This window comes from Ensifer sp. LC384 (genome assembly GCF_001695865.1).
Lineage (GTDB): Bacteria > Pseudomonadota > Alphaproteobacteria > Rhizobiales > Rhizobiaceae > Ensifer.
The window spans coordinates 55777-170082 of sequence record NZ_MBST01000078.1; the positions used below are offsets into that span (position 1 = coordinate 55777).

A 114306-nucleotide genomic window follows, 5' to 3' on the forward strand; every position below is an offset into this window, starting at 1 on the left:
ACAGCAGGCACACGTGCGGATCGCAAGGCATGAACCGACGGCGCCGTCCTGCCCTCAATCCAATTTCAATCCGGATCAGATGCGGCCGGCTCATCCGCTGGCAACGGTTCGGACTCCTGATCTCCTGTCACGACATCTCTTGCCAGCACCGCAACCTCTTGCTTCCCCCAGGCTTCGGCTCGATCCATCAGCGAACGCATCTCGGCGTTGAGGGCATGGGAGCGCAGGATGTGATCGGCGTGGCTGGTATTGGTGCGCGGATCGTAAAAGCTGCCGATGTCCTCGCCGGTGACGCGCCTGGCCTGCTCCAGCAACGCACGCAGCGCGGTGAGTTCAGCCTTTGCCACAAAGTATCGTCTCATCACGTCGATGAGTTCGCGATCGCGCGCTTTCGTTTTCATGAATGCCTCCGTCACAATGCAATTTGAGTGATCCCACAAGATGTCAAAATCTGGATCTTCAGCCGGGAGCAGGCGCGTTGCCTGTGGATGATTTGCCGCGGCGTCGGCTTGGAAGCGCAGGGCAAAGCGTCATCGTGATTGGACTTCGCACCCAACAAGAGTCACGCTTTCCCACAGGGAAAAATGGGCTGGCGCAGAGCATCAATCGTCCAAATGGAGGCGACAATGAAGCACCATACACGCGAGCAATTGCAGGTCTTTGCACAGATCGAACCGGACTATCGGCCGCTGAGCATGTCTCGCAGGGAACGTCTTGAGCGCTGGGCGGCGCTTCTTGAGCAGAGCCCGACCCGACATCTGGCGACGCTCTATGAAACCGAGCACCAGCCGGCCACCGTGCGCGATACCCTGCGCAACGACGGCTCGCCAATCTCCGTGGCATTCGACGACCCCATGCTGCGTGCCGCCGGCATGGAAGACGACACCTACGGCGAGGCGCTCCGGTTCTTCGAACTACGCGACTGGCAGCTACACGGCGTGATCTGCTATTGCCACTTCGGTGCAACGGTGAACGCCGAGACGGCAGCTAAGCTCGTCCGGTCAATTTTGACTGGCGAACGCAGCGGCCTGTTTGCCCGGCTGCGCGCGCTGTTTGTCGGCTGACGCGAGCCGCATTTCGTCATGGTGGGAGCGGTGGTGTCAGCGGGATCACGGTTCGCTGAGGGACCGATGATGCCTGGATGAAGCGCGCACGGCCCTGCGGCCGGTTGCGTCAATTCTCCGTCATTCGATCTCAGCGTCGCCGGGGACGGAGGCCAGCAGGGATCGGATCACGTGAAGCCCGCGCTCCAGGTCCTTGAGCGGCGGAGCGGAGATCGCGACCCGCACCGCGTTTGGCGCACGCCCTGGGATGGCACCAAACACGCCAGCAGGCGTGATGGCGACACCTTGCAAAGCGGCGGCCGATACGAACGCCTCGGCATTCCATGCCTCGGGGAGTTCGAGCCAGACATAAAACGCGTTGCTACCTGCCGGCGGCGGCGCGCGGCCGAGGATTCGCGCCGCCAGCAACTGCCGATCGCCCGCGTCCTTCCGCTTCAGGCTGGTGACACGGGCGGCTGTGCCGTCCGAGATCCACGATAACACCAGGCGCATGGATAACGACGACGCCATCCAGCCACCGGCGCGCATCACAGCGGCAATGCGATCCTTGGTCGACGGCGGCGCGACGACCAACCCGACGCCGATGCCCGGCCCAAGTCGCTTCTGCATGCTGTTCACATAGATGACCTGCTCCGGCGCATAGGCCGCAAGCGGTGTCGCGTCGGAAAGGAAGGCAAAGGCCGCGTCCTCGATGCAGAAGATCCCGGTCTCTTCAAGCACTTTGGCGAGAGCAGCCCGCCGCGCGTGCGACATCGAGAAGCCGAGCGGGTTATGGATCGTCGGCTGGATGTATATCGCGTCAAGCGGCTTGGTGCGATGCGCCCTGGCAAGGGCCGCGATATCGACACCGTCATTGTCGACCTCAAGTGCCACGAGCTGCAAGCCGAGCCGCGCCGCCATACGGATGATCGAAGGGTAGGTCAGCGGCTCGACGCCGACGCGATCGCCGGGCTTGCAAAGGGCCGCCATCACGCACGCGATCGCCTGACGCCCACCACCGGCAAAGAGGATGCCATCGGGCCTGGGGGTCCAGTGATCGTGCCCGAGGTAGTGCGAAACGATCGCGCCTGCTCCCTTTGGCCCGAAGGGACCGAGAGCGTCCATGGCGCCAAGGAGCACCGCCGGGTTGGCCAGGCTCTCGAACGCCGGCGCCATCAGGGCCGCCTGCTCCAGGGAACCCGATGTCGCCAGTTGCAAATCGATCGGCGCGTCGGCGATCTCGCTGATCCGCGTGGACTGCGGCCGGTCCGGTGTCCTGACGAAGGTTCCGCGCCCGACTTCGCCGACAACCAGACCGCGGCGGACAAGTTCGGCATAGACGCGGCTCGCGGTCGAGACCGCTATTCCTCTTTGATAGGCAAAGGCTCGCTGCGGCTGAAGTCGCGCACCGGCCGGCAGTTTTCCGGAGGCGATCTCGGCGGCAACGGCGTCGGCGACGGCGCGGTAATCCAGCATCTCAAATGCTCCGAGGGCAATATATCAATTGCACTCTTATGCCATCGGTGCATTTGTAAATCAAATTGCAGCACCGGATCATCTCATGACCTTTCCCGCCTCCTCCGCACCTTCCTTGCCGACGTTGCAGGACGTCGAAGCCGCCGCTCGGTTGATCGGCAGCTACTGCATCGAGACGCCGCTGCTGGAATCGTCCTACCTCAACCGGAAATATGGAGGCCGGTTGCTGCTCAAGGCTGAAAACCTGCAGGTTACCGGTTCGTTCAAGCTGCGTGGGGCGGTCAACAGGGTCGGGTCGCTGACCGACGACGAGCGGCGCCGTGGCGTCGTTGCCCGCTCTTCCGGAAATCACGGCCTTGCGATTGCCTATTGCGCCGGACTGATGGGCACATCAGCCGTGGTTGTCGTACCTGAGACCGCACCGGCGGCAAAGGTCGAACGGATCGCGGCCTATGGGGCACGCGTCGTCATGGTTCCGATGAAGGACCTCGCCGACGTTGCCGCCGAAATCACCGAACGCGAGAATCGGGTGCTTATTCCGCCGGCCGACGATTTCTGGGTGGTTGCCGGCGCCGGCACCGTCGCGCTTGAAATGGCCAAGCAAGCCGCAAAGCTGAACGCCCGGATCGACGTGCTGCTTACCTGCTGCTCCGGCGGTGGACTGACCGCCGGTTGTCTGCTGGGCCTGAGCAAGATGTCTCCGGCCACCAAGGTCTATGGCGTCGAGGCCGTCGGTTTCGAGAAGATGGCAAACTCGCTCGCCGCCGGCAAACGCATCAATCTGGCACCCGGCGGCCATTCGATCTGCGATGCCATCAGCGGGCTCTATATGGCAGAGATCCCCTTCGAGATCATCAAGCCTGATTTGGCCGGCACGTTCGCTGTCACGGATGACGAGGCAAAGGAGGCGATGCGCGTCGCCTTCAGCGAATTCGGCCTCGCACTAGAGCCGGGAAGCGCCGTGGCGTTGGCGGCCGTGCTCGCCGGCAAAATACCGCTCGAAGGCAGAACATTTGCCGTCACGCTATCCGGCCGGAACGTCGATCTGGACCTTGCGGGCGCCATACTGGCGGGTGATGCGCCAACGGTCGGCAGGGCATGAGCATGTTCAGCCACGTCACGGTCGGCTGCAGCGATCTCGGTCGCGCCACCCTCTTCTATGACGCCGTTCTCGAACCTCTCGGCCTCGTCCAGCGACCAGTTTCTCCCGATGGCGGGCCGGCATCGTCCTGCTGGATCGCGCCGGGTCAGGCATTGCCCCGCTTTTACGTCTATGAACCGTTCGACAGGAAACCCGCCAGCATCGGAAACGGCAGCATGGTCGCCTTTCTCGCGCCGGCTTCTGCGGCGGTCGACCGAGCCTACGCTGCGGGCCTCGCTGCCGGCGGTACGGACGAGGGCGCTCCCGGTCCACGCCCGCATTATGGAGACGGCTACTACGGCGCATATCTGCGCGATCCCGATGGCAACAAAATCCATCTCGTCTTTCGAGGCGACCTCCAGCCCGCCTGCAGCGCCGCGCGTCAAATATGACGCGCAAAGGACGCTGTAGCAATTTGAACTTGCTGCATAATTTTATACTTAAATCGATTCCGACTTAAGGAATTATGCAGTCGTGTCGCAGCCTTATCGGGCAGTCCCTGCAACGACCGCCGCGACCGTCGCCGGGGAAAGCTCCACCTCTGCCAGCACCTCGGCCGTATGCTCCCCAAGCGCCGGCGCCGGGCGCCGGAAGCGCCCCGGTGTTTCGGACATGCGCGGCACGATATTGTGCATGGGCAGCGCGCCGTGCTGCGCATCGTCCAGCGACACGATGACCTCGCGCTCGGCGAAATGCGCGTCGTCAGCGGCGTCGGCAATATTGTAGATCGGTCCGACCGTTGCGCCACTGTCGCGCATGATGGCAAGCGCTTCGTCATGAGAACGGACGGCAAACCAGGCGCCGATCGCCTCATCAACCAGATCGCGGTGTTTCAGGCGCTCGCTGTTGGAGCGGAAGCGTGGATCGTCGTTCATGTCGGCGCGGCCGATGATCTCGAATATCCGCCGGGCGACGGCCGGCGTCGAACCGGAGAGCGCGACGTATTTGCCATCGGCGCATCGGTAGACGTTGCGCGGGCAGGCGGTGTTCGAGGCGCTGCCGATGCGCTCCTTGACCGTGCCGTTGAGCGCATAGATACCGGCCTCGGGGCCAAGCACGGAAAAGATCGGCTCCAGCAGCGACAGGTCGATGACCTGCCCGCGCGCCCTGCCCTGTTGGCGCGCAAAGAGCGCCGTCATCGTCGCCGACATGCCGTAGACACCGGCGATCATGTCGGCGAGCGCCAGCGGCGGCAAGACAGGCTCCCGATCGGGAAAGCCGGTGCGGTACGCATAGCCGCTCATGCCTTCGACGATGGTTCCGAAGCCGGGAAATGCCGCATAGGGCCCGGTCTGGCCGAAGCCGGAAATGCGCACGACGACGAGATCGGGATTGCGCGCCAAGAGCGCCTCCGGGCCAAAACCCATTTGCTCCAAGGTACCCGGGCGAAAATTCTCGATGAGGACGTCGGCACCCGCCACCAGCGCCCAGAGCGCCTCGCGGTCAGCCGTTTCGCGCAGGTTGAGGACCACCGAACGTTTGTTGCGCCCGTAGGTCTTCCAGAACAGCGACAGCCCTTCGTCTTTCCACTCGCGCAGCGGGTCGCCGGCCGGCGGTTCGATCTTGATCACGTCGGCGCCGAAATCGGCAAGCTGCAGCGACAGCATGTTGCCGGCGACCAGACGCGAAAGGTCGAGAACCCTAATCCCTTCGAGAGGGCCCTCGGCGCTCGGGTCCCAGTGTTTTCTGGCAAATTCGCTCATTGGATGCGTCCGCCCGTCTTGTCGTCGAACAGTAGCAAGTTGGCGGTGTCGAAACCGACAGTCACGTTTGCGCCCGATTGCAACAGCGCGCTTTCGCCGAGAACCATGGTGAAATCGGTGGCCCCAACCCGCAGCATCACCTCCTGCGCCTCCCCGGTCGGCTCGACCAGCACGACCTCGGCGGCGATGCCGCTGTCGGCAGGATGGATATGCTGCGGACGTATCCCATAGACCACCTTGCGACCCTCTGCGAGCCCATGACCGGGCGGCAACGGCAGGCGGGCACCATCGGCAAGCCGCAGCATCTGGCCGTCGACCTCGCCGCTGAGCAGGTTGATCTCGGGCGAGCCGATGAAGCTGGCGACGAACAGGTTCTGCGGATTTCTGTAGAGGTCCAGCGGCGGCCCCATTTGCTCGATCTTGCCGCCGTTCAGAACCACGATCTTGTCGGCCATGGTCATGGCTTCCGTCTGGTCGTGGGTGACGTAGATGGTCGTCTTGCCCAGGCGCTGGTGCAGCTTCTTGATCTCGCCGCGCATCTTCACCCGGAGTTTGGCGTCGAGGTTGGAAAGCGGCTCGTCGAAGAGGAAGGCGCGGGGATCGCGGACGATGGCGCGCCCCATGGCCACGCGCTGGCGCTGGCCGCCCGACAGTTCGCGCGGAAGTCGTTCAAGCAGATGCTCGAGCCCTAGAATATCGGCGGCCTCGTTGACGCGACGATTGATCTCGGTCTTCGAAACGCCCGCAAGCTTCAGCGCGAAGCTCATATTGTCGGCGACCTTCATGTGCGGATAGAGCGCGTAGCTCTGGAACACCATCGCAAGGTCGCGCTCCTTGGCCGGCATGTCGTTGACGATACGGCCACCGATGGTGATTTCGCCGGCGCTGATGTCTTCCAGCCCAGCAATCATCCGCAGCAGCGTCGACTTCCCGCAGCCGGACGGGCCGACCAGGACCACGAATTCGCCGCTGCCCATGTCCAGCGAAATATCATCGAGCACCGACAGGCTGCCGTAGCTCTTGCCCACACTCCGCAGTTCAATCTCGGACATGGTCTCTCCTCCCACTTGATAGGCCGATGCGCTCCTTGCTCGCCCACCGGCCCGTTTCACGGACCGGCAGGCGGGATCAAAGCCGCTCAGGCGGTCTCGACAATCGCGATCGTTCCGACGCTCATGCGACCGAGCGCACCGAGGCGAAGGCCGGCCATGCCATAGGCAAACTGGTCGTCGCTTGCCTCGATCAGCGGCTTGCCGTCGATCGCGAAGGACAAGGCATTGCCCTCAACGGAAAACGCGAAACCGTAGTCCTTTCCGTTCTCGCGCTTGAACGGGGCACGCGCGAGAACGGTGGTGCCGAAATCCTCCTTGAGGATAACCACGTCGTCGCCGTCGAAGCCTGCGGCATAGAACCGGCTGGTGCCCTGCACGCGGGCCGTAACAAGTTGCGACGGGCCGGCGAGCGGCCGGACATCCGCCAGGACCTTGACGTCGCGGGCGTAGTAATGGCCCGTCCACATATCGGCATCATTGGCCGTATGGGCGTGAATACGGCCATCCTGCAGGGTCCAGTGGCCACGGTTCCAGGTAAAGCGCGAGATCGCGCCCCACTCCTGCACTTCCGCCTTGGGATCGATGACGGCCTTGCCCGGGCCTTCCACCTTGAAATCGGCGAGGAACAGGCGGCCGAGGAATTTCAGTCGGCCGAAATATTCGACCTGAATGCCGATCTCGTCGATCGCCTCCACGCCCTCAGGTACGGTAAATCCATAGTCCTGCCAGCCTTCATGATTGGGCAGGTGCCACGCGCCGGTCTCCTCGATCGCGCCAGACATCGCCCGGCGGATATAGGGCGCGACGCGCAGGTTTCCGTCACCGTTCCACGGGTCGAGCCACAGCTTGAACGACACCTTCTGGCCGGCATCGACCAGCGGCGAGAACATCGGGCGATAACGCTCGTCGTCGAAATCGGAGCGGCGATAGAAGGGCTTCCAGAAGATCCGTCCGCCCTGGCCGCGCTCGAGCCGATCGAGCTGGATTTCGAGCGAACCGCGCGACCCTTCGGTCTGCCTTTCGCTCGAGCCCTTGAGGCTGATCTGGTTGAAGCCCTCGGTGCGGAAACCATGGGTCGAACCGGGCAGGTCGAAATCGAAGCGGACGCCGCGGCGGGTGAAGTCTTCCAGCCAAAGGGCCGGCACGTCGTCGCCGCGCAGTTGCAGCGCAAGCACCGTCAGTTCCCGGGCAAAGGACGGGATGTCGACGATGTTGATCGAGCCGACGATGCCGGAGGCAACGATGAAGTCGTTGATGGGTTTGCGGTATTTGTCCCAGTTCGGCTGGAGCCCCTGGAACGTGCCGACAATGGCGCCCGCATTGCCGGCATTGCAGTCGGTGTCCCAGCCGGCCATGGTCGCGATCTCGGCCGTGCGCGGCAGATCGCCTTCGCCATAGAGGATCGCCATAACCGTGACGCCGGCATTCGGGATGATATGGCAGACGCCGGGATAGCGGTCATAGCCCCATTCAGCGGTCAGCATGTCGCGGCAGGCCCGCCAGTTGCCGGGGTTGGCCTTGTGGAAGTCGATGACGGCCTGCGCCACGCGGGCATAGGTCGATTTCGCGTCGATGGTCGCCATGGCAGCGGCGATCACCTCGGCGATCGACGTTGCCTCGAATGCCTTGGCGATTGCGGCGGCGCAGAAGCGGGCGCCATTCAAGCCGTCGCCGTCGTGAGCAACACTTGCCGCGCGGGCGGAGGCGTCGGCCGCCTTTTGCGGCTCGCCCGGATGCACCCAGCCCCAGCTGTCGATGAAGATCTGGCCGCCGATCTGCTCGGCGACCGTTGCGCCGTTCTGAGCGATCGAGCCTGATTGCGGTGCCGGAATGCCGGCGCGCAGGTTGCGATAGGCGGTGTGTTCGGTCGAGACGCCGAAGCCGCCCCACCAGTACATGCCGTGCTCTTCGGCGGCATAGTTCACCCAGGTCTTGCCGACGTCGGCGGCGCTGGCCTTGAGCCCGTAGTCGCGCAGCGCGCGGATGAAATAGACCGGGCCATTGGTGTCGTCGTCTGCGGCGAAATTCTTGAAATCGCGCAGGTACTGAGTGACTTCCCCGTAGGTCTTCTGGATGCGCTCATAGCTCCAGATCGTCGGCTCGACCGGCGCGCCAAGGCGAACGCCAATGGCCTTGCCGATGAAACCGGCATAGATCTTCTCGTAAATCATCTCTTTGCTGAGCTTGGGCATCATGCGTCTTTCGTTATCAATCAAAATGTGAGGGCGGCGCGGAAGCTGGCCCGCCTGTCGGCGGTCGCCTGGTCTACAGCGAGAATGGCTGTTGCCGTTTCGGTGAACCGATCGGCGGAGGCGGTGAGGTCGAGCCTGTTGACCTGGTCGAGCAAGGCGCAGTCGGCAGCGTCGATGACGCCTTCGCCGTGCATCGCGCCAAGGATCGCACCGGCCATGACGCCGATGGAGTCGGTATCGCGGCCGGAATTGATGCCGTCCTCGATCGAGCGGCGGAAATCGCCGCCGTTGAACAGGCAAAATCCAAGCGCCAAAGGCAGTTCTTCGATCGAGCCGAGGCGGTTGGGCTGATAGGCGCCAGTCAGCCGTCCGGCCTTGGCAGCGGTGTGGTTGACGTCGTCGCCCATGGGAGAATAGGGCGCGATGGCCTTATGGAACGCGGCGACGACCGTCGCATAGTCGGCGCCCTGTGCCTTGAGCTTGCGCGCCACTTCGGCGATGTCGGTAATGGCGTTGCGCGTGCCGTCCTTGGCCAGCGCCAGAACGGTACCGATCACGCCTTCGATATCGGTGGCCGGAATGAAGGCCGCTGCAACCGCGGCGGCGAATGCACCGGCTGCTTCAAGGCCAAAACTTTCCTGGTGGCCGGAGGCGAACGCAATCGCCTCGTCATAGGCAGCCTTCGGATCGCAGGCGTTGACGACACCGATCGGCGCCACATACATCGCCGCGCCGCAATTGACCATGTTGCCGATGCCGCCCTGGCGCGGATCGCAAGATGCCAGCTGATGGCGCTGGAAGATCCATTTTTCCGGATAGAACAGCCGCTCGATCAGCATCGCTTCGCGCTGCAGTTCCGGCACGTAGCGCGACACCCAGGCGATCTGTTTGACCATGCCGTCGGCCATGTCCCAGGCATCGAGATGCCTGCCGACCTCGCCATAGATATCCATCAGGCAGAGCGTCATCAGCGTGTCGTCGGTGACAATGCCGTTGCCGCGCACCCGGCCGTTGCGGGCCGTGGCGTCGAGCGACATCTTGTGCCACTCGGTGTTAAGCGACGTCACCCGCCCATATCGCGCCGCGATCTCGGCGGCCGACAGTTTTTCGACCGGCGCCCCCATGGCGTCGCCGAGAGCGACACCATGGATGAGCGCGCGGACCCTCCCCTTCAGGGAGAGCCCTTGAACGCTACTTTTCTGCATCTAGAACCGTCCTTGCATAGTCATTGAGACGTTTGCCGCCGGCCGCTTCCCACTCCGCGACATACTGGTCCCACTGATCCATCTTGGCGGCGCCGGAAATGAACTTGTAGACCCAGGACCGATAGACGTTTTCGGTCGCATCGAGATCGGCGGCGTAGTCGGCCGGCCATACGAAGGTGTTGTCCGGCTTGAAGTCTTCCTGGATCGTCGCCAGCGACTGCTGGGCCGCTTCGGACTGCCAGACGACGGGCGGGGTCCAGTTGGCCGCAACCATGAAGCGGGCGTACCAGGTCGCGATCTTGTCGGTGACCTTATAGGCATCACCGTCCTTGGTGTATTCCTGGCCCTCGAAGCCGAGGCGGTCGAACATCTGGCCTTCGGGACTTGCCATGAAGTCCAGCAGCTTCATCACTTCGGCCTTGTGCTCGGAGATGGTCGAGATCGCCAGGCCGCGCGATTCCTTGGAGACGTCGACGGCGGCGAGGCCCTGGCCTCCCGGTCCCTTCGGCGGCGCCAGAAGCACGAGCTCGGCGCCCGGATGGACCTGGCGCATCTTGCCGCCATAGATGTCGATGACCTCGCCGGAGGAGCCGAAGATCACCCCTGCCTTGCCGGTGTAGAACTTGTCTTCCTTCACGTCGAACTTGGTGGTGATGTACTCTGGATCGTAGAGGCCCTGTTCGCGCAGCGAGGCGTAGAAGGCGATCTTGTCCTTCTCCTCAGCGGTGACGCGCGCATGCACCCACTCGCCGCCTGCGTTCTTCATCCAGGTGCCGGTGATGCCGAATGCCTGGTTGAAGATAGAATCGAGCTCGTTTGTGTTGTCGGCGGTGGTCACGCCGTAGCTGTCGGCGACGCCGTTGCCGTCGAGATCGCTGTCCTTGATGGCCTTGAACAGGGTGACATAGTCTTCGACGGTTTCAGGCGCCTTGAGGCCGGTCTTTTCCAGCCAGTCCTTGCGGATCACCGGCTGCGGCCCGCGCACCGGATAGACATAGAGCAGGTAGGGATAGTTCTTCAGCCGCTCGACATTGTGCGGCCACAGCGCGTCTTTGAGATATTTCGTGTCGGCCAGCATCGGGCCGAGGTCTTCAAGCACGCCCTGTTCGACCATCTTGGCGTCGCCGCCCTGGAAATAGATCAGGTCCGGAATGTCGCCCGACAGCAGCATGACCGACAATTTGTCGGCGTAGCCGGAAGACGGCAGGTCGACGAGTTCGATGTCGAGATCGGTGCCCTGCGCCCTGAGCGCGTCCTCAATGCGCTGCAGGTGCTTGACGTCGTCAGGATTGGACGGGGTGAAGTCCTTGGACACGACCCGGATCTTGATCGGTTCGGCCATTGTCGGGGCGGCCGCGCCGAGGCTGAGCGCCAGGGCTGTCGATGCCAGCAGGACCATTTTTCTAAGCATTTCGTCTCCTCCGTTTAGATAGGCTTCTTTGTTTGAACTCGTCTCGCACTAGCCCTTGAGCGCGCCGCTCATGGTTCCCTTGGTGAAGAATTTCAGGATCAGCGGGTAGATCGCGAGGATCGGCACGATGGTCAGAAGGATCATGCCGGCCTTGAGCGCGCGCAGGTTGATCTGGCTGGCGCCGGTGTTGTTGCTGGCGTTGTTGGCACCGACGATCGCGACCTTGTCGCCGTCGATGACGAACTGGCGCAGCACCACCTGCAGCGGCCATTTCTCCTGGTCGTTCAGGTAGATCATCGCGCGGAAGAACTCGTTCCAGTGAAAAACGAGGTAGAACAGCGAGATGGTCGCGAGCGCCGGCTTGGCCAGCGGCAGGACCAGATGCCAGAAGACCTGGAAAGGGTTGGCACCATCGAGTTCGGCGGCTTCCAGCAGCTCCTTCGGGATCTCCTCGAAGAAGCGGATGAGGATGATCAGGTACCAGGCATTGACCGCCTTGAAGAGGATCACCGACCAGTAGCTGTCGAGCAGGCCCAAGCGCTTGTTGACGAAGTAATCGGGAATGATGCCCGGCTCGAAGACGATGGTGACGAGTACGAGGATGAACAACGCCTTGCGGCCGGGCAAACCCGGTCGCGAAAGGCCCCAGGCCATCAACGCGGTGCCGACGACGCCGATCACGGTGCTGACGGCGGTGATGAAGATCGAGTTGAAGATGCCACGCTGCACATTGGGGTGCTGCAGCAGAACGCTCCAGACCTCAAACGAAAGCCCGTCCGGCACGATCCTCAAGCCGCTCATGCCCGGCACCTTGCCGGGTTCCGAAAGCGAGATGGCCAGAAGGTTCAGGATCGGCTGGACCGTGACGACGACGAGCAGCAGCAGCGTCGAAACGATGATCGCATATTCGATGCGTTCGAGCGGAGTCTTGCGCGACAGGGCCATTACCAGACTCCCTTTCCGGTCAGGCGCTTGGAGACGAAGTGGGCGATCACGATCATCATCGTGCCGAGCACGGCCTTGAACAGGCCGGCCGCCGTTGCCAGCGAGTATTCGCCGGTCTGCAACCCGATGCGGTAGACATAGGTATCGACGATATCGATCTTGCTGCGCACCACGTCGTTGGAGAGATTGATCACCTGGTTGAGGTCGGCGTTGAGGAACATGCCGGCATTGAGGATGAACAGCGTCGCGATCGTCGGCACGATGCCCGGCAGGGTGACGTGGCGGATCTTCTGCCAGCGGTTTGCGCCGTCGATCTCGGCGGCATCATAAAGCTGCTGGTCGATGGCGATGATGGCGGCGAGATAGAGCAGGCTGTCCCAACCGGCCGAACGCCAGATTTCGGTAAAAACGAGCACCCAGCGGATGGCGCCGGTATCGGTCATGAACGACCGCGGCGCCATGCCGGCCATGCCCATGAGATTGTTGACGGCACCGTCGGTCGGCGACAGCGCGGCGATGAAGATGCCGGCGATCACCACCCAGGACAGGAAATGCGGCAGGTAGATCGCCGACTGGATGAACTTGCGCAGCGAACCGCCGCGGACCTCGTTCAGCAACAGCGCGACGATGATCGGCACCGGCAGGAAGAACACCATCTTCATCGCCGAGATGATCAGCGTGTTGGCCAGCACCTGCCAGAACACCGGCGAGGAGAACAGCACCTGGAAATGCTTGATGCCCACCCAGATGTTGGGCGGGACGATCCTGACCTGTTCGAAGGCGATGCGCGCTTCCCAGATCGGCAGGTAATGGAAGACGAGGAAGAACAGGATGCCCGGCGCCATCATGACGTAATAGGGCCACCAGCGACGCCAGCCATCGGCGGCGAGCGCGAGGCGTCCCGGCCTGCGGCGTGCGCTCGATTTGGGAACGTTCCCAAACTTAGGCGAAATCATCGCCTCCTCGCGATTGGTCATTCCCTTACCCCCTCCCGGAGCTGGCTACGCGTCTGGGCTGGTTGAGCGACAGATCGGCCAACGAGCCGCGCTCGATAAGCCGGCATGGCATGAACACCCGGCCATGCTCGGGGCGGCCGGCGATTTCGTCGAACAGGCAGTCGACGGCGCGCACGCCGATCTCCCGCCCGGGCTTCGCGACCGTCGTCAGTCCCGGCCAGGAAAACGCCCCGGCGGGAATGCCGTCGAACCCCAGGATCGAGACATCGTCCGGGCAGCGCAACCCGGCTTCGCGCACGGCGACCATGGCGCCGAGCGCCATGAGATCGTTCGCGGCGAATACAGCGAGATGGCCGACCCGGTCGCGTTGCAGGAGCCGCATCATCGCCGTGCGCCCACCTTCAACGGTGTATTCGCCATCCTCCATCGGCAATGCCGCCGGGTCGATGTCGCGATCGACGCAATGCTCATGGAAGGTCCGCAGAAACCGGGCGCGCGCGATGCGCGACTTCGGCCCCAGGATCAGTGCCGGTGCATGGTGCCCCTTGGAAACCAAGTGGTCCATGCCGAGCCGTACGGCCTGGGCGATATCGGAACCGACGCTGGAGGTCGCGGGAAAACGCTCGGCACTCGAACCGATCAGCACGAAGGGCAGCCCGAACCGGTCGAGATCGTCGAAATTGTCGGCGACCGGATTGATGATGGCGCCATCGACCCGCGCCTGCCGCAGGGCCCGGAGATGGCTGGCTTCGCGGCTGTGATCCCAATCGGAAGAAAACACCAGGAGCGAGGTCCCGTTTTCGGCGGCGCGATCCTGCGCGCCGCGCGCCACCTCGGCCCAGAACGGGTTGGTGATGTCTGGAATGACAAGGCCGAGCAAACCGGTGCGGCCGGACCGCATGCCGACGGCGAGATCGTTGCGCTCATAGCCGACGGCGCGGGCAGCATCGAGGACCCGCTCGCGCGCCTCGTCCGTAACATTGGACGCGCCGGAGAGTGCCCGGCCGGCGGTGCTCTTGGACACCCCTGCCTTGCGCGCGACGTCAATGATCGTCGGTCGCCTCCGCTGCATCAAACACGCCCTCCCATGGCATGAATTCGTGGGAACGTTACCACGGCGATTTCGAGTCCGCAAGTCCGCCCCTTTTGGGTGTGGTTTTGCCAGCAGTCGAGACCTTGAAAAGAAAAAGGCCACCATTCAGACGGCGGCCTCAAAGTGAGAGGTATAACCTCCAGAGGGAACATCGCTATCCCAGCCGGGAGGATGGCTGCACATCAAGCGACCCTGATAATGTGACAGCTCCGCGCCCGGTTCTCAATCAATGCAAAACCAGACCCAAAGCCTGAGTGGGATCGCTCTTCCAATATTCGGGTAGCCGCCGGGATTTTTTCCTACTCGGGAAGGCATCGCCTGTGTTGGCTCCGTGGAAGGCGCCCCGGCTTGAAACCGCCTTTGGACCCGGGTGACGGACAGCGCCGGGTTCGCCGTGGTTCCGTTCAATTCGGCGACTGCGCCGCGGTCGGCGATCTTGCTTGGCTAAGCCGAACAGAGGCCGCTGGCACCGACGACGGAAGCACCTGGAGACTGCGACGGCTCAGCACATCGGGCCCATCGCCTTGACATATGCGCCGTCGCATTTACGATAGCTGCATGCTGATCGTGACTTCATATGCCCTTCGAGAACCCGTGCGCCTCAAAGCGGGATCGTAACCCGGCCGCGGCTTTTGTCGTACGCGTCCGGGGCATGTCACTCCATCCCAGCTATCTCCCTTCTAGCTGAGACGATGAAATCGATTGCCGGCTCGTACCGCCTCCAGCGGACTTCCTGATCGCGAGCAGGCCCTTAGTTCTCGACAGCGTAAATGAAAAATATCCCGCAAACTGACAGCTGGCGCTCGGGCCTGTTCACCGAGTTCGACATCGTAACCGCATTCGGAGAAAGCCGGGCAGCGCTCGGCGAACTGTTCGATTGCGACATGCTGATGAGCGCACGACGCTCGGCTAGCGCGGGCAAACCTGAGCGCTTCGAACTGTGCTCGACGGCGCGTGTCAGCCTCGCCATCGTCCACGCCCTCTGGCGCCACGCCGGCCTGACGCTTCGCGTGGCCGAGCAGGCGCTTTCCAAGAAGCAGGCAACGCGGCGGCATTGGCCACGAACTACCGCTCTAAACGCTCGGTCAATATCTCGCTTGCCGCCCGCGTCATGAAACGACGGGCGCTCGGGCTGACCGTCAGATAACCCTCCTCCTTTCCACCGACAGCGCAAGCTTTTGAAGACACAAGGCACATCATGATCCAGACCCCCTATTATCTGATCGACAAGGCAAAGCTGCTTCGCAACATGGAGAAGATTGCCTATGTGCGCGAACGATCGGGCGCCAAGGCGCTGCTCGCGCTCAAATGCTTCGCCACCTGGTCGGTGTTCGATCTGATGCGCGAATATATGGATGGCACGACCTCTTCCTCGCTCTACGAGGTGCGGCTCGGGCGCGAGAAATTCGGCGGCGAAACCCATGCCTACAGCGTCGCCTATGACGACAACGAAATCGACGAGGTGATCGGCCATGCCGACAAGATCATCTTCAACTCGATCGGCCAGCTCGATCGTTTCACTGACAAGGCATCGGGCATTGCCCGCGGCCTGCGCCTCAATCCGGGCATGAGCTCGTCCAGTTTCGACCTCGCCGATCCCGCCCGCCCCTTCAGCCGGCTTGGCGAATGGGATGCAGCCAAGGTCGAGGCGGTCATGGACCGCATCAACGGCTTCATGATCCACAACAATTGCGAGAACAAGGATTTCGGCCTGTTCGACCGGATGCTGTCGGAGATCGAGGAAAAGTTCGGCGCGTTGCTTGCCTGCGCCGACTGGATCAGCCTCGGCGGCGGCATTCACTTCACCGGCGACGATTATCCGGTCGATGCCTTCTGCGAGCGGCTGAAAGCCTTTTCGGGCCGCCATGGCGTTCAGGTCTATCTCGAGCCCGGCGAAGCCGCGATCACCAGGAGCACGACGCTCGAGACCACCGTTCTCGACACGCTCAACAACGGCAAGGATCTCGCCATCGTCGACAGCTCGATCGAGGCGCACATGCTCGACCTGCTGATCTACCGCGAAAGCGCAAAGGTCGAGCCGAATGCAGGGCCGCACAGCGTCATGATCTGCGGCAAGTCCTGCCTGGCTGGCGATATCTTCGGCGAGTTCCGCTTTCCCGAGCCGCTTGAGGTCGGCGACCGCGTCTCGTTCCAGGACGCGGCCGGCTACACCATGGTCAAGAAGAACTGGTTCAACGGCGTCGGCATGCCTTCGATCGCCATCCGGGACCTTGACGGCAGCGTCAGGCTTGTCCGCGAATTCACCTTCGCCGACTACGAACAGAGCCTCTCCTAGAGCATCCCGCCTTCAAGTGATGCCACTGAAGGCGGATAAGATGCTTTGGAATCAAAGGGCTGGAGCGTCCTTAGTGCGTTCTTCTGAACGCACGGCGCTCCAGGCCCGTCACATCCCCAAGGGAAAAGGAGAAATCCCCCGAAATGAAAAAGAACGTTCTCATCATCGGCGCCGGTGGCGTGGCTCAGGTCGTGGCGCACAAGTGCGCACAGAACTGCGATGTACTGGGAGACATCCATATCGCATCCAGAACGGTCGAAAAGTGCCGCGCGATCGTCGACTCGATCAGCGAGAAGAAGAGCCTCAAGACGGCAGTGACGCTCGAAGCCCATGCGCTCGACGCCATGGATGTCGAGGCGACGAAGGCGCTGATCGAAAAGACCAAAGCCGGCATCGTCATCAATGTCGGCTCCGCCTTCGTCAACATGTCGGTGCTGCGCGCCTGCATGGATACGGGTGCTGCCTACATGGACACCGCGATCCATGAGGATCCGAAGAAGATCTGCGAGACGCCGCCGTGGTACGGAAACTACGAATGGAAGCGTGCGCAGGAATGCAAGGAAAAGGGCATCACCGCCATTCTCGGCGTCGGCTTCGACCCGGGCGTGGTCAACGCCTATGCGCGGCTCGCCAAGGATGAGTATTTCAACCGGGTGACCGCCGTCGACATCGTCGACATCAATGCCGGCAGCCACGGCAAATATTTCGCCACCAACTTCAACCCGGAGATCAACTTCCGCGAATTTACCGGCGTCGTCTATTCCTGGCAGAACGGCCAGTGGCAGACCAATTCGATGTTCGAGATCGGCAAGGAATACGACCTGCCGGTGGTCGGCAAATGCAAGGCCTATATGACCGGCCACGACGAGGTTCACTCGCTGGCCAAGCACATGGACGGCGCCGACGTCCGCTTCTGGATGGGTTTCGGCGATCACTACATCAACGTCTTCACCGTCTTGAAAAACCTCGGCCTGCTGTCGGAACAGCCGGTGAAAACGGCCGAAGGTCTCGAAGTCGTCCCATTGAAGGTGGTCAAGGCGGTGCTGCCGGATCCGTCTTCGCTTGCGCCGAACTATCAGGGCAAGACCTGCATCGGCGATTTCGTCAAGGGCGTGAAGGACGGCGAGGAACGCGAAGTCTTCATCTACAACGTAGCCGACCACCGGGAAGCCTTCGAAGAAGTGGGTTCGCAGGGCATTTCCTACACCGCCGGCGTGCCGCCGGTCGCCGCCGCCATGCTGATCGCTTCGGGCGAATGGGATGTGAAGCGGATGGTCAACGTCGAGGAGCTGCCGCCGCGCCCGTTCCTCGACATCCTCAACCGGATCGGGCTTCCCACCCGCATCAGGGATGCGGACGGCGACCGCGCGTTGACCTTCTCCTAAGCGAACAGAGCCGACTATCTCAGTAAGCCGTCATATCGGACGGTCTACAGAGGCAGAAGCGAGGCCCAATCATCACGAAGTGATTGGGCTTCCGCCATTTTTTTACAGGCTCCTCGGCGCGGCCGTCGATGAGCACCCAGCTAGCGAAACGCTTCATTAACGCGATTCACTTAGCTGCCCGTACCCCGGCGTCTCGCCGGTTAACCACGTATGAGTTGCAAGTGACATGCCCCCATTGACTGCCCCGGTTCACAGTTTTCATCAAAAGATTGAATCGTTTTGCGAGCTCCGGCTCGCCCGCGCCCTTCCCAAGCACGACTACGAAAACCTCCGTCACTACATGCTGGACTTCGTGACCCGGCGTACGATGCCACCCCAGACCGGCAACAAGCTCGACTGGAAGGAAATCGGCGTCGCCTGCGATCTCGACGACGACAGTCTGCGGATCACGAAACGCCTCGCCAAGCACGGCTTCGAGGCCATCATTCGCTGGCTGAAGGGACCGAGCGCCAGCAGACCCGATAGAAAGCCGCCGACCGGCCAAGGCTGGGTCAAGGCGCCCGCGGCGCCGGCGCGCAGGATCGGTTTGGAACAACGGCGCGTAGGCGCCGCGCGCTAAACATCCCCGCACGGCGTCCCCGGAATCGCTTTTGTTTTAGGGAACTGCGCCTCAGACTAAGCAACGGCAGCGGGCAGGACATCCATGTGCCGCGCCCGCGGCATTCAGGACGCTGACAGCTCGATCTTCGGCCACGTCTTTTGCGCCGACGTCTCGGTTTCGCTCGAAGCCGAATGCCGCTCCCTAAAGGCGGCGGCAAGGGTTTGCAGGGCCTTGCGGGATCGCGCATCGGTCAAGGTCGAATGCAGAACGATCTCCGAGGACGGAAGCGGCGGCAGGCCGAACCGCTTGCTGACTTCGACCGTATCGGAGGGTGCAAGGCGGCATGAGAAGGGGGCAACGGCGAGCCCCGCCGAAACTGCCGCGTTGACGGCAGTCGACACGCCGACGAACACCTCGACCCAGGGAACGCCAGCCGCATCGAGCGCGCGGGTGGCGATATCGCGCACGCCGCAGAGCGGCGCAAGCGCCGCCAAGCGAAGCGGTTCACCCGGCGCGCGTGCGAAGCCCGGTGAAGCGAACCAGCCGAAGTGTTCCGGTCCAAGCGTCTCGCCGTCGCGCCGGTCCTCGTCGCGGCGGATGATGACGGCATCGAGCTCGCCACGATCAAAGGCGCCAAGCAGGTTTCGCGATGTCTCGAGCCTGACCTCGATGCACAATCCCGGGTCATGGGCATAAAGACGCGCCAGCAAGGTCGGCACTTCGGGCCCGGCGACATGGGCGGCGATGCCAAGGCCGAAGCGGCGACGCGTGGACGACAGCCCGGCCAGGGCTCGCTCATGGGCGGCAAGGAATTCGCGCGCGCCCTCGATGAAGACGGCGCCCTGTGCCGAAAGCCGGACCTGTCTCGGCGTCCGCTCGAGCAGCCTGACCCCGAGCCGATCTTCGAGCCGTTTCAACTTGACGCTGATCGCCCCTTGCGTGCTGCCGAGGAACTCCGCCGCGCGGGTAAAACTCTGGAAATCGGCAATCGCGACAAATGCCTGAACCGCGTCCACATCCAGCGTCGTCATTCCAATCATCCGATTTTGTTATCTCTGAAATAGCTACGCATACAATTCAGTTGTGATCAAGGCCCGACTATGGTGCCCCGGTCCCCAAGCGATATCAATTCGGGCGGAGCGTGTCGAAAGGCCTTACCCGGATTTCCACGCGACCCGCCGCAGCATCGAAAGACCATGAGCATGAACGAACCCATAACCCGCCGCAGTGCGCTGGCACTAGCAGCCGTCTGCCTGTCCTCGCTGATGTTCGGCCTGGAGATTTCGAGCATTCCGGCAATCCTGCCGACGCTGGAGCAGGTGCTGGGCGCAGATTTCAAGCAGCTGCAATGGATCATGAACGCCTATACCATCGCCGTCACGGCGGTTCTGATGGCGGCCGGAACACTGGCCGATCGCTACGGCCGCAAGCGCGTCTTCGTCGTTGGTATCATCGCCTTCGGCATCGCCTCGCTGATCTGCGGATTGACCGACAACACCTCGGTATTGATCGTCGCTCGCTTCATCCAGGGCATGGCCGGCGGCGTGATGCTCATCTGCCAGATCGCCGTCCTGTCGCACCAGTTCCAATCCGGCCGCCAGCGCGGGATCGCGTTCAGCTGGTGGGGCATCATCTTCGGCATCGGGCTCGGCTTTGGTCCGATCGTCGGTGGCGCGACCGTCGCGCTGTTAAGCTGGGAATGGGTGTTTCTGGTCCACGTCGTGCTTTCAGGCATCACGATGGCGCTTGCGCTCGCGGGCGTACAGGAGTCGCGTGACCCTGAAGCCGAGAGCCTCGACATCGCCGGCATCGTGACGTTGTCGGCCGCGGTCTTCTGCCTCGCTTATTTTATCACACAAGGCCCTGAACTCGGCTTTACCAGCCCGACCGCACTGTCGATCCTCGGCATTGCCATCGTCAGCCTGATCGGCTTCGTCATTGCCGAAAAAGTCAGCGCCCGGCCGATGTTCGATTTTTCGGCGTTCCGCATCCGCAGCTTCTCCGGCGCGCTGTTCGGTTCGATGGGCATGAACATCAGCTTCTGGCCGTTCATGATCTATCTGCCGATCTGGTTTCAGGCAGGACTCGGCTATGACGGCGTGACCGCGAGCATCGCACTGCTGGCCTACACGCTTCCCCCGCTCGTGGTCCCGCCCTTTGCCGAGCGCCTGATGCTTCGCCTTCGTCCGGGGATCGTCATCCCGGCCGGGCTGTTCACCATCGGTCTCGGCTTCCTCATGATGAAGATCGGCAGCAGCGTCGCCAACGCCAGCTGGCTGACGATGCTGCCGGGATGCGTGGTGGCGGGCATCGGCCTCGGCTTCACCAACACGACAGTCACCAACGCCGCGACCGGCGCGGTCGCCGCTGAGCGCGCCGGCATGGCCTCGGGCATCGACACCAGCGCACGGATGATTTCGCTGGCGATCAACATTGCGCTCATGGGCCTGATCCTGGTCGAAGGCGTCCTGTCTTCGCTGCAAAGCTCGCTTTTCGGGCAGACAGCCGACACCGGGCTGCGCACGCTCGCCGAGAAAATCTCGGCCGGCGGCATGCTGTCGTCCGACGACGGCCTGTCGGAAACCGTCATCCAGACGGCGCTGCGGGACGGTTTTGGCTGGGTCATGCTCTACGGCGCGATCGGCGTCTGGCTCTCGGCCGCAGCAAGCCTGCTCGTCTTCGGCCTGCGCGCCAAGGCGGAAACCGCACTCGAGTGTTCGACCGCAAAATCGTTGTGACCGACGCCGCCAACCAGCGACCGGCGGCTGATAGGCGCATCGCGCCGAACAAGTCAGGTCGATAGGCCCGAATAGCGGTTCCAGCGACCCGATCGACCTCCGCCGCGTCGACAAAACCCGTCGGCGCGGCGAAAAGTCCATTCACGGCGGCACCGGCGAAGGCTATAGCGGGACTATCGTTGACGCAGATATATTGGACGCTTTGCCCATGACCGACACTGTTATCGACCGCTTTCTTCGCTACGTCGTTATCGACACCCAATCGGATGCCAAATCGAAGACCCAGCCCACAACCGAGAAACAGAAGACCCTCGGCCGGCTTCTGGTCGAAGAGCTGCTGGCGATGGGCGTATCGGACGCGCATCTCGACGAATACGGCTATGTCTATGCAACCATTCCGTCAAACGTCGACAAGCCGGTCCCGGTCATCTGCTTCTGCTCGCACATGGACACGGCACCCGATTTTACCGGCACCAATGTCAAGCCGCAGATCGTCAGGAACTACCAGGGCGGCGATATCCGTCTGCCCGGCGATCCGCAGCAGGTCATTCGCGTCAGCGAGCACCCGGTTCTGCTCGACCAGATCGGCAATGACATCATCACAACCGACGGCACCACGCTTTTGGGTGCGGACGATAAGGCCGGCGTTGCCGAGATCATGTCGGCGGCACAGTTCCTGATGGACAATCCTGATGTCAGGCACGGCACCATCCGTATCCTGTTCACCCCCGACGAAGAAGTCGGTCGCGGCGCCGACAAGGTCGACCTGAAAAAGCTCGGCGCCCAGTTCGGCTACACCATCGACGGCGAAACTGCCGGCCACATCGAAGACGAGACCTTCTCCGCCGACGGTGTCGAGATCACCATATCAGGCGTCGCCATCCATCCGGGCTTTGCCAAGGGCAAGATGGAGAACGCCATCAAGATCGCCGGCGCCATCATCGACCGCCTGCCGAGGGACATCGCCCCTGAAAGCACTGAAGGCCGCGAAGGATTCATTCACCCGACCGGCGTGACCGGCACGATGGAAAAAGCCAGCTTCAGCCTGATCGTCCGCGATTTCGAGGACGAGGGCCTGGCGACCAAGGAAGCCATGATCGAGGGCATCGTCAGGCAAGTGATCGCCGCCTATCCCGGCTCTTCCTACACCTTCGAGGTCAAGCAGCAGTATCGCAACATGAAGGCGATCCTCGCCCGCAATCCCGAGATCGCCGACAATGCGCTCGAGGCGGTGCGCCGCGCCGGCATGACGCCGGTGCGCGGCAGCATCCGCGGCGGCACCGACGGCTCGCGCTTGTCGTTCATGGGGCTGCCCTGCCCCAACATCTTCGCCGGCGGCCATGCCTTTCACTCGCCGCTGGAATGGGTCAGCCGCCAGGACATGGAGCGGGCGGTCAAGACATTGGTCGAGCTGGCGAAGGTCTGGGAAGAGCGCGCCTGATAGCGGTCGCCCGAACCGGTGCTGCCATTTCGGGATAGAGCATCGAAAAACGACAAGAGCCGAAGCACGTGACGTGCTTCGGCTCTTGTCGTTACAGGCATCGGTCGCTGCAGAACCGCGACCGATCGAAATTAGCTGCGCAGGCCCGGCGCCTCCTGGCCGGTGCGCGCGACATATTCGGTATAGCCACCGCCATATTGATGCACGCCGTCGGGCGTCAGCTCCAGAACCCGATTGGACAGCGCCGCCAGGAAATGGCGGTCGTGCGAGACGAACAGCATCGTGCCTTCGTACTGCGCCAACGCCTTGATCAGCATTTCCTTGGTGTCGAGATCGAGGTGGTTGGTGGGCTCGTCGAGCACCAGCAGGTTCGGCGGATCGAACAGCATCATCGCCATCACCAGCCGCGCCTTCTCGCCGCCGGAAAGCACGCGGCACCGCTTCTCGACGTCGTCGCCCGAAAAGCCGAAGCAGCCGGCGAGCGCCCTGAGCGGGCCTTGACCGGCCTGCGGGAACGCATCTTCCAGCGACTGGAACACCGTGCGCTCGCCATCGAGCAGATCCATGGCGTGCTGGGCGAAGTAGCCCATCTTCACGCTGGCTCCGAGCGCAACGCTGCCCTCGTCCGGATCGGTCGAGCCCGTCACCAGCTTCAAAAGCGTGGACTTGCCGGCGCCGTTGATGCCCATGATGCACCAGCGCTCGCGGCGGCGTACCATAAAGTCCAGGCCCTCATAGATGCTGCGCTCGCCGTATTTCTTGTGCACGTTCTTGAGGTTGACCACGTCTTCGCCCGACCGCGGCGCCGGCCGGAACTCGAACGACACGGTCTGCCGGCGCTTCGGCGGCTCGACCCGATCGATCTTTTCGAGTTTCTTGACCCGGCTCTGCACCTGGGCTGCGTGCGAGGCACGCGCCTTGAAGCGCTCGATGAACTTGATCTCCTTGGCGAGCATCGCCTGCTGGCGTTCGAACTGGGCCAGCTGGTGCTTTTCGTTCTGCGCCCGCTGCTGCTCATAGAACCCGTAGTCGCCGGAATAGCTGTTGAGCGAGCCGCCGTCGATCTCGACCACCTTGGTGATGATCCGGTTCATGAACTCGCGATCGTGCGAGGTCATCAGCAGCGCGCCTTCATAACCCTTGAGGAAGGCTTCAAGCCAGATCAGGCTTTCGAGATCCAGGTGGTTGCTCGGTTCGTCGAGCAGCATCACATCGGGGCGCATCAGCAGGATGCGGGCGAGCGCGACGCGCATCTTCCAGCCGCCCGAAAGCGCGCCGACGTCGCCGTCCATCATCTCCTGGGAGAAGCTCAAGCCCGCCAGCACTTCCCGCGCGCGACCCTCCAGCGCGTAGCCGTCGAGTTCCTCGTAGCGTGCCTGCACCTCGCCGTAGCGCTCGATGATCGCGTCCATCTCATCGAGACGATCGGGATCGACCATGGCGGCTTCAAGCTCGTGCAGTTCGGCGGCAACGGTGCTCACCGGACCGGCACCGTTCATCACCTCGGCCACAGCGCTGCCGCCCGACATCTCGCCGACATCCTGGTTGAAGTAACCGATCGTCACGCCCTTATCGACGGCGACCTGGCCTTCGTCCGGCATCTCTTCTCCGGTGATCATCCGGAAGAGCGACGTCTTGCCCGCCCCATTGGGGCCGACGAGGCCGACCTTCTCGCCCTTGTTGAGGGCTGCGGATGCCTCGATGAAAAGAATCCGGTGGCTGAGCTGTTTGCTGATATTCTCGATACGAATCATATTTTAGGGGCCCGAAACGTTGCGGCGCCCTTATGTCACGGGTTGCGGCCGCGCCGCAAACGCTGATTCGCGGCGTCTGCCCACCCAAAAATGCACGGGGAACGAGGCATCAAATCGCTTTGACGCCCCGTTCAGCCACAGGATTACTGCTCGGAGTAGAAGCCGTAGAGCACCGGCATCAGCCCGACCAGCGCCTCGAAGCGTTTGAAATTCTTGCGCTCCGGGCGGGTCCAGCCGGTTTCGGCCAGGGCCGATAGCCGTGGGAACACCAGGCGATCGAACACCCCTCGATCGGTCATCGGCTCGGACCAGATGCAGCACTGCAAGCCGCGCAGATGCTTCTTCTGGCTGTCGGTCCAACCTTCGATCGGATCGAACAGGTACAGTTTTTCCGGATCCGACCACCCCGCCCAGCTGGCGCCGGGCTCGGACCAGGCCGGGCTGTTGGCCATGTCGAGATAGTAGACCTGCCCCGGGCAAACGACGATATCGTAGCCTTCGCCGGCAAGCTCGGCGTTGGCCTCGACCGTTCGCCAACCGAAGAGCAGCGATTTTTCCTTGTCGATGACGTTGCCATGGGCGGCCTCCTGCCAGCCGCCGGTGACGCAGCCGCGGCTTGCGAGGAACCCCTGGACGCGGGCGAGGAACTCCGCCTGCAGCACCGCCGCCCCCGATCCGTCGATCTCGTCGGCCCCATGGGTGTTGGTGACGACATTCAGCCGTCGAGCGTGGGTCGCCGCCATCTCATCGCCGGCCATGGCGCGCAACCGCTCGAGCGCCTGCGGCGAACCCGACCAGGCGCCGAGCGGCACCTCGTCGGCACCGACATGGATGATCTTCGACGGGAAGAGTTCGATCAGTTCGTCGAAGACGACCTCGAGCACCCGATAGGTTTCTTCGCGCGCCGGGTTGAGGCAATTGTCCGGGAAACCCTGCACGGAATAATAGCTGCCGGTTTCGTTGGGATCGCGCAGCTCGGGAATGGCCTGCAGCATGGCAAAGGAATGTCCGGGGACATCGATCTCCGGCATCACCTCGATGCCGAGGGTCTGCGCCAAGGCGACGATCTCGCGAACGGCAGCCTTGGTGTAGTAGCCGCCAGTGACCTGCGGGCCGGAGCCGAGCAGCGGCGGGATCTTGCGGCCATGACCGCGCCAGGCGCCGATATCGGTCAGCGCCGGATAGGCGTCGATCTCGATCCGCCAGGCTTCGTCATCCGACAGATGCCAGTGGAAGCGGTTGAGTTTGTTCCAGGCCATCAGCCGCAGGAACCGGGAGACCTCGGCAGTGCTGTAGAACTGCCGGGCAACGTCGAGATGGGTGCCGCGCCAGCCGAGCGCGGGCTCGTCCCGGATCTCGCCGCCGGCCGGAAACAGGAATGTGCCGGGGTGAAGCCTCGCGCCGCGCAGGATCTGCCCGAGCGTGATCAGGCCGTAGAGGAGGCCGGTGCGCGTGCCGCCGGTCACCGCCACTCCCGCTGGCGAGAAGCGGATGACATAGGCTTCCTCCGCAAGATCGCCGGAGAGTGAGAGGGTTGCCGGAAGGCCACCTTCCGCCACCGGCCGGACAATGCCTTCGACCGGAAACAGGCTGCCCGTCAGCTCGGCAAAGGCAAGTGCTGCGGCCCCGGCTTCCGCCCCTTCCGGCGCAAGATCGAGCCCGAGCGGCGGTGTCATACGGCCGGAGACGGACACGTCCTGCGGCCAGGGCACGACCGAAACGGCGACGGGTGCGACCTTCGGTACGGGATAGATGACAGCACCGCGTTTCAGTTCGGCATTGTCGCCGTGGGCGCGCGACGGCAAGACCGAGATTGGCGCGGTGCTGCCGTCGGCAAGAACGAGATAGGCGGAGTTGGCGCCATCGGTCCAGTGCTGCGGCGCGAAACTCATTCCATGCGCTTTCACTGTCCACGCGCTGCCCGGCTGAAGCACCAGCTCAGCCGGCGGCGCAAACTCGGAATGGTTGGAAAGCCGGCTCAATAATGTCCCGCCTTCGACGACCGCTGCGGGGTCGATGCGTGCTGGCCCGGAGACGCAAAGGCGAAAACCCTTCAGCGGGCGATCGGAGGCGTTCGTCAGTGTCAGCGAATAAACCGCTTGGGTATCCGTCTTTGCCGGCGTCCAGAGCGTTTCCAGCCGAAATTCCGGTTTGGTGGCGATCGTCATCATCATCTCCAGGAGGTTTAGTCGTCGATCTTGAGCATGCCGGCATAGATGCCGGGCGCGGAATTGGGGATTGGCATGGCGCCGACGGTCCGCTCGTAGAACTCCGACGGTCCGACGTCGCCGATGATGGCATAGGCGTAGCCCATCGTCTTCAAGTCGAACAAAGAAGCAAGCAGCAAAGCATGCCCGATACCTTCGCCGCGCGCCGCTTCATCGACGCCGGTCGGACCGAAGAAGCCGCGCGCGATCGACTCGTGGCAGGCAAAGCCGATGAGGTTTCCGTCGCGCGTGGCGAGAAAGCAGGTTGGCGGCTGGCGGGCGAATGCGACGGCGGTCTCACCGGCCGAACCGGACCCGAATTTCTGCCGCACCCAGCCGGTCACCCGTTCGAACTCAGGCGCCAGAGCGCGCCTGATCGTCACCCCGGCGGCATCCATCCGCTGGTCGAGGTCGGGCTTTGGTCGAAGCAGCGATAGATTGACGAGATAATCCATTGGGAAACCTGTGACGTTGGAACTAGGTGGCCATGATCCCGCCGACAACCTAACCGAAACGCTGCTCAACTGCCGACATCACGACCTCCCCTCCAGGTTTCAATGACATTAATAAGTCAAGCAACTTGACTTATTAATGTCAAGGATCGAAGGCGTGTCAATCTCCGTCTTTCAACGCCGATTTGTCGCGCACAGGGCGTGGATGATCCGCTCCTTCGCGTTGACCTTCGTCGCGGTCACGGTGCGCCTCGACCTCATCCTGCCCGATTTCCTGCCTGTCCCCATTGAAGACGGATACGGCGCCATCTCCTTTCTTTGCTCCGTTCCCAACTGGATTGTCGCGGAGGTCGCCGTTTATCGCCGCCGTGAAGGCGCCGACGGCCCGGTGTACCGGAAGCCCGCACTATGATGCGAGCCCGGCACCGGGATACTTATGCCGCCGCCTGCCGGCCGAGCTCGCCAAGGCTCGCCTCGACGATATCAAACATCTCGTCGATCTCCGCCGCCGTGATGATCATCGGTGGGCAAAAGGCGATCGAGTCGCCGATATTGCGGCAGATCAGGCCATTCTTCTGCAGGATCGCAGCAGCCCGCGCGCCCGTCGCCCCGGCGGCAGCACCATCCGCCGGCTCGAGTTCGAGCGCGCCGATGAGGCCGACGCCCCGCGCTTCGACCGCAAGCGGATGCCGTTCGAGCGCGTTGAGCCGGCCAAGGAATTGGGGCGCAAGACGGCGGACGTTGCCGACCAGGTCCTTCTCCTCGATGATTTCAAGGTTTTCGAGCGACACGGCAGCGGCGACCGGATGTCCGCTGGCCGTAAATCCATGCCCGAGCGCTCCGATCCGGTTCGCCTCATTGGCGAGCGGCTCATAGACGGTGTCGTTGATGACAAGGGCAGCGATCGGCTGATAGGACGAGGACAGCTGCTTGGAAAGCGTCATGATATCCGGCCGCATGCCGAAGGTCTCAGATCCGAACATGGTGCCGGTGCGCCCGAAACCGCAGATCACTTCGTCGGCAATCAGCAGGATGTCGTATTTCCGCAGCACGTCCTGGATGGCCGCCCAATAGCCCTCCGGCGGAACGATGACGCCGCCGGCCCCCATGACCGGCTCGCCGATGAAGGCAGCGATCGTCTCCGGTCCCTCCTCGAGGATGAGGGCCTCCAGCTCTTCAGCGCAGCAGCGCGAAAAGGCAAGCTCGTCCTGCCCGGGTTCTGCACCGGTGCGGTAGTGCGGGCAGGTCGTGTGCAGGATGTTGGAAAACGGCAGATCGAAGGAGCGATGGTTGTTGGGCAAGCCCGTCAGGCTGGCGCTCAACGCTGTGACACCATGATAGCCCTTGATGCGCGAAATGATCTTTTTCTTCTCCGGCTTGCCAAGCGCGTTGGAACGATACCACACCAGCTTGATCGCGGTGTCGTTCGCTTCGGATCCGGAGTTGGCGAAATAGACCTTGGACATCGGCACCGGCGCCATGGTGATCAGCTTCTCAGCCAGATCGGCGACCGGCCCGTGCGATTTCTGCGAGAAGGTGTGGTAGTAGGGCAGCCTCTCCATCTGGCGGCGCGCCGCCTCGACCAGCCGCTTTTCACCGAAGCCGACCCCCACGCTCCAAAGCCCGGCCATGCCCTCGATATAGCGCTTGCCGCTGCTGTCGAAGACGTGAATGCCCTCGGCCCGGTCGATGATCAGCGGCCCCTCCCGCTCCAGCTTCCGAGGGTTGGTATAGGAATGGAGATGGTAGGCCATGTCCCGCGCTTCGGTGGAATTGGGCTGTGCGGTCATCGGCGTCTCCCGGTCTGATGCGTGATCACTCTGATGCGTGCTCACAGGGCAATATCATAAGTCAGCCAATCCGTTCTGGTGGCCAGTTGATCGTAAAGGCCGCGGGCCCTGTAGTTGTTGTCGCGCGTGATCCAGCGGATGACGGACCAGCCGCGTTCACGCCCAATGTCAGCGACGGCGCGGATCAGGGCGGGTGCCGCGCCGCTGCCGCGAGCCTCGGGCGCAACGAAGAGATCGTCGAGAAAGCCGCCGCGCGCCGCCATCAGTGGCCTTATGTACTCGCGAAAATGGGTCAACGCGATCGGGCGGCCCGAGCGATCGAGCGCCAGCCGGCATTCGAGCTCACCGTCGCGGATCCAGCCCCACACCCGATCCCGCATCGCGTCGGTCTGCTGAACCCCGTAGAAGGCGGCAAATCCCGCATGAAGTTCGTTCCATGCGGACCTGTCGTCCTCGCCCGCGGCGACGATCGTAACACCTGCCATAACGTCCCCCCGTCCTCGGGTGGGCGAGCCGCCCACCCACCAAGCGTTTCCGTCCTTATTGCCAGGCCGCCGCCGACCGTTTGCGATACATGTCGCGGAACTGTTCGGTGGAGGCGGGCAGCAGGTCGCCCGTGTCCCAGTCGAGGATCACGGCATGGCGGCGCACGGCATCGAGCGCATCGATCTCGCCGGCCTTGAATTTCTCTGAAACCTCAGCCGGATCCGTCTCCAACCACCCCAGGCGCTCGGTTCGGATCTGTCGCCGCAAATCGGCCGTCGCGGCGGCATCGATCTCGTAAGCGCAGATTTCGGGATCGACGGGGTCGATGACGACGCCGTAGTCCTTCGCCGCCCGCTCGACCGAGACGTAATCGTCGATCACATCGGCAAGAACCCGTTGCGGATCGCGCTCGAGCGGATCGCCGAAACCGCCGCCGCCGGCCGTCGGGCGCGAGAAGATGTCCCCCGCTTCGATCGCGACATCGGAGAAGGTCGCGCCGAGCCATTCCTTTTCGCCGGTCTTTTCGCGCGTCAGCGTCAGTCCGTGGGGCATCGAGGGCAACCCGCCCTCGATGCCCCAGACGATGGCGCGTTCGCGGTCGCAAATGTAGGAAATGATCGTGTTTTCGGCTTCGAGCATGCGGGATGTCTTGAGCACACCGGCTCCGCCGCGCCATTTGCCGGGGCCGGCCGAATCGGTCAGCACCTCGAACTCGGTGGTCAGGATCGGGTTTGCCCGCTCCTGACCCTCGACCGGCTGGGCCATCAGGCCGGTTCCGAAGCAGGCCGTCGTCACGTTGCAGCCGTCCATGCCGTTGCGCCCGCCCCAACCGCCGGGCAACCAGTCGTAGAACATGAAGATCGGCTTTTCCGCGGCCCGGGCGTCGCGCCCGCCGGTCAGGAGATATTCAAGGTTGAAGGCGCAGGCGATGGCGCGCTCCGGGATAATCTTCGACCAGATCTCGTAGATCGCGTTCATGATCTTCTCGAACGGCATGAGGAAGCCGGTGACGGCCACCGGCCACTTCGCGTCGACGATCGAACCTTCCGGCGCGATGATTTCGAACACCCGGTAGAAGCCGCTGTTGAGCGGCAGGTCGGGGAAGAAGGTCTTCATGCCCGCCGCGACCGCCGAGAAGGTCGCGCCGAAAGCCGAATTGTAGATCGAGCCGATGGTCGGGTGGCTGCCGGTAAAGTCGTAGATCGCCCGATCGCCCTTGATCGTCAGCTTGACCTTGATCGGGATCATGCCCTCATTGCCGGCCGGGTCGCGATCGATGAAGTCCTGCGTTTCCCATTCGCCGTCGGGCAGTGCCGCAATGCGCTGGCGCATGGCCCGTTCGACATAGTCCTGGACCGCACCAAGCCCCTGTTTCACCGTGCCCTCGCCGTATTTGCCGACGAGCCGCAGGATTTCGCGCTCGCAGACCTGGGTCGCCTGCGCCTGGGCGTGAATGTCGCCGATGATCGAGGCGGGATCGCGGGTGTTGGAGGCGATCAGGTGGGCGACGTCCTTGCAGAACCGCCCCTTGTCGTAGAGCCGGATCGGCGTAATGCGCATCCCCTCCCTGAACATCTCCTTGGCGGCGACATCGAAGGAGCCGGGCACGCTGCCGCCGAGATCCGACCAATGTCCGTTCGACTGGCTGAAGGCGATGATCCTGCCGTCGACGAAAATCGGCCGGATGAGCCGGACGTCGTTGAAGTGCGTGCCACCGGCATAGGGGTCGTTGATCGCGTAGACGTCACCCGGATGCATGTCGTCGCCGAAGGCGCGGATGACGTCCTTGCAGGTGAAGTGCAGCGTGCCGACATGGACCGCGATGTCCTGGTTGCCTTGGGCTGCCGAATTGCCTTCGGCGTCGTGAAGGGCACTGGAGAAGTCTCGGTTGTAGATGACGAAGGAGTAGCAGGTTCTCAGGATCTGCTCGGCCATCTGATCGACGCTGGTGATGAAGGAGTTCTTCAGGACCTCGAAGGTCACCGGGTCAAGGTTTTGCTGTTCAGACATTCGCTTCACCTTCGATACGGATGATGATGTTGAGATAGGTGTCCACCTCCGCGGTCGTTCCCGGCGGGACGACGACGGTGGAATCGAGCTGCTCGACGATGGCCGGTCCCTTGAAGACGAAGCCGACAGGCAGAGTTTCGCGGTCGTAGACGGGCGTATCGAGCGCCGCGTCGGCTGCAAACCAGACGCTCCGCCGCGTCTTCGGCTCGGGGGTGAGCGCCGTCGGCTCGTGGCGTGCCAGCGACGCCTTCGGCACCATGCCGACGGCCTTCAAGTTGATGCGGAACAGGCTGACCGGCGTCTCGTCGCGACGGAAGTTGTATTCGCGCTGATGTTCGCGATGGAAGGCTTCGACCAGCGGCGCGATGGCGGTAACCGGCGCTGGTGCGGCGACGGCGAGCGACCGCCACTGCCCGAGATACATCATGTCGATGCTGCGCTGGAGCACCACGTCCTTGGCCGCGACGCCTTCATGGGCAAGCCGCTCGGACGCTTCCTGTTCGAGGCGGAGGAACGCCTCCTCGATCGCCGTCGCGTCGGCGTCGGCGGCCGGCTTCAGGTAGCTTTCCGAGAAGTCGTGCTGCATGTCGACGAGCAGGCAGCCGAGTGCCGAAGTGACGCCGGGGTTCGGCGGAACGATGACGGCGGGGATCGACAGTTCGCGGGCAATCGCCGCGCCATGCAGCGCGCCTGCACCGCCGAAGGCGACGAGCGCGAAGTCGCGCGGATCATAACCACGGCTGATCGAGATCAGCCGCACCGCGTCCGACATGTTGGCATTGGCGACGCGGATGATGGCATCGGCGGCCGCATGCGGCTCAAGCCCGAACGGCTCGGCCACCCCTTCGCGCACGGCCTCAAGCGCAAGGTCTGCGTCTAGCGTGATCTTGCCACCGGCAAGACTGGTGCCGAGCCGGCCGAGCACGACATTGGCATCGGTGTTGGTCGGCTGGCGGTTGCCCTTGGCGTAGCAGGCCGGGCCAGGATTAGCACCGGCCGATTGCGGCCCGTTGCGCAGCGATCCGGCCTCATCGGTCCAGGCAAGCGACCCACCGCCGGCGCCGATCGTCAGGACCTCGATCGAGGAGAAGCGAATGGGATAGCCGAACTCGATGAACCAGTCCTTGGTGATGCGGGACTGGCCGTCATAGGCGAGCGACACGTCGGTCGACGTGCCGCCCATGTCGAGCCCGATGGAGTTTTTGAAACCACAGAGCTCGGCGATATATTTGCTGGCAATGGCGCCGGCGGCGATGCCGGAGCCGGCGAGGCGCGCGGCAAAATCCTCGACGCTCTTTGGGGTCATCACCCCGCCGCCGGTGTGCAGCAGCAGCAGATCGCGCTCATAACCTTCCTGCTGCAGCCGCTTGCCGAGCCGCGACGTATAGTCGACGACGACGGGGCTGAGCGCCGCGTTGGCAACGGTGGTCGAGAATCGCTCATGTTCGAAGATTTCAGGCAGGACTTCCGAGGAGGTCGACACCGGCACGCCGGGCATCACCTCCATCAGGATTTCCTTCATCCGGCGCTCGTTCGCTCCGTTCATGAAGGCGTTCATGAAGCAGACGGCGATGGCTGCGACATTGCGGCGCTTGAGAATGCGCGCGACCTCACGGGCCTCGTCCTCGTCGAGCGTGGCGACCACCCCGCCTTGCGCGTCGACGCGCTCGGAGACAACCAGCCGGTCGCGCCGCGGCACATAGGGCGGCACCACATCCTTGTAGGTATCCCAGAGGTCTTCCTTGTTGGCGCGACGGATCTCGATCACATCGCGGAAGCCGCGGGTACAAACCATCGCCGTGCGCGGCAGGCGCCTTGTGATCAGGGCGTTGGTGGCAACGGTGGTGCCGTGCGAAAACAGCGCCACCTTCGACAGGTCGATACCGGCTTTCTCTACCCCGGACATGATCCCGTCGATCGGGTCGGCGGAGGACGACGTCTTTTCGACCCGGATCCGGCCCGTGGTCTCGTCCATGATGCAGATGTCGGTAAAGGTGCCACCGACATCGACCGCAACGCGAAGGTTCTGCAAAATCCCTCTCCTGTCTTTCATCCGTTGAAAAGCGGGTATCCGTTCAAAATCGGGCAAGGCTTCGCCCTTCGCCCGGACGGGCGTGCGATCACCTGATGTCTGTCTGGAGTTGTCTGTCGCCCGGCTCAGCCGGGTCCGCTCGGGCTCGTCAGATTGTAGCGCTCGCGCGCTTCTGTCGGGCTGTAGCCGAAATGCGCCTTGTAGTGGCGGCTCAGCTGCGCATGGTCGCTGAAACCAAGCGCATAGGCGATTTCCGAAACCAGCTTGCGGCAGGACGGATCGCGCAGCATCTCGTCGCAGCGCAAAAGCCGCTGGACACGGATCCAGTGGCACACGGAAGTGCCCTGCCGCTTCATCAGCTGATGCAGGTAGCGCACCGAGATGCCGCAGGCATCGGCGATCGTCTGCGGCCCGAGATCGGCCCGGGCCAGGTTGGCACGGATGTAACTCTCGACGCGATGCAGGTGGCCGACCTGCACCGAGCCGGCATCCGACGTCAGCATGCGCTCGTCGGAGCTGAGCGACATCGCAAGAATATCGACCAGATGTTTGCCCGTCATGTCGCGGGCGGGAGCATCCATCTCGACGAGCCGCGGCGCGATCAGCCGGATCATATCGACGAACAACGCGCCGGTGCCCCGGGTCGAATCGAAGCTCAGCGACGCGATACGTTCGGGAAGGCCGACACGCGGCCGCAGCGTGGCGATCGGCACCTTCAGCACCCAAAGCGTGTTCTTGGCCGCGTAACTGAATTCGTAAGGCAGATGGCTGCGCTCGACGAGGAAGGCGCCCGGCTTGCAGCGCACTGCCTTGCCGCTCTGCTCGAAACTGATCTCCGCCGTCTCCGGCACCGTGATCAGGTAGCTTTCTTCGCGTTCGTGCAGCAGGTGCCGCTTCTGCCGGCGATAGAGCAGGCCGTCGGATTCAAGCCGCGACAGCGACACCGCGCCGAGATCCCAGACGTTCAGCTCACCGGAGAATTCCGCCGAGTTCTGGAAGCGCAGGTCGAGCGGGAAGTAGGTGCTCGATACCGCTTCGTCCCAATAGCGCTTGCGCTCGAACGCAACCGTGCCTGCCGTGGAATAACTCACGTCCATGCGAAGCTCCCATCCAGTCCGCCGTCCGTTCGCTTCGGCTGTTCCCGTGTTGCCGAGGCGACGGCCGATCGCGGCCCATTTTTCCCGACCGGTCGCCTTGAACGTCGCAGCCTCTTCAGGGCCTTTGCGACCGGCGTTTCCGGAAGGTCGCCGAGCAGTAGACTACGCCTTTCCCGCCTCGGCTAGTCGCAAAGTGCGCTCGCTCTTGTCGGTGGGCGTAGTGTCGGGGCGACCAGCCCTTCAATCGGCACGGACGACCGCTTCCGCCGCAAGCGCCATCGACAAGAGATGCGCGTCGTGATGCGGCTGGGCGGAAAGGAGCAGGCCAACGGGCATGCCGGCGGCCCCGTGGCCGCAGGGCAGCGAGACGCCGCACCAGTCGAGGAAGTTGCCGATCGATGTGTTTCGCAAGGTTTTGGCGTTGGTTTCGACGAACAAAGCATCGTCAGTGAGAAGCGGCGCAGTGGGAGGCGCCACATGCGCGACGGTGGGATAGGCGATAAGCTCGTTTGGCCCGATATTGGCGGCGATCTCGGCGATCAGTGCCTCGCGTAACTCAAGCGTCTCGACATAGTCGGAAAGGCTGATCCCTCGCCCAAGCCGTGCCCGTGCCACGACGCGCTGGTCCATCGATGCGGCCTGCGGGCCTTCCAGCCGCTCGCGATGCAGCGCGAAGGCCTCGGCCGTGACCAGCGGCCCATGCCGCGCCATGGCCTCGAAGATGCGTTCGAACGCCGGAAACGGCTGGCGGCGCACATGGGCGCCAACCCGTTCCAGCCGACCGAGCGCGGCTTCGAAGCTTGAGACGACACCGTCTTCGGCACCGTCGAAAACCACCGTTGTCGGCACCACGATCGACAGGCAGTCGAGACTGCCGCGTTGGATCTCCGGCGCCGGCAGGCCGCGCATTGCGGCGTCGACCCAGACGGCATCCTGCACCGTCCGGCAGAGCGGGCCGAGCGAATCGAGGCTCTTGGCCAACGGAAAGACACCGCGCATGGAATAGCGACCCCGCGTCGCCTTGTAGCCGACGATGCCGTTGAAGGCGGCAGGGATGCGGATGGACCCGCCCGTATCCGTGCCGATCGACACCGGCACGAGGTCGGCGGCGACAGCAACGCCGGAGCCGGACGACGAGCCGCCCGGCAATCGATCGACATCCTGCGCGCGCGGATTGCGCGGCGTGCCGTAATGCGGGTTGATGCCGAGCCCGGAGAAAGCGAACTCGCTCATGTTGACCCGCCCGACACTGACCATGCCGGCGCTGGCGAGTGCCGCCACTACCGCCGCGTCCGCTTGCGCTACCGGCGCGTCCTTCAGAACCACCGACCCGGCCGTCGTCGGGATGCCTGCGATGGCAAACAGGTCCTTCCAGGCGACGGGAATCCCGTCGAGAAGACCGAGCGGGCGGCCGGCTGCTATACGTTTCGCGGAAGCGTCCGCTTCGCGCATCGCCCGCTCCGGCAGGACCGTGGTGAAGATGACCTGGTCGTCGTGGCTGCGGATCCGCTCAAGCGTCCAGCCTGCCAGATCGCGTGGATCGAGCGCACCGGATTGCACGAGTACCGAAAGCTGCGCGATCGACCGTCCAGCAAGATTCTGCGTCATCCCCGTTTCCCACTATCTCTCGACCAGCTGCATCCAGCGGCGAACCAGGTAATTGTGCTCGTCCATGGTGGTGTTCCAGACCGCGATGCAGTTGGCGCGCTGCCAATAGGAGCCGCCGCTCCTGAGCGATCCGGCCCGAATGCGGATGGTACCGTCCGGCCCCGGCAGGTCGCATGCCGCCGGCAGGCCGCCATACCAGTAATCCCATTCGGCCACCGACATGAACTGCCGCGAGCGCTCCGGGGTCGAAATGTAATAGCCCTGCCGCGCCACGACCGCGCCCGGCCAGCCGGAGATCCACCAGTTGAGATAGTCATAGGCGACGTCGCGCATGCGACCGGACAGATGCCGCGCCAGGCACAGCCCGCCATGCCAGGCGCGATAGCCCTCGGCCGGCACCGCCTGTTCCACCGGAACGCCCTGGCCGTTGAGGATGCTGATGCCGGTCGACCACATGCTCTGGATATCGGTCTCGCCGCGCACCATCAACCGCGCCGCATCCTCGGCCGTGCGCCAGAAGGCGCGGAAATAGCCGTTCTTCTTGCGCTCCTCCAAGAGCCCGATCAGCCGGTCGATCTCGTCGACCGTCATGCTGCCGATGTTGTCGAACGACATGAGCCCGGATGCCTGCGCGGCAAGGGCGGCATCGAAGATGCCGATCGCCGGCTCGTCGACGAGGGCCGCGCGCCCTGCCCAGCGCTCGTCGAGCAGCGCCGCCCAGCTGTTCATCGACACCGTATTGGGCGCAACATCGGTTCGATAGGCGAAGCTGTCGAAATTATGCGTCGTCGGCAACATCGAGATCGTGCTCGACGGAGTATCACCCAGTTCGAGATTGGGCTGCACGAACAGTTTCTTGACCGGCGCATCCCCCTGCCCCAGGCGGGCATTCGGGCCGATATGGCCCGTCTTCGTCAGATCGTTGATCTCGTCCCAAAGCGCGATACGCGCGATATCGATCGGCTGGATCGCCCGCCAGTACCAGACGATATCGAGGTTATGGAAACACTGGTCGTAGATGTCGTAACTATCAGGCTCCTGTGCCGCCTTGTGCTGGGTCGTCAGGAAGTCGTTGTTGTCGAACACGACATCGATGCCGAGATCCGCCTCGGCGCGGACCCGCAACTCTTCGAGCAGCGAGATCGCCGTGCCGAGCACGCGCAGACGTGGACGCCCGGAGAGATGAAGGGACGGTGTCGCTGTTGTCGCTTGGTCAGGCTGGTGCTTGCTCATGAAAACGACTGATGTTCCTGCAGACTGCGTTTCGGGACGGCCGCCGTTTCGACTGGCGACCGGTCGAGGGCGAATGCCTCGAACGATCGTTTCAGCAGGCCAACGTCCAGACCGTCAACGATAAACACGATGTGCGAGCGACGATCTTCGTCCGGCCATCGCTCCATGTGCACCGGCGTGTGCACCAGATGCTGAACACCATGAATGGCGACCGGCCGCTCCTCGCCGGCAATATTGAGAATGCCCTTCACGCGCAGCACCTTTTCGCCGTGGCGGTTCAACAGCATCGTTAGCCAGATACCGAAGGCCGTCCAGTCTATGGCACGCTCCACCGTCATCACGAAGGATGTCACCGCCGACTGATGCGCGGCACCTCCCGCCGTTGCCAGTTGAACCGGCGCCTCACAGTAGAAGCCGCTTGTCGATTGCAGTGCCGCTGCACGCAGGCTGAGGTTCTCATCGACGAGGTCGGCGACAACGAAGGACGGATCGGTCGCCGTCAGAAGCGGCGCGTCCGGATTGATGGTGCGCAGTTTCTCGCCAAGACTGGCGATATCGGCCGCGGGCGTCAGATCGGCCTTGGTGACGACCAGCCTATCGGCAACGGCTACCTGGCGGTTGGATTCGACATAGGTGCCGAGTTGGCCGGGCCCGTTGACTGCATCGACGGTGGTGATCACGTTGCCGGGGCGAAAATGGTGGCGCAGAACCGGGTCGGATTTGATCGTCGACAGCACCGGGAACGGGTCGGCAAGCCCGGTGCTTTCGACGACGATGCGGCGAAAGGGCGGGACCAGCCCGCGTTCCCGCTTCGAATGCAGGTCCTTGATCGCATCGGCAAGCTCGCCGCGCACCGTGCAGCAGAGACAGCCCGATTGCAGGAGCACCATCGTGTCGTCGATGCGCTCGACCAGATGATGGTCGAGCCCCACTTCTCCGAATTCGTTGATGAGCACCGCCGCATCCGAAAGAGCGGGATCAGCGAGCAGGCGCGCAAGCAGCGTCGTCTTGCCGGAGCCGAGAAAGCCCGTGAGCAGGTTGATCGGGGTCAACAATGGGACTTGCGGTTCAGTCATCGATCGCGGCCTCCGCGGCGTCAATCAGAGCCGGATCGAGCGGGTCGCAGGGGCGGCCGCAAAGCCGTTCGGCGGCGGGCCAGAGATGGCCCAGATCTTCGATGATCTCGCTTTTGCCCGTACGCGTCGACAACACGAAGGATGCACCCTGCCAATCCGAGATGGTCAGGCCGAAACGCGCCAGCATCGCATTGGCGATCCGCACGCGGTTGGCGCGTTCGCGCCTGCGATCGATGCGCTCGACATTGCGGGTGTAGACACCCGGCCGCGCCACGGCATCGGCCCAGTGTTCGTTGCCTCCAAGGACACCGCAGAGAGAGCACATCGTTCATCCAACCTGTCTGATAGACGGGGCGGTCAAACCGCCCCTGTCGGTGGATCACTTCTTGCGCGGAAAGCGCTTGGCGAAATCGTCGGCTATCTCGTTCATCGTCACGAACTTCACGCCCGGATGCTTGATCATGTGGGCATAGAGCCGCTCCAACATCATCAGCACCTGCGGGCGCCCGGCAACATCAGGGTGGATGGTAATCGGAAACACCGCATAGTCCATCTCGCGATAGACCCAGTCGAACTGGTCGCGCCAGATCTGTTCGATGTCATGCGGATTGACGAAGCCGTGGCTGTTCGGCGACTTCTTGATGAACATCATCGGCGGCAGGTCGTCGAGGTACCAGGAGGCCGGAATTTCGATCAGATCGGTCTCCTTGCCGCGCTGCAGCGGCACCATCCAGTCGGAGGGTTTCTTGGAATAATCGATCTTGGTCCACTTGTCGCCGACGCGGACATAATAGGGCGTGAAGTCGTTGTGCATCAGCGAGTGGTCGTACTTGATCCCGCGCTCAAGCAGCAACTCGTTGGTGACGTTGGAAAACTCCCACCATGGCGCGACATAGCCGGTCGGGCGCTTGCCCGAAAGCTTGGTGACCAGATCGATGCACTTGTCGAGGACCTCCGTTTCCTGCTCGCGTGTCATGGCGATCGGGTTCTCATGGGTATAGCCATGAATGCCGATCTCGTGACCGGCATCGGCGACGGCCTGCATCTGTTCCGGGAAGGTCTCGATCGAATGGCCGGGGATGAACCAGGTGGTCTTGATGCCGAAGCGCTCGAACAGCTTCAGCAAGCGCGGGCTGCCGACCTCGCCGGCAAAAAGGCCGCGCGAAATGTCATCAGGCGAATCCTCGCCCCCATAGGAACCGAGCCAGCCGGCGACCGCGTCGACGTCGATGCCGAAGCTGCAGAGGATTTCCTTGGCCATGTATGTCTCCTTCGTGTTTTCTGCTCATAAGTCAGAGCGGGATGCGGGCGGAAAACCGCACACACTTTTCCTCATCCCGCTCCAGTGATCATGCTGGAATGACGGTGGCTTCGCCCGGCTGCCAGCTGAGAAGAATGTCGGCGCCGACGGGGAAGGCGTCTGGCTGGTACTTGTCGACATGGGCTTCGAGCGAGACGGTGCGCCCGTCGCCAAGCGCCGCCGTCAGGTGGGACACGTGGCCGACGACGTCGAAACGACGCACGCTGGCGCTGACGACATTGCCACCGACCGTCTGCGCAATCTGGTCACGCGACACCCGGGCGGCCGGGTGCACCTCGATCGCTTCGGCCGGAATGACGACATTGACCCGCGACCGCGTGGAAAGCACGCCGTTCGGCCGGCCGCAAAGCTGGCCGAGCGGCGTCGAAACGAGCGTCCGGTCGTCGGAGGCACCATCGACTTCGCCCTGGAAGATCGTGTTGTTGCCGATGAACTGGGCGACGAAGGCCGTGTTCGGCCGGGTATAGAGCTGATGCGGCGGGCTGATCTGTTCGACCTTGCCCTGGTTCATCACCACGATGCGGTCGGAAAGCGCCAAGGCTTCGGACTGGGCATGGGTCACGAAGACGAAGGTGACGCCAAGCGTCTTCTGCAGCAGTTTCAGCTCGTTCTGGATCGCCTTGCGCAGGTTGGCGTCAAGTGCCCCAAGCGGTTCGTCGAGCAGAAGAATGTCCGGCTCGACGACGAGCCCGCGGGCCAGCGCGATGCGCTGGCGCTGGCCGCCGGAAAGCCTGTCGGGCTTCTTCTCGGCGATGTCCTCCAGCCCGAGCGTCGCCAGGATACGGTCGACCTTGGCGTCGCGCTCGGCTTTCGCCATGCCCTTGACGTCGAGCCCGTAGCCGACATTGCGGCGCACGGTCATATGCGGAAAGAGCGCGTAGCTCTGGAAGATCATCGACGTCGGCCGGTGTTCCGGCCGGATGTCGTTCATGCGTTTGCCCTTGATCAGCATCTCGCCGGAGGAGATCGACTCGAAGCCGGCGATCATGCGGAGCGTCGTCGTCTTGCCGCAGCCGGAGGGACCGAGGAACGCGATGAACTCGCCCCTGGAAACCGACAGGTTGAAATCGATCACGGCGGGCGTGCCGTTGTCGTAGACCTTGCCGACATTGTTGAGTTCGAGGTCGAAGATCATCGTGGCTCTCCGGAGCTTGCTGAAATCGCTGGTATCGGGCGCGGGGCCCCGACCGCACGGTCGTTTGTGCAAGGGCCACGCACGATGTCTAAAGATGCCGGGAAGCGCCTGCCTCCCGGCATGTCCGATCAGGCGTTGAGGAATTCGTCCCACTTCTGGATCAGATGGTCGTATTCGTCCGGCCACTGGTGCCAGTAGGCGACGTTCTTGGCGCGCTCTTCAAGCGAGCCGCCGTCGCGCAGGTCGCCCTCCTTGATACCGCGCTCTTCGGCGCCGACCCAGGGCTTGCCCTCATACCAGAAGGCATATTTCTCCGGCGCCATGACGTTCTTGATGTTGGTCGATGGCGAGTAATAGCCCTGCTCGGAAACGGTGATGCCCGGCTCGCCCGAGAGCCAGTAGTCGGCATAGGCGATGACCGCCTCCTTGTTGGCCGTTCCGGCAATCATCGCCGGGCCGATCGCCCAGCCGCGATAGCCTTCCTTCGGCACGGCGTAGCGGCAAGGCTTGCCCTGCGCCTTGACCGCCATCACTGCCGGCTGCCAGGCATCGCAGACGACCATTTCGCCTGATGCCATCAGGTTGACGAGTTCGCCGAAATCGCCCCAAAGCGCGCGGAACTGGCCCTCTTTCTTCTTGGAAATCAGGAAGGCTGCAGCCTCGTCGATTTCGGCCGCCGTCGCATTGCCGGGGTTCTTGACGTCGGAAAGACCGAGCGAGTTCATCGCCATGATCGCCTGGCCGATCGCGATCAGCGGGTCGGTGTTGATGCCGGACTTGCCCTTCCACTTCGGATCAAAGATCGCGGTCCAGCTGTTGGCTTCCTCGGCCGACAGCACGTCCGGATTGTAGCCGATCGAATCGTAGTTATAGACGGCCGGCACCATGTTCAGCGCCGTCTGGCTTTCGTCGGTCCAGATCTGGCCGATGATCTGGGCGCCACGATCCCACTTGTCGCTGGCGGTCGTGAAGGTATCGCGGATGTTGGCCCAGTTCTTCAGCGCCGAGGCCGGGATGGACTCGACATTGTTGGTCATGACGATCGACGGCAGGCGCTCGGCAATGATTTCCCAGCAATCATAATCCTTGGAGCCGGAGAGGATCTTCGTCTGGGCGTCCGGGAAGGTCGCCGCCGTTCCGGAGGTACCGCCGACGCCGGCAGCCGCCTTGAACTGCTCGAGGATGCGCTCCTGGACCGTGACCGAGAGGCCGATGGTGCGCAACTGCTGGCCCGCGAGATCGGCGACCTGCGCGAAGGCGGCGCGCGACGACAGGAACGGCGTGCCGCCCCCCATTGCAAGCGCCATCATCCCGGCGGACCGTTTGAGGAGCGAGCGGCGATTGAGTTCCAGATTTGGCATTGTCTCTTCTCCAGTTGTTGTTGTTCCCCGGAACCCGTTTGACACGCGCCCCTTGTTTCTTCGCCGCGTAGTGCAGCTTCAGTACCGCCCCACCAGGAGGCCTCCATCCACGACCAGCACCTGGCCGGTCATGTATCTCGCGCTGTCGGACGCCAGGAACGCGATGACGTCGGCGATATCCTCCGGCGTCCCGAGCCTTTTCATCGGGATGAAATCGGCAGCCGCCTCGGCACCATCAGGTCCCAGCGAGTTTTCCTTTGAAAGCAATTGCGCCGTGCGGATGTAGCCGGGCGCAATGCCGTTGACGCGAACACCGTCGCCGGCAAGCTCGACTGCAAGCCCCCGCACCAGACCGACCACACCGGACTTGGCGGCGGAGTAGTGCACATGCTCGTCCCAGCCATAGGCAACGCCCATGATCGAGGAGAGGGCGACGATGCTGCCTTCGCCGCGCCGGCGCATGCCGGGTGCAACGGCACGGGCGAGGCGGAAGATGCCCTTGAGGTCGATATCGAAGGTCAGGTCCCATTTGTCGTCGGTCAGCTCGGCAAGCGGCGTGCGATGGGCAATGCCGGCATTGGCGACGACGACGTCGATGCGGCCGTGCCGCTGTTCCAGGTCAGCGACCAGCGCGTCGGTCGCCGATGTCGAGCGGACGTCGTAATAGGCAAACTCGGCGGAGCCGCCGGCCTCTTGGATGGCATCGACCGTCGCCGATGCTTCGCGCTCGAGAATATCGGTGACGACGACATGATCGCCCTTGGCGGCAAAGGCCCGGGCGGTCGCCTGACCGATACCGATGCCGGCACCGGTGACGATGACAATGCGGGACGTCTTGGGAGGATTTGTCATTTCCATCTTTCCTGTCAGAGCATCACGTCGCCGGAGTTGGGGCCGAGCGTCTGGCCGACGAACAGGCTCGCCGATGGCGAAGCCAGGAATGAAACGGTCGCGGCGATTTCGCCCGGCTCGCCGAAGCGCCCGAGCGGCAGCTGCGCCTTCTTGGCGGCCCGCCAATCCTCAGAAAGCCCCATGACCAGTGGCGTATTGATCGGACCGGGCGCGACCGCATTGACGCGCACGCCGCGGCTCGAAACCTCGCGGGCGAGCGCCTTGGTCATGCCGATGATCGCGGCCTTGGCGGACGAGTAATGCACGAGCTCGACGCCGCCGATCTGGCCGAGCTGCGAGGCCATGTTGACGATCACGCCCTCGCCGCGGGCAAGCATGGCCGGCAGCACCGCCTTGGTCATCAGGAAGGTGCCGCGCACATGCACCGCAAACATCCGGTCGAAATCGGCGACCTCAAGATTTTCGAACAGCGCCTGATGCGCGATGCCGGCATTGTTGACGAGCAGGGCCACGGGACCGTGCAGCTGCGCCGCCCTTTCCGCCGTCGCCTTGACATCGGCTTCGCTCGACACGTCGCCTGATATCGCTGTTGCCACGCCGCCGGCAGCAGCGATCTCGCCTGCAACCGCCTCTGAGCGTTCCGGCGACAGGTCGTTGACGACGACGGCATAACCATCAGCCGCCAGCCGCAACGCGATGGCCCGGCCGATGCCGGAACCGGCGCCGGTGACGATCGCAGAGCCAAGAGCAGAGCCGGCCATCACGCCTCCTCCTGGATCGCGATGCGTTTGGCACGACGCACGGAAAGCATCATCAGCGCCGCATAGGTGCCGAGCAGCGCAAAGGAGAACAGCGTCGTCAACACGCCGAAGGCAAAGACGTTCGGATGCACTTCGACGGAGAAGGTGCCGTAGATCGCCAGAGGCAGCGTCAAGTCGCGGCCCGAGGCGAAAAGCGTGCGGGAAAACTCGTCATAGGAGAGCGTGAAGGCAAAGAGCATGGCGGAGAGCACGCCGGGGAAGATCAGCGGGAAGGTCACCTTGCGGAAGGTGCGCGCCGGCGTGACGCCGAGCGACCAGGACGCCTCCTCCATGCTGGGGTCGAAGCGGTTGAAGATTGCCAGCATCACCAGGAAGGCAAAGGGGAAGGTGTAGACCACGTGGAGAACGAAGGCGGTGCTCCACCAATGGCGGTCGATGCCGAGCGTGTTGGCAACGAGCGCCATGCCGAGACCGACGAGCACGCCCGGCACCATCATGCCGAGGACGATGAGGTAGAAGACCACACCCGAGCCACGGAACTTGCGGCGGAAGGCCTGCGCCGCCGTGACCCCCAGCACCGTCGAGACGATCATGGTCATCACCGCAAGCCCGAGCGAGCGGACCAGCGCCTGCTCGATCGGCAGCGGCGCGATGCGCGACGGCGGCGTCAGGCCGAAGAGGTGCTTGTACCAATAGGTCGACCACTCGATGATCGGGAACTGCGGCCCGCCTTCCGGCCCCGTCTGGAAGGACAGGATGGCAAGCACGACGAGCGGGCCATAGAGAAAGACGAGGAAGAGCGCGGTATAGGCGCCGAGGCTGAATTTCATGCCGCTGGCATTCATGATCAGAGCTCCTTCCTGAGATCGACGACCCTCAGGAGTGCGGCTACGACCGCGCCCATCAGGATTGTGAGGACGACGCCCGCGACCGCCGCGAAGGCCCATTTCAGCGAACCGACCTGGGTGACGATGATGTTTCCGAGCAGGTTGACCTTGCGGCCGGAGAGCGCGGCCGAAGTTGCGAATTCACCGAGAACCATGACCGAGACGAAGATCGCACCGACGACCACGCCCGGCATCGACAACGGCAGGATGATCGTGCGGAAGATGCGCCAGAAGCCGGCGCCGAGATCCTGGGCGGCCTCGATGATGGAGGTGTCGATGCGGCCGAGCATGAAGGCGATCGGGCCGACCATGAAGACGCAGTAGATCTGGGTCATGCCGATGATGACCGACAGTTCGGAAAACAGCAGCACTTCGATCGGGGCGTCGGTGATGCCGAGGTTCATCAGGATCATGTTGATCGCACCCTCCTTGCCGAGCATCGGCCGCCAGGCAAGGACGCGGATCAGGAACGACGTCCAGAAGGGGATGACGCAAAGCACCAGAAGCACCGTCTGCAGCGCCTTGTTCTTGACGAACAGCCCGACGAAAAGAGCAGCGGGATAGCCGACCAGCACGGTGGCGACGAGAACGATCAGCCAGATGCGCACCGTCGTCCACAAGGCACCCAGATAGGTGTCGCTGGTGAAGAAGGTGATCCAGCTTTTCAGCGTCAGTGTCGGCTCGATCGTGAAGGTCGTCTGCGTCCAGAAGGACACGTAGACCATCATCAGGATGGGCAGGACGAGGAAGAGGGTCATCCAGATGACACCGGGGGCAAGCAGCCAAAGCGCCTTTCCCGGTGATTTCTTCTCGGCGACGGTCTCTGTTTCCGTCTGCTCCGCAACGGCCATCATGCTCATCTCTCATTCTCCGGGCGGGAACGGTGCGGCGCCTCGGCGCCGGGTTTTGCAAAAGCGGTTTCAGGCATAGACAAGGGCATCCTCCCGCTTCCAAACGAGCGCGTAGCGGCCCTGTTCGGCATAGGTCTCGGGCGCTGCGTGGCTGAGATGGCTTTCGACCTCGAAAACCCGGCCGTCATCGAGCGCGAAGAAGGAATTGACCGCGGCACCGGAATATTCGCTGGCGACGAAATTCGCCTCGATCCGGATCTCATCCTCAGTGATGGCGGCGTCGCGCGGCCTGACGGAAACCCGGTCGTAGCGGATCGCATAGGCGGGCGACGCCGAGCGCGCCGTCACCGCGGGGCCAAGCGCAAACCGGCCGACGCCGCCGACGAAGGCGCCGCCTTCGATCCGCCCTGGAAAGAGGTTGTAGCAATTGAGAAAGCGGGCAACGGCCGGCGACGCCGGGCGATTGTAGACGGTGTCGGAATCCGCCGATTGGGCGATGCGGCCGCTTTCCAGCACCAGCACGGTGTCGCCCATGGCCAAAGCCTCGGCCTCACTGCCGGTGACATGTAGGAAGGTGACGCCGCAGCGCTCCCGGATTGCCCTGAGTTCCGCCCGCATCCGGGCGCGCAGATTGGCGTCGAGCGCGCCGAGCGGCTCATCGAGAAGCACCATGCGCGGTTCGGTGACAAGCGTGCGCGCCAGGGCGACGCGCTGGCGCTGGCCGCCGGAGATCTGCGTGACCGCGCGACCTTCGAGACCGGAAAGGCCGACGAGGCTGATGATGTCGCGCACCTTGGCGTCGACGACACGCCGGTCGGTCACCGGCTCGACATCCCTGTTTTCCAGGCCGAAGGCGATGTTTTGGGCGACGGAAAGATGCGGGAAGAGCGCGAAGTTCTGGAAGACGAAGCCGATGCCGCGCTTATGCGGCGCCATAGTGTCGATGCGCTTGCCATCAAACAGGATCGCGCCGCCATCCGGTTGTTCGAAACCGGCAATGACCCTTAAGAGCGTCGTCTTGCCGGATCCGCTCGGCCCGAGAAGCGAGATATAGGCGTCTCCGGGCAAAGCGAGATCGATGCCGTTGAGCGCGCGCATGTCGCCGTAGGTTTTGGTGATGTTCTTGAGCTGAAGGACCGTCGACATTGGTTTCCTGCCAGTTTGCCGTCCAGACACCCACCACCCAAAGCTTCGCCTTCGCCGGAGCCGAGGAGGCATCCGAACGGACATGCGATTGCGTTCGCGCATGGTCACATGCGCGTCGGGGATGAAGGTCCTTTGCGGTTCAAAAAATAAGTTCCACCTGCACGCTTCTTCTGAGCGCTTGCATGTCACGAACAATGACATGAATGATTTTTGTATGCAATAGACTTTTATTCGTCTTTTAGGTCGTCGCGAAATGCGCCATCACGCACTCGCGCGCTACTGACGCCGTTCCAGATCACAAGGCGCATCCCTTGGCCGGGAACACCGTGCAATCCGGGGCATCAATCAACTCCGCCCTTCCGTGTAGCAGCAGGAGGGCAGCGACCAATTCATCGCCGATTCCGTCATCCGACGTTCTGCATTCCGCTCTTCGACACCAAATGCGATGAGCAAACGCACATTTAATTTGCCAACTGGTATGCAAAATGCATTTATTTTCAGCTGTCACATTCCCCGGCAAGTGGCGTAAAGAAAGAGGACGAAGTTGCCAGCCAAACGGAAGACACCCGATCGCATGAGCGAGCCACGCCTCGGCCAGAATACCCAGCGCCGCTACGAAATTGCCGAGGACGTTCTGCGCAGCAATATCGCCGATGGCATTCTGCCGCCCGGACTTGTCCTGCTCGAGGGGCCGATTGCCGAGATCCTGCAGATATCGCGCGCGCCGGTTCAGCGGGCGCTGTTGCAATTGGAAAGCGACGGCCTCGTCCACCGCTTCAAGGGGCGCGGCTATCTCGTCGGGCCGCCGGGCCGCGCGATCGAGCCCAACCGGACCGACATCAAGTCGCTCGGGCTCACCATCCCGCAACATGCCGACGAAGCGCTGCAAAGCCGCTCGTCCTGGGAGCGCATCTACACCGAAATCGAGAACGACGTCGCCGGCTGCGTGATCTTCGGTCAGTACCGCATCATCGAAAACGAACTCGCCAACCACTTCAGCGTCAGCCGCACGGTGGTGCGCGACGTGCTCACCCGGTTGCGCGAGCGCGGGCTGGTGCGCAAGAACCAAAGTTCGCACTGGATTGCCGGCCCGCTGACGGCCCAGACCGTCAAGGACCATTTCATGCTGCGCCGGCTGCTTGAGCCGCAGGCGCTTGCGCTTGGCGCCAGCCGTATCGACCGGGACCGGCTTGCCGCCCTGTTCAACCGGCTCAGCGAGCTCGACAGCGCGCAATCGGCGGACGCCTGGCAAGACCTCGAGGACATCCGCACGCAGTTTACCGAGTGCTGCGTGCTGGCCTTGCCGAACGAACGGCTGCGCGAACTGATCCGCAACAACCTGCTGCCGGTGACGGCGACCGAGCGGCTGCTGCGCCAGCTCGGCCTGCCCGGCGACCCGGCGGTGATTGCGGAAATCCGACTGATCGTGGAGCTGATGACGCGCGGTGCGACCGCGGCGGCGGCGGCGATGCTGGAGAACCACATCGACGCCTCGATGAACCGGACGATCGCGCAGATGAAGATCGTCGCGATCATTCCAGGCCCGAGCGTCACCGCCGCCTATCTGACGCGCGTCGTCGAATAGGTAAAAACGCCCGGCATCGTTGCATAGCCGGCTCAGGTGGCTGAGCGCGGCTGTTGGTCCCTTATCCTTTTGCCCGCGCTTCATCTTGCCCTCCGTTTCCCCGGACCCCGTCAGCGCAGCGCTGTGCGCAGCGCTTCCAGCCGGGCGTTTTCCTCAGCCCTCGCCGCCAGCGCCTCGTCCATTGTCACCTCGACGAACCGCGTCGGCGTATGCGGCTGCATCTGCCCGATCAGGTCCATGTCGGCCGAAATCACGGTTCCGAGCATGAAGTAGCCGCCGCCCGACACCGCATCGCGATGCAGGATGATCGGCTCGGTTCCGCCGGGAACCTGGATCGAGCCGTAGGGGTAACAACTGTCGACGATGTTGGACGGGTCGGAACCGGCACCGAACGGTTGCTCACGTTCGATGAAGGAGAGTTTACGGCCGCCGCGAAAGCGGTAGCCCATGCGATCCGCTTCGGGCGCCACCTTCCATTCGTCGGCAAAGAAGCTCTGCTTCGCCTCATCGGCCAGACGATCCCAGTAGAGACCGGGCAGGACACGCAGCGCCGCGGGCGCCGCCGGCAGGCGCCGCAGTTGCGCGCCGACCGAGCGGCCTTCTCCCGAACCGTTGCCGGCACCGACCGGCAGTTCGTCGCCGGCCGCAAGCGGCCGGCCCTTGTAGCCGCCAAGCGCGCCGATCGGGTAGGTCGAGCGGCTGCCGAGTGCCAACGGCACATCGATGCCACCGGCAACGGCGATGTAGATGCGGGCGCCAGCTTTGAGGAAATCGAAGGTCAGGGTCTGCCCGGCGCGAACAGGAAAAGCCGTCCACCCCGCCTGCTCCACCCCATCGACCTTCGCCGGCATGTCCGCTCCGGTGACGGCAACCACCGTGTCTTCGGTAAATTCCAGCTTGGGCCCGAGGAACACCGCCTCCAGGCCGCCCGCGCCCTCGTCGTTTCCAACCAGCAGATTGGCGGCGCGCATCGCAAAGCGATCCATCGCCCCGCCGAGCGGAATGCCGAGATGGAAGTAACCGGGACGGCCAAGGTCCTGGACGGTGGTCGCAAGACCGTGATGCAGCACCTTAATGGCCATTGATCATGCCCTCCAGCCGGGTGTTGTAGCCAGTGATATCCTTCTGGAATTCGCGCAGGTCGAAGCTGACCTCGCGAACCGGCGGGCTGAAGCGCCCCTTGTCGACATCCTCGACCGCCTGATCATAGGCATCGCGGTCGATCGGTTTGAATTTGACGATATCGCCCGGCCGGAAGAACACCATGAAATCGCGGAGATAGCTGGTGGTCTGGGTCGGATCGAAGATCGGCATCGGCGTGATGCCGAACATCTGGTAGCCGCCGGCACCGCGCACCGAATAGATGCAGCCGAAGCAGCCGCCATGGCCGACGGTTAGCCGTGGCGTGTCCGTTCGTGGGCGGAGATACTTCGGCACCTGGATCTGCCGTTGCCGTTCGACCATCTGGTACATGAACGGCAGGCCGGCAACGAATCCAACCATCGATACGAACCACGGCGATCCGGAATGGGCGGCGACGAAATCGTCGACGTCGCCGTAACCGTTGATCCGGGTGGCATAATCGAGATCGGTCCCTGATGGCTCCTGGTGGCGTTCGCGAAAGCGCATCAGCGTCTCGTGCGTCCAGGGGTCGTTGTAAAAGACCGGAATTTCGACGATGCGGGTGCGGATGACAGGCTCGGACCGCTCGGCCGCGCCCTCGATCGCCCGGACTTCCCTCAGCACATCATCGGGCTTGATCAGGTCCGGATCGAACTTGATCTGGAAGGACGCATTGCCCGGGCAGATTTCGGTAATGCCCTTGATGCCGCTCTGCTTGACGCCGTTGGCCATCGAGAGGCTCTTGAAGAAGGCTTCCAACGACATCTCGTCGCTGCACTCGACGAACAGGTGTTCGTCGCCTCCGAACGTGTATCGTGTCGGCATCACGCGACCTCCGCGGCACGGCCGCCATCGGCGGCAAATTCAGTTTCAAGCCATGTCTCGAGAAAGCGGGTATGGAAGGCACCCGTGGCGATCTGCCGGTCTGCAGCCAACGCCCGATGCAACGGGATCGTCGTCGGCACGCCTTCGATCTTCAGCTGCGCCAGCGCCTGCGAGAGACGGACCAGACAGGCCGCCCGGTCCTCACCCCAAACGATCAGCTTGCCGAGCAGCGAATCGTAGAACGGTGGGATGACGTAGCCCTCGTAGAGCATCGTATCGAAACGGATGCCCTTGCCCTCGGGCACCTCGAGCCGTTCGATCCTGCCCGGCGCCGGCATAAACCCACGCGCAGGATCCTCGGCATTGATCCGGCATTCGATGGCATGGCCCTTGACGGCGATGTCGGCCTGGCGAACCGAGAGCGAGGCGCCGGCGGCAATGCGGAACATCTCCTCGACCAGATCGATGCCGGTGATCATTTCGGTCACCGGATGCTCCACCTGAATACGGGTGTTGACCTCGATGAAATAGAATTGGCGGGTCTCGTCGTCGTAAAGGTATTCCACCGTGCCCGCCCCGCGGTAGCCGACGGAGCGCGCCAGGGCGACGGCACTGTCGCAGAGTTTCTGCCGCACTTCAGGCGGAAGCAGGAACGATGGCGCCTCTTCCCAAACCTTCTGCCGGCGCCGCTGCAGCGAGCATTCGCGCTCGAAGCAATGCACGACATTGTTGCCGTCACCGAGAATCTGGACCTCAACGTGGCGGGCGCGGGTGATGACCTTTTCCAGATAGAGGCCGCCATCGCCGAAGGATGCCAGCGCCTCGGCGGATGCCTGGGGAAACTGGGTCTCCAGCTCGGCCGCAGTGTTGACGATGCGGATGCCGCGGCCACCGCCGCCGGCTGCCGCCTTGATCATCACCGGAAAGCCGGTGCGCTCGGTCACCTCAAGTGCCTCGGCCAGGCTGGAAATCCGGCCGTCACTGCCCGGCACCGTCGGCACGCCGGCCTTCTCAGCGACGGCGCGGGCGGCAACCTTGTCGCCCAACAGGCGGATCGCATCGCCGGACGGGCCGATGAAGATGAGGCCGGCGGCGACCACCGCATCGGCGAAATCGCCGTTCTCCGACAGAAAACCATAACCCGGATGAACAGCATCGACATTGGCGCGCTTGGCAGCCGAGATCACCGCCGCGATGTCGAGATAGGACTTCTTCGGCGCCGGCGGTCCGATCTCGATCGCCTCGTCGGCGAGCTTGACCGCCAGCATGTCGGCGTCGGCGGCACTGTAGACCTGGACGGTGCGGATACCGAGTGCCTTGGCGGCGCGGATGATGCGGACGGCGATTTCGCCGCGATTGGCAACGAGAACCGAACGGATCGTCATTGGTCGACCTCGGCGATCACCTGGCCGGCCATCACGGGCTCTTCGTTGTCGACGAGAAAGCGGATGCTGCCGCCGGCCACGCCGGCCTGGATCTCCTGAAAGGTCTTCATGACCTCGATCAGGCCGATGGCGTCGTTGGAGGTAACGGCATCGCCATCCGATTTGAAGGGCGGGACATCCGGAGCAGACGAGCGATAGAAGGTTCCTGGAAGGGGCGATCGGATTTCGTGCTTGCTCATGGTTGCCTCCGCTATGTTATTTGGTTTTGACCTGCGAGACGGGAGCGATGCGGATGCCCTCGGCACTCAGCGCCTCCCGCATGAGGCGCACGATATCGAGCGCGCCCAGCGTATCGGAATGAAAACAGATGGATTCGAACGGGACCTCGACATCGGCGCCGGTGACCGTGCGCACGCGCCCTTCCCGACAGGCGCGAACGACCTTGCGCGCGATTGCCGTGGCATCCGGCCGGCCGGCATCCCGGGTAAACACGATCGAGCCGCTATCGTCATAGTCGCGATCGGCATAGAACTCGCGGATAACCGGTTGGCCAACCTCCTCGGCGGCAAGCTCTGTCGCCGATCCGGCCATGCAGAAAACAAAGGCGTTCGGCGCGACCGTTCGCATATATTGCATGAAGATCTGGGAGAGTTCGCGATTGACCGCCATCTCCATGTAGAGCGCACCGTGCGGCTTCACATGCTGCAAGGGCGCGCCGTGACGGCGGGCGAATTCGCGGATTGCGCCGACCTGGTAGACGATATCGTTGACAAGCTCGCGGGCGGTGCCCGCGATCTTGCGGCGGCCGAAACCCTGCAGATCGCGATAGCCGGGATGGGCGCCGATGCCGACGCCGTGTTCGGCCGCGAGCCGAACCGTTTCATCCATCAGGTTGGGATCGCCGCCATGGAAGCCGGCAGCGATATTGGCAGAACTGATCAGCGGCATCAGTGCCGCATCGTCGGTGTCGCCGATGCGCCAGCGGCCGAACGCTTCTCCCATGTCGCAATTGATGTCGACGACGTCGAGCAATGCCTCATCCCTCTGTTGCAGGTCGCTCTCCTGGAGATTGCTCTCCCGGCAACCCTGACCTCCAGAGAACGCTAGGGCGAAACAGAGCATTTGAAAAATTCTATTTTCACATGTCATGTATCTGAATTTCAGAATTCGCAGTTGCAAAAAACTCCAGCAAAAATTAGCGTCTTTAGAGTGGTTTACGCTGCAATGCCTGAGGGATGACCAGTTGGCTGCTCAAAGACGCGGCAGACTTTCTGATTTTCTCAGTCAAAGTATAAAAAAATCAGATGGGAGATGCGCCATGTCGATCAGCCTTCGCCAGCTTCGCTATTTCGTCGCAACGGCGGAACTCGGCCAGATATCGCAGGCGGCGGTCGATCTTTCGATCTCCCAGTCTGCGGTGACCACGGCGATCAAGGAGCTGGAGCGCATCGTCGGCGCCAATCTGTTCCTGCGCACGCCAAGCGGCATGGACCTGACGATGGCAGGACGGCAGTTCCTGTCGCACGCCTACGAGATCCTGAAGAAGGTGGACGAGGCGACCCACTTGAACGTCGTCAGCAGCGCCGTCGAAGGCACGCTGGCGATCGCCGCCACCTATACCGTCATCGGCTATTTCCTGCCGCAGCACATCGAGCGGCTGCGGCGCCTGTTTCCGAAACTCGAGCTGCAGCTGTTCGAACTCAAGCGGGAATCGATCGAGGAGGGCCTGCTCACCAACCGCTACGACATGGCGGTGCTTTTGACCTCGAACATCCTCAACCCGGCACTGACGACGGAAAAGCTCATGAGCTCGACGCGCCGGCTCTGGGTGCCGGCCCAGCATCCGCTGCTTCAGCGCGACAGCGTCGGCTTTCGCGAGATCTCGGAGGAGCCCTACATCATGCTGACGGTCGACGAGGCGGCGCATTCTTCGTTGAAATACTGGAGCACGTCGACCTACCAGCCGCGCGTCATTCTGCGAACGTCGTCGGTCGAGGCGGTGCGCTCGCTGGTCGCCAACGGCCAGGGCGTGGCCATTCTGTCCGACATGGTACACCGCCCCTGGTCGCTCGAGGGCCGGCGCATCGAGACGATCAACGTGCGTGACCCCGTCCCGGCCATGGATGTCGGCCTGGCCTGGCGGCGTGGCGCGGAATTCACGCCGCCGATGCAGGCGCTGCGGTCCTATTTCCAGCAGACCTTTCATATTCCGGGTGTGCGTGACGCGTCGTTTACTGCACCCTGACGCTGCACGAACCGCGCGTTGCGCCGCGATCAGCCGGTCGCGGCGAGTTCCAACGCCCGGCGATGCGCAGCCGCGGCGGCCCGCTTCACCAGATCGGCCAAGCCTGGCTCGGCCGTGAGCACTTCGAGGGCAGCAGCCGTGGTGCCGTTCGGGCTGGTCACCTGCTGGCGCAATTCTGCCGGAGAAAACGCGCTTGTCGCCGCGAGAGCGGCGGCGCCATTGACCGTCTGCTTTGCCAGGGCAAGAGCGGTCTCCGCCGGTAGGCCGACAGCAACTCCCGCGTCGGTCAAACACTCGATAAAATGAAAGAGATAGGCCGGCCCCGAACCGGATATCGCCGTTGCCGCATCGACAAGCCTCTCCTCCGCCAGCCAATGAACACTGCCGACGGCCGCCAAGAGATCTGTCACATAGCCTGCTTGCACTTCGCCGGTTTGGACGTTGCCAAAGGCGGCAGTCACCCCCATGCCGATGGACGCCGGCATGTTTGGCATGGTGCGCACGATCGCGGTCGCGCCCAGTGTGGCCTCGAAGGTCGAGATCGGCACGCCTGCGGCGATGCTGACGAATACGGCGGTGCCACTGAACCGGCGGTATGCCGCAAGCATCGAGCCGACGATCTGCGGCTTGACCGCGACAACGACGGCGCGCGGCTGCAGCCCCTCCGGCAGGTCGGACGCATCGGCATAAACCTCTGCGCCACGAGCGGCAGCGCGACGGCGAAGAGGTTCCGCCGGCTCGACCACGTGAATGCGGCTCGCAGGAAGACCGGCCCGCTCGAGCCAGCCTTCGAGCAGGGCGAAGCCCATGTTGCCGCAGCCGACAAGCAGGATGTCTCCGGACTGTTGCATCTGCGCGTCTCCTCTCATTGGTGACGGTTCATTGCCGCGCCAGCCGGTCCCAGCAATTGTCGAGACCGGCGGGCAGCCGGTGTTTCATGATGCGCTGACTCGGCGTGCGCTCGAAGTCGTCGACAACGGCAATGTAGCGCGGGTTCTGGTAGGGCGCGAGTCGATGCGCCAGCCATCCCGACAGGTCGATCGGATCGATGGCGCTGCCCGGCTTGGGCTTGACGAAGAGCTTGATGTCCTGCTCGCCGACGTCGGCGGCGACGCCGATCATGGCGCAATCCTCGACCGCCGGGTAGGCGGCGGCAACATGCTCGACTTCCCAAGCGGAAACGTTCTCGCCTTTGCACCGGACGCTGTCGGTGAGCCGGCCGTGGAACCAGAGATTACCGTCGGCATCGAAGGAACCGGAATCGCCCGTGTGAAGCGCGCCGCTGCGAAGGGTCTTTTCCGTCGCCTCCGGATTGCGCAGATATCCCTTGAACAAAGCACCCTCCAGCGAGGAACGCACGACGATCTCGCCCTTGTCACCAGCCGGTACCGGCTCGCCCTTTTCGTTGAGGATATCGACCGAGAACCAGGGCATCGGCCGCCCGACGGCGCCGACGACACCGGTGGCGTTGCAGGTGGTGATGCTGGAGGCCTCCGTCATGCCGTAGCACTCGCGCATCTCGACGCCGAAGCGCTCCTTGAACAGCGGCCAGACCTCCTTCGGGCAACCGCCGCCCCAGGCAACGCGGACCGGATGCTTGCGGTCGAGTTCGCTTTCCGGCTGCTTCAGCAGGATCTGCAGGATGCCGCCGAGATAGTGGATGTGGGTGGCGCCGTAGCTGCGCACCTGGTCCCAGAAGCGGCTGGCGCTGAACCGGTCGACCATGGCGAGCGACAGGTCCTCGATGATCGGCAGCACGATGAGCTGCGCGCCACCGATATGGTAGAGCGGCTCCCAGACGAAGAAGACATCGCCCGGGCCCGCCACCGAAAGGGTGCGCACCGCCTCGCCGGCGAGGCGGATCATGCCGTGGGTGACCAGCACGCCCTTCGGCCGGCCTGTCGTCCCGGAAGTGTACATGATCGCAAACAGATCGTCGGCGGCAGGCGGCCCTTCGGCAAAGGCAGCACCCGACGACAGGATCGCCTCAAGCGACCCCGGGCCGGCTTGCCCGCCGGCGAGAACCAGCCCGCCGGCAGGCAAAGCGGCACCGCTTTCGGCGATGGTTTCTGCCAGCTCGGCGTCGCAGATGACGGCGCCCGGCTCGCAATGTTCCAGGATGTAGAGCAGGCCCTCGCCGCGCAGTTGCGCATTGAGCGGCACCCAGACGACACCGGCCTTGGCAAGGCCGAACAGGACGGCAAGCGAGACGGGCGAATTGCGCATCATGACGGCGACGCGATCGCCGGCTTTCAGCCCACGCTGGCGGAGATCCGCGGCAAGCGCGCCCGACATCGCGTCGAGGGTCGCAAAGGTGATCGGCTCGCCGTTGAAACGGGCGAACACCTGCTCCGGTTTGCGGGCAGCCTTGGTCGTGAAGCTTCCGAGGAAGCCTTCGAGAGATACGGTCATGGGAGGATCTCGGATGGTGTGTCAGGAGGAGCGGCGGAGTTTTTCCGCCGCCAGGAGAAGTGTTGTCACGACGATGAAGACGACGACCGAAACCGCCGCGAGCGTCGGGTTGAGCTGAAGGATCATGTCATCCCACATCTGCTTCGGCAGGGTCGTCTTGATGCCGCCGCTGACGAAGATCGCCACCGTCAGCTCATCGAACGACGTGATGAAGGCAAACAGGAACGCCGCAGCACCCGGAAGCGAAAGCGGGAAATAGACGAGCCAGAAGCCCTTTGCAGGCGTCGCGCCCAGCGTCCCCGACGCCTGCGTCAGCCGGCGATCGATGCCGGTCATCACGGGCAGCATGGTCAGAATGGCAAGCGGAACCATGGCATGGATCATCCCGATCATCACGCCGAGTTCGTTGTGCACTGCCGGAGGAGGTCGCGCACGCGATCCTGGAAAAGTCGGATCTCTACCCGTTTACGCCCCACACGACATGGGACATCGACGCGTTGAAGAAAAAGCTGAAGCAGTCCGCGACCAAGGGCTACGCCACCGCATTCGAGGAGTACTTCCACGGCGACCTGTCGATCGCAGCACCAGTGCTGGATGCCAACGGCACGCCCTACGGGGCGATCAACATCGCCGTGTCGCGCAGTCGCTACACGCCGGAAGAAACGGAAGAGCGGTTCGCCTCGCTGGTGACCGCGGCGGCACGTTCGATCTCGCTGGTTGGCGGCGCCCGAAGATAGCTGTTCGACAGGGGCAATTGGCCGCGCCCTACGCGATGCCCCGTGCCTCGTGCATGATGATTTCTCCCAACCGGCGGGCACCCGGTCCCGCACCGTCCGGATCGGGATAGACCAGATACATCGCCCCCCAGCGCTCCGCCCCTTCCCTAAGCGGCAAGGGCTTGAGCTGGCCTGCGGCCAGTTCTTCGCGGATCCAGTCTTCCGGATACCAGGCAAAGCCCATGCCCATGCAGGCGGCGCGGATGGATGTCGATTTGTGGCTGACGGTGAGCCTCTGCTCGGTCACGTCCCAGACACCATGGCGCACCCGTTGAAGCCCGCTGTCGCGGATGACGAGATGGCGGTGCCCCTTCAAATCCTCCATCGCCAACTCGCGACCGATCTGATGCAGCGGATGGAACGGGGCGGCCGCGACGATTGCCCGATAGCGCATCAGTACCTCGCCCCTATGGCCTGCCGGAAGAGTATCGGCGCAGATGGCAAGGTCGACGGCGCCTGAGAGCAACAGTTCGTCCGTGCCGCCCATGACCGTTTCGAAGAACTCGATGCGCGTCTCCGGGTATTCGGCCCCGAACTGATCCAGACAGCGCAGCAGGAGCCAGGTGGGAAATAGCCCCTCGACCGCGAGGCGGAGTTCCTGCTCCTGACCCTTGGCGAGGTTCCTCGCCGCCCGCTCAAGCCTCAGCGCTTCATCGACGAGCGATTTGCCGCGCCGGTAGAGAACATGGCCCTGGCGCGTGAGCAGGGCCTTGCGGCCCTCGATCTCGAACACCGAAACACCCAGACGCTCCTCAATCTGCCGGATCGCGTAGCTGATCGTCGATTGCGATTTGTGCAGCGCTTCGGCCGCCTGTGCGAAGCCTCCGGCCTCCACGACCGCGACCAGCGCCTTCCATTGATCCAGGGAAATACGTGGCAACATACATCTATCCATTCGATCATTTTGAGCGAAAAATCGAACTTTTTTATCGATTCACTGGCTGGTTGTATAGCTGTCATACAGCAGACAGGAGATCGCCATGCATGTTCTCGTCGTAACAGCCGATCCGGGCAACCGCTCCTTCGCAGCGTCACTGGCAGAGCGCTACCTGGCAGGCATGCAAAGCCATGCCACGCCGGCCGTCGAACGAGCCGATCTGTTTGGCGAGGCTTTCGACCCTCGGATGGCGGAAGCAGATCTGGCGCTCTATCGCAGCGAGGGATCGGCCCATCTGCGCAACCTCGCGACCGCCTTACTGCATAATTCCTTAAATCGGATCCGATTTAAGGACAAAATTATGCAGCGAGTTTAAAGCCTTACAGCGTCCTTTGCGCGTCATATTTGACGCGCGGCGCTGTAGAACTCGGGCAAGGGCTCGGCGCAGGATACAGCACCCGCATTCGCACCACGGCTTCCTGATCCTCCTTCCCCAATCAACCTCCCTCACGAAAGGAATGACAATGAGCACCACCACGCGCGAAATCCGCCTGAAGAGCCGGCCGCATGGCCTGCCGACCCCCGATAATTTTGATCTTGTCGAGACGACATTGGCAGCGCCCTCGCCCGGCCAGCTGCTTGTGCGAAACACCTGGATGTCGGTCGACCCCTATATGCGTGGCCGCATGGTCGATCGCGAAACCTATATCCCTCCCTTCAAGCTCGGCGAAGCGCTGGAAGGTGCCGCCGTCGGCGTCGTCGAACGTTCGAACGATCCGGCATTTTCCATTGGTGATCGGGTGGTGCATTTCTCCGGCTGGCGCGATCACGCCATCGTCACAGCAAGTGGCGCAACCAGGATCACCGGCACGGACATCGCGCCGCAGACCTATCTGAGCGCACTCGGCTTTCCCGGTCTCACCGCCTATGCCGGGCTCATGCGGATCGCCGAGGTCAAGGCGGGCGAAACGATCTTCGTTTCCGCGGCGAGCGGCGCGGTCGGCAGCATCGTCGCCCAGATCGCCAAGAGCAAAGGCTTGCGTGTCGTTGCCTCGGTTGGTTCAGCCGACAAGGCGAAGTGGCTCATCGACGAGGTCGGCGTCGACGCCGTCATCAACTACCGCGAAACGCCGGATCTGGTTGCGGCGCTGGCGCAGGCGGCCCCGGAAGGCATCGACATCTACTTCGACAATGTCGGCGGCAACCATCTGGAAGCCGCGCTAGCGATCGCCAATGTCAATGCGCGGTTTGTGCTCTGCGGAATGATCTCCGGTTACAATGCCGAACAGCCGCAGTCAGGGCCATCGAACATCTTCGCCGCCATCGAAAAACGCATTCGTTTGCAAGGTCTCATCGGCGCCGACCATTTCGACCTGTCGGCGGATTTCAATCGCGATATGATCGGCTGGCTGAAAGCAGGACAGGTCAAGATCCGCGAAACCGTGGCCGATGGCCTCGAAAATGCGCCGTCCGCCTTCATCGACCTCTTCAAGGGCGCAAACCACGGCAAGATGCTGGTGCGCCTGACGACGGACGCCGCCTTGTCAAGGTAATGCAAAGTCCGGAGGTTCGCCGTGTTGCCGCCTGTCCTCCAGGGCGGTGGAGAACGTCGACCGACCGGCAGGCGGCACCAGCCGCTCTACTGCCTGTTTCCTTAAATCCTATCCGATTTAAGGATGAAAACATGCAGCATGCAAAGTGCTACAGCGACCTTTGCGCGTCTGGTACGACGCGCGGCGCTGTAGCGACGCGAACATCTCCCGTCTTTTGTATTTTCGTAGCTGGACACAGCCGGAGCGCGCCTTCACATTCCCTGCCAATATCAAAGCTCGATCGGCGGCGCGCCGCGGGCAAACTTTCTGCTGTGGGATGTTGGGCATGTTTTTGAATGGTGGCGAACTGGACGAGATCATCACGTTTCGGCGCGAGCTTCACCGCAAGCCGGAGCTTTCGGGCGAAGAGATCGAGACAGCCGCGATGGTGACACGGGCGCTGCAGTCGAGCGAACCGGACGCGATCGTCACCGGCCTGGGCGGGCACGGGGTTGCTGCCATCTATCAGGGAGTGGCCGACGGTCCGACGGTGATGATCCGCGCCGAACTCGACGCGTTGCCGATCGAGGAGCTTTCCACCGTACCCCACCGATCCGAAATCGCCGGCAAGGGACATCTCTGCGGACATGACGGCCACACGGCAATCCTGATGGCTCTGGCCAAAGGGCTCGCCCACAAAAGGCCGGCACGCGGACGGGCGATCCTGCTGTTCCAACCCGCCGAAGAGAACGGCGCCGGTGCCGCGGCCGTATTGGCCGACCCGAAATTCGCGGCGCTGAAGCCGGACTTCGTGTTCTCGCTGCATAATTTTCCCGGCCTGCCGCTCGGTCACGTCGCCTTGGCCGAAGGGCCGGTCAATTGCGCGTCGCGCGGCATGAAGATCACGCTCTCCGGCAAGACGGCACATGCGTCCTGCCCCGAAGACGGCATAGCGCCGACTTTCGCCATGGCCCACCTCCTGGCTGATCTGACCGGGCTTGGCAGCGGTGGCTCACTGGATGCTGATTTCACCCTCGTTACCGTTACCCATGCCCGCCTCGGCGAACCCGCCTTCGGCATCAGCCCCGGCCATGCCGAGATCTGGGCAACACTGCGGACCCTGACCGACGACCGTATGGGCGACCTGATGCAGCGCGCCGAAGTGTTGGTCCACAAACACGTGACCGCAAGTCGGCTCACGCCGTCAATCAGCTACGAAGACATCTTCCATCATTGCAGCAATGCACCGTTGGCCGTCGACGAACTGCGTCGCGCCCTTCGCGAGGAAGGGATCAGCCAGGATGCGGGCCCGACGGCGCTGCCGATGAAAGCGTCGGAAGATTTCGGCCTCTTTGGCCGTGTCGCCCCCTCGGCCATGTTTTTTCTCGGGGCAGGTGAGAACCACCCTCGCCTGCACAATCCGGACTACGACTTTCCCGACGCGCTGATCGAGGTGGGCGCGCGCGCTTTCATGCGAACGATCCGTAACCTGCTGGGCTACTGCATAATTCCTTAAATCGGAAACGATTTAAGGAGAGAATTATGCAACAGATTTCAAGCGTTACAGCGTCCTTTGCGCGTCATATTTGACGCTCGGCACAGGTTGAGTCGCATCGCCAAGTGGCGCAACGCGCGACGGCGCATTGGCAGCGTATCTGTCAATCGCCTCAGTGCGCGACCGGCTACAATATGCCCCAGCCGCGGTAACGCCCCCTGCCCGTCATTTCCTTGGCCCCGAGTTCCCGAACCAGATTGAGTGCACCCCGTTGGGTGACGCCGACATGGCGTGCCACCAGTCCGGCGGAAACGATCGGCCGGGACAGCAGAAGCTCGATCAGGCTTGGCAGGCTGCTGTTTGAACGACGGTCGCGCACGCGCATTTCCATCTGGGTCTTGGCAAGAAACAGTCGATCCAGTTCCTTGAGGCCGAGTTCGCCAGTCAGAGCCAGCGCCTCCAGAAACGCCCTAAGCCGCACCTCCTGATCCTTCGCTCGACGCCGCTCGTGGCGGATTGTCTTCAGGCCGGTATGGAAGCAGAGCAAATGCGACGTCACCTTGCCGCGCGCGCGCAGGTAGGCGCCAACGAGCAATCCGCCCAGCCAATGCTGCCTGCGAAGCGGCTCGATCTGCTCCCAGGCATCGAAGAGGATCGCGGCACCGAGACAGGCCGGCAGTCGATCCGCCGTCGAGATCAAGGATCGCCACGCGTCGAGCCGCGCGCCCTCGTCCCATTCGTCATCGAAAAGCAACCCCAGTTGCCCCTTGGGCTCTGAGGCGGACGGGCGCTCCAGCCCGCCAAACCCACTGTCGCCGAACTCACCGGTTTGTTCATCCAGCAAACGCTGCGATCGCGCGATCGCCGCGTCGATCTCCGCGAACTCGAGGGAAAGCGGGTTGTCGTCGTCATCGCCGTCACCGACGACATCGTCCTCATCCGCAGCCCCGGACGAAACGTCCCGGTCGATCTCCGTGGGTGGTGTCTCTCCACCCCCTTGCTCTCCGCGAAGGACAGCGAGGCCGGCGGTCGACAGCGCCCAATCCGGGTCAGAAAGCCAGATCCTCCGGCGGGCGCGCAAGACTGCGTGCGCAATCGTCAACTCATGCGTCGGCGCACGGGCGTCCATATGCGCGTCATGCAGCACCAGGTCCTCGACATGAACCAACTCGCCGGCGACCCAGAGGGCACCGGCCGCATCGAAGAACTGACCACGCTCGCGAAAGCCCTCGGCAACGGGATGGCGACCGGCGCGCTCATCCAGCCGCGCAAGGCGATCTTCAACTTCGATCGTCGCGGAAAACAGCGTCTGCAGGAGCAAATCCGGGATGTCGTATCGCATTACAATCACACGCTATTTCTGGCAAACGGAAGAAAACACATGCTTTCCTTCCGACACATGAGAGGTGTCGTTTTAGCGGATACCGCGGTGATTGTCGTCGGGTTTCTGCATCGGTCAATACGGAGGAGCAAACTGGCCTTCTCCGCGTGTCAACTGAGCGCGAATTGGGCGCGAATCGACGAAATTGACCATGCCATTGTACGCTCTTGAAGGCCATTCGCAACGCATGAAGGCCAGCGTCACCAACATAGCAACGTTTCCTTTCCATTCCGATAACAGGCCGAAAGGCAACCGCGAAGTCTTTTAGACGTCGAAGACCATAGTCAGGACAGGCAGCATCGCGACCAGGACAACACGTCCTGGAAGAAGCCATAACCCGCATGGCATCGTAGGTCGGGGTGCCGACCGAGGCCCACGTGTTGACAGCTGTCAACCAGCATCGATGCTGCAATTGGATACTAGCCTTGGCGATGCCACCGTCACTGCACCCGCCCTCCACGACAGCGCCGCGCGTCAAACATGATGCGCTAAGGACGCTGTAACACTTTAAACTTGCTGCATAGTTCCTTAATTCGATTCCGATTTAAGGAACTATGCAGTGGCCGACCGAAGAAGGGCATACCCAGGCGCGCTTCTGTTGACAGCTGTCAACTCAGCGCCCGATGCTCCGCATCGCATCGCGCAATTTGACAAGAACAACTGCCACTTTGCATGCTCTGCGGAGAGATGGTCGGTCCCTGCAAGAGTTGCCGTTCGGCGAAGGTTGCTGGTTGGACGAGGATTAAAACGTCACGCAGTTAAGCCGCTATTTTGTTGCTCCAAGCGGGGAAACGCGGTGGAGGAAATTATCGGCCATTTGGCTTGCACTACATTATTGACACTCGCCAGGAACAACGGCTTGCCGGGATCACCCTGTCCTCACCACAGGCAGGCAAATCCAAGAATGTCTATCGTGGTAATCAACGCTGATCGACGCGCCGTGCTTCGCTCTCCCCCGGCGGAGCTCGGCATCAGTCCGCCTCGCTGCATCTCACTCGGCGTTAATTGCTGACGGATGCGCGCAGCCAAGCGCAGTTGACAGCTGTCAACGTCCGTCGAAACAGTCGAGTTGTCCTACAGCGCCGCGCGTCTTATCAGACGCGCAAAGGTCGCTGTAGCACTTTGAATTGCTGCATGTTTTTGTCCATAAATGGACTACGATTTATGGAAACATGCAGTAGGTCAGCTGGCTAACGCAAGATCCCCGGTATTGGCTCGCAACAGCGCCATGATCATGGGTCCAACTGCAAATTCCTGCCGAAGAGACCGCCGTGTCAGATCCCGTAGGTAACCACCGGCGGACGTGATGTACGGCGAGCGCTGCAGAATACATGCGAGCACGGCTGCGGCCACTTCTGGACCGAGTACCCTGCAGGCTTCATCATGCGCTCCCTGGCTGACATTGAGCATCGAGCGGACCACAACGGCAGCCAGCATCAGATCGCGCCAGGACTGCACCTTACCGCCCGGACCATAATCGACGATGTCAGGGCAAGCTTTCAGCACGGTCGAGAGCGGGAAAGCTTGGGTAGATTGACGCATTTCACCCGGCATCAGCTTCGGCATTTCTGCTCGAGAGGCAGCATCCGTTGTAATTGCCTCCCGATGATTTGGCTGCACAACGGGGACACTGCTGCTCCGGCTCGTGCTCAAACTCGCCACCGCTTCACTTCCAAAGCCCGGTTCAGATTCAGTAGAAGAGTCTGGATGTGAACTCTGTATGTGGCAACCATTTTGGCTATCATTGGTGGCCGTTTTCGAAAGATTTAGCTGTTTTTCCAATTGGTTGAGCACTTCCACGCGCAAGGCGTCGAGCTGCTTGAGCACAGGCTCGATTTCAGCAAGTCCAGGCTTTCTTGGAAGAATGTCGACGGCGAGCAGATAACGACTTTGAAAGTCACTCCAGTCAGAAGTTCCATCGGTTTCACGCAGCACGTCGATGAGTTTGGTTAGATCGCGACGACAAAGGCTGAGACGCTCGCGAGCGAGTTGCGCCTCCTGACGGGCCAGTGCGACTGCGGCTGCGGCCGTTTGCAGTTCATGGGCGCGTGCAAGCAGCGGCGACAGATCGAACCCGAAGGCATCGCCGATCGAGCCCTTGCTGTCCCTGCGTGCATAACGCTTGCCATTGGGACTATCCTTGCGAAGGATGAGGCCCGCGTCCACCAATGCTGCCAGATGCCGGCGCAGCGTCGTGCCCGCCATCCCATGGGTGCGCAGCGCGAGTTGGTTGTTTGACGGGAATACCACCAAACCTTTGCCGGAGGTCAGCTCCACCTTCGGGTAGAAGCTGAGCAGCGCATTCAGCACGGCTAAGGCCCGATCGGACACGCCGACGACAGCCTTTGCTTCGCAGACGGTACGAAACAGTTTCCATTTATCGATCTGCTGATGCGAATCGATTTCGCTCGCGGTGACTTGGCTTGCGAACATGCCAAGCGTCATCGCGCGCCGCCCAAAGGGCGTCGTCACATTTCCACGCTCCATCTCTCTTCACCTTTTCAAAGGCAAAAGAAGTCCGTTCGCCGAAACGACGCTAAAAACGCTTGACAGTGATTCGCGGAAATGGGATTCTCTAGTTGCTACACGAGAGAAGGGTTTCCGCAGCGCTAGTCGTTCGGAAGCCTTTTTCTTTTGCTCTGTTAGTCTCCTGTTTCCTCTTGAAATTCGAGGTACAGAGATTTGAGCCTCTGCCTCACGAAATCTGCAAAACCCGGCGCGGCCTTCTTGCTGAAGGAAAGCGTGGTTTCGCTGTTTGTTTCTCGGATGCGCACGGGGCGCGTATCATCCGGCGCTACCCAAGCGACCGCCTGGCTCCCGGCCTTGACGGTGCTCAGGAAGGAAAACAGCGTCTCAAACCGTTGATCGCTCTCCCGGGCTCGAAATTCGGAACGACGCACGAACTCATGGGCCCCGGCGAGCTTGTCATCGTTTGCCATGAAATCAGCGAGTTCCGTCCAGCGCCGCCGCCCGATGGAGGGTGCGGCGCCGATCGCCTCAATAACGACGACCGGCAGCCGGCGGACAATGGCAATCATCTTCGACAGGGCCGCCTTGTCGACGCCCAGCGCCGACATGATGACATCACGCGAGAATTCGCGGTCTTCGAGACGGGTGGCGAACAGCGACCGCTCGATGAAGGACAAGTCCGTGCGGGCGTTGTTTTCCTGCCCTTGCGAGATCACCAGCTGTTCGTCGCTGAGGTCACGAACGACAGCCCTGACTTTGCTGCCAAGCTCACGCGTGGCGGCAAGACGACGGTGACCGTAAGCGACCTGGTAGCGCCCGTCTTCGCTTGGATGGGGTCGAACCAGGATAGGCACCTGTTGTCCGTGATCCCGGATCTGTTGAAGAAGCGACTGCTCGGCGTCGGCTGCGACGCCAAGGCGATCTGCGACGAAGGAAGCATCGACGAGCGCTGGATCGAGCTCGATAATTGCCAGGCCCTCGGCGAGCTGGCGTTCCAGCTCCTGAGCGCGCTCCACTTTCTGCGTAATATTTGACAGGGATCGAGTGATGCCGCCGATCGGGCTCAATGGCCGTTGGCCGGGATTGAGACCAACGATTGGCCGTCCGGCAAGCGGACGATCATCCTCGCCGTTTGTGGCATGGCTGTCTGAAACACCGATCAGGTTCTTGCGGGCCAAGGCTTACTTCCTTTCCCACACTTTGCGCAGGAGTTCCTCGATCTCGCCATTGACGAGCGTCAGGGAATCCATCGCGCGGTCGTAGGTGCCGCGGACAAATTGCGAGCGTTCCACCTCATAGAGTGTTTGCTTTGTCACGCCGGCGTCGGACACGGCCGTCGATTTGACCATGGCGTTGTGCAGCATGCGATTGCCGAAGATCGACCGCATGAAACCGGTCATCTGGCTTTGCGGGCCGTCATTCGGCTCGAACCGGGTCACGAGGTAGCGCATCCAGTCGTAGCTCGTGCGGCCGCCGGCATTCTCGACGACGCGCATCAACTCGCTGGTCATTGAGAGAAACTGGGACATGGACATGACGTCGAGCATCTGCGGGTGCACGGTGATCAGCACCGATGTCGCCGCGCACAGCGCCGACATGGTGAGAAAGCCGAGCTGCGGCGGGCAATCGATGATGACGATGTCGTAAAAGCTCTCGATATCGGCAAGCACATCGCCGATACGCGCGAAAAACATGGTTTCCGCCGAGCCACTGGTCATGGCCTTCGGCGTTTCGTGCTCGAACTCCATGAGTTCGAGGTTGCCGGGGATCAGATGCAGGTTGGGCAGATGGGTGGAACGGACAATCTCTGCGATCGGTCGCGGGTTTTCGTAGCGAATGGCGCCGTAGAGCGTTTCCGCTTCGCCGACGTCCATCTCTGGCTGATGACCGAACAGGGCCGAAAGCGACGCCTGCGGGTCGAGATCGATCGCCAGCGTCCGGTAGCCTCGAAGCGCGAGATATTGTGCAAGATGCGCCGAGGTCGTCGTCTTCGCCGATCCGCCCTTGAAGTTCATCACCGAGATGACCTGCAGCCTCTCGTCGCCGCGACGATGCGGAATGTATTTTCCCGACTTGCCGCCTTCGTCCAGAACGCGGCGAATGCGCTCGATGTCAGAGATCGCATACATGCGGCGCCCGTTTGACAACGGCTCGGGGCCATGACCCTCCGATGCGATCTGGCGTAAGTAGCCTTCCGCGATCCCGATGAAGGCTGCCGCCTCAGCTGGGCTGAAAAGGCGTAATGTCTTTTGTGCTTGCGGCGGGAAGATTTTCTTCTGATGCTGCTGGAGTTGGTGCGCGAGTTCCAAGGCATCGGCAGCCAGGAGCGTTGGCAAATGCTCCTGCACATCGAGGCCCTGAATTTTCTGCTGCAACATCGAGTTCTCCAAAAACTGCGCAAAAATTGTCATATTGGGGCAATATGCGCAGATGCACTATGATCCGATTCGGCGTGAATGTACAAATGGATAGCCGAACGGCTGTCTTGTCGCCTCGATGAGCGGGGAGGGTGCGCAGCCGGCACCAGTTGTCCGCGGACAACTCATGTGATGGCCGACCAGACTGTTGTCATGGGGATGCGATTCCAACACCAAAAATGTAACGCCTCGCGAGCGGCACGCGTGCTTCTTTTGGAGATGACGCGGCAAAGGACGTTGCCTCGGCTGCCTCGCCCACCGGCTCCAGATGTCCGCTATTAGAATATGGATTTAGTGTACTATTGACAGGGAGGTGAATTGTGGCAAGATCGTGGTGCAACGACGATGGTGTCGGGCGGACTGGAAGGGATGCAGCATGTTCTATCTCGGCGGGATGACACTTGGTTACCTCGAGCCACCAGCGCCGAAGGCCGTCGTACAGTCGGTTAAGCCGCGCATCGAATTGACGCCTCATGAGCCGGCGAACGATCTCGAACGGGAGCGCGACCAGGAATGGGTTCGCGCCTTTCTAACGCCTTGGCATCTGTTTTACTGATACGAACGCTGCCGCCAAAGACGCGCGGTGGTTGACGCCACCGCGGCGTATGGTCTGAAGCGAACCTCGCTTCCACGGCAAACGCGTCGCGATCTTTCAGATCACGCTTGCTGCGCATTAAGCTCTTGTTTTTGGACAAGTCGTTATCCCAAAACCGCTGCGCAACTTCGTCCGGCATGCCGTTGGACTTGGCTTAGTTGTGTCTGCTTGGCGTGAAGCAGTGGCCTGTGGCGCCGCTCTTTGCAGCGCGCCGATACGCTGGGCCGTCAACGTTGACAGCTGTCAACTGCCCATACGCGTTTCCTGCTCAAGAACGATCTTGAGCCAGCTCGGCGACGCAACGAACATTCCGCCTCGAAACGAGATTCGAAGCGGAAAAAAATTCCATAAAATACAATGTGTTAGATGGTCGCCGGCAGGCGACGCCCGGCGTGGGACCGCGGAGCAGCCACCGGCCGGTGTCGGGCGGTGGCCGCCGCTGGAGCGAGGTTGGCGGTTGGGTGGAACCCGGCAAGTGCCCTTCACGCGGCCGTCAGGTGCATTGCGAGGACTTGGGTCCGTGGCCACAAGCGCTGGCGCTGATTACGCAAGCGGCGGCGTTCCCGTGGTGATCCGGCGGCTGGGAAGCTTTGGTGGAAAAACAGGAAAGGGTGAGGGGAGGGCTGTCGCGAAGCTGGGAAATGTTTAAGCTTGCCGACAACAGCAAACCATTGAGGGTGCCAACATTCCGAGCGATCAGCCAGCCGACGAAACGGGCAACCAGCCTCAGTCGCTTTCGTTGCACCAGAGAATCCTCGGGGATGTGGAAGGTCATATTCTCTCCGGCGCGTGGCCGCCTGGCCACCGTATCCCGTTCGAGCACGAGTTGACCGAGCAATATGGTTGCTCGCGCATGACTGTGAACAAGGCGCTGACGGATTTGGTCAAACGTGGACTGATCGAGCGTCGACGGAAGTCCGGGAGCTACGTCACCTTTCCGCATGTGCAGTCGGCGGTCATGGAAATCCACGATGTCAAACTGGAGGTTCAGTCCCTTGGGCTGGATTACAGTTTCCATCTGGATGAGCGCAGCATCCGCAAGGCCGAGGGAAGGGATGCCGGTCGGCTTGACCTGCCGCCGTCTGCAAGACTGCTTGAGGTCAGCTGCCGGCATTTCGCAGGCGGCCGGCCCTTCTGTTTCGAGGAGCGGCTTATCAGCCTGGCGGCCGTTCCCGAGGCAGAGACGGAGCTTTTCGAGACGTCGGCGCCCGGTTCCTGGCTGCTGGGAAAGGTGCCGTGGAGCACGGCCGAGCATCGCATCCGGGCCGTTTCGGCAGGGCGCAGTGCAGCGCAGGCACTCGACATTTCGACAGGGGCGGCTTGTCTCGTCATCGAGCGGCGCACCTGGAGCGGCCGCGCCCCGGTTACCCATGTCAGATTGACCTATCCGGGTGATCGGCATGAATTGGTGGCGCAATTCGCGCCAAGTCCGCTTGGTTAGATGCATGCGTCGAGCGGTTAGGGGAGGCACGACGACGCGTCGCCGCAAGCCGCCGGATCGGTTTGCCGTTTGTGCTTCTTGCTGAGGGTATTCGAAATCCTCCGGTGAAGCGCGTGCTCCTTGAGGAGTTCTGCAATTTGGTGGCGGTTCGGCCAGAAGGTAGCGAGATGGAGAAGACCATGCTGTTCGATGGGCCACAGAACGCGCCCGTAACCATCTTGCTGGCGCATGGCGCCGGGGCGCCGATGGATTCGGCCTCCATGGCGGCCTCTGCCAAAGCGCTTGCTGCTGAAGGCTTTCGTGTCGCCCGGTTCGAATTCGGCTACATGGCCGCGCGTCGGTCGGGTGGCCGCAAACCGCCACCGCGCGCGGAAACGCTAAATCCTGAGTTCAGGGCCGCGGTGGCGGCCCTTGACGCGACCGGCCCCTTGCTGATCGGCGGCAAATCGATGGGTGGACGCGTCGCCAGCATGATTGCCGACGAGCTCTATGCCGAAGAGAAAATCGTCGGCTTGCTTTGCCTTGGCTATCCCTTCCACCCACCGGGAAAGCCCGACCAGCTGCGCACCAAACATCTCGAGGAACTGAAGACGCCAACGCTGATTTGCCAGGGCACGCGCGACGAATTCGGCACGCGTGGAGAGGTTCCCGGATACCTGTTGTCCGACGCGATAGAACTCCTATGGCTCGAGGATGGCGACCACGATCTCAAACCGCGCAAGACGATCTCCGGCTATTCGGCTGCGGATCATCTCAAAACGATGGCGCAGACCGTCGCGCGCTGGGCGGACGATCGACTGAAGTGAGTGGCTGCGGCCTTCTCAAGGGGAAGGCCGTCCGGTCGAGGTCCAATCCGATCATTCCGCCGCCTGCGCGGTGCCCGACGAAAATGCGAAGACCTCGATCGGGTCATCGAGACCCTTCACCGGAAAAGCGCCCAGATGCTCCATGTCGCGCGTGCGTCCCGCCAACTCGACGAAGGCGCGTGACAGCAGCACCGGGCGCTTCGCCTGCTTGGTCAGGTTTTCCAGACGTGAAGCGATGTTGACGGCCGGTCCGATCACCGTGAAGTCGAGTCGACGGCGGGAGCCGATATTGCCGTACATCACATCGCCGACGTTAACGCCGATGCCGTAGCCCAGGGCTTCGCGTCCTCTTGCCAGGTTTTCCTGGTTCAGCGCAGCGATTGCGGCCTCCGCCTCGCCGATTGCCTGGAGCAGGTTTTCGCAGGCCTGCGGATTGCTGAGCGGAAAAATCGCCAGCAGGCCATCGCCCATGAATTTGAGGATCTCGCCGCCATGTCGCTCGATCGGCTCGGACATGGCATCGAAATAGCCGTTGAGTAACTCGATCACATCATCGCGCGGCCAGAGGTCGGACAGCTTGGTAAAGTCGCGAAGGTCGCAGATCAGGATCGCGGCACTGACGGTTACACCGCTCCCACGCGTCGTCGCGCCGGCAAGGATCTGCTCGCTTGCATGCGGCCCGACATAGGTTTCCAGCAGCGTTCGCGCCATCCGGTTCTTCAGCCGGATTTCGCTGACAAGGGCCAGAACCGGCAACAGACCGGTGAGAACCTCGATATGTGCTGCCTCGAAGCCGCCCTTTCGGTCGCTGGCGAAGGTCGCCACATGGCGCTTGCCGAGCGTGTGTTCCAGCGGCAAGGCGATGTAGTCGGTAAGACCGTCGGCGCGCAGCTCGTCATAGAGCGAGTTCGGCACCTCATCGTCGGCTGCCGCCTCGAGGTTCTTGCGAACCTGGCTGGCGCCGTTGTTGACGGCGTATAGCGGGCTATTGAGATACTGCGTCGTGTCTTCGACGCCATAGTCGAACATGCGGATATCGGCCTCGGTCAGGCCCTTGCGCCAAAGGATACGGGCGCCGAGCCACTGCGGGTGATGGATCCGGAAATGCAGGGTGGCTCGTGCAAGCGGAACGCCGGCCTCGACCAGTCGTTCGCACAGATCCACGAAGATATTGTCGATGAAGCGCTGGTCGCGGGTCTCGGTGACCAGCCAGTCGAGAATACCCTTACTTTCGATGGGACGGGCGCCACTGTCATCCAGCGGTCCGGCCATTGCCTCGGATGAAGTCTGCATCGCAATTCTCCACTCTGTTTTGGCGGCCTTGCTGCTCTCGAAGCGGAAGCTCCGGAGAAGCCTGGCCTCGAAACGCCGAGACATATGTGGACCATCGGCCGACCCTTGATAAGGGCCAAGGCGAAAAGTGATCTGAAAAGTTGTTTCAAGCCGCCGGTGTCGGTTCGGCTTTCCACGCGTCGCTCTGCCCTGTTCAGACGTTGGCGGTTAAGAGCGCCGCGGGATGATTTGCGTCGAGCATTGGCAATTGCAGCCGTATCCGCGCGCCGGACCACGAACCGTAAAGGATATCGATGCGGCCGCCATGCAGCCGGGCGATCTCGCGGGCCAGGTTGAGCCCGAGGCCCGCACCGCTCGAACGCGGGCGCAGGCGATAGAAGGGCTCGAAGACACGTTCGCACTCGTCTAGGGGAATGCCGGGGCCCTCGTCATGGATTTCGATCCCGCCGCGGGCGTCGACCAGAACGGTGATCGTTCCGCGGTTGCCGCCATGCTCGACGGCATTGCGCAGGAGATTGGCGACCGCCTGTTCGACCTGCTGTACATGAATGCTGACCGGCACCGGCCGCGTTGCTTTCGCCTCGAAGGCCAGTTCGTAGCCGGCTTCGAAAGCAAGCGGCGCGAAGTCGGCAGCAAGCGTTTTGGCCAATGCCACGAGGTCAACGACCTCGCGGGTGCCCGCGCCGTGCTCAAGCACCTGACGGTCCAAAAGCTGTTGGGTCAGATGCGACAACCGCTCGATATCCTTACGGAGCCGCGCACTCTGCGGATCTTCCTGCAGCAGTTCGGCACGGGTGCGAAGGATGGCGATCGGCGTACGCAACTCGTGGGCAGCGTCAGTCAGGAACCGATTGCGTTGATCGTAGCCTTCGTCCAGGCGGGAAAGTGCGTTGTTGAAAGCATGGACCATCGGCGCGATTTCGGTCGGAACCTGGGCCGTTTCGAGCTGCACCGCGCGATTGTCGATATCGATCCGCCCCGCCTGGTCTGCCGTTGAAACGAGACCGGCAAGCGACCGTCGCACGACCGCCGGCGTTGTGACCAGCGCGGCGACGCCCATCACCAGAATGATCGGTAGCAGCAGGCAAAGGATAAGCAGCGCCAGGACCGGCAGCACGCGCAGCCATTCGGGATCGCCGTTGGCATCCTTCGCCATCTCGACATCCACGTTGATCTCGACTTCGAGGCCATCGTTCTCGTCGCGTGACGAGATCGAGGAGGCAAGGATCTGCACCCGGCCAACGTCGGTGTCGACATTGGCGAGCGCGGCTTCCGGCCTCCGGTCGCCCTGATCAAACCGCAATGTCGCGCGGCCGATATTCGTCAACAGCTCTCCGCCAGCCGCTTCATAGGCAGCGGGAATGCTGCCATGCTTGACCCTATGCCCGTCGGTATCGCGGATGACGAACCAGAGATTGGGGAAATCTTCCCGGAACGCGCGGAGCTCTTCGGTGTCGCGCACGATGAGGTCGCCGTTTGCGGTGCGCGCCACGGCCTCGGACAGGTGCTTGATGGCCGCCTCGTTGTCGATGATCAGCCGAGGCTGGGCAATCGTCAGGATCGCAACCAGCAGGCCGATGAAGGCGACGAAGGTCGCCGCCTGCAGCAGGATGAGGCGGCGGACCAGGACCCATTGAAGCGAACGCGGGCGGGGCTTTCTCATGCCGTGGCGCGCAAGAGATAGCCGAGGTTGCGGATTGCCCTGATCTCGACGCCGGCTGCGACCTCGTCGAGCTTTCGTCTCAGCCGCGAGAGGTGGGAATCGAGCGCATTGGAATCGATCTCGTCTTCCATGGCGTAGACGGAATCTTCCAGCGTGGCGCGCAGGACCGTGCGGCCCGGCCGCCGCATCAGCGCTTCCAACGCCAGTCTTTCCCGCCGCAACAGGTCGAGCGGCTTGTCGTCGACGACCGCTTCGCGATGGCGGAAATCGTAGGTCAGGCGGCCGATCATGATCTGGTCGGACTTGAGCGTGACGGGGCGACGGCCGAGTGCACGAAGGCGTGCCATCAGCTCCTCGACCGCAAACGGCTTGGCGAGATAGTCGTCGGCGCCGCCATCGAGACCGGCGACGCGGTCGTTGATAGCGCCAAGCGCCGTTAGCATCATGATCGGCGCTTCGACGCGCAACGCACGCAGTTTGGGAATGAGGCTCAGGCCTTCGCCGTCGGGGAGGCGGCGATCGAGCACGATCACGTCGTAGGACCAGAGCTCGACCACGGCCTCGGCATCGGCGAGCGTCGAAACATGATCGACAATCACCTGTCGGCGCTCGAGCGCGGCCTTCAGGGCCGATGCCATTTCGGGCTCGTCCTCTAGCAGCAGGATGCGCATGCCGGTTTCTCCTGAATGCGGTTACGGAAGGCCCGTAACCGCGGTGTCGAATGCATCATTTCTCAAATCAGAGCCAAGTTGAAGCGCTCACTCGCATTCAAGCTTCGGTTGACGGAAGTTCGTGACATACCAGCGGCCGCCCTGTTTGCGGGCGTAGAACGTATAGAAGCATTCCTGCTCCTCGACATAGCCCGGCGTCACGAACTCTTCATAGCGTTGGCCGCGCCGTGTGTCGCGAATCTCGCCGCTCGTCGAACCGGAAACGACGTTGGTGGAGATCTTGCGCCACTGGTAGGCGCGCTGATCCCAGCCGAGGTCAAGCACTGCCGTCGGCGGGCCGTAATCGATGATGACCGATTCCACCGGCTGGCCGATATAGTTCTTCATAGCGGTGGAGGCGCAACCGGTAAGAGCGACGGCTGCGGTGGTGGCGATGACGGCGAAGGCGCCGCGCGTATTGCAGAAGGGCATGGTTGATCCCGGGTTCGAATTGTCTGGCCCGGAGCTAATCTGCCAAGATTACATAGACATTGCGGTCCTCTTCGAGCGCCGCGGCCGGCACCGGCCGGTGGTTATCAGGCGGCTCGGTCCGCAGGAGCGACGGAGGTATCGTCGTCGATACTGGCATAGACCAATCCCGGTTGAACGATCCACTCGCCCTTGCGCAGCGACTGTACGTCCGGTCCGCCGGCAGCGTTGCGCGCGGCCACGCCGACGAACCGATATCGAACCCCGCTGTCGTCGGTCGCGGTTTCGCGGATCGGCCGCCCGGCGAGGTATCCGACAACCTGTCCTTCGAAACGCACATTCGCCAGGATGAAATACTCGGTCGGTAATCTCCGGCTCTGCTTCGGCGCGAGCTTGAATGCGTTTCTCATCTTCATCGTCTGGTACTCGTCATAGGATCTTGTCGTTTGCTCGTCGCGGCACCGCTTCCGAGTGCAACGCCGGGAAGGAAAGAGGCCGGCGTCTCAAGCCACCCGAAAGCGGCGCAAGCATGGCAGCGGCGTTGGAGCACCGTCTTGGCCGTCGTTTCGCTGATGTACCGGCAGATCATCCGATTGGTCGCAGCAACACCTAGCCCCAGCGCGCGTAGAAAATCGCTGGGGAAGACGGGGCTCGGGAATAAGGAAACCGTAAGGGGTGGGTCCGGCCACGTGTGTCGGCGAGCCATGCGACCGGGACCGGACGCCTGCGTGAAGCGATAAAAGATGAGTATTATGCTCATATTTGTTGTGCGCGCTGCAAGGACGGGTTAATGAACGCCGGCCCCGGACTTTCGCGGGCGCCTTGCCGTCCATCTTCTTCCCGCCGGCCGATCCGGATCGGTCCTGAAAACAGACATGTCAGAGAAATCCGCTTCGCATTTGATGCTCGACGACGCGATCGTGACCTACTACGACGAGCTTTGCACGATGACGCGGCGGCGCGGTCACGCGCCGGCAACGGCAAACGATGTCGTGCACGAACTCTATGTCCGTCTGGTGGACCGGCGCACGTCGCTTGAAGGCAAGTCTTCGCTGAGAGCGTTTCTGCGCCGCGCCTGTACCAACCTCGGCATCGACTGGCTGCGGCGCGATCGCTTCGAGCTCAAGCTTTTCTCCGGCAGCGAAGAGGAGGCCCTGGCTGTCGCCAGCGATATCGCCGCTCCCGACGCCAACACCGATCTTCGCCGCCGGCTGTCGATCCTGAAGGCCGCCATCATGGAGATGTCGCTGCAGCGAAGGCGGGTGTTTCTTGCGAGCCGCATCGGCAACCTCACCTCGAACGAAATCGCCATACGCATCGGTATCAGCCGCAACATGGTCGACCGACATCTGCGCAAGGCCTTCCTGCACTGCCTCGACAGGCTGGAGGACGCGTCGTGACGGCGCTCGACGGACGGCGCGCGCCAAGCGATGGCGCGCCTGAGCGCGGTCGCAAGGCGCTTGAAAAACGGGTGCGCGAACAGGCGGTGGACTGGCTCGTCCGCCTGACCGGAGACCCCGGCGATGAAGAACTGCGGCTCGCCTTCGAGCGGTGGCGAGCCGAAGACCCACTGCATGCCGAGATTTTCGAGCGGGCCCGGCGGGCGGTCGGCGATGCGACGCTGTTGATCCGGCGCGAGCCGGAGTTCGCCCAAAGAGCGGCGAGGGCGCCGGGAAATCGTCGAAAAACCCTGGTCTCGCTCGCAGCCATCGTCGTTGCCGGTGTCGGTAGTTTTCTCGCGCTCGACGGCGCGATGTGGATGCGGGCCGACGTCATCGCCGGCGAGGGCGAAAGACCAATCCTCACACTCGCCGATGGCTCGACGCTGCAGCTCAACGCCCAATCGGCCGTCGCGTATGAGTTCACCGCGAGCGAGCGGCGGGTCGTGCTGTTGCGCGGGGAGGCGTTCGTTCAGGTCGCAGCTGATAGAAACAGGCCCTTCGTAGTGGAGGCGGGAGCGGGCACAACGACTGCGCTCGGGACGGCATTCGACGTCAATCTGACCGGCGAAGGTACCAGCGTCACGGTGCTTGAACACGCGGTTTCCGTTGCAACAGACGCGGCGACGCTGCCGCGCCGCGTCGAGATCAACGAGCAGGTGAACTACAATCATGACGGCAGGCTTGGTGATGTCAGACCGATCGATCCGCTTTTCGCTGCGGCCTGGCGGGAGGGGCGTCTGGTCTTCGAGGAGCGCACGATCGCGTCCATCGTTGAGGAAATCGGGCGCTACGTTCCGGGCAAGATCCTGATCGCCGACGCCGCCGTCGGCGCCAGACGGGTTTCCGGCAGTTTCGATCTCTCAGATCCGGTCAGGGCATTGCAGGGTCTTGCCGATGCCTTCGGCGTCAGAATCACCCGGATCGGACCCTACGTCACGATCCTGCGCTAAAAATTTTCAGGCGAGGTGTCCCTGATACGGCGCCTCGTTCGTCCAGAAACCAGACCCGGCCTCTTCTCGGCCATCTCTCATTGTCTGGGACCATCATGCCATATTCGAATGCGACCGGCGGACGCCGCCACTCCGGAATTTTCAACCTGCTTAGGGCAGGCACGATGTGTGCCCTCGCGACCACCGGTGCCTTCGCCCAGGATGCATCGGTGCATCATGTCGACGTGCCTGCCGGCAAGCTGACCGCCGCCGTCAACCGCCTGGCGACGCAGCTGAAGCTTCAGGTCGTGTTCGACAGCTCGGTCGCGTCGGGCGTGAGCACGGCCGGTCTTTCCGGCGAGATGACGGCCGAGGAGGCGCTGTCGCGCTTGCTGAGTGGAACCGACGTCCAGTATCGTTTTGTTGGCGGCTCGACGGTGAAGCTGATGGGCGCGACGGAAGCAGCGGCACCGGTCGAAGGCGATGGCACAAAGCTGGCGCCGATCGTCGTTCGCGGTGATGCCAAGCGCGGCGATCGCGCGCCGAATGTCGCTGTTCTCGATGCCGAAGACATCGAGAAGGCGCAGGCCTCGAGCCTTCCGGAGTTGCTGCAGAAAACCCCCGGCGTGTCGATGGGCGGTGGCGTGCGCATCGAAGGACAGACGCTCGCCATCCGTGGCTTCGCCAGGCAATCCGACGTCAGGATCATTCTCGACGGCGCGCCGAAGAACTTCGAGAAATACGACCAGGGCACCGTCTTTATCGAGCCTGAGCTGCTCAAGCGCGTGGAGATCGAAAAAGGCGCGACCTCGGTGCGCTACGGCAATGGCGGTTTCGGCGGCACCGTGCTGATGGAAACCAAGGATGCGGCCGACATGCTGCGGCCCGGCGAAGAATGGGGTATCTGGGCGAAGTCCGGTTTCCAGAGCGCCAACAAGCAGTTCCTGGAAACCGGCGCGCTCTACGGCAAGTCGGATTTCGGCGGTCCGGTGACCTATGACGGCCTGCTGGCGGCGACATGGCGCAAGAGCGATGACATGCGCGTCGGTGGCGGCGAGATCTACAACTATTCCAACTCGAAGCTCACGACCTTGCTTGCCAATGTCGGTGCCGAGTACGACGGGCACGAGATCAGGGGTACGGTCGCCTACGGTCAGAACGACAATTGGGGCCCGGTGGCCGCCATCCGCGGCCAGTCGGCACCGTCGGAGTTCAACATCGCCCGCTATGGCTACAAGGAAGCGATGCGCCGCCTGCTCACCTGGCGCGAGATCGAGGATTTCACCTCGACGCTGAACTACAGCTACACCGGCGACAGCGACCTGGTGAACTACCGCATGATGGCAAGCTTCTCGTCGACCAGCCAGCACGCGACGCGGCCGAATATTCCCGGGCTCAATCCGAGCGCATCGACCGGCGGCTTCGAGAACGATGCGGCCTATACGGACATCAAGTTCGAGGCTGAAAATACATCCAACTTCACGCTGGCTGGCCTGTCGCACAGCCTGAACTATGGCGTCCAGTACTTCGATCATGATCGCGATATCTGGATGTACGATGTCGCCAACCGCACCCAGGCGCAGTACAACTACGGCTACTACGCGCCGTGGTTCATGCCGGAAGGCACCCAGAAGACCTTCGCCGCCTTCCTTCGCGACAGAATCGAGCTGACGGATACCTTGACCGTGACACCGGGCCTGCGTTTTGACCACGTGCGCTCCAAGGGTGTGCCGAACGAAGCACCGCGCTTCAACAACCCGCTGGCCGGACACGACTATTCGGCCGTCACGCATCAGGGCGTGACGCCGGCGATCAGCCTGTCCTGGGAAGCAACGCCCTCGATGCGGTTCTTTGCCGATTGGGCCTACGCGATGCGGGTTCCCAACATCGACGAGATCTACTCGACGCAAAGCCTGCAGACCAAGGCCTCCGGCACCAGCCGCGATCTGGAAGTCGAGCGCAACAGCACCTTCAACATCGGCGTCGACATGAGCTTCAACGATGTGCTGACGACCGGCGACATGCTCTCGACGCGCATTTCGGCCTACAACAACCACGTCTCCAACCCGGTGACGCGCCGGTTCGGCACAGCCAACCTCGCCGGTGTGACGGGCAACGTCCCGTTCTACTGGAACACACCGTCTTACGACATCCGCGGCATCGAGCTGCAATCGCACTACGAGACCGAGCGCATGTTCGCCGATCTCGGCGTGTCCTGGATGACGGGCGAGCGGACCGGAGCCGTCAACAACATCTGGGGTCCCGATACCTATATCAACGATCTGGCGCCTTTGACCGTCATCGCCACCGCCGGCATCAAGGTGCCGGACCAGGACCTCGCTTTCGGCTGGACGGGCACCTTCGTCGACGACCAGAACCGCACGCCCTACAATCAGGGCGGACAGACCTATGCCCGCCCGCCGAGTGCCGGTTACGCGGTGCACGGCCTCTTCCTCGACTGGACACCGACATCGGGCCTCATGCAGGGCGGCGAAGTGCATCTGGCGGTCGACAACATCTTCGACAAATACTACGAGCCCTATCTCAGCGACGGTATTTCGGCGATGCCCGGGCGAAACTTCAAGATTGCCATCAGCCGGAAGTTCTAACCATCCAACCGAATTCGACCGGCCCGTTCGCGGGCCGGTTGCCCGTTTCGATGCGCTGCGTCCTGCCGGCAAGGGCAGCGCGAGGAAGCCAAGCTTTGTTGCTGCGTTCGGTCTGCCAGAATGCGCAAAGTTGCGCACAGGGAGCCGTCTCCTTGTCAATCCTTGCTTGACAGAGGTCTGCTGCCCGTATCTTAATCATGCTCGCGGATTGAGCAGTTCAATCCAATTCACATGACCCTTATGGTCGACGGGCAGTTTCGCCCCATGATGCCCCATCTCCGATGGGATAAGCGTCATGGGGTTTTTGGTTTTTGGCAGGTCCATGCGCGACGCGGTGAAGATCGGTATCCTGTATTCGACGACCGGCCCCTACGGGACGATGGGGCGCGACTGCCGCGATGGCGCCGAGCTGGCCATCGAGGAGATTGCGGCGCGCTACCCCGGGCGCATCGAACCCGTCTTCGTCGATCCCCACGCCAACATCGATCGGTACCTCGAAGGCGCGCGCTCGCTGCTGCGCGACCAGGGCTGCCGGCACATCGTCGGCACGATCACGTCGCTGGCGCGCAAGGAAGTCATTCCGCTCGTCGAGAAGCATGACGGGCTGCTCTGGTACATGTGCCCCTATGAGGGGTTCGAGGCCAATGACAACGTCGTCTATACCGGCGGCTGTCCGAACCAGCATCTGCTGCCGCTGCTCGACTATCTGCTGCCGCGCTTTGGCCTCCGTCCCTATCTCGTCGGGGCCAACTACGTCTGGGGCTGGGAGATGAACCGCCTCGCCCGCGAGCTGATCGAGGAGGCGGGGGGATCGGTACTCGGTGAGCGCTATCTGCCGCTCGAGGAAACCGCGGTCGAGCGCATCGTTGCCGAAATCGAGCAACGGCGGCCGAGCTTCATCCTCAACAATCTCGTCGGCCCGTCGAGTTATGCCTTCCATGCGGCGATCAGGGCGCTCAGTGAACGCGATCCGGCCTTCCGCCCGGAAAACTGCCCGGTGGTCAGCTGCGATCTGCAGGAGTGCGAGCTGACCGATATCGGCCTCGGCGTGGCGACCGGGCAGCTCTGCGCAGCCGCCTATTTCGACACGGTGGCATCCGCCGAAAACGCCGCATTCAAGGCTGAGGTCAGCGCGCGTTTCGGCTCGTCGCGCCGGATTTCCAGCGTCTTTGCCAGCGCCTATGCATCGGTCAAGCTCTGCGCCGAGGCGATCATCGATGCCGGCACCGACGACCCGGTGGCGGTCTCCAGCCTGCTTTGCACAGCACCCCGTTCGACCGTTCTCGGCCCGCTCAGGATCGACCCGGAAACCCGCCACGCAGCACTTCCCTTCCATCTCGGGTGCATCAACGACGAGGGTGGCTTCGATATCATCGCCTCCGAGCCCGCCATCGTCGCGGACCCGTATCTGACAGGCCGGCGGACGCGCAAGCCACCCCAGCTCCGGATCGTCTCATGAGGGAAACACCGAACTTTGCCGGCTGGCGTGCCACGATCCTCCATCGCGAGGACTCAACGACGGAGCGGCTCACCCGCCAGCTGAAGCTCTTCGGCTTTCACGTTCATGTTCAATGGACGCCGCTCGACGCCGACAACCTGCCCGACCTCATTCTCGTCGATGCCGATCAGGGTTGGACCGGGCTGCTGCCCTGGACCGACGAACGGGCGCCGCGCCCCCTCGTTGCCCTGCTCGGGTCCGAAGCCCCTGGCCGGGTGGCCTGGGCGATGGGGCAGGGTGCCTCGGCCATCATCGCCAAGCCCCTGGCATCTTCGGCCGTCTATCCCGCGTTGGTTATGGCGCTTGCCATTCATCGCGAGCGCAAGGCAGTGACCGAAAGGATCGCGCATCTGGAAGAGCGGGTTCGCATGCGCCCGCTGGTCCATGCCGCGGTGCAGAAGATCGGCAACGCCCGCAAGCTGGATGAAGAGCAGGCCTATCGGATCCTGCGCAACTGCGCGATGCAGCGCCGGCTGTCGATGGAGCAGGTCGCAGCCTCGATCCTTGGCGGCGCCGAGCCGCTGCCGGAGGCAGGCTGATGCGGGCAGTCAAAGCCATGGTCCGGCAGCCGGCAGCATTGTTCGGCCTGATCGTCGTTGCCCTTCTGGTGTTCCTTGCGGTCGCTGCACCCTTGATCGCGCCCTACAGCCCGGATGAACAGATGTTCGACGGGTTGACGCTGGAGGGGGCACCGCTTCCGCCGAGCGCACAGTTCCTTCTCGGCACCGACACGCTCGGGCGCGATCTGTTCTCGCGGCTTCTCTACGGTGCACGGACCTCGCTCGTCATCGGCCTTGTCGCCAACGGCATCGCGGTGGTGATCGGGCTTCTGATCGGCATCCTGTCCGGCTACATGCGCGGCATCGTCGGCGGCGCGCTGATGCGCTTTACCGATCTGATGATGGCCTTTCCGGCCCTGCTTTTGGCCATCGTTCTTGCAGCGCTGCTGCGACCGAGCCTCTGGATCGTCGCCATGGTCATTGCGCTCGTCAATTGGGTACAGGTGGCGCGCATCGTCTATACCGAAACGCGCGGGCTGGTGGAGCGCGACTTCATCCTGGCCGAGCGGTCGCTCGGCGCCGGGCATGGTCGCATCCTGTTTCACCATATCCTGCCGCATCTGGTGCCGACGGCGATCGTCTGGGGAACGCTCGGCATTGCGACGACCGTGCTGCTCGAAGCGACGCTCTCCTTCCTCGGCATCGGCGTGCAGCCGCCGACACCGTCCTGGGGCAACATCATCTTCGAAAGCCAGAGCTACTTCCAGGCCGCTCCCTGGCTCGTCTTCATTCCCGGTGCCGTCATTCTTCTGACCGCGCTCTCCTTCAATCTGGTCGGCGACGCGCTGCGCGACATTCTCGACCCGACGCAGCGGGGAAGGGGCTGACATGGTTTTCCTGCTCCTTCGCCGTCTGGTGCAGACCGCGCTGATCCTTCTCGGCGTGGCAGTCATCACCTTTCTGCTGCTCTATGCGCTTCCGGCCGACCCCGCCCGCATGATCGCCGGGCGCAGCGCCACAGCGCAGACGGTGGCCAACATCCGGCGCGAACTCGGCCTCGACCAGCCCCTGCTCGCTCAGTTCTGGAATTACCTGCAAGGCCTGTTTCAGGGCGACCTCGGCCGGTCCTACGCGCAGAAGACCGATGTCGGCGCGCTGATTGCCGCGCGGCTGCCGGCAACGCTGATCCTGATGGCGGCCGGAATTGCCGTCGAGGTCGTGCTCGGCGTATTTCTCGGCGTGCTGGCCGCCGTGCGCCGTGGCGGCTTCGTCGATCGCTTCGTCATGATGGCCTCCTTCGTCGGCGTTTCTGCACCGCAGTTCGTGGCGGCACTGCTGCTGCTCTACGTTTTCGCAGTGACGCTCGCCTGGTTCCCGATGAGCGGCTTCGGCACGCCGGCCCATGTGGTGCTGCCCGCCCTGACGCTCGGGGTCCTCGGTGCCGGCTGGTATGCGCGCATGGTGCGCTCGGCGATGATCGACGTGCTCAACCAGGATTATGTCCGCACCGCCCGGGCAAAGGGCCTGTCGTCGGCCCGCATCGTCTTTCGCCATGCGCTGCCCAACGCGCTGCTGCCGATCATCGCCATGATCGGTATCGATATCGGCCAGTTCATGAGCGGCGTCGTCGTCGTCGAGGCCGTCTATGGCTGGCCCGGTATCGGCCAGCTCGCCTGGCAGGCGATCCAGCAGGTCGACATTCCAATCATCATGGGGGTGACGCTCGTCTCGGCGCTCGCGATCGTGCTCGGCAATCTCATTGCCGACATTCTTGCGCCGCTCGTCGATCCGCGCATTCGCGCCCGCTAAACCGTACGGCAACCAAAAAGGGGAACAAAAATGTTCAAACGCTGGCTTCGAAACTCAACCGTCGCGACGGCGCTGCTTCTTGCGCCTTTGCCTGCTTTCGCGCAGGACGCGCCGAAACAGGGCGGCGAGATCGTCATCACCTACAAGGACGACATCGCCACACTCGATCCGGCCATCGGTTACGACTGGGTCAATTGGTCTATGATCAAGAGCCTGTTTTCACGCCTGATGGACTATACGCCCGGCACCACGGAGCTGGTCCCGTCGCTTGCCGAAAGCTACGAGGTCGCGCCCGATGGCCTGACCTACTCGTTCAAGCTTCGCAAGGGCGCGAAGTTCACCAACGGCCGCGAGATCGTTGCCGCGGATGTGAAGTACTCGATCGAGCGCGCGGTCGATCCGAAGACGCAAGGGCCGGGGGCTGGCTTCTTCGGTGCGATCAAGGGATTTGACGATCTGACCGGCGGCAAGACGACGACGCTCGAGGGCATCGAGGCGCCTGATGCCTCGACAGTCGTCTTCCATCTGTCTCGTCCCGATGCGACCTTCCTGCATGTTCTTGCCGTCAACTTCGCTTCCGTCGTGCCGAAGGAAGCGGTCGAGGCTGCTGCGGGCAATTTCGGCAAGAAACCCGTCGGCTCGGGCACCTTCATCCTTAGGGATTGGACCGTCGGTCAGAGCCTGACCTTCGAGCGCAATCCGGATTACTTCATCAAGGATATGCCGCGTATCGACAAGTTCACGGTCGAGGTCGGCCAGGAGCCGCTGGTTGCATTGCTGCGGCTGCAGAAGGGCGAGGTCGATATTGCCGGCGACGGCATTCCGCCGGCAAAGTTCCTCGAAATCAAGAATTCGCCGGAAGGCGCCGAGATCATCGTCGACGGCCAGCAGTTGCACACCGGCTATCTGACGCTCAACACCAAGGTAAAGCCCTTCGACGACGTCAAGGTGCGCCAGGCGGTCAACATGGCGATCAACAAGGAGCGCATCACCCGCATCCTCAATGGCCGGGCGACGTCGGCCAACCAGCCGCTGCCGCCACTGATGCCGGGCTACGACAAGGGTTTCACCGGCTACGCCTTCGACGTGGAGAAAGCCAAGGCGCTGCTGGCCGAGGCCGGTCATCCCGATGGGTTCGAGACAATTCTCTATTCCACCAACACCGATCCGCAGCCGCGCATCGCCCAGGCGATCCAGCAGGATCTGGCAGCGGTCGGCATCAAGGCGGAGGTTCGCGCGCTGGCCCAGGCCAATGTCATCGCCGCTGGCGGCACCGAAGGCGAAGCGCCGATGATCTGGTCCGGCGGCATGGCCTGGATCGCCGACTTCCCGGATCCGTCCAATTTCTACGGTCCGATCCTCGGTTGCTCGGGTGCGGTCCAGGGCGGTTGGAACTGGTCCTGGTACTGCAATGAAGATCTCGACGCCCGTGCCGTCGCTGCCGATTCCATGTCGGATCCGGCCAAGGCTGCCGAGCGCCAGGCGGCATGGGGCAAGATCTTCACCGACATCATGGCGGACGCGCCCTGGGTGCCGGTGACCAATGAGCGCCGCGTCGTTGCCAAGTCGCCGCGCATGGGCGGTGCGGGGGAGATCTACGTCGATCCGACCCGGGTCATCAACTACGACGCGATCTACGTGAAGCAATAAGCCCTTGGGCTCTCCGGGGCTTGTATCCGGAGAGCCCCAAATCATCTGGGGAGAAGAAAATGTGCGTTGCCTGCACCCATACCATCCACCGCGCCAAACACCATTTCGGCTGGAACCGCGACTTTGAACCGACATTGATCGCCAAGCCGGGCGAGACCATTCATTTCGAGTGCCTGGATTCGTCGGGCGGACAATTGGGTGCGGGATCGACGCTCGAGACACTGGCAGCACTCGATTTCGACAGGATCAATCCGGTGACAGGCCCCGTCTATGTCGAAGGTGCTGCACCCGGCGACGCGCTCAAGGTGACGATCCGCCGCTTCATTCCCTCGGGCGTCGGCTGGACCGCCAACATTCCGGGCTTCGGACTGCTTGCCGATCAGTTCACCGAGCCGGCATTGCACATGTGGTCCTATGACGCCAGCACCATGGCGCCCTCGCTTTATGGCCCCGGCGGACGTGTCCCGTTGAAGCCCTTTGCCGGCACGATCGGCGTGGCCCCCGCCGAACCCGGCCTTCATTCCGTCGTGCCGCCGCGTCGCGTCGGCGGCAACCTCGATATTCGCGACCTGACATCAGGCGTCACGCTCTATCTGCCTGTCGAGGTCGAGGGTGCGCTGTTTTCGATCGGCGATACCCACGCGGCACAAGGCGACGGCGAAGTCTGCGGCACCGCCATCGAGAGCCAGATGGAAGTCGAGGCGACCATCGAGCTGGTCAAGGATGCGCGCCTGCAGAGCCCGCGTTTCACCACGCGCGAACCGGTGACGCGCCATCTCGACGGTGCCGGCTACGAGGTCACCACCGGCATCGGCCCCGATCTGATGACCGGTGCGCGCGAAAGCCTGATGCGGATGATCGACCTGCTCGGTGCCGAGCACGGCTTGAGCCCGGTCGACGCCTATCTGCTCTGCTCGGTCTGCGGCGATCTCAGGATCAGCGAGATCGTCGACGCCCCGAACTGGGTCGTGTCGTTCTACTTCCCGAGGATCGTCTTTTCGTGACACCATCCCAATTCGCATTCCCGCCGGTTCTCAGTGTCGACAGGCTGTGTGTCGATGCAAGAACGCCCGAAGGCGCCAAACGTGTGCTCGACGAGGTCAGTTTCGACCTGAAGCTCGGCGAGACGCTGTGTATTGCCGGCGAGAGCGGATCGGGAAAGTCCGTGACGTCGCTGGCAATCATGGGGCTGTTGCCAAATGCCTCGCTGCGCATCGCTTCCGGCAGCATCCAGCTCGAAGGGCGCGAGCTTTCGCGTCTTTCGAACGCCGCGATGCGCAGCGTGCGCGGTGGCGATGTCGCCATGGTGTTTCAGGAGCCGATGACATCGCTCAATCCTGTCATGTCGATCGGCGCGCAGCTGACCGAGGCGATCCGCGAACACCAGGGATCGGAAGGTGTTTCGGCCGAGGCCGTGGCGCTGCGCATGCTCGATGCCGTGCACATCACCGAGCCGGGACGGCGTTTGGCCCAATATCCGCACGAACTCTCCGGCGGCATGCGCCAGCGCGTGATGATCGCCATGGCACTGTCCTGCCGACCGAAAGTATTGATCGCTGACGAACCAACGACGGCGCTTGACGTCACGGTGCAGGCGCAGATCCTGAAGCTGATGAAGGAGCTGAAGCAGGAATTCGGCGCCTCGATCATTCTCATCACCCATGACATGGGCGTGGTGGCGCAGATGGCCGACCGCGTTGTCATCATGCAGCAGGGACGGGTCGTCGAGCAGGGCGGGGTGCTGCCGATCTTCCAGGCGCCACGGGCACCCTACACCCGTGAGCTTCTGGCAGCGGTGCCGAGGCTTGGCGCCCATGCCGGCACGGATGCCCCACCGCGTGTGGGGGCGGAACCCATGGTTACCGCCGAGAAAGCGACAAGCCCCGTGTTGGCGGTCCGCGGCCTCGAAGTCCATTATGGCAAGAAGGCAAGCTGGTTTTCGAAGGGCAATTCGGGTCAGGCGGCTGTCAGCGATGTGTCCTTCGAGATCCTGCCGGGCCAGACATTGGGGCTCGTCGGCGAAAGCGGATCGGGCAAGTCGACAACCGGCAAGGCGGTGCTCGGCCTCGTGCCATTCAGCGGTGAGGTGCTTGTCGACGGTTGCAACATCGGCCCGCTAGGTCAGCGCCAGATGCGGCCGGTCCGGCGCTCGGCGCAGATGATTTTTCAAGATCCCTATGCCTCGCTCGATCCTCGGATGGCAGTGGGCGCGGCAATCGCCGAGCCGCTCATCATCCACGGTATCGGCAACAGGGGCGAGCGGGAAGACCGGGTTGCCGATCTCCTGCGGCGCGTCGGGCTCGGGCCGGATGCCGCCAGCCGCTATCCGCACGAATTTTCCGGCGGCCAGCGCCAGCGCATCTGCATTGCCCGGGCACTTGCCGTGAACCCGAAACTGATCGTCGCCGACGAAAGCGTTGCCGCGCTCGACGTGTCGGTGCGCGCCCGCGTGCTGGACCTGATGCTGGAACTGCAGGAGACGATGGGGCTCGCATACCTCTTCGTCTCGCACGACATGGCCGTGATCGAGCGCATGTCGCACCACGTCGCCGTGATGCGTGCGGGCCGCATCGTCGAGATGGGCACACGCCGGGCCGTGTTCGAAGATCCGAAGGACGCTTACACCCGGGCATTGATGGCCGCGGTGCCTATCCCCGATCCGGCGTTGCGGGCGGTTGCGTAACTGGAACACATCGGAAGCTTCGCCCGGACACGGGTCAAGGCGTGTCGCGCAAAAGCGTGCAGCGTTTTTGCGATCACGACATGCGCAAAAGCAAGAGCTTAAAGCGCAGCAAGCGAATCCTGGAGATCGCGGCGCGCTTTAAGGCTGCTGCAAGCAGAAGATCGCGAAATTGAGAACGAACAGCACGAGAAGCGTCGCGAGAAAGCTTCCGAGGAAGACGAGCATCCTTTCGCCGGCTGGTTTTCCACGGTGCTTTCGGGAGACGATTGTGGCGATCGCAACGCCCAAGGATATGCCGGCAACAGCCGGCATGGACATCAGTTGCATCGTAAATCCTGTTTGACGGTGCGAGGTTTATCGGGCGCGCGCAGTGATGTTGCACTGACCGACAATCATCGAACCTGCGGAGTTCATCGGTTCACTGGCCGGTGGCCCTGCCGCGGATCCGCAGCGCGCCCTCGAGTGCATCCTTGACCTGCATCGCGCGGCGCAGTCCCGGGGACTGTGTCTCGCCCGCGGCTTCGATGGCGTTCTGCGCATGGGAGATGGCGATGTTTATTTCGGCATCGCTGACCGATCGATCGAGGGCCAGCGCTTGCGCGGCAGCCTCATTTTCCATTGACATCATGTCACTCCATCAAATCACCCAGCATCGGGTGAGGAGCGTGTACTTAGGTGAAGCCGTGCGTGTCCCCAAGTCCATCCGATCGACACGTTCAAGCTATGCTTAACGAAACCTTAAGGGGCGCGGTGGGTTGGCGAGACGCTCCTATCCGGCGGTGTGCCGCTCGCCGAGATATGGCAGCACGAACATGTAGAGACCGGTGGGAACCAGGATGGCAAGCGGAAACAGCGGCAGGAAATAGACCCATTCGACAGGTTGCTTGCCTATTCCCAAGGCTATGAAGATGGCGGCGACAACCACCGCGAAGACAAGAGACGTCCAGCGGTGAATTTGACGAATCCAGTTGTTCCAGTTCATGGGTATCTCCTCAAAATACCGGCCGGAACGGATCGGCGATCCGTGCGGCGTGGACTTGAAACGTGGGGTTGATCTTCAGTCTAGCCGCTCCAAAACCTGTTCAAGGGCCGAAAGGAATCTCGGCCACCCGGCCGTCGCACCGCGGTAATACGGCTGCTGATCTGGCCGGAATCCCGACTGTTCCATGCGCAGGCGTGTCCCTGCACCCGTCGGGGTGAGCGTCCAGGTGACGACGCTCTTCAGGTCCTTGGTATCCCACGTGTAGGACAGCGATTTTTTGGGTTCGACCGCCTGCACCTGACAGTCGACAGCGCCCCAGTCGGCAGTGAGATTGAAACGGTGCCCCCGATCCGGCCGGAAATCGTTCTTCATCAGCCATTCCTCGATCAGATGCGGTTGGGTGAGAGCCCGCCAGATCTTCTCCGCCGGATAGGGCACTTCCCGTTCGACGACGACGGTGAGCGTTTCGGTTGACGTTTCGATCATTGATCCATCCTTTTGAGCAGATCTTCGAGGTCGTCGAAGCGATGTTGCCAGAACCCGGCCATCTGGTTTGCCCAGCCGATCAGCGGGTCAAGCGCGCCGAGCTGCGCGCTATAGTGCGTCAGGCGACCTTCGTGCCGATCTTGCACCAGGCCGGCGCGCTTCAGGACCCCGAGATGTTTGGAAACGGCCGGTTGCGAGATCCCGGCGTGAGCCGTCAGCGCCCCGACCGTCTGGTCGCCGTCGCGGCATAGCCGCTCGAAAATCGCCCGTCGCGTCGGATCGGCAAGCGTTTTGAACAGAATCTCGTGGGGCTGCGGCGTCACAATTCAATAACTCGTTGGCTATGGATTAAATCAATAACCGCCGAGCTATATGTGAGTCAAGTCCACCAGCTTAGGTCCGATTTGAGCCGTAAATCACCGGGCGACGTCCGGGCGGGAAAGAGCGGCAGCCAGGTGGAATCGGCGTGGGTGCCAATTGCTCCGCGGGCGCAGACAGCGGACGCGGTACAGGAACAATGGCCAGCGTGAAGAAGAACGACAACGGCTGCCGGCGCTGTCGAGGCCTCTGAAAGACTAGCGTCCTCAGGCCCTGCCATCGGTAAACTGCACAAGATCCCAGAGATTGCCATAGAGATCCTTGAAGACCGCGACGATACCGTAGGACGCTTCCTTGGGTTCCCGTGCGAATTCAACGCCTCGCTTCACCAGATTGTTGTAGTCGCGCCAGAAGTCGTCCGTGCGCAGGAAGAGAAAGACCCGTCCACCCGCCTGGTCGCCGACGTAGCTTTCCTGATGGGCAGTAGACGCGCGTGCGAGAAGCAAGGAGGTGTTGCCGTCGCCAACAGGCTTGACGACGACCCAACGCTTGTCCTGCTCAGGTTGATAGGTGTCCTCGACCAGAGCGAAACCCAGCTTGTTTACATAGAAATCAATCGCTTCGTCATAGTCGCGGACAACAATTGCGATGAGTGCGAGCGCCTGGTTCATTTCTGCCCTTCATTCTTCCACGGGAGTACAGCTCCGCCGCCAAACATCTGTCGGCGGGCCGGTTGGCAAATAAGTTCGCCATATCGACGCCCAAGGCAATGACTCATCAGGTAATTGGCCGCGAACGCGGTGTTATCCCAACCAGGTTCTGCTCCGCAATTTGCAGCCGTCAACCTGCGCGGCCGATCGGCAACCCGGCTTCCCACGTCGTTGGGATGGCCGGAAACAGAAGACGCAGAGTTTGACGCCGCCTTCGGCGGTTGTCTCCGTCGCTGCGTATCGAGCAGGTCACGGGCACGACTGGCGTCGTGCCCGTGCTGCAATGGCGGCACAACCGTCTCTTCCCGACGGGCTTGACGGTTGTGCTTTCACCTCAGTTGATCCGAACGGCCGGAGCCCACCGAGGCGATGCCCATACAGCGATCCAGGGATCGTCGGGCGGTTCTCCGGTTTCGGGAAGCCCGATATCGCGGCGCATCCGGTTGGAGAGACCGGTCGTCTGGTTGATCAGTCTGTGCTGCCGCCAGGCTGCCCGAACGAGGCCGATGGTCGTTTTCCAGATGCCGAACGTGCGGCACAGTTCGTCGAGGGCTGCCGGCAGGGTGCCGACGACCGGAAATGATGTTTCACGCATGTGTTCATCCCGACGCTGCGACGCGATCGGGTCCTCTAAATGTTGATTTGGGCTTAGACGCAAATGTGCGCGCCGTGGGCCGGTAACGTTAGGTCAGTTGGGAAATGCCGAGCCGTTGACGCTCAGCGTTTAGGCGCTTTGTGAACCCGATGGGTCAACGCAGGATGCCCGATGCATCCCGAGCACAGCAACGAATCCACCAGGGGTGCGCATGTTCAAGAGAGTATATGTCATCTCACGCCTCCTCCAATGTGGGTTGCCGACAATATAACCTCGCATGAGAGTGTTCTTTCCGCAAGACGCAATTTCGAATTGCATTGATCGGCGAGAATACTGTTGCTCGACGGCAACAGTATTCTGTGGCCACCATGCCAATAAGCTCATGCGCGTGAGCGGCTATGAATAGATATTACCAGTTTCCAGGGTCGGCAGTGTGGTCGACAATGGCGAACTCGTCTGCCTTTTCCCGATCCAGCGTGAGGGTGGCGATGGTCTTCGCCTCATCGGTGACCGAATAGCGCAATGGCGGCGGTCGCCTTGTCAGTTCCTCATACATGAGCAAAGCCGCTTCCTCGGCGGTATCGGCCTCGATTTCTTCCGTAACGGTGACGATGTACTTGTGCATAGCCTTAGACCCGGTCCGTGCTTGTTTTGACGCCTTGCGATGAACGGCGATTGTAGTGTTTCCCTCCACTTCCGCATACCCATTCCTATGTGTCAGGTACCGGCTCGGTTCGGACCTGAGGTCGGCGATGGAAGCTGCTCGTTGGCCGTTGCAGAACACGTCGGCGACGTGGTTCTCGCAGAATGCGCAGGTGCTGCAGGATAGGTTGCTGACGGTTTCGAGTGAGTTCGATGGGCCTCTTGCGGGGCCGGAGGATCCGCAACCGTAGTGGGGACCTGACGAAACCAGGTGCTATCTCGTCAGCGAGTTTCAAAGCCGGCGATAGCGGCAAAATCGATCAGCGGTTTCCCGTGTCGGTTCGCGGTCAGCCACCAGGTCGCGGATGCGCGCCGCAGCAATGTTTGAACTTGATGCCGGAGCCGCAAGGGCAAGGGTCATTGCTACGTCGTTGCAGTCGGCCGATCAGCGGCAACATGATTGCGGACGGCAGCCACGCGGCTGCGAACGCCGCCAGTTTGGCGGAGAGGCCCGGCACGACGAGACGTCGCCCCGACTTGAACCCGCGCCAAGCGCGCTCGGCGACGTAGTCCGCGTCGAGCCTCGGCAACACCTTGAAAAGCGGCACGCGGTCGGCACCCGATCGCTGAAGGAATTCGGTCGATACCGGGCCGGGAGCAACGCATGTCACGGTGACCCCGGTGCGGCGCAACTCTTGGTGAAGCGCTTCCGAAAACGACCGCACGAAACTTTTGCTGGCGTAGTACAGCGCCATGTTGGGGCCTGGCATGAAGCCGGCAATGGAGCCAAGGTTGAGCACCCCACCGCGGCCACGCGCGACCATTTCCGGCAGGAAATGGAGGGACAAGTCGGTGAGGGCGCGTATGTTGAGGTCAATGATCCCCAGCTGATCCTGGATGGGGAGTGTCGTTGCCGCACCCCGCAAACCATAGCCGGCGCTGTTGACCAGGACGTCGCAGCACAGGTTGTTTGCCGTTAGAAAGTCCGCCAGACGCGCTGACGCGTCGGCCGAGAACAGATCGAGCTCGAGCATGAATGCTTCGCCGCCGGCCTGGCGAACCTCGTTTGCCGATGTCGCCAGGTCGTCGTGAGATCGTGCGACCAGCACGACCGGGCGTTTTTCTCGGGCCGCAACTTTGGCGATTGCCCTGCCGATACCCCGTGAGGCGCCGGCGACCACCACGGCCGGTCGGATTTCGGACTGTGCCATCATTTGGTCTTCCGCGACAACGGGGGCGCCTGAACGGTTTCGCCTTGAGCAAGGTTCAACACTTCGTCGGCGACGTCACCGTTCAGGATCGCTTCGAAGCGCTCGAGCGCGCGCGCGACATTGGCTCCATCCATGACCCGGTGGTCGTAATGGATGCGGACGGTGACCGAGCCGCTCTCGGAAATTGGGCCGTAATTGAGGAGTGTGGTCAGAGGCGTCAGCGGGTTGAGCGACTCGGCTCCGAGGCCCGAATAGACAGACAGCTGGAAGGTGCCGAAATAGTGCGCCCGCCGTGACCCCAGATTGAGCCCAAGCCACATGAGCAGCCAGCGGATCGGCCCAGGCATACGGGCAACCTTCAGGGCGCGTCTAAACTCCTTGATCTCCATCACCGGACGCGATCGCGCCGCATCGATCAGGGTGGCCAGTTCCGGGATCGGCAGGCGTTCCGGAGACTTGATCTTGCTCAACAGGACCGCCCGCTCACCGTCATGCTCGCGCTCGTGGGCGATCGACGCCACGCTTTCGGGATATTCATAGAGCTGGGCTCTAGGAAGTTTCACGTAGGCGCGCCGGAGCTCGGGCGTCTCCCGGCAAAGAAGCGCGTATCCCTTGAGGAACAGCACGGTCCAGGACGGCCTGCTGATCTGGGCGATTCTGGCTCTTTGCAGTGGGTCGAGGTTCATTTTCCGCTGAACGGTAACGCGCGGCACCCCGATCGAAAACCGCATCAGATCGCAGACAAGGCGCCGTGGCGCCGAAAGCTTGATGGCCCGGCCTCGCATCGTGTCACCTCTAGTAAATGTAAGGGACGATCCGCTTGGTCCTCTGCATGTAGTCATGGTACTGCGGACCGAAAATCTCCAACATCATACGCTCCTCCTTGTCCACCCTCAGAAAAAAAAGCACTGCGAACCCAAGCAAACCCGCCAACCCCGCCACCCAATTGGACAGCAGCAAGGCTTGACCGAGGCCCATCAGCATGAAGGACGTGTACATCGGGTGGCGAACGAAGGCATAGGGCCCGCCGCTGATCAGTTCGTGTTTGTCACGAATCTCCAGAGTGATCGACCAGTTCCGGCCGAGCTCTTTGTGAGTCCGGCGAAAAACCCACAGGGCAAAGAAAAAGATGGCTGTTCCAGACACAACGGCCCACGCACCAGTGGAATGGTCGGCCGCCTCTGGAATTCCGGTGGCAACGTAAAAACCCGGGATGATCGCAAGGCCAAGGAGGCCGGACGCAAGTCCGAACATGTCCAGAGGCGACCGGCGGTTGCTGACGACACGAACGCGCTTTGCGCGGCGTTCGAACGGTACGCGGATAAAATACCAGGTGATGATGCCGATCACCCACACGATTTTGCCCAAAGCGGCCATCGATACGATCACTTCAAGTCACCGGAGCCTTTCTGCGATCTACGATCGATTGGACGCAAAGCTCTGGATTGATCGCCTTTAGCCCGCATTCATCTGCCGAAGTTTGGTAACGAATTGCTGTGGTCTAAGCCAGATGCTGGGCGTCTTATATCCCATGGAACGCGCGATGTCCGCGACGAATGCATTGCAGTTGTAGACCGACGCCTGCCAGAAACGCGATTTGGCCTTAAGCTGCCTGATATAGGCAACGGTCTTGTTGTACTCGGCTTCGGTCAGCATGACGCGCCAGCTGGCCGACCGGTACTCCTCCTCAAGATCACCGTCGCTTGCTCCGGTTTCGGCGGGCACCGGCAGAAAATGTCCGATGACATAGGGTGTGGGGCTGGGCGTTGCCGGTGCCAGCCCTGCAACTTCGGGATCGATCATTCCTCCGGCCTTGTTCGTACGGCCGAAAATGACGTAGGTGTGGCCGTAACTCAGGGCGTAACGGGATCGGAATTCGATAAAATAACCGCTTTCTCTGGCTACACCTGCGCTTACCGCAGGTGCGCCGCTGCTACTCGAGACAAAACGCGGTTGGGGCTTCTGATCTTCTGATTGGCAGGCAGCCGTCGCAAACGCGAGCATCACCACTAGCGTTAGTCGACCTCTCATAAGCGGCATCACTGTGAGTTATCTCCTGAACTCCGACGATCGCAACCCGGCAAGGCTCACAACTTTAATGCCGGTCCAGCCGGTTGGAATGATATGGGGAGGGTTTTGGCCTCCCCACTCATCAGAAGCTCAAATTATTTATAGACCGGCGCCGGTTCGGCCGTCTCGGCGGCCGGCGGTGGGGCCTTACCCTTGCCTTTGCCGATAGTATCGCAGCCGCTCAGGCTGACGACGGAAAGCAAGGTAGCGATCACGATTAGATTTCTGCTCATCAAGAAGTCCTCTCCTCATCATGGAATAGGTTTATCGAAGGCAACGCTTATATTAATAGGGCGTTCGTCGCGGACGCCTAGTGCAAAAAGAACACAATTTGTGCCGTTGAACATAAAAGCGCGATCAAATCACGAAAACCTTCGTTCCGACCGGGGTGCGGTTGTACAGATCGACGATATCGTCGTTGGTCAATCGGACACATCCGCTCGATACTGCCTGGCCTATGGTCCAGGGCTCGTTTGTTCCATGCAGCCGGAACATGGTATCCTCCCCGCCGCGGTAGAGATAAAGGGCTGCTGCCCCCAACGGATTGTGCAGGCCGCCGCCGACGCCGCCGGCGTATTGCCGCAGATGCGGCTTGCGCTGCATCATGTTTTCGGTTGGCGTCCACGAAGGCCACTCGGCCTTGCGGCCGATTTTTGCTTCGCCTTTGAGCGTGCGTCCCTGTTCCCCGACGCCGATGCCGTAGCGCATGGCCCGACCGCCACCTTCAACGAGATAGAGGTAACGCTCCGACGTGTTGACGACGATCGTTCCGGGAGGTTCGCTTCCGTCATAACCCACATTCCGGCGTCGATAACGAGAAGACGGCCCTCCTGCGAAGGCAGAAAGAATGGGCTCGCCCAGTCGCTGTGCTGTTGAGGTGCACCCAGATGCCGTTAAAACCAAACTGCCGAGCAGGATCGCCCGCCGGGTAACGCGGTCACTGTTCATATCCACCTACTAGTAATCGGTGAGCACTGTTTCGTCTTTAACACTCATGCGTTCGCCGGCCAAGTCGCTATTCTTCATTTTGTTGCGGAGAAAACTAGTAGTGCAGAAAGCACCAAGACCATTGCACTTCGCGTTTCGCAAGTGCAGGCTGACAAAGCACGTCACAATTGATGAAACTTCTTGCAGCTTCCGTCCGTCTCTGGTCGATTGGGCTCTCGAACAAGGATGCACAGAATGGAGCTTGGCTTCGCCGGCAAAGTCGCGCTTGTAACCGGTGCAGGATCTGGAATAGGTACTGCCGTTTCCCGCCAGCTCGGCGCCGAGAGAGCGAAAGTCGTCGTAGCGGATATCAATGGCGACGCCGCGCGTGCGGTGGCCGCCGAGATCTGTTCGTCCGGCGGAACGGCTTTCCCCTCGGTGGTCGACGTTGCCAAGGCCGGCGAAGTGGAGAAACTGGTCGAGTCCGTTGTCCGGACACATGGGGGCCTGCATCTGGCGGTCAACAATGCTGGGATCGACGGCGTCCGCAGAGCGACGGCAGACTACCCTCTGGACGACTGGGACAAGCTGATAAACGTCAATCTCAACGGCGTATTCTATTGCATGAAGTACGAAATCGCTGCGATGGCGGCGCAAGGGGGCGGCTCCATCGTCAACATGTCGTCAATTCTGGGCTCCGTCGGCCTGCCGACCGCATCGGCCTATACGGCAGCCAAGCACGGGATTGTCGGCCTGACGAAGGTCGCCGCAATCGAGTATGCAAAGAGGGGTGTCCGTATCAATGCTGTCGGCCCCGGCTTGATCGAAACGCCATTGCTGTCCGAGCAGTCCGAGCTAGCGAGCAACCGCCGCCTGGACGCGCTTCAGCCAATGGGTCGACGCGGTACACCGCAAGAAGTTGCAGCGCTCGTCTGTTTTCTCCTGTCCGAACAGGCAAGCTTTATCTCCGGCAGCTACCATCTGGTGGATGGCGCTTATACCGCTCACTAAGATGTCGCGCAAAAAGTGTACAGCGGTTTTGCGGTCAAGCACTGGCTGGCGGGTGTACGACGCTTCGGCAATGGCGCAAACACTAGATTAGCATCATCAGTAACGTGGCGCCGATGATCAACAATGCCGATGCAATTATCGCTGTAATCAGCAGGGTGTCGCGATTGTCGCGGTGCTCTTCTTCTTCGATATGGCGCATGCTGGTTTCCTCACGTGTGTGAATAAACGTGGGCTGCATCAACTATGTTGGAAGAAACGGGCGGACGCAATGAAATCCGTCGCGGCATGGCAAAACGCGTGATGTCGGCCGTTTCCTTCCGCAGCATGGACAGGTGATCTTCTCGAATGCAATGTCGAATTTCGCCGCCGAGGCGCGCATGGCCCGCAGATAGCCGGTCTTGTCTTCCGTGAACTATCCCGGCGGCAGCGGACCTGGTTTTGACGCCTATGGCGCGCCGCGATCATGGATCGATATCGAGTTCGGGATACCTGCGGAAAATTCCGCTTTCGTTGAAGGCTAACCGTCGCGGCGATGCGAGGTAGGCAGCGATCGTGGGTCTGTTCCTCACCAGCCGGTGCAGGCGCGCAAGGCCGGGATAGCGGAACTCGTGGTCTGTCATCGCCTTGGGGAAGGCATAGAGCAGCCCTTCGATCATCTGAAACATCGACAGGTCGACATAGGTCAAGCCGTTGCCGACGAGATGGCCGCCTTGTGCCGGGTTCTGTGTCAGTACGCGTTCGAAGTAGCCGAGGAATTTCGGGAGACGATTCCTGACGAATTCGAATGACCGCGCCTTTGCCTCGTCCTTCTGGTCCTCATAGTATTTTGAGGTTGCGATCGGGTGATGCGTGTCGTGCACTTCCGCGACGAAGTCGGTGATCGTCAGCTGAAGGCCGTTCGCAAACCAGCGCGATGCTTCATCCAATGGGGCAAGGCCAAGCCTCGGGCCGAGATAGAAAAGAATGTTGGCGACGTGCGAGACGAGTTGGTCGCCGTCCCTGAGAAAGGGAGGTGCGAAGGGAATATGCGCCTCTGACGAGCTATTGATGATCTGCATCATTTCGTCAGTCCCGCGGTCCGGCTCCCGCGTGACATCGACATAGTCCGAACCGGTCTCTTCCAGCGCCAGGCGTATGAATTCACCGCGACCCTGGATGCCATCCCAGTAGTAAAGTTCAAATGCCATGCCACCTCCCGAAGCAATCTGAGCCATCGGATTGCTGTCATATCAAGATGCCGATCGCGGGCTCGCCAATCCGGCGCGATCGGACGCGCGGTGCGGTCGTTTTCAAACATCGAGCAGAAGTCGTCGCTTGTCTACCACGTCGTCGATAGCGGGAAGTGCTCTGTATTGTCCGGCTGCGGCTCTTTCGACGCGCTGCCGTTGAGACGGTTTAGCCTCGGCCGTTTCGTCCGCGTTTCGCTGGATGATGCCATGCAAGGCTGCGAAAGCTTCGACCAGGGTGCGGCGACGAAATATCTCCTGAATCCGCGCGGCGTCTAAGGGCGGCGTGATACCGCCACTGAGTGGCGAGGCGACAATCCGACAATGGCTTTGACCCGAGGACGAGCGTGGCCATTTCGGGTCTCGTCACTTGGAACGCCCACCAGGTGCGACGTCAGGTCGATGCCAACGCGGGAACTGCGCTCGTGGCTGGCTTCAACCGACCAGTCAGCATCAAGCTAACGCCGAGGAATGGAATGAGCATGCCCAAGCCGAAACGCATGTCGCTGTGCTCTGCGACGAGCCCGATCATCGGTGGCCCGATCAGAAAGCCGAGGAGCGCCACGAAAGACAGGATGGCGACGCTCGCCGCCGCTGGCCGGTCCTTTTGGTCGGCAGCGGCCGTGACGGCCAGCGGGAAGCCTACCGAGACGCCGAAGCCCATCGCGGCGAAGCCGGCGAGTGCGGCCCAGGCCGTTGGGCTTGCCACCACCAGGAGCAAGCCTGCGATGCTCGCCAGTCCGCATGCCCGAGCCACGGCGATGGGCCCGTAAATTGCCTTGAGGCGGTCACCGCCAAAACGCCCTGCCGCGACCATGAAGGCGAAGATTGAATAGCCGAAACCGGCACTGGCGCTGGTGAGCCCGAAGACATCGCGCAGGTAAACTGCCGACCAGTCGGCCACCGCGCCTTCGGTCATGGTGATGCCGAAAACGAAAAAGCATATGCCAAGCAACGCCCGGCCTGGTCGGCGGCGGCTTGTTTGGGTGGTGTTCGCCTGGTGCGCTTCAGCTGCGTGCAGGTCCGGCAGCGCTCTTGCTGCCAACAGGCTGATCGGCAACATGATCGCCGCTGCGATCAGCACGGCCCATTCCGGCGACACACCGGCGGCGGCAAAACCGATGCCGACCAGGCTGCCGGCCATGATGCCGAGGCTCCAGAAGCCATGGCATGTGCTCATGATCAACTGGCCGGAGCGCTTCTCGATGGCATCAGCTTCGACGTTGAGGCCGAGCTCCAATGTGGCCAATGCCACCCCGACGGCGGCGAGCGTAACAAAAAGCGCCTCGATGTTTGGCGCCCATGTCGGCAGCCAAACCAGCCCGAGGAATACCACAAAGCCATAGAGGATGGTGGCGCGGCCGCCGATCCAAGCGACGAAGCGTCCGGCGAAAGGCAGAGTGAGCAGGATGCCCGCCGGCATCCCGAGCAGTGCCACCGCCAGTTCCGCCGGTCCGAGGCCGAGCCTTTGTTGAATGTCGGGAATGCGCGGCAGCCAGGCGCCAAAAGCGATCGGCTGGAGGAAAAAGATCAGCATGATGAGCCGCTGACTGGTCATGCGCATTGCTCCTCGAAATATCGTGCTGTCAACTTGTCCGCATGCCCGTGTCTTGGGGCAGGTATATCCTTGGGTATTCCGGACCATCGCTGAAAATTATTTTCACAATTTGTGTGATAGACGAGCGCGGCTGTCAACGGGGATACTTCGGTGATGTGTCGAATTTCTATGCAGGACGACGCTGTCTCGCCACCGGAATATTAGATTATGCGCAATAAATGCGCCAATCAGCCTTGGAGAGCCAAAGGAAACCGTTAAGCTCTGGCGTGTCGCGGGTCATGGCTACGTGCGCGCACTATGGCGCGGTTTGTGCGCTTAGGGTGATGTGATGAAAAAAATATACATGGAAGCGGGGCGGACACCATCGTGAGGGGCAGGCCCGGGATTGATCCGGGCATCCGTTCTGGCCATTTGACGGCGATGTGTGGCGAGCTTCTCCGCCTCCACCAGGCCAACGCCGACGTCAATGCACATGACGAAGCTCGCGGCGTTCGGTGGACCGGCCGACTTCAGGCGAAGACGGCCGGTCCGAGATCGGCCGGAAGGCCGAATTGCAACGCGCCAAGAACAGGTGGCGCTGTCAGGCGATTGCGCGCAAGGGCGACATCAGCGCATGCATCTCGCCGGAGATCCCCGCTGCAATGTCGGCGCGCGTCATCGCCATATGCAGATTGGCCGCGACGAAGCCGGCAGGATTTCCGCAGTCGAACGTGCGGCCGCCAAATTCGAAGGCGCGAATTTCCTCGTCTTTCATCAGGGTGATCATGGCGTCGGTCAACTGGATCTCGCCGCCGGCACCTGGCTCCTGGCGTTCGAGGATGTTGAAGATCTCGGGCTGGAGAATATAGCGCCCGGAAATAAACAGGTTGCTTGGCGCCGTGCCCGGTGCCGGTTTTTCCACGAGGCCATCGACCAGAGCGCCCGCAATGGTCTGCTTCAAGGAAACGATGCCGAACTTGTGGGCCTCTTCCGGCAGGCACCGCTCGACCGCCACGACATTGCCGCCGTGCCGCTGGTGAAGGCTCGCCATGGATTTGAGGCAGGGCTCGTGATCGACCATCAGCATATCGGGCAGCAGCACGGCGAAAGGTTCGTCGCCGACGATGTGGCGCGCGGTCCAGACGGCGTGTCCAAGGCCACGGGCCTGTTGCTGGCGCACGAATGAGATGCTTCCGACATCGGGCGTTGCCGTCGCCAGCCGATCAGCAAGCGGGTTCTTGCCCGCCCGCCGAAGCGTCGCGTCGACCTCGAATGCGTGATCGAAGTAATCCTCGATCGCACCCTTCATGCGGCCGGTGACGATGATGACGTGTTCGATGCCTGCGGCAAACGCCTCGCTGACGATGTAATCGAGGATTGGCCGATCGACGATCGGCAGGAGTTCCTTGGGGACGCTTTTCGTCGCCGGCAGCATTCGCGTACCGAATCCGGCGGCCGGGATGATCGCCTTGCGCACTTTGTTCTGCATGTTCGCGTTTTGCATGTTCACACCTCTTCGCTTCAAGCAACTCGGGAGATTTTCGCCGGTGGGGATTTGAGGATGTCGTGCATCTTGTGCGCGACACCATTTTCAGTGAGGAAACGGTACATTTCGCCGTAGGTGTGGAACCAGGCACGGTTGTACCTGTCGAAAAGGGCCTGGTCCCAATAGTCCTCGAGGCAGAACTCCGCCTGCCCGAAGATGTCGAAACTGGGGATCTTGAATGTGTCTGAGAATTCGGCCGTCCGGCTGTCATAGGTGCAGTAGATCGACGGGACCCCGTTCGCCAGCGCCATGAGGTTGCCGTGCAGGCGGTAGCCGAGCACCAGGTGCTGGGCGCGGATCAGTCGCTCGTAATCGGCAACCACATCGGAATAGAAAAGCCTTTGCCGATAGAGCCGCAGCATGGCTTCATCGAGATACCACGATGATGTCCAATGGTCGGCCTTCAGCGCGGCGATTGCTTCGTCGCGCTGCGCCTCGTTTCCCAGAACGAGCTTCTTCTCCTCGACCTCGCCTTGCGTCAACAATACGGTCTCGAAGCGCCCGGCCATGGTTTTCACCAGGTCTCGGTGGAAGCCGAGATAACGCTCGATGTCCTTGGCGTAGGCGTCGGAGACTTCCCGCCTGACGGTGACCCCGACGTTGCGGACCCGTTCCAGCGGTGGCAGCGTGATGCGCAGTTCCGGGTCGTTCAGCCGGAAGGCGGTGGGGCACCCGACGATCCGGACGTTGCGGATGCCGAGGCCCCAGAGAACTTCGGCCGAATAGGCCCCGCGTACACCGATCGAGGTCGTCGATTCGGACATCAGGTGGAGGACGGCGCGCGTATCGTCCGAGAGCCTGATTTTGCCGTCCACCGGCGCATGTGCGCCGATACCGAAGCCGATGACGGGCAGGCCGAGCGCCGTCAGGACCCTCGCTGCGGCCTCCCAGTTCATGGCGTCGTGAATGTAATTGGATCCCCGCAGGAATACGTAATCGTATTCCTCCCGAAGACGGTCGATTTCGCGTGGCCTGAACTCTGATATTTCGAGGACACCGAGCTCTTCGAAACGCAGCAGCTTCAACGACGAGTCGAAGACGAACGCATCACCCATATTGTGGTAGGTGTTGATGTGAGACTGAATGTCGTGATGTTGATACCAGCGAACGCTGTCATGGGCATAGACTTCGCCGGCGGGGATCATGACCAATATGCGTGCCAAAAGCTTATTCCGTCATTGGAATTGCGATGAGACGCGCATCTCGACGCGCTGTTCGCGCTGCGCGGCATCATCTTTCGCGCGCAGCAGGCTGCGATAGACGCCGAGGTGTTCCCGTGCGCAATCCCTGGAGCTGAAGGGACCGCGCATGGTGCTGCGCAAGCGATCCCAAACCGTGTCGTCGTTCAGGACTTCGACGATCCGGTCCGCAAGGTGCTGGCCGTTGCCGGCGCGGAAATGCAGGCCATCGGTGCCATCGCGCACTTTCTCGGCCATGCCGCCAATGTCGGAGCAGATGATCGGCCGGCGGTGCAGCAGCGCTTCCTGGATGACGACCGGTGAGTTCTCCCACCAGATCGATGGAAAGATCACCCAGTCGACGGAGCGCATGAGTTTTGGCAGATCCGCGTTCTGGTAGCTGCCGTAGAAGCGCACGCGACGACCGGCTCGCTCGATCAGCTTCTTCATCCGCTCCTGGAATTCGACCGGCTGGCGCTCGAGATTCGCGCCGAAAATCATCAGGTAGGCGTCGTCTCCCCAAATTTCATCCGGTACGCGGCCAACGGCATCGATCAGCACGTCGACGCCTTTGAATGGCGTCATCTGACCGAAGAAGGCGAAACGATTGCGGGGCGCGTCGCTTCGCGCAAGTTCGCGGGCGGGCGTCGCCTCTTCGCCCATGATCCCGTTTTCGATGACATGAATGCGTTGTCGATCGATGCCCCACTCGGCGTAGCGCTTGGCGAGAAAGGCGCTCGGCGCAACGAACGCATCGACCATGTCGAGGAGCATGGTGCGCACGAGCGCCTCACGCCTGAGGAACCTGGATGCTGGAATATCCGGAAAACAGCTGTTGCAGGCCGTAGGCGAAGCCTGTTCGCAAAGTTGGCCCGTCGGCCGCTTCACCATCTGCCCGTGGTTGTGGCAGATCGGCACGAACTCATGAAGGGTGAGAAGCACGACGGCGTCGGGCAGCGCCGACCGCACCGCATAGAGCGCTTCGAGACCGAAGCCCAGGACGTGATGGAAATGAATGACATCCGGTTTCACATCGCGCACGAACCGCAGGAGGTCGCGCTCGATCGACAAGACGTCCTCATTCGCCAGGTGAAAATGATCATAGGCATCCGTGTGGAACAGCACCTCTTCCTGTGGGAGGCGCGCACTCATCAGCGCGGACGACGCGTGTCTTTGCAGCGGAGGCGATGCCGCCGCCAGATACACGGATTCGACGTTTGCGATCGCATTCAACCCGCGATGCAGGTTGTGCGAGGCGATCTCCGCCCCACCGAGCGAAAACGAGGGGTGCGCATGCGAGATAACCAGGACGCGAAGCTTCTGCTCCCTCATGCGGAAATCCTGTCAAACGATGTTTGGTTTTGGTGGCCGCTTCGCCACCGCGACTTGAGTATTTCCGCATCGATGCGTTCGGCGAGCACGGCAAGCTTGCCGTTTTGCTCTGCCGACGTCGGCTCGTCGCAGCCGAGCAATTGGATCGATGGCAGCAGATAGGCAGCGATGCCTGCCTGGTTGATCCGCAGACCTATCTCGCAGGCTTTTTGTTTTGAGCCGAGATAGACGCCGCAATCGCGCATCGCGTCCTTCAGGGCCTCACGCGGCATGATGCAGCATTCGAGCGAGGCGACGTCGACGCGCGTCAATTGCAGTGCGGCAATCGCCATCAGCGGGTAGCCCGCATAGCGATCGAGCAGCATTTGATCGCCGTCCTCGGAGAGCCAGCTTCCCGCCCATTTCACCGAATGATCGTCATAGGCGAGCATCGGCGAAATCACGCTTCCGACGTGGGCCATTCCGACCGTCGTCAATGCGCCGTACCAACCTTTGGCCGCCGGCACGAGCGACCCCGACATCGTTACGATGGACTTGCACGAGACGACTTCCGCCCCGACCGCCATCAGATCGAAGCGATCCTGCGCTGCGGCTGCGCAGACCAGTCGGACCGAGAGCCCGTAAAACCGTACCAGCTGCCGTAAACGGACGAGATCCCTCTGGAAGGCTGGCTTGCTGACGATGATCACGAGCGGAGCGCAGCACGTCTGCGGATCAAGGGCAAGCAGCGCAAGGAGCGGCCCGACTTCAGCCATGCCGACGGTGGATCCAACGACGATGGGAACGCCGGCGGTTTCGTCGAACACGCCGACGTCGATGATCGTTTCCACGCGCGACGCAGCGCAGGCCGCCCTAGAGAGGAGCGGAACGATCTGATGATCGACAATCGCGGGCAGCGCCCAGTTGGCAGCATCGAACAACGACAATTGCTGGAGTGCGGCCCTTCTTGCGGGCATCCGCTTGGGCGTCAGCGGCAGAAAGGCGCGGCGACCCTCTCTCAAGGTCAGCTCAAGATAGGGTGTTGCGTCGAGATTGCCGCCAGACAGTCTCGCATGGGCGACAAATCCGTGGGCCTGATCGTCGCCGTCGAGTGATGCCCGGAATGCGGGTTGATCGGCGAAGCTTTGCGAAACGTCGAGCCGATCGAGCCGCGTCCACACGTCGTCGAGCCTGGCCTCCGTGCCGGGTCGCCGCAGTTTGACGGAGGAGACGTGGTGCTCCGGGTCGAGCAGCCAGCCGGAAATCAGCATGTCGCCGTCATCGGTCTCGAAAACCCGGTCGACGTCCATGCGAACCGGCAATGGGAGGCTTGATACCGTGTCCTTGCCGGTAAAGCCGTTTGCCGCCGAACGCAGGCGCAGCATGGCCTCTGGCGTGGCCCGGGCATCAAGCAGTACGGAGCGGATGTGGTCCGGGATGTCCAGGGCCGCGCTGATCTGCACGCGCGAATGCGCCGGTGTCAGGTGCCAGCCTCCCCCGGCATTGTATATGATGCCTTTGAGAGTGTCGGCGCGCACTCGTCCGCCCGTTTCCAGTACGGCGATGAAGCCAAGTTCGCCCTCCGGTATATCAGGTCGGGCAAAACTGGCGACGAAACAATCGGCGACCACCGTTGCACCAGCGAGAATATAGGCCTGGCAACGGCCGGGAACGAACGCGCGGCTCCAACCCATGATGACGAGGACGCCATCATGGGTCTCTCCGACCAGTTCGATGAAGCCATCGGACGGCTGCAATGCCTTGATCAATGAAAGTCCGGCGGAAACCCTGTCGCGGTTCGTCGGCTGCGCCATGAGTTGATCCGCGAGGCGACCGACGGCGGTGACAGTCTCTCCTGCCGCCGTTTGCGCAATGAGGCTTGCTGCCTCTTCGATCGAAATCTGTCTGGGGGCGACGATGAAACGCTCGCTCATCCTTCCATCGTCAACGTCGATCGTCGAGATGGGCAGCTCGGACTTCGGTTGCGTCAGGAGCGCCGCGAAGCAGTGTGTTGCTGATGGCGACGGTGCCGACAACGCCCAGTTTGCAACAAAAGCGCCGTCCCGCGCGGACCTTGCGCCATCAGCCCTGACCGAAACGGCATGGCCCCTGGTGCGCCCGCTGCCGAGGACAAGCACGGTTTCCTGATCGACCCGACTGAAAAGGGCGCGGCCCTTCCCGAAGCGCAAGGCTGCTCCATCGGTGCGCGAGCCGGTGGGTCTGACGGGCCTTTCGTCGGTCGCTGTCGCCTGCCGCATCATCATCTTGCCAGCAACGCCAGCAGCGCTCCCGCTGCAAATCCCATCAGAACGAAGAGGAGCAGCACGAGTGGCTTGGTGTCGCCGCCCGCGCGCTTCTGAAGTGTGGAAAGGGTCTTTTCCATGCCTGCCACGACGCCATCCATCCGCAGCAGATGCACGTCCAGATCGTCAAGCCGCCGGCTCATCTCGGCACGAAGGCCATCGATGCCGGCGTTCGGATCGTCCGTTCCGTCGGTCGGTGCCGCATCCGCGCCGACTGACGGAACGCGCTGCAGTGAACGTTGAGAAACCTGCAACTGCCGCTGCGCAGCCATGAGCACGTCCAGTTTGTCGAGCACCCTGGTCAACGGTGCCGCGATCAGCGCCTCGGCTGCTTGCTCGTCAGGCTGCGGCACGCGCAGAGGCTGGCCCGCGCCGTCTCCGGTGATTGCCACGACGACGAGATCGCGGCTGCGCTTCTGCACCGCCTCCGGCAGGGCGATCTCGAATGCATGCTTGCCGTCTCCAATCCCGTTTCGCTTGAGGTCCGGGCGATTGCGATCGGCAAGTGCTTCGGCGACGGGTGCGCCATCGAGAAGCACGCGCACCTTGAGCCTTTGGCCCGGCGCGGCGGGGTCGAATGCCCAGCCGAACATGCGTCCGCCATCGATGGCATCGACGCGACCGTTGACAGGTTTTGCGCCTTCGTTTTCGGGCGGCGTGTCGAGTTTCTCTGCGACTTGAGCCATGGTTCCTCTTTAAGCGGCCTGAACCTGCTGGAGATTGAAAAGAGCGAGGTAACGTCCAGCGGTGGTGTCGATATCATCAGGACGAACGGCTCGACCGGAAAGCTGGCGAAGAAGCGTCGGCTTTTCGACGATCTGGCGCATGGCCGCAGCAAGCTGGCGCGGATCGTCGGGTGCGACGGTCAGTCCATTGACGCCGTTCCTGATCAGCTCCGCCATGCCGCCGATATTGCTGGCGATCACCGGGCGACCTTGAGCCTGCGCCTCCTGGATCACCAGCGGCGCATTCTCCCACCAGATGGAGGGGACGACGGTGCAGTCCACGGCGCCGATGAGGGCCGCGACATCTTCCCGTCGATAGGGTCCACGCCGCTGGACGAAGGGTGAGGTTTCGGAAAACAGGCGGTCGATATCGGCAACGAATTCCTGGGTCTGAAACGGGGCACCGCCATGGACGCGCAGCTCGAAGTCGACGCCATCGGCGATGAGCTGGCGCGCCGCCTCCAGCAGCACCTTGATCCCTTTCCAAGGGTTCAGGTTGCCGAAATAGCCAAAGACGGGGCGGCCGGCCTTGGGCTTGTCTTTGCCGGTTTCGAGCGCGCGGGGCGGCAGGCCGTTGGCAATGACGGAGATGCGGTTTTCGGCAATTCCCCAGTCGACATATCGTCGTTTCAGGAATTCGCTCGGCGCGACAAAACAATCAACCGTGCTCAAGAGCGCCTTGAGATGCTGTTCCCGCAGGGCGAAGCGGTCGGGTTTGATGTCCTTGAAACAGGCATGGCAACGGTCCGGACTTGAGCCGTGGCAGAGCTCCCGTCGGTCGGTTCGTACCATCAGCCCGTCATGATGGCAGATGGGGTAGTAGTCATGCAGCGTCATGACGATCTTGCACGCCGGGAGGGTCCGGCGCACGATATGCGGAAACTCGGCGCCCATCAGCAGGATATGGTGAAGATGCACCACATCAGGCTGGAATTCGCGCAGCAGGTCCGTGAGATCAGGCACGAAACCATAGAGGTCGATCTGGCTCATGAAAAAGCGATCGAAATGACCCGCCCAAAGCAGGATTTCGTCGCCCGTCGGCCCGATGGCCTGGAAACTCGTGCCCGGTCTTGCCTCGCGATGAACCTGGTTGACCGCGCCCAGGAACAGCGCCTCGTGTCCTGCCCGTTGGTAGGCGCGGAAGAGGTCATGCGCGAAGACCTCAGTGCCGCCGGGATGAAGGGCCGGGTGATTGTGGGCCACCACGAGAATGCGCTTGCTCATGCGCGGCTCCGTTGACGCTCACCCACGAGGACATCCTGATAGTGCGTGCCGCCCGGCGCGCGCCAATGGCCGTAGGACTTGAGGGCGACCGAGAGACCGCTACGATTGAACGCGCCTTCCAGAAAGCCGTCATCGAAGCCGACGGCCGCCAGCGGCGGTTGGCCCGGCACGAACCAGCAGGGCCCTTGCCCGGCACGCTCGAAGGCAAGCCGCGGGTCGCGTCGCCCCGTGGCATTTCGCCTGGCGACCTCGTCGACGATGAAGGCGGTCATGAACAATCGACCGCCAACAGCCAGGACCCGGAAGATTTCCGCCAGATAGGCCATCACCTCGTCGGCGGGCAGATGCGTGACGACCGACGTCATGATGATGAAATCGAACTGCGCGTCGGCAAATGGCAGTTTTAGTTCCCGGCCTTTGATCGTTCCGGTCGGATTGTAGAGATCATGGGCGATGTCGAGGCGTTGGAACGCGAAGTTCGGATAGGTCGGCGTCACCGTCGCCCGGCACCAGCGGACGCCGCCCTCTACAGGATCGAGGCCGTCGTAACGGCCGCGGTCGCCATCGAGATATTGGGTGAGCGGCACCGCCATACGGCCGATGCCGCAGCCGATATCGAGAACACGATGATCGGCGCGCAAGCCGCCCAGACGAATGAAATGTCCGAGAAACTCCGCACCGATCGCCCGGAAATCGCCGTCGCCGACAAAAATGCTGTTCGGGTCCGGCTGCGGAAGGAACCGGTTGCGCGAGACGCTGTCGGTCAGCCAGCGAAGATGCGCATCGTCCAGCGGTGGTGGTGCGCCGATTTCATCGCGCGGCAGGGCATTGATCATGCATTCGTCCATTCAATTGTGCGATCGGGAGACGCGGTCTTGGGCCCGCTCGGCGAACGATAGTCGCGCGCCATCAGCGCGGCGATGTCATCGTCCCAACGCTGGGTGTGGAGCCAGGAATTGTATTGGCTGGCGACCCCGCGCATGTAGTCCTGGCTGCGCCGGATCGACTGGCGCTCGAAGTGATACAGGCATGCCGACGGCTCATAGCCGATCTCGAAGCCGGCCCGACGGATCTTCAGGCAGAGGTCGCTGTCTTCATAGTCGCCGATGATATAGTCCTCGGTGAAGCCGCCGACGCTCTCGTAGATATCCCTCGAGGTGACCAGGCAGGCGCCGGTAACGCCGGGAACCGTTCGAGCCTGTTGCGCCGGCAGGTAGTCGCTGGGCATGCCTTTGTAGAAGTGGTGGTTCAGCCAGATCCCCCGCTGGTCGCGCCCGAAATAGAGGCCTGCATGTTGCAGCGATCTGTCTTCGAAGATCAGCCTGGGGCCGACGGCGCCGAACGCCCCGCTCGTGATCGGTTGTATCAGGGTCTGCACCCAGCCGGCTTCGCAGGGGACGACATCGGAATTGAGCATGACAAGAATGGAGCCGCGCGCCATGCGAGCCCCGGTATTGCATGCCCGCGCGTAGCCGCCGTTCCGGTTCATCACCACCAGCCGCATGGGCAAACCGTGCAGCAGATGCAGCCCGCCGAGGAGATGCTCGGTCTCGTCCTGAATTTCCGGGGAATCCAGAACGAATACCAGTTCCGCATTTTCCCTGAGCCAGGGGTCGGTGGCCATGCCCGACAGCTGGAAGCGGAGAAAATCGAGGACCTTGTAGAGCGGGATCACGATGGAAACGAGAGGCGCATGCCGTGGCAGGCCATAGTCCCTCGTCCGCTTGACCTCTATCGTCTTGCCCAGACGCTGCTCCACCTCTCTGAGCGCCGGCGCAAGTATCGTGCGGAAGGCGTCATCGATGGCGTGTTGCGGCGGGACAGCGCGCAGGATCTGGTTTCGCTGCAGCACGGGTTCGAAGGGTTGCGGCGGCGGGATGAGGGGCTTCACGGCACCAGAGGCCAACCGTATCTGAAAACGCGGCTGAAGCAGCGGGCCGAGCGATTGATCGAGGGGCAGCCGGGCGACGAAGCCGGTCACATCCGTCTTCGATTTGTCGGCCTGCGTCTGCGCCCATCCGGGAAATTCGTAGATATTGCCGTCCAGCGGCACTGTTTTCCCATCTGCCTGCAGATAGTCGATTCCAGCCAGCATGGATGATGGATCATGATACCAGCCACCGACGATCAGGCTGTCGGAAAGTGCCAGCGCCAGGTCGACCTGCCCGGATGGCTGTTGTGCCGCTCTCTGGACATGACGTTCTTTGAGGGGTGCCCGGATCTGCAGGTCGATCGCGGTAGCCGGTCCACCGTTCGGCCAGGTGGCGAGATGCTGAACGAGCAGTTCGCGCAGTTCGACGGCGTCGCGATTTTCTGCCCACCAGCGCGTCAGGTTTGGACATTGCGCTACGCGCTCGGAAAGCTGCCTTATGGCGACGCCGTTCTTGCTCAGGAGCACAAGCTGGAAAGGTGGGCTGAGGCTTGGCATCTCGGCAATGAAGTGACAGGTCTGCCAGCCTTTCCGCGTGCCGCGGCGTATGATTGCTTTGGGTCGTAACTGGCTGACGTTTGCCGAGCCCACGACATAGATTCCGAGCTTGTCGTCGACCTCCGGATTGATCGTCGTCTCGATCAAAAACCGCCCACGGCCAAGTTCGCAGGCAATGCGCGCCGGCCGGGGCATCGGCGCCAATGTGTTGAGGGCGTCTTCGACGATCAGGCAGAAGTACGGATCGCTGGCGACCTTGAATGCGCTTCGCCATGTCGTCAGCAAGGCGCTGAGAAATCTGATGCGCGCTTCCGGCGCGAGTTCCAGGAACAGTTGCTCCATGTCGAGGGGAGGCAGGCTGCTTGCCGGTTCGATGCTGATCGGGACCGCGTTGTCGCCGCCTTCGATAGCAATGGTGGCCGGCATCGGCACCTTCGTCGTCCGCATGGCCCATAGCGTTCGCTGTCGTCCGTCGACGAGCCGGAGGGTTACGCTGACGAGCGGCACGGGCGGCTTTGACATCGTCAGGGCCGCCCGTGTCGGAATTGGCAGCGCCGGCGGCAGGTCCCAGATGAGAACCGCCAGATCCGATCCTAAACGGAACGCCTTTGCGTTCCGTTTAGGATCGGTATTTGGCTGCTTGATATCGCTGAACGGCAAATTCGATCCCTCTTGGAGTGCGCGCCCTGCGGGAGGAATGCAGGGCACGCCTTGTCCACGCTTAGTGAACCGTGAAATAGTTCTCGGGATTTGCCTGAATGTCGTCGACGTCGGCATTGACCAGGGTCAGTGAATCGCCGTGGCCGAGGTCGATGATGACATTGCCGCCGACCTGGGTGACCCGCGAAGCGAGGTCGTCAGGCGTGGTGATATCGAGACCATTGATGCCCTTCGAGATCTGCAGCAGATCTTCGCCGGGCGTGAAGTCGAGGATGACGTCGTTGCCGCCGCCGCCGTCGAAGACGAAGATGTCGTTGCCCGCTCCGCCAACCAGGAGGTCGTTGCCGGCGTCGCCGCTGATGACGTCATTGCCATCACCGCCGAAGAGCATGTCGCTGCCTTTGCCGCCGGACAGGAAGTCGTTGCCCTGACCGCCAAGCAATATGTCGCTGCCTTTGCCGCCGGACAGGAGATCGTCACCCCATCCGCCGCTCAGCGTGTCGTTGCCGTTCTCGCCATAGAGAACGTCGTCGCCTTCGCCGCCAAACAGCCCGTCGTTGCCGTTGCCGCCGAATAGCTGGTCGTCACCTTCGTCGCCGAAAATGATGTCATGTCCGTTGCCGCCGCTCACGAAATCATCACCCGCTCGGGCGTGGATGAAATCGTTGAAGCGAGAGCCGAACAGCGCGTCGTCGTATGCGCCGCCTTCTAGTGTGGCCATCTGCCTCTCCTCTTGGTGGATAAATCGCACTTCCACCGACCAGGTCGATGTTGATGCGCCGGGAGTGTGCATCGGCCTTGAATATATTTCAACAGAGATTCCAGCTTAAATCATGAAATCTTCGCGACATTATTGTCATTTTTCGCGGGAAATCAATACAAAAATTAAACTATGCCTATTATTCGGCAAATAAGTAGCTAGTTTATCCGCAAACTAGTTCAATATTTGTAGTAATTTACTCTGTTTTCCGCTCGACACTGTCAGTTCAATCTTCCCTGAAGGCGCGATTGAAGCTTTCTGTCAGTGGAGATACTAGGTAGTCGATAGCGCGGCGCGCCTTGTGTACGATCAGCACCTCGGCCGGCATGCCCGGATACAGGCGGACATCGGGATCGGCGGCAAGAGACGCCGCATCGATCTTGGCGCGAGCGGTGAAATAGGAGGCGCCCGACTTCTCGTCGACCGATTGGTCTGCGGCAACGTAGGTCACCGCCCCATTGAAGGGCAGGCGCGAGCGCTGACTGTAGGCGGTCAGCCTGATCTGCGTCGGGGAGCCCACCGATATGCTGTCGATGTCGCGCGGGTTCACGCGCACTTCGACGACCAATGGCTCGTCTTCCGGTACGATTTCGAGCAGGGGCTGGCCGGGCGTCACCGCGCTTCCGGGGGTACGCAGCCAGACGTTGCTGACCACGCCTGCCTGCGGAGAGCGGATCTCCATGCGCCGCAGGACATCCTTGGCCGCGACGATCTGTTCTTCGACATCCGTCAGGTCGATGCGCGCCGTTGTGATCTCTCCGGCGATCGTCGATTGAAACTCGCTTTCGATGCCGATCAGTGCGAGCTGGGCGCCAGCCCTTGCCTTTTCCGCCTGCGCCTTGTCGCCTGCCAGTTCGCCGCGTGTTCTGGCGAGCTCGCTCAGGCGCGTGTCGACTTCTATGAGCTTCGCGCGCTGCACGAAGCCTTTCTCGACCAGGCTAGCGATGGCGGTGCGCTGTTCGGTGATGAGGGCGATCTGCCGGTCGGTCGCTTCGAGCTGGGTGAGCAGCGATTTTGTCTGTTCGCCATATTCCTCGATCGTTTTGGTCTGAACGTCGACGCGCCCGGCCTTGGCCTCGTGTCGCTTGTCGAAGAACACATTCTCCGCCTTGATCGCTTCATCGACCGCGATCCCGCCCGCTTCGCCGAAATTCTTCGGGAAGGCGATGGTCGCCGCGCCGTCCTGTTCGGCCTTGAGCCTGGCGAGCCTCGCGATGAGGCCGATGCGACGGCTGTTGAGCGCATTCAAGTTGGAACGTGCCCGTGTGTCTTCCAACAGGATGAGCGGTTGCCCGACCGTGACCTGTTCGCCCTCCTGAACCAGAAGGCGTCCCATCACGCCTCCTTCGAAATGACTGATCGTCTTGCGTTTGGAGTCGACGATGACGCTGCCATTGGCAACGGTCGCGCTGCTGAGTTCCGTCGATACCGCCCATGTGAAGAAGCCGCCGAAGGATACGATGATCGTCGCAAGCCCAGCGACCATCAGGCGGCGAAGAGCGCGTTCGGCATGCGCATCATCGGCATCGGCCGCGGTCGGTGCTGGCTGAGAGGTTAGTTTTACCGGGAGCTTGACGTCGACCTCGGACGGCTGCGGGCGAAGCGGAAGCATAGGTTTTTCTGTCATGCGGAAGCAACCTCGCGCAACGTTTCGCCAGGCCCTGGCACAGCAGTCAAAATGTCCGGTCGCGGCCCAAACTGGCTGATACGACCATTTTCGAGGACGAGAAGCTTGTCGGCGACCTGCATGATCGATGGTCGATGCGCGATCATGATGACGATGGCGCCCTGGTCGCGCATGCGCTGGATCGCGCGAACCAGAGCGCGTTCCCCGAGCGAATCGAGATTGGCATTGGGTTCATCGAGGACGACGAGGCGCGGGCGATTGTAGAGGCAACGTGCCAGCGCGATGCGCTGCCTCTGTCCGCCGGAAAGCGTAAGATGGCCATCGCCGACGGGCGTGTCGTAGCCGAGCGGCAGACGGCCGATCATCTCGTGCACCTCCGCCAGCCGCGCGGCCTCGATGACCTTGTAGGGATCGCCATCTTCCATTCTGGCGATGTTTTCCCGGATCGTGCCCTCCAGCAGCGATACCGATTGGGGGAGATAACCGACCGATTCCCCGAAGGACCCGCGCTCCCAGAGATAGGTGTTGTGGCCATCGAGAAAGACGCCGCCCGACGTCGGCTTCAAGATGCCGACCAACAGCCGGGCAAGCGTCGACTTGCCGGCGGCCGATGGGCCGACCACGCCCAATACTTCGCCGGGGGAAAGCGAGAAGGAAATGCCCTTGATGATCGGCACCTCGACGCCGGGGACGGCGTAGACGAGTTTATCCACAATCATGTCGCCGGCCGAATGCGGTGTCGGCGTAGTCTGGCGGATCGCCAGATCTTCGCCGATCGCCGCCTCGATCCGGCGCCAGCCGGCGACGGCAAGCACCCATTGGCGCCAGTTTTCGATGATCGTGTCGAAGGGGATAAGCAGGCGACCGACGAGGATGCTTGAAGCCATCATCGCGCCGGGGGTGATCGCCTGGTCAAGCACCAGCAACGCACCCGCCGCAAGCGTGATGACCTGGATCGAGTACCGCAAGCTGCGCGTCAGCGACGTCATCGCCTTGCTCCTGCTTCCTCCGGCTTCGAGCGCGCCCAAAGCGTGAATTTGCAGGGCGCGCCAGCGCTTGGCGAGCGCCGGCAACATGCCCATCGCCTCGATCGCTTCGGCGTGCCTGAGGGAGCCGGCGATCTTGGAGACCGCTTCGACATTCGCCTGGTTGGCCTCCTTGGTGAGCTGGCGCGTCATCATGTCGTTGACGAGCCCGCAGCAAACGAGCAATGCGATCGACACGACGCCGACGACGCCGAACAGCGGGTGCAGCAGAAACAACGCCCCCAGAAAAATCGGGGACCAGGCGGCGTCGAGCGGCGCGACCACTGCCGATGACGTGAGGAAACTGCGAAGTTCCGACAGGTCGCGAAGGGATTGGGCCGCACGGGTGAGCCCCTGGTTCACCGACGCCTGGACCGCCGATGCCAGAACCGGAGCATTCAGCCTTCGCACGATGGCGCTGCCCATCGCCTGGAAAGCAAGGGCCCGAATGAGATCCAGGACCCCATAGACGACCAATGCGCTGATCGC

General features: G+C 62.3%; 108 protein-coding genes (1 of these 108 only partly in view). 31 read left to right on the plus strand and 77 right to left on the minus strand.

The genetic code is table 11. The features are described from left to right. Positions 1-65: 65 nt before the first annotated feature. Positions 66-401: a hypothetical protein gene (locus tag BC363_RS30910; protein WP_065785096.1), complete on the minus strand. Its 336-nt coding sequence runs from the start codon at positions 399-401 to the stop codon at positions 66-68. 225 nt (positions 402-626) lie between these two features. Here BC363_RS30910 and BC363_RS30915 point away from each other — a divergent pair, with 225 nt between their 5' ends. Next, positions 627-1064 carry a hypothetical protein gene (locus BC363_RS30915; protein WP_065785280.1) on the plus strand — a complete coding sequence of 146 codons (438 nt, stop codon included), beginning with the start codon at positions 627-629 and terminating at the stop codon, positions 1062-1064. 120 nt (positions 1065-1184) lie between these two features. Here BC363_RS30915 and BC363_RS30920 read toward each other — a convergent pair whose 3' ends face one another. Next, positions 1185-2519 carry a PLP-dependent aminotransferase family protein gene (locus BC363_RS30920; protein ID WP_065785097.1) on the minus strand — a complete coding sequence of 445 codons (1335 nt, stop codon included), beginning with the start codon at positions 2517-2519 and terminating at the stop codon, positions 1185-1187. A gap of 85 nt (positions 2520-2604) precedes the next feature. Between BC363_RS30920 and BC363_RS30925 the strand changes: the two genes are divergently transcribed. Further along, positions 2605-3621 carry a threonine/serine dehydratase gene (locus tag BC363_RS30925; protein ID WP_065785098.1) on the plus strand — a complete coding sequence of 339 codons (1017 nt, stop codon included), beginning with the start codon at positions 2605-2607 and terminating at the stop codon, positions 3619-3621. A 2-nt stretch (positions 3622-3623) separates the two neighbouring features. Next, positions 3624-4052, plus strand: coding sequence for a VOC family protein (locus BC363_RS30930; protein ID WP_065785099.1), 429 nt, complete (start codon positions 3624-3626; stop codon positions 4050-4052). Between the two features lie 93 nt (positions 4053-4145). On the opposite strand, the gene BC363_RS30935 is transcribed toward BC363_RS30930, so the two are convergent. From BC363_RS30935 to BC363_RS30970, 8 genes are all read right to left on the minus strand, one after another. Next, complete coding sequence (locus BC363_RS30935; RefSeq protein ID WP_065785100.1) at positions 4146-5363, minus strand: CoA transferase; 1218 nt, start codon at positions 5361-5363, stop codon at positions 4146-4148. Continuing rightward, positions 5360-6415 carry a sn-glycerol-3-phosphate ABC transporter ATP-binding protein UgpC gene (ugpC, locus tag BC363_RS30940; protein ID WP_065785101.1) on the minus strand — a complete coding sequence of 352 codons (1056 nt, stop codon included), beginning with the start codon at positions 6413-6415 and terminating at the stop codon, positions 5360-5362. The genes BC363_RS30935 and ugpC overlap by 4 nt, the downstream gene beginning before the upstream one ends. 86 nt (positions 6416-6501) lie before the next feature. Next, positions 6502-8610, minus strand: coding sequence for an ADP-ribosylglycohydrolase family protein (locus BC363_RS30945; protein WP_244519981.1), 2109 nt, complete (start codon positions 8608-8610; stop codon positions 6502-6504). 17 nt (positions 8611-8627) lie between these two features. Further along, positions 8628-9812, minus strand: coding sequence for an ADP-ribosylglycohydrolase family protein (locus tag BC363_RS30950; protein ID WP_065785102.1), 1185 nt, complete (start codon positions 9810-9812; stop codon positions 8628-8630). Then, complete coding sequence (locus BC363_RS30955; RefSeq protein WP_244519982.1) at positions 9799-11223, minus strand: extracellular solute-binding protein; 1425 nt, start codon at positions 11221-11223, stop codon at positions 9799-9801. The genes BC363_RS30950 and BC363_RS30955 overlap by 14 nt, the downstream gene beginning before the upstream one ends. A 48-nt stretch (positions 11224-11271) precedes the next feature. Beyond that, positions 11272-12168: a carbohydrate ABC transporter permease gene (locus BC363_RS30960; protein WP_065785104.1), complete on the minus strand. Its 897-nt coding sequence runs from the start codon at positions 12166-12168 to the stop codon at positions 11272-11274. After that, on the minus strand, positions 12168-13145 hold the full coding sequence (locus BC363_RS30965; protein ID WP_083223595.1) for an ABC transporter permease subunit: 978 nt from the start codon (positions 13143-13145) through the stop codon (positions 12168-12170). Before BC363_RS30965 ends, BC363_RS30960 begins: the two co-directional genes overlap by 1 nt. Positions 13146-13149: 4 nt before the next feature. After that, the gene (locus BC363_RS30970) at positions 13150-14196 is read right to left on the minus strand and encodes a LacI family DNA-binding transcriptional regulator (protein ID WP_065785105.1); all 1047 of its coding nucleotides are present in this window, start codon (positions 14194-14196) and stop codon (positions 13150-13152) included. 791 nt (positions 14197-14987) lie between these two features. Here BC363_RS30970 and BC363_RS30975 point away from each other — a divergent pair. The 4 genes from BC363_RS30975 to BC363_RS30990 all read left to right on the plus strand — a co-directional run bounded on the left by BC363_RS30975 (position 14988) and on the right by BC363_RS30990 (position 18517). Next, complete coding sequence (locus BC363_RS30975) at positions 14988-15332, plus strand: hypothetical protein (RefSeq protein ID WP_065785106.1); 345 nt, start codon at positions 14988-14990, stop codon at positions 15330-15332. 83 nt (positions 15333-15415) lie between these two features. Beyond that, complete coding sequence (nspC, locus tag BC363_RS30980) at positions 15416-16513, plus strand: carboxynorspermidine decarboxylase (protein ID WP_065785107.1); 1098 nt, start codon at positions 15416-15418, stop codon at positions 16511-16513. 143 nt (positions 16514-16656) lie between these two features. Continuing rightward, complete coding sequence (locus BC363_RS30985) at positions 16657-17898, plus strand: saccharopine dehydrogenase family protein (protein ID WP_065785108.1); 1242 nt, start codon at positions 16657-16659, stop codon at positions 17896-17898. A 226-nt stretch (positions 17899-18124) separates the two neighbouring features. Continuing rightward, positions 18125-18517: a hypothetical protein gene (locus BC363_RS30990; RefSeq protein WP_139110113.1), complete on the plus strand. Its 393-nt coding sequence runs from the start codon at positions 18125-18127 to the stop codon at positions 18515-18517. A gap of 104 nt (positions 18518-18621) precedes the next feature. Here BC363_RS30990 and BC363_RS30995 read toward each other — a convergent pair whose 3' ends face one another. Further along, entirely contained in the window at positions 18622-19530 is a 909-nt protein-coding gene (locus tag BC363_RS30995) for a LysR family transcriptional regulator (RefSeq protein WP_065785110.1), read from the minus strand. A gap of 171 nt (positions 19531-19701) precedes the next feature. Between BC363_RS30995 and BC363_RS31000 the strand changes: the two genes are divergently transcribed. After that, a complete protein-coding gene (locus BC363_RS31000) occupies positions 19702-21237 on the plus strand; it encodes an MFS transporter (protein ID WP_065785283.1) in 1536 nt (511 codons plus the stop codon). 208 nt (positions 21238-21445) lie between these two features. Continuing rightward, the gene (pepT, locus tag BC363_RS31005) at positions 21446-22678 is read left to right on the plus strand and encodes a peptidase T (RefSeq protein WP_065785111.1); all 1233 of its coding nucleotides are present in this window, start codon (positions 21446-21448) and stop codon (positions 22676-22678) included. 131 nt (positions 22679-22809) lie between these two features. Here pepT and abc-f read toward each other — a convergent pair whose 3' ends face one another. From abc-f to BC363_RS31020, 3 genes are all read right to left on the minus strand, one after another. After that, on the minus strand, positions 22810-24432 hold the full coding sequence (gene abc-f / locus BC363_RS31010; protein ID WP_065785112.1) for a ribosomal protection-like ABC-F family protein: 1623 nt from the start codon (positions 24430-24432) through the stop codon (positions 22810-22812). Between the two features lie 143 nt (positions 24433-24575). After that, positions 24576-26600: a beta-N-acetylhexosaminidase gene (locus tag BC363_RS31015; protein WP_065785113.1), complete on the minus strand. Its 2025-nt coding sequence runs from the start codon at positions 26598-26600 to the stop codon at positions 24576-24578. A 17-nt stretch (positions 26601-26617) separates the two neighbouring features. After that, a complete protein-coding gene (locus tag BC363_RS31020) occupies positions 26618-27094 on the minus strand; it encodes a GNAT family N-acetyltransferase (protein ID WP_065785114.1) in 477 nt (158 codons plus the stop codon). Positions 27095-27248: 154 nt separating this feature from the next. On the opposite strand from BC363_RS31020, the gene BC363_RS31025 reads away from it, so the two are divergent. After that, positions 27249-27503, plus strand: a complete 255-nt coding sequence (locus BC363_RS31025; RefSeq protein ID WP_202618643.1) for a DUF2306 domain-containing protein — start codon at positions 27249-27251, stop codon at positions 27501-27503. Positions 27504-27525: 22 nt separating this feature from the next. On the opposite strand, the gene BC363_RS31030 is transcribed toward BC363_RS31025, so the two are convergent. The 17 genes from BC363_RS31030 to BC363_RS31110 all read right to left on the minus strand — a co-directional run bounded on the left by BC363_RS31030 (position 27526) and on the right by BC363_RS31110 (position 46737). After that, positions 27526-28881: an aspartate aminotransferase family protein gene (locus BC363_RS31030; protein WP_065785116.1), complete on the minus strand. Its 1356-nt coding sequence runs from the start codon at positions 28879-28881 to the stop codon at positions 27526-27528. Positions 28882-28922: 41 nt separating this feature from the next. Continuing rightward, on the minus strand, positions 28923-29366 hold the full coding sequence (locus BC363_RS31035; protein WP_065785117.1) for a GNAT family N-acetyltransferase: 444 nt from the start codon (positions 29364-29366) through the stop codon (positions 28923-28925). A gap of 55 nt (positions 29367-29421) precedes the next feature. Beyond that, positions 29422-31377 carry a hydantoinase B/oxoprolinase family protein gene (locus BC363_RS31040; protein ID WP_065785118.1) on the minus strand — a complete coding sequence of 652 codons (1956 nt, stop codon included), beginning with the start codon at positions 31375-31377 and terminating at the stop codon, positions 29422-29424. Then, positions 31370-33409, minus strand: a complete 2040-nt coding sequence (locus BC363_RS31045) for a hydantoinase/oxoprolinase family protein (protein WP_065785119.1) — start codon at positions 33407-33409, stop codon at positions 31370-31372. Before BC363_RS31045 ends, BC363_RS31040 begins: the two co-directional genes overlap by 8 nt. Before the next feature lie 125 nt (positions 33410-33534). Continuing rightward, positions 33535-34506 (minus strand): helix-turn-helix domain-containing protein, encoded by a 972-nt coding sequence (locus tag BC363_RS31050; RefSeq protein ID WP_065785120.1) that lies wholly within the window; start codon positions 34504-34506, stop codon positions 33535-33537. A 240-nt stretch (positions 34507-34746) separates the two neighbouring features. Continuing rightward, on the minus strand, positions 34747-36114 hold the full coding sequence (locus tag BC363_RS31055; RefSeq protein ID WP_065785121.1) for an amidase: 1368 nt from the start codon (positions 36112-36114) through the stop codon (positions 34747-34749). 12 nt (positions 36115-36126) lie between these two features. Further along, on the minus strand, positions 36127-37347 hold the full coding sequence (locus BC363_RS31060; RefSeq protein ID WP_065785122.1) for an extracellular solute-binding protein: 1221 nt from the start codon (positions 37345-37347) through the stop codon (positions 36127-36129). Then, entirely contained in the window at positions 37344-38423 is a 1080-nt protein-coding gene (locus tag BC363_RS31065; RefSeq protein ID WP_065785123.1) for a GTP-binding protein, read from the minus strand. The genes BC363_RS31060 and BC363_RS31065 overlap by 4 nt, the downstream gene beginning before the upstream one ends. Next, positions 38416-38748: a hypothetical protein gene (locus BC363_RS31070; protein WP_065785124.1), complete on the minus strand. Its 333-nt coding sequence runs from the start codon at positions 38746-38748 to the stop codon at positions 38416-38418. Before BC363_RS31070 ends, BC363_RS31065 begins: the two co-directional genes overlap by 8 nt. Before the next feature lie 54 nt (positions 38749-38802). Next, positions 38803-39684, minus strand: a complete 882-nt coding sequence (locus tag BC363_RS31075; RefSeq protein ID WP_065785125.1) for a polysaccharide deacetylase — start codon at positions 39682-39684, stop codon at positions 38803-38805. Positions 39685-39772: 88 nt separating this feature from the next. Beyond that, a complete protein-coding gene (locus tag BC363_RS31080) occupies positions 39773-40879 on the minus strand; it encodes an ABC transporter ATP-binding protein (RefSeq protein ID WP_065785126.1) in 1107 nt (368 codons plus the stop codon). Positions 40880-41007: 128 nt separating this feature from the next. Further along, positions 41008-42240: an extracellular solute-binding protein gene (locus tag BC363_RS31085; RefSeq protein WP_065785127.1), complete on the minus strand. Its 1233-nt coding sequence runs from the start codon at positions 42238-42240 to the stop codon at positions 41008-41010. A 78-nt stretch (positions 42241-42318) separates the two neighbouring features. After that, positions 42319-43092 (minus strand): SDR family NAD(P)-dependent oxidoreductase, encoded by a 774-nt coding sequence (locus BC363_RS31090; protein ID WP_065785284.1) that lies wholly within the window; start codon positions 43090-43092, stop codon positions 42319-42321. A gap of 14 nt (positions 43093-43106) precedes the next feature. Beyond that, positions 43107-43853 carry a 3-oxoacyl-ACP reductase family protein gene (locus tag BC363_RS31095; RefSeq protein ID WP_065785128.1) on the minus strand — a complete coding sequence of 249 codons (747 nt, stop codon included), beginning with the start codon at positions 43851-43853 and terminating at the stop codon, positions 43107-43109. After that, positions 43853-44698: an ABC transporter permease gene (locus BC363_RS31100; protein WP_065785129.1), complete on the minus strand. Its 846-nt coding sequence runs from the start codon at positions 44696-44698 to the stop codon at positions 43853-43855. Before BC363_RS31100 ends, BC363_RS31095 begins: the two co-directional genes overlap by 1 nt. Positions 44699-44700: 2 nt before the next feature. Then, on the minus strand, positions 44701-45600 hold the full coding sequence (locus BC363_RS31105; RefSeq protein ID WP_065785130.1) for an ABC transporter permease: 900 nt from the start codon (positions 45598-45600) through the stop codon (positions 44701-44703). Positions 45601-45660: 60 nt separating this feature from the next. After that, entirely contained in the window at positions 45661-46737 is a 1077-nt protein-coding gene (locus tag BC363_RS31110; protein WP_065785131.1) for an ABC transporter ATP-binding protein, read from the minus strand. 574 nt (positions 46738-47311) lie between these two features. Here BC363_RS31110 and BC363_RS31115 point away from each other — a divergent pair. After that, positions 47312-48322, plus strand: a complete 1011-nt coding sequence (locus BC363_RS31115) for a GntR family transcriptional regulator (protein ID WP_065785132.1) — start codon at positions 47312-47314, stop codon at positions 48320-48322. Positions 48323-48432: 110 nt separating this feature from the next. Here the strand turns inward: BC363_RS31115 and BC363_RS31120 are convergent, their stop codons facing one another. Genes BC363_RS31120 through BC363_RS31140 form a run of 5 tightly spaced genes read right to left on the minus strand, consistent with a single transcriptional unit; the run spans position 48433 to position 52686 of the window. After that, entirely contained in the window at positions 48433-49404 is a 972-nt protein-coding gene (locus BC363_RS31120) for a biotin-dependent carboxyltransferase family protein (RefSeq protein ID WP_065785133.1), read from the minus strand. Then, positions 49394-50269: a carboxyltransferase domain-containing protein gene (locus BC363_RS31125; RefSeq protein WP_065785134.1), complete on the minus strand. Its 876-nt coding sequence runs from the start codon at positions 50267-50269 to the stop codon at positions 49394-49396. Before BC363_RS31125 ends, BC363_RS31120 begins: the two co-directional genes overlap by 11 nt. After that, complete coding sequence (locus BC363_RS31130; protein WP_065785135.1) at positions 50269-51654, minus strand: acetyl-CoA carboxylase biotin carboxylase subunit; 1386 nt, start codon at positions 51652-51654, stop codon at positions 50269-50271. Before BC363_RS31130 ends, BC363_RS31125 begins: the two co-directional genes overlap by 1 nt. Then, entirely contained in the window at positions 51651-51893 is a 243-nt protein-coding gene (locus BC363_RS31135) for an acetyl-CoA carboxylase (protein WP_065785136.1), read from the minus strand. The genes BC363_RS31130 and BC363_RS31135 overlap by 4 nt, the downstream gene beginning before the upstream one ends. A 16-nt stretch (positions 51894-51909) precedes the next feature. After that, positions 51910-52686 (minus strand): 5-oxoprolinase subunit PxpA, encoded by a 777-nt coding sequence (locus BC363_RS31140; RefSeq protein ID WP_065785137.1) that lies wholly within the window; start codon positions 52684-52686, stop codon positions 51910-51912. Between the two features lie 286 nt (positions 52687-52972). Here BC363_RS31140 and BC363_RS31145 point away from each other — a divergent pair, with 286 nt between their 5' ends. Further along, positions 52973-53899 (plus strand): LysR family transcriptional regulator, encoded by a 927-nt coding sequence (locus tag BC363_RS31145; RefSeq protein ID WP_065785138.1) that lies wholly within the window; start codon positions 52973-52975, stop codon positions 53897-53899. Between the two features lie 29 nt (positions 53900-53928). Here BC363_RS31145 and proC read toward each other — a convergent pair whose 3' ends face one another. Genes proC through BC363_RS36165 form a run of 3 tightly spaced genes read right to left on the minus strand, consistent with a single transcriptional unit; the run spans position 53929 to position 56704 of the window. Next, positions 53929-54750: a pyrroline-5-carboxylate reductase gene (gene proC, locus BC363_RS31150; RefSeq protein WP_065785139.1), complete on the minus strand. Its 822-nt coding sequence runs from the start codon at positions 54748-54750 to the stop codon at positions 53929-53931. A gap of 28 nt (positions 54751-54778) precedes the next feature. Continuing rightward, the gene (locus tag BC363_RS31155) at positions 54779-56311 is read right to left on the minus strand and encodes an AMP-binding protein (RefSeq protein ID WP_065785140.1); all 1533 of its coding nucleotides are present in this window, start codon (positions 56309-56311) and stop codon (positions 54779-54781) included. A 21-nt stretch (positions 56312-56332) separates the two neighbouring features. Beyond that, positions 56333-56704 carry an ABC transporter permease subunit gene (locus tag BC363_RS36165; RefSeq protein WP_083223596.1) on the minus strand — a complete coding sequence of 124 codons (372 nt, stop codon included), beginning with the start codon at positions 56702-56704 and terminating at the stop codon, positions 56333-56335. Between BC363_RS36165 and BC363_RS31165 the strand changes: the two genes are divergently transcribed. After that, entirely contained in the window at positions 56587-57048 is a 462-nt protein-coding gene (locus BC363_RS31165) for an IclR family transcriptional regulator C-terminal domain-containing protein (protein ID WP_244519983.1), read from the plus strand. The two genes, BC363_RS36165 and BC363_RS31165, sit on opposite strands and share 118 nt — an antisense overlap. A 28-nt stretch (positions 57049-57076) precedes the next feature. Here the strand turns inward: BC363_RS31165 and BC363_RS31170 are convergent, their stop codons facing one another. Further along, positions 57077-57970 carry a LysR family transcriptional regulator gene (locus BC363_RS31170; protein WP_065785143.1) on the minus strand — a complete coding sequence of 298 codons (894 nt, stop codon included), beginning with the start codon at positions 57968-57970 and terminating at the stop codon, positions 57077-57079. A 97-nt stretch (positions 57971-58067) separates the two neighbouring features. Here BC363_RS31170 and BC363_RS31175 point away from each other — a divergent pair, with 97 nt between their 5' ends. From BC363_RS31175 to BC363_RS31185, 3 genes are all read left to right on the plus strand, one after another. After that, a complete protein-coding gene (locus BC363_RS31175) occupies positions 58068-58340 on the plus strand; it encodes an NAD(P)H-dependent oxidoreductase (RefSeq protein WP_065785144.1) in 273 nt (90 codons plus the stop codon). 148 nt (positions 58341-58488) lie between these two features. Next, positions 58489-59517 carry an NADP-dependent oxidoreductase gene (locus tag BC363_RS31180; protein ID WP_065785145.1) on the plus strand — a complete coding sequence of 343 codons (1029 nt, stop codon included), beginning with the start codon at positions 58489-58491 and terminating at the stop codon, positions 59515-59517. Positions 59518-59842: 325 nt separating this feature from the next. Next, the gene (locus BC363_RS31185; RefSeq protein ID WP_065785285.1) at positions 59843-61012 is read left to right on the plus strand and encodes an amidohydrolase; all 1170 of its coding nucleotides are present in this window, start codon (positions 59843-59845) and stop codon (positions 61010-61012) included. 166 nt (positions 61013-61178) lie between these two features. On the opposite strand, the gene BC363_RS31190 is transcribed toward BC363_RS31185, so the two are convergent. The 4 genes from BC363_RS31190 to repA form a co-directional block, all read right to left on the minus strand. Then, on the minus strand, positions 61179-62333 hold the full coding sequence (locus tag BC363_RS31190) for an RHE_PE00001 family protein (protein WP_065785146.1): 1155 nt from the start codon (positions 62331-62333) through the stop codon (positions 61179-61181). A 1221-nt stretch (positions 62334-63554) separates the two neighbouring features. Beyond that, positions 63555-64859, minus strand: a complete 1305-nt coding sequence (repC, locus tag BC363_RS31195; protein ID WP_065785147.1) for a plasmid replication protein RepC — start codon at positions 64857-64859, stop codon at positions 63555-63557. Between the two features lie 155 nt (positions 64860-65014). Further along, positions 65015-66019 carry a plasmid partitioning protein RepB gene (gene repB / locus BC363_RS31200; RefSeq protein ID WP_065785148.1) on the minus strand — a complete coding sequence of 335 codons (1005 nt, stop codon included), beginning with the start codon at positions 66017-66019 and terminating at the stop codon, positions 65015-65017. A 3-nt stretch (positions 66020-66022) separates the two neighbouring features. After that, a complete protein-coding gene (repA, locus tag BC363_RS31205) occupies positions 66023-67219 on the minus strand; it encodes a plasmid partitioning protein RepA (protein WP_065785149.1) in 1197 nt (398 codons plus the stop codon). Positions 67220-67634: 415 nt separating this feature from the next. Between repA and BC363_RS31210 the strand changes: the two genes are divergently transcribed. Next, the gene (locus BC363_RS31210) at positions 67635-67814 is read left to right on the plus strand and encodes a hypothetical protein (protein ID WP_065785150.1); all 180 of its coding nucleotides are present in this window, start codon (positions 67635-67637) and stop codon (positions 67812-67814) included. A gap of 532 nt (positions 67815-68346) precedes the next feature. Here the strand turns inward: BC363_RS31210 and BC363_RS34940 are convergent. After that, complete coding sequence (locus tag BC363_RS34940) at positions 68347-68628, minus strand: hypothetical protein (protein WP_141690504.1); 282 nt, start codon at positions 68626-68628, stop codon at positions 68347-68349. On the opposite strand from BC363_RS34940, the gene hutC reads away from it, so the two are divergent. Further along, the gene (gene hutC, locus BC363_RS31215; RefSeq protein ID WP_065785151.1) at positions 68539-69294 is read left to right on the plus strand and encodes a histidine utilization repressor; all 756 of its coding nucleotides are present in this window, start codon (positions 68539-68541) and stop codon (positions 69292-69294) included. The genes BC363_RS34940 and hutC overlap by 90 nt on opposite strands. 167 nt (positions 69295-69461) lie before the next feature. Further along, entirely contained in the window at positions 69462-70100 is a 639-nt protein-coding gene (locus BC363_RS31220) for an alpha/beta fold hydrolase (RefSeq protein ID WP_065785286.1), read from the plus strand. 51 nt (positions 70101-70151) lie between these two features. Here BC363_RS31220 and BC363_RS31225 read toward each other — a convergent pair whose 3' ends face one another. From BC363_RS31225 to BC363_RS31245, 5 genes are all read right to left on the minus strand, one after another. Next, on the minus strand, positions 70152-71372 hold the full coding sequence (locus BC363_RS31225) for an adenylate/guanylate cyclase domain-containing protein (RefSeq protein ID WP_244512807.1): 1221 nt from the start codon (positions 71370-71372) through the stop codon (positions 70152-70154). A gap of 214 nt (positions 71373-71586) precedes the next feature. Continuing rightward, positions 71587-73056, minus strand: a complete 1470-nt coding sequence (locus BC363_RS31230) for a HAMP domain-containing sensor histidine kinase (protein WP_065785153.1) — start codon at positions 73054-73056, stop codon at positions 71587-71589. Beyond that, entirely contained in the window at positions 73053-73727 is a 675-nt protein-coding gene (locus tag BC363_RS31235) for a response regulator transcription factor (protein ID WP_065785154.1), read from the minus strand. Before BC363_RS31235 ends, BC363_RS31230 begins: the two co-directional genes overlap by 4 nt. Positions 73728-73814: 87 nt before the next feature. Then, the gene (locus BC363_RS31240; RefSeq protein ID WP_065785155.1) at positions 73815-74198 is read right to left on the minus strand and encodes a hypothetical protein; all 384 of its coding nucleotides are present in this window, start codon (positions 74196-74198) and stop codon (positions 73815-73817) included. A 104-nt stretch (positions 74199-74302) separates the two neighbouring features. Continuing rightward, the gene (locus tag BC363_RS31245) at positions 74303-74611 is read right to left on the minus strand and encodes a hypothetical protein (protein ID WP_244519984.1); all 309 of its coding nucleotides are present in this window, start codon (positions 74609-74611) and stop codon (positions 74303-74305) included. Positions 74612-75070: 459 nt separating this feature from the next. On the opposite strand from BC363_RS31245, the gene BC363_RS31250 reads away from it, so the two are divergent. The 10 genes from BC363_RS31250 to BC363_RS31295 all read left to right on the plus strand — a co-directional run bounded on the left by BC363_RS31250 (position 75071) and on the right by BC363_RS31295 (position 87315). Next, a complete protein-coding gene (locus BC363_RS31250; RefSeq protein WP_083223598.1) occupies positions 75071-75595 on the plus strand; it encodes an RNA polymerase sigma factor in 525 nt (174 codons plus the stop codon). Further along, complete coding sequence (locus BC363_RS31255) at positions 75592-76587, plus strand: FecR family protein (RefSeq protein WP_083223599.1); 996 nt, start codon at positions 75592-75594, stop codon at positions 76585-76587. The genes BC363_RS31250 and BC363_RS31255 overlap by 4 nt, the downstream gene beginning before the upstream one ends. Positions 76588-76751: 164 nt before the next feature. Beyond that, on the plus strand, positions 76752-79175 hold the full coding sequence (locus tag BC363_RS31260) for a TonB-dependent receptor (RefSeq protein WP_083223600.1): 2424 nt from the start codon (positions 76752-76754) through the stop codon (positions 79173-79175). A 322-nt stretch (positions 79176-79497) separates the two neighbouring features. Next, positions 79498-80634, plus strand: a complete 1137-nt coding sequence (locus BC363_RS31265; RefSeq protein WP_065785289.1) for a transporter substrate-binding protein — start codon at positions 79498-79500, stop codon at positions 80632-80634. After that, a complete protein-coding gene (locus BC363_RS31270) occupies positions 80631-81212 on the plus strand; it encodes an ANTAR domain-containing protein (protein WP_065785158.1) in 582 nt (193 codons plus the stop codon). Before BC363_RS31265 ends, BC363_RS31270 begins: the two co-directional genes overlap by 4 nt. Then, on the plus strand, positions 81212-82060 hold the full coding sequence (locus BC363_RS31275; RefSeq protein WP_065785159.1) for an ABC transporter permease: 849 nt from the start codon (positions 81212-81214) through the stop codon (positions 82058-82060). The genes BC363_RS31270 and BC363_RS31275 overlap by 1 nt, the downstream gene beginning before the upstream one ends. A 1-nt stretch (position 82061) precedes the next feature. Beyond that, on the plus strand, positions 82062-82982 hold the full coding sequence (locus tag BC363_RS31280; RefSeq protein ID WP_065785160.1) for an ABC transporter permease: 921 nt from the start codon (positions 82062-82064) through the stop codon (positions 82980-82982). Between the two features lie 30 nt (positions 82983-83012). Then, a complete protein-coding gene (locus BC363_RS31285; protein WP_065785161.1) occupies positions 83013-84632 on the plus strand; it encodes an ABC transporter substrate-binding protein in 1620 nt (539 codons plus the stop codon). A gap of 59 nt (positions 84633-84691) precedes the next feature. Then, the gene (locus tag BC363_RS31290) at positions 84692-85636 is read left to right on the plus strand and encodes an acetamidase/formamidase family protein (RefSeq protein ID WP_065785162.1); all 945 of its coding nucleotides are present in this window, start codon (positions 84692-84694) and stop codon (positions 85634-85636) included. Beyond that, on the plus strand, positions 85633-87315 hold the full coding sequence (locus BC363_RS31295; RefSeq protein WP_065785163.1) for an ABC transporter ATP-binding protein: 1683 nt from the start codon (positions 85633-85635) through the stop codon (positions 87313-87315). Before BC363_RS31290 ends, BC363_RS31295 begins: the two co-directional genes overlap by 4 nt. A gap of 138 nt (positions 87316-87453) precedes the next feature. Here BC363_RS31295 and BC363_RS35255 read toward each other — a convergent pair whose 3' ends face one another. The 14 genes from BC363_RS35255 to BC363_RS31365 form a co-directional block, all read right to left on the minus strand. Then, complete coding sequence (locus BC363_RS35255) at positions 87454-87642, minus strand: hypothetical protein (RefSeq protein WP_065785164.1); 189 nt, start codon at positions 87640-87642, stop codon at positions 87454-87456. 91 nt (positions 87643-87733) lie between these two features. Beyond that, positions 87734-87940 (minus strand): hypothetical protein, encoded by a 207-nt coding sequence (locus tag BC363_RS31305; RefSeq protein WP_139110117.1) that lies wholly within the window; start codon positions 87938-87940, stop codon positions 87734-87736. A 144-nt stretch (positions 87941-88084) separates the two neighbouring features. After that, positions 88085-88297: a hypothetical protein gene (locus tag BC363_RS31310; protein WP_065785166.1), complete on the minus strand. Its 213-nt coding sequence runs from the start codon at positions 88295-88297 to the stop codon at positions 88085-88087. Between the two features lie 75 nt (positions 88298-88372). Beyond that, the gene (locus BC363_RS31315) at positions 88373-88783 is read right to left on the minus strand and encodes an SRPBCC domain-containing protein (protein WP_065785167.1); all 411 of its coding nucleotides are present in this window, start codon (positions 88781-88783) and stop codon (positions 88373-88375) included. Continuing rightward, a complete protein-coding gene (locus BC363_RS31320) occupies positions 88780-89106 on the minus strand; it encodes a metalloregulator ArsR/SmtB family transcription factor (RefSeq protein WP_065785168.1) in 327 nt (108 codons plus the stop codon). Before BC363_RS31320 ends, BC363_RS31315 begins: the two co-directional genes overlap by 4 nt. A 261-nt stretch (positions 89107-89367) precedes the next feature. Next, positions 89368-89772 carry a VOC family protein gene (locus BC363_RS31325; protein ID WP_065785169.1) on the minus strand — a complete coding sequence of 135 codons (405 nt, stop codon included), beginning with the start codon at positions 89770-89772 and terminating at the stop codon, positions 89368-89370. Positions 89773-90145: 373 nt separating this feature from the next. Then, positions 90146-90406, minus strand: a complete 261-nt coding sequence (locus tag BC363_RS31330; protein WP_065785170.1) for a hypothetical protein — start codon at positions 90404-90406, stop codon at positions 90146-90148. A 409-nt stretch (positions 90407-90815) separates the two neighbouring features. After that, positions 90816-91031, minus strand: coding sequence for a hypothetical protein (locus BC363_RS31335; protein ID WP_065785171.1), 216 nt, complete (start codon positions 91029-91031; stop codon positions 90816-90818). 364 nt (positions 91032-91395) lie between these two features. After that, positions 91396-92262 (minus strand): SDR family NAD(P)-dependent oxidoreductase, encoded by an 867-nt coding sequence (locus BC363_RS31340; protein ID WP_065785172.1) that lies wholly within the window; start codon positions 92260-92262, stop codon positions 91396-91398. Continuing rightward, the gene (locus BC363_RS31345; protein WP_065785173.1) at positions 92259-93044 is read right to left on the minus strand and encodes a hypothetical protein; all 786 of its coding nucleotides are present in this window, start codon (positions 93042-93044) and stop codon (positions 92259-92261) included. Before BC363_RS31345 ends, BC363_RS31340 begins: the two co-directional genes overlap by 4 nt. Before the next feature lie 10 nt (positions 93045-93054). Next, positions 93055-93636 carry a protein-S-isoprenylcysteine O-methyltransferase gene (locus tag BC363_RS31350; protein ID WP_065785174.1) on the minus strand — a complete coding sequence of 194 codons (582 nt, stop codon included), beginning with the start codon at positions 93634-93636 and terminating at the stop codon, positions 93055-93057. A 78-nt stretch (positions 93637-93714) separates the two neighbouring features. Further along, the gene (locus BC363_RS31355; protein WP_065785175.1) at positions 93715-94299 is read right to left on the minus strand and encodes a hypothetical protein; all 585 of its coding nucleotides are present in this window, start codon (positions 94297-94299) and stop codon (positions 93715-93717) included. A gap of 125 nt (positions 94300-94424) precedes the next feature. After that, complete coding sequence (locus BC363_RS31360; protein WP_065785176.1) at positions 94425-94562, minus strand: ABC transporter; 138 nt, start codon at positions 94560-94562, stop codon at positions 94425-94427. Positions 94563-94686: 124 nt separating this feature from the next. Further along, positions 94687-95277, minus strand: a complete 591-nt coding sequence (locus BC363_RS31365; RefSeq protein ID WP_065785177.1) for a L,D-transpeptidase — start codon at positions 95275-95277, stop codon at positions 94687-94689. Positions 95278-95511: 234 nt separating this feature from the next. Between BC363_RS31365 and BC363_RS31370 the strand changes: the two genes are divergently transcribed. Continuing rightward, positions 95512-96267, plus strand: a complete 756-nt coding sequence (locus BC363_RS31370) for an SDR family NAD(P)-dependent oxidoreductase (protein WP_065785178.1) — start codon at positions 95512-95514, stop codon at positions 96265-96267. Positions 96268-96728: 461 nt separating this feature from the next. Here BC363_RS31370 and BC363_RS31375 read toward each other — a convergent pair whose 3' ends face one another. Beyond that, positions 96729-97454 carry a glutathione S-transferase gene (locus BC363_RS31375; protein ID WP_065785179.1) on the minus strand — a complete coding sequence of 242 codons (726 nt, stop codon included), beginning with the start codon at positions 97452-97454 and terminating at the stop codon, positions 96729-96731. Positions 97455-97544: 90 nt separating this feature from the next. On the opposite strand from BC363_RS31375, the gene BC363_RS35670 reads away from it, so the two are divergent. Further along, positions 97545-97772: a hypothetical protein gene (locus BC363_RS35670; protein ID WP_141690505.1), complete on the plus strand. Its 228-nt coding sequence runs from the start codon at positions 97545-97547 to the stop codon at positions 97770-97772. A 115-nt stretch (positions 97773-97887) separates the two neighbouring features. Here BC363_RS35670 and BC363_RS31380 read toward each other — a convergent pair whose 3' ends face one another. From BC363_RS31380 to BC363_RS31435, 12 genes are all read right to left on the minus strand, one after another. Continuing rightward, positions 97888-99051, minus strand: a complete 1164-nt coding sequence (locus BC363_RS31380) for an MFS transporter (protein WP_065785290.1) — start codon at positions 99049-99051, stop codon at positions 97888-97890. A 580-nt stretch (positions 99052-99631) separates the two neighbouring features. Next, positions 99632-100534, minus strand: a complete 903-nt coding sequence (locus BC363_RS31385; RefSeq protein ID WP_244519986.1) for a UTP--glucose-1-phosphate uridylyltransferase — start codon at positions 100532-100534, stop codon at positions 99632-99634. Between the two features lie 17 nt (positions 100535-100551). Then, the gene (locus BC363_RS31390) at positions 100552-101739 is read right to left on the minus strand and encodes a polysaccharide pyruvyl transferase family protein (RefSeq protein WP_065785180.1); all 1188 of its coding nucleotides are present in this window, start codon (positions 101737-101739) and stop codon (positions 100552-100554) included. A 12-nt stretch (positions 101740-101751) separates the two neighbouring features. Beyond that, positions 101752-103086, minus strand: coding sequence for a glycosyltransferase family 4 protein (locus tag BC363_RS31395; RefSeq protein WP_065785181.1), 1335 nt, complete (start codon positions 103084-103086; stop codon positions 101752-101754). Next, on the minus strand, positions 103083-105323 hold the full coding sequence (locus BC363_RS31400; protein ID WP_065785292.1) for a hypothetical protein: 2241 nt from the start codon (positions 105321-105323) through the stop codon (positions 103083-103085). The genes BC363_RS31395 and BC363_RS31400 overlap by 4 nt, the downstream gene beginning before the upstream one ends. Before the next feature lie 2 nt (positions 105324-105325). Continuing rightward, the gene (locus BC363_RS31405; RefSeq protein ID WP_065785182.1) at positions 105326-106054 is read right to left on the minus strand and encodes a hypothetical protein; all 729 of its coding nucleotides are present in this window, start codon (positions 106052-106054) and stop codon (positions 105326-105328) included. A 9-nt stretch (positions 106055-106063) separates the two neighbouring features. Beyond that, a complete protein-coding gene (locus tag BC363_RS31410) occupies positions 106064-107317 on the minus strand; it encodes a glycosyltransferase family 4 protein (protein ID WP_065785183.1) in 1254 nt (417 codons plus the stop codon). Continuing rightward, positions 107314-108153, minus strand: a complete 840-nt coding sequence (locus BC363_RS31415; RefSeq protein WP_141690506.1) for a class I SAM-dependent methyltransferase — start codon at positions 108151-108153, stop codon at positions 107314-107316. The genes BC363_RS31410 and BC363_RS31415 overlap by 4 nt, the downstream gene beginning before the upstream one ends. Further along, positions 108150-110267 (minus strand): glycosyltransferase family 2 protein, encoded by a 2118-nt coding sequence (locus BC363_RS31420; RefSeq protein ID WP_244512796.1) that lies wholly within the window; start codon positions 110265-110267, stop codon positions 108150-108152. Before BC363_RS31420 ends, BC363_RS31415 begins: the two co-directional genes overlap by 4 nt. A gap of 199 nt (positions 110268-110466) precedes the next feature. Continuing rightward, positions 110467-111126, minus strand: coding sequence for a calcium-binding protein (locus tag BC363_RS31425; protein WP_065785186.1), 660 nt, complete (start codon positions 111124-111126; stop codon positions 110467-110469). Positions 111127-111391: 265 nt separating this feature from the next. Beyond that, on the minus strand, positions 111392-112792 hold the full coding sequence (locus BC363_RS31430) for an HlyD family type I secretion periplasmic adaptor subunit (protein ID WP_065785187.1): 1401 nt from the start codon (positions 112790-112792) through the stop codon (positions 111392-111394). Then, positions 112789-114306, minus strand: partial view of a type I secretion system permease/ATPase gene (locus tag BC363_RS31435; protein ID WP_065785188.1) — the 3' portion only. 255 nt of this gene lie beyond the right edge of the window; the window shows 1518 of its 1773 coding nt (coding positions 256-1773); its start codon lies off the right edge, out of view — the gene reads right to left on this strand; it ends in the stop codon at positions 112789-112791. The genes BC363_RS31430 and BC363_RS31435 overlap by 4 nt, the downstream gene beginning before the upstream one ends.

Excerpts from the sequence above, each read along its gene's own strand:
- BC363_RS30910 (WP_065785096.1), bottom strand. The coding sequence starts at position 401 with ATGAAAACGAAAGCGCGCGATCGCGAACTCATCGACGTGATGAGACGA.
- BC363_RS30915 (WP_065785280.1), top strand. The coding sequence starts at position 627 with ATGAAGCACCATACACGCGAGCAATTGCAGGTCTTTGCACAGATCGAA.
- BC363_RS30920 (WP_065785097.1), bottom strand. The coding sequence starts at position 2,519 with ATGCTGGATTACCGCGCCGTCGCCGACGCCGTTGCCGCCGAGATCGCC.
- BC363_RS30925 (WP_065785098.1), top strand. The coding sequence starts at position 2,605 with ATGACCTTTCCCGCCTCCTCCGCACCTTCCTTGCCGACGTTGCAGGAC.
- BC363_RS30930 (WP_065785099.1), top strand. The coding sequence starts at position 3,624 with ATGTTCAGCCACGTCACGGTCGGCTGCAGCGATCTCGGTCGCGCCACC.
- BC363_RS30935 (WP_065785100.1), bottom strand. The coding sequence starts at position 5,363 with ATGAGCGAATTTGCCAGAAAACACTGGGACCCGAGCGCCGAGGGCCCT.
- ugpC (WP_065785101.1), bottom strand. The coding sequence starts at position 6,415 with ATGTCCGAGATTGAACTGCGGAGTGTGGGCAAGAGCTACGGCAGCCTG.
- BC363_RS30945 (WP_244519981.1), bottom strand. The coding sequence starts at position 8,610 with ATGATGCCCAAGCTCAGCAAAGAGATGATTTACGAGAAGATCTATGCC.
- BC363_RS30950 (WP_065785102.1), bottom strand. The coding sequence starts at position 9,812 with ATGCAGAAAAGTAGCGTTCAAGGGCTCTCCCTGAAGGGGAGGGTCCGC.
- BC363_RS30955 (WP_244519982.1), bottom strand. The coding sequence starts at position 11,223 with ATGCTTAGAAAAATGGTCCTGCTGGCATCGACAGCCCTGGCGCTCAGC.
- BC363_RS30960 (WP_065785104.1), bottom strand. The coding sequence starts at position 12,168 with ATGGCCCTGTCGCGCAAGACTCCGCTCGAACGCATCGAATATGCGATC.
- BC363_RS30965 (WP_083223595.1), bottom strand. The coding sequence starts at position 13,145 with ATGACCAATCGCGAGGAGGCGATGATTTCGCCTAAGTTTGGGAACGTT.
- BC363_RS30970 (WP_065785105.1), bottom strand. The coding sequence starts at position 14,196 with ATGCAGCGGAGGCGACCGACGATCATTGACGTCGCGCGCAAGGCAGGG.
- BC363_RS30975 (WP_065785106.1), top strand. The coding sequence starts at position 14,988 with ATGAAAAATATCCCGCAAACTGACAGCTGGCGCTCGGGCCTGTTCACC.
- nspC (WP_065785107.1), top strand. The coding sequence starts at position 15,416 with ATGATCCAGACCCCCTATTATCTGATCGACAAGGCAAAGCTGCTTCGC.
- BC363_RS30985 (WP_065785108.1), top strand. The coding sequence starts at position 16,657 with ATGAAAAAGAACGTTCTCATCATCGGCGCCGGTGGCGTGGCTCAGGTC.
- BC363_RS30990 (WP_139110113.1), top strand. The coding sequence starts at position 18,125 with ATGCCCCCATTGACTGCCCCGGTTCACAGTTTTCATCAAAAGATTGAA.
- BC363_RS30995 (WP_065785110.1), bottom strand. The coding sequence starts at position 19,530 with ATGACGACGCTGGATGTGGACGCGGTTCAGGCATTTGTCGCGATTGCC.
- BC363_RS31000 (WP_065785283.1), top strand. The coding sequence starts at position 19,702 with ATGAACGAACCCATAACCCGCCGCAGTGCGCTGGCACTAGCAGCCGTC.
- pepT (WP_065785111.1), top strand. The coding sequence starts at position 21,446 with ATGACCGACACTGTTATCGACCGCTTTCTTCGCTACGTCGTTATCGAC.
- abc-f (WP_065785112.1), bottom strand. The coding sequence starts at position 24,432 with ATGATTCGTATCGAGAATATCAGCAAACAGCTCAGCCACCGGATTCTT.
- BC363_RS31015 (WP_065785113.1), bottom strand. The coding sequence starts at position 26,600 with ATGACGATCGCCACCAAACCGGAATTTCGGCTGGAAACGCTCTGGACG.
- BC363_RS31020 (WP_065785114.1), bottom strand. The coding sequence starts at position 27,094 with ATGGATTATCTCGTCAATCTATCGCTGCTTCGACCAAAGCCCGACCTC.
- BC363_RS31030 (WP_065785116.1), bottom strand. The coding sequence starts at position 28,881 with ATGACCGCACAGCCCAATTCCACCGAAGCGCGGGACATGGCCTACCAT.
- BC363_RS31035 (WP_065785117.1), bottom strand. The coding sequence starts at position 29,366 with ATGGCAGGTGTTACGATCGTCGCCGCGGGCGAGGACGACAGGTCCGCA.
- BC363_RS31040 (WP_065785118.1), bottom strand. The coding sequence starts at position 31,377 with ATGTCTGAACAGCAAAACCTTGACCCGGTGACCTTCGAGGTCCTGAAG.
- BC363_RS31050 (WP_065785120.1), bottom strand. The coding sequence starts at position 34,506 with ATGGACGTGAGTTATTCCACGGCAGGCACGGTTGCGTTCGAGCGCAAG.
- BC363_RS31055 (WP_065785121.1), bottom strand. The coding sequence starts at position 36,114 with ATGACGCAGAATCTTGCTGGACGGTCGATCGCGCAGCTTTCGGTACTC.
- BC363_RS31060 (WP_065785122.1), bottom strand. The coding sequence starts at position 37,347 with ATGAGCAAGCACCAGCCTGACCAAGCGACAACAGCGACACCGTCCCTT.
- BC363_RS31065 (WP_065785123.1), bottom strand. The coding sequence starts at position 38,423 with ATGACTGAACCGCAAGTCCCATTGTTGACCCCGATCAACCTGCTCACG.
- BC363_RS31070 (WP_065785124.1), bottom strand. The coding sequence starts at position 38,748 with ATGTGCTCTCTCTGCGGTGTCCTTGGAGGCAACGAACACTGGGCCGAT.
- BC363_RS31075 (WP_065785125.1), bottom strand. The coding sequence starts at position 39,684 with ATGGCCAAGGAAATCCTCTGCAGCTTCGGCATCGACGTCGACGCGGTC.
- BC363_RS31080 (WP_065785126.1), bottom strand. The coding sequence starts at position 40,879 with ATGATCTTCGACCTCGAACTCAACAATGTCGGCAAGGTCTACGACAAC.
- BC363_RS31085 (WP_065785127.1), bottom strand. The coding sequence starts at position 42,240 with ATGCCAAATCTGGAACTCAATCGCCGCTCGCTCCTCAAACGGTCCGCC.
- BC363_RS31090 (WP_065785284.1), bottom strand. The coding sequence starts at position 43,092 with ATGACAAATCCTCCCAAGACGTCCCGCATTGTCATCGTCACCGGTGCC.
- BC363_RS31095 (WP_065785128.1), bottom strand. The coding sequence starts at position 43,853 with ATGGCCGGCTCTGCTCTTGGCTCTGCGATCGTCACCGGCGCCGGTTCC.
- BC363_RS31100 (WP_065785129.1), bottom strand. The coding sequence starts at position 44,698 with ATGAATGCCAGCGGCATGAAATTCAGCCTCGGCGCCTATACCGCGCTC.
- BC363_RS31105 (WP_065785130.1), bottom strand. The coding sequence starts at position 45,600 with ATGAGCATGATGGCCGTTGCGGAGCAGACGGAAACAGAGACCGTCGCC.
- BC363_RS31110 (WP_065785131.1), bottom strand. The coding sequence starts at position 46,737 with ATGTCGACGGTCCTTCAGCTCAAGAACATCACCAAAACCTACGGCGAC.
- BC363_RS31115 (WP_065785132.1), top strand. The coding sequence starts at position 47,312 with ATGAGCGAGCCACGCCTCGGCCAGAATACCCAGCGCCGCTACGAAATT.
- BC363_RS31120 (WP_065785133.1), bottom strand. The coding sequence starts at position 49,404 with ATGGCCATTAAGGTGCTGCATCACGGTCTTGCGACCACCGTCCAGGAC.
- BC363_RS31125 (WP_065785134.1), bottom strand. The coding sequence starts at position 50,269 with ATGCCGACACGATACACGTTCGGAGGCGACGAACACCTGTTCGTCGAG.
- BC363_RS31130 (WP_065785135.1), bottom strand. The coding sequence starts at position 51,654 with ATGACGATCCGTTCGGTTCTCGTTGCCAATCGCGGCGAAATCGCCGTC.
- BC363_RS31135 (WP_065785136.1), bottom strand. The coding sequence starts at position 51,893 with ATGAGCAAGCACGAAATCCGATCGCCCCTTCCAGGAACCTTCTATCGC.
- BC363_RS31145 (WP_065785138.1), top strand. The coding sequence starts at position 52,973 with ATGTCGATCAGCCTTCGCCAGCTTCGCTATTTCGTCGCAACGGCGGAA.
- proC (WP_065785139.1), bottom strand. The coding sequence starts at position 54,750 with ATGCAACAGTCCGGAGACATCCTGCTTGTCGGCTGCGGCAACATGGGC.
- BC363_RS31155 (WP_065785140.1), bottom strand. The coding sequence starts at position 56,311 with ATGACCGTATCTCTCGAAGGCTTCCTCGGAAGCTTCACGACCAAGGCT.
- BC363_RS36165 (WP_083223596.1), bottom strand. The coding sequence starts at position 56,704 with ATGATCGGGATGATCCATGCCATGGTTCCGCTTGCCATTCTGACCATG.
- BC363_RS31170 (WP_065785143.1), bottom strand. The coding sequence starts at position 57,970 with ATGTTGCCACGTATTTCCCTGGATCAATGGAAGGCGCTGGTCGCGGTC.
- BC363_RS31175 (WP_065785144.1), top strand. The coding sequence starts at position 58,068 with ATGCATGTTCTCGTCGTAACAGCCGATCCGGGCAACCGCTCCTTCGCA.
- BC363_RS31180 (WP_065785145.1), top strand. The coding sequence starts at position 58,489 with ATGAGCACCACCACGCGCGAAATCCGCCTGAAGAGCCGGCCGCATGGC.
- BC363_RS31185 (WP_065785285.1), top strand. The coding sequence starts at position 59,843 with ATGTTTTTGAATGGTGGCGAACTGGACGAGATCATCACGTTTCGGCGC.
- BC363_RS31190 (WP_065785146.1), bottom strand. The coding sequence starts at position 62,333 with ATGCGATACGACATCCCGGATTTGCTCCTGCAGACGCTGTTTTCCGCG.
- repC (WP_065785147.1), bottom strand. The coding sequence starts at position 64,859 with ATGGAGCGTGGAAATGTGACGACGCCCTTTGGGCGGCGCGCGATGACG.
- repA (WP_065785149.1), bottom strand. The coding sequence starts at position 67,219 with ATGTTGCAGCAGAAAATTCAGGGCCTCGATGTGCAGGAGCATTTGCCA.
- BC363_RS31210 (WP_065785150.1), top strand. The coding sequence starts at position 67,635 with ATGTTCTATCTCGGCGGGATGACACTTGGTTACCTCGAGCCACCAGCG.
- BC363_RS34940 (WP_141690504.1), bottom strand. The coding sequence starts at position 68,628 with ATGACCTTCCACATCCCCGAGGATTCTCTGGTGCAACGAAAGCGACTG.
- BC363_RS31220 (WP_065785286.1), top strand. The coding sequence starts at position 69,462 with ATGGAGAAGACCATGCTGTTCGATGGGCCACAGAACGCGCCCGTAACC.
- BC363_RS31225 (WP_244512807.1), bottom strand. The coding sequence starts at position 71,372 with ATGGCCGGACCGCTGGATGACAGTGGCGCCCGTCCCATCGAAAGTAAG.
- BC363_RS31230 (WP_065785153.1), bottom strand. The coding sequence starts at position 73,056 with ATGAGAAAGCCCCGCCCGCGTTCGCTTCAATGGGTCCTGGTCCGCCGC.
- BC363_RS31235 (WP_065785154.1), bottom strand. The coding sequence starts at position 73,727 with ATGCGCATCCTGCTGCTAGAGGACGAGCCCGAAATGGCATCGGCCCTG.
- BC363_RS31240 (WP_065785155.1), bottom strand. The coding sequence starts at position 74,198 with ATGCCCTTCTGCAATACGCGCGGCGCCTTCGCCGTCATCGCCACCACC.
- BC363_RS31245 (WP_244519984.1), bottom strand. The coding sequence starts at position 74,611 with ATGAAGATGAGAAACGCATTCAAGCTCGCGCCGAAGCAGAGCCGGAGA.
- BC363_RS31250 (WP_083223598.1), top strand. The coding sequence starts at position 75,071 with ATGTCAGAGAAATCCGCTTCGCATTTGATGCTCGACGACGCGATCGTG.
- BC363_RS31260 (WP_083223600.1), top strand. The coding sequence starts at position 76,752 with ATGTGTGCCCTCGCGACCACCGGTGCCTTCGCCCAGGATGCATCGGTG.
- BC363_RS31265 (WP_065785289.1), top strand. The coding sequence starts at position 79,498 with ATGCGCGACGCGGTGAAGATCGGTATCCTGTATTCGACGACCGGCCCC.
- BC363_RS31270 (WP_065785158.1), top strand. The coding sequence starts at position 80,631 with ATGAGGGAAACACCGAACTTTGCCGGCTGGCGTGCCACGATCCTCCAT.
- BC363_RS31275 (WP_065785159.1), top strand. The coding sequence starts at position 81,212 with ATGCGGGCAGTCAAAGCCATGGTCCGGCAGCCGGCAGCATTGTTCGGC.
- BC363_RS31280 (WP_065785160.1), top strand. The coding sequence starts at position 82,062 with ATGGTTTTCCTGCTCCTTCGCCGTCTGGTGCAGACCGCGCTGATCCTT.
- BC363_RS31285 (WP_065785161.1), top strand. The coding sequence starts at position 83,013 with ATGTTCAAACGCTGGCTTCGAAACTCAACCGTCGCGACGGCGCTGCTT.
- BC363_RS31290 (WP_065785162.1), top strand. The coding sequence starts at position 84,692 with ATGTGCGTTGCCTGCACCCATACCATCCACCGCGCCAAACACCATTTC.
- BC363_RS35255 (WP_065785164.1), bottom strand. The coding sequence starts at position 87,642 with ATGCAACTGATGTCCATGCCGGCTGTTGCCGGCATATCCTTGGGCGTT.
- BC363_RS31305 (WP_139110117.1), bottom strand. The coding sequence starts at position 87,940 with ATGTCAATGGAAAATGAGGCTGCCGCGCAAGCGCTGGCCCTCGATCGA.
- BC363_RS31310 (WP_065785166.1), bottom strand. The coding sequence starts at position 88,297 with ATGAACTGGAACAACTGGATTCGTCAAATTCACCGCTGGACGTCTCTT.
- BC363_RS31315 (WP_065785167.1), bottom strand. The coding sequence starts at position 88,783 with ATGATCGAAACGTCAACCGAAACGCTCACCGTCGTCGTCGAACGGGAA.
- BC363_RS31325 (WP_065785169.1), bottom strand. The coding sequence starts at position 89,772 with ATGAACCAGGCGCTCGCACTCATCGCAATTGTTGTCCGCGACTATGAC.
- BC363_RS31330 (WP_065785170.1), bottom strand. The coding sequence starts at position 90,406 with ATGCGTGAAACATCATTTCCGGTCGTCGGCACCCTGCCGGCAGCCCTC.
- BC363_RS31335 (WP_065785171.1), bottom strand. The coding sequence starts at position 91,031 with ATGCACAAGTACATCGTCACCGTTACGGAAGAAATCGAGGCCGATACC.
- BC363_RS31340 (WP_065785172.1), bottom strand. The coding sequence starts at position 92,262 with ATGATGGCACAGTCCGAAATCCGACCGGCCGTGGTGGTCGCCGGCGCC.
- BC363_RS31345 (WP_065785173.1), bottom strand. The coding sequence starts at position 93,044 with ATGCGAGGCCGGGCCATCAAGCTTTCGGCGCCACGGCGCCTTGTCTGC.
- BC363_RS31350 (WP_065785174.1), bottom strand. The coding sequence starts at position 93,636 with ATGGCCGCTTTGGGCAAAATCGTGTGGGTGATCGGCATCATCACCTGG.
- BC363_RS31355 (WP_065785175.1), bottom strand. The coding sequence starts at position 94,299 with ATGCCGCTTATGAGAGGTCGACTAACGCTAGTGGTGATGCTCGCGTTT.
- BC363_RS31360 (WP_065785176.1), bottom strand. The coding sequence starts at position 94,562 with ATGAGCAGAAATCTAATCGTGATCGCTACCTTGCTTTCCGTCGTCAGC.
- BC363_RS31365 (WP_065785177.1), bottom strand. The coding sequence starts at position 95,277 with ATGAACAGTGACCGCGTTACCCGGCGGGCGATCCTGCTCGGCAGTTTG.
- BC363_RS31370 (WP_065785178.1), top strand. The coding sequence starts at position 95,512 with ATGGAGCTTGGCTTCGCCGGCAAAGTCGCGCTTGTAACCGGTGCAGGA.
- BC363_RS31375 (WP_065785179.1), bottom strand. The coding sequence starts at position 97,454 with ATGGCATTTGAACTTTACTACTGGGATGGCATCCAGGGTCGCGGTGAA.
- BC363_RS31380 (WP_065785290.1), bottom strand. The coding sequence starts at position 99,051 with ATGACCAGTCAGCGGCTCATCATGCTGATCTTTTTCCTCCAGCCGATC.
- BC363_RS31385 (WP_244519986.1), bottom strand. The coding sequence starts at position 100,534 with ATGCAAAACGCGAACATGCAGAACAAAGTGCGCAAGGCGATCATCCCG.
- BC363_RS31395 (WP_065785181.1), bottom strand. The coding sequence starts at position 103,086 with ATGAGGGAGCAGAAGCTTCGCGTCCTGGTTATCTCGCATGCGCACCCC.
- BC363_RS31400 (WP_065785292.1), bottom strand. The coding sequence starts at position 105,323 with ATGCGGCAGGCGACAGCGACCGACGAAAGGCCCGTCAGACCCACCGGC.
- BC363_RS31405 (WP_065785182.1), bottom strand. The coding sequence starts at position 106,054 with ATGGCTCAAGTCGCAGAGAAACTCGACACGCCGCCCGAAAACGAAGGC.
- BC363_RS31410 (WP_065785183.1), bottom strand. The coding sequence starts at position 107,317 with ATGAGCAAGCGCATTCTCGTGGTGGCCCACAATCACCCGGCCCTTCAT.
- BC363_RS31415 (WP_141690506.1), bottom strand. The coding sequence starts at position 108,153 with ATGATCAATGCCCTGCCGCGCGATGAAATCGGCGCACCACCACCGCTG.
- BC363_RS31420 (WP_244512796.1), bottom strand. The coding sequence starts at position 110,267 with ATGTCAAAGCCGCCCGTGCCGCTCGTCAGCGTAACCCTCCGGCTCGTC.
- BC363_RS31425 (WP_065785186.1), bottom strand. The coding sequence starts at position 111,126 with ATGGCCACACTAGAAGGCGGCGCATACGACGACGCGCTGTTCGGCTCT.
- BC363_RS31430 (WP_065785187.1), bottom strand. The coding sequence starts at position 112,792 with ATGACAGAAAAACCTATGCTTCCGCTTCGCCCGCAGCCGTCCGAGGTC.